The 101,940-nt window shown below is 49.2% G+C and carries 56 protein-coding genes, 11 tRNA genes, 1 pseudogene and 1 riboswitch; of the genes and pseudogenes, 15 read left to right on the forward strand and 53 right to left on the reverse strand.

What is annotated here, in order from left to right; translation table 11 throughout:
• Positions 1–341 (forward strand): IS3 family transposase (locus J2Z28_RS25860; RefSeq protein WP_211084917.1); only part of this gene is annotated, 341 nt, incomplete at its 5' end.
• Between the two features lie 81 nt (positions 342–422).
• On the opposite strand, the gene J2Z28_RS25865 is transcribed toward J2Z28_RS25860, so the two are convergent.
• Positions 423–2,039 carry a copper amine oxidase N-terminal domain-containing protein gene (locus J2Z28_RS25865; RefSeq protein WP_211085018.1) on the reverse strand — a complete coding sequence of 539 codons (1,617 nt, stop codon included), beginning with the start codon at positions 2,037–2,039 and terminating at the stop codon, positions 423–425.
• Positions 2,040–2,374: 335 nt separating this feature from the next.
• Between J2Z28_RS25865 and J2Z28_RS25870 the strand changes: the two genes are divergently transcribed.
• On the forward strand, positions 2,375–2,581 hold the full coding sequence (locus J2Z28_RS25870) for a hypothetical protein (protein WP_017692174.1): 207 nt from the start codon (positions 2,375–2,377) through the stop codon (positions 2,579–2,581).
• Between the two features lie 199 nt (positions 2,582–2,780).
• Positions 2,781–3,890 (forward strand): stalk domain-containing protein, encoded by a 1,110-nt coding sequence (locus J2Z28_RS25875; RefSeq protein ID WP_244988539.1) that lies wholly within the window; start codon positions 2,781–2,783, stop codon positions 3,888–3,890.
• A 61-nt stretch (positions 3,891–3,951) separates the two neighbouring features.
• Here the strand turns inward: J2Z28_RS25875 and J2Z28_RS31905 are convergent.
• From J2Z28_RS31905 to J2Z28_RS25885, 3 genes and pseudogenes are all read right to left on the reverse strand, one after another.
• Positions 3,952–4,038, reverse strand: a pseudogene (locus J2Z28_RS31905) (DUF4176 domain-containing protein); the annotation flags it as partial.
• A 33-nt stretch (positions 4,039–4,071) separates the two neighbouring features.
• The gene (locus tag J2Z28_RS25880; protein ID WP_211084919.1) at positions 4,072–5,124 is read right to left on the reverse strand and encodes a hypothetical protein; all 1,053 of its coding nucleotides are present in this window, start codon (positions 5,122–5,124) and stop codon (positions 4,072–4,074) included.
• Positions 5,125–5,212: 88 nt separating this feature from the next.
• On the reverse strand, positions 5,213–6,931 hold the full coding sequence (locus J2Z28_RS25885) for a DUF6138 family protein (RefSeq protein ID WP_211084921.1): 1,719 nt from the start codon (positions 6,929–6,931) through the stop codon (positions 5,213–5,215).
• Positions 6,932–7,282: 351 nt separating this feature from the next.
• Here J2Z28_RS25885 and J2Z28_RS25890 point away from each other — a divergent pair, with 351 nt between their 5' ends.
• Positions 7,283–7,525, forward strand: a complete 243-nt coding sequence (locus tag J2Z28_RS25890; protein ID WP_036606815.1) for a DUF7662 domain-containing protein — start codon at positions 7,283–7,285, stop codon at positions 7,523–7,525.
• Positions 7,526–7,649: 124 nt separating this feature from the next.
• On the opposite strand, the gene J2Z28_RS25895 is transcribed toward J2Z28_RS25890, so the two are convergent.
• The 3 genes from J2Z28_RS25895 to J2Z28_RS25905 form a co-directional block, all read right to left on the reverse strand.
• Positions 7,650–9,302, reverse strand: coding sequence for an extracellular solute-binding protein (locus J2Z28_RS25895; RefSeq protein ID WP_211084922.1), 1,653 nt, complete (start codon positions 9,300–9,302; stop codon positions 7,650–7,652).
• A 120-nt stretch (positions 9,303–9,422) separates the two neighbouring features.
• Positions 9,423–11,015 (reverse strand): response regulator transcription factor, encoded by a 1,593-nt coding sequence (locus J2Z28_RS25900; RefSeq protein WP_211084924.1) that lies wholly within the window; start codon positions 11,013–11,015, stop codon positions 9,423–9,425.
• Positions 10,990–12,750, reverse strand: coding sequence for a sensor histidine kinase (locus tag J2Z28_RS25905; protein ID WP_211084926.1), 1,761 nt, complete (start codon positions 12,748–12,750; stop codon positions 10,990–10,992). Before J2Z28_RS25905 ends, J2Z28_RS25900 begins: the two co-directional genes overlap by 26 nt.
• 317 nt (positions 12,751–13,067) lie before the next feature.
• Between J2Z28_RS25905 and J2Z28_RS25910 the strand changes: the two genes are divergently transcribed.
• Positions 13,068–13,988 carry an ABC transporter permease gene (locus tag J2Z28_RS25910; protein ID WP_211085022.1) on the forward strand — a complete coding sequence of 307 codons (921 nt, stop codon included), beginning with the start codon at positions 13,068–13,070 and terminating at the stop codon, positions 13,986–13,988.
• A gap of 12 nt (positions 13,989–14,000) precedes the next feature.
• A complete protein-coding gene (locus tag J2Z28_RS25915; protein ID WP_211084928.1) occupies positions 14,001–14,879 on the forward strand; it encodes a carbohydrate ABC transporter permease in 879 nt (292 codons plus the stop codon).
• 45 nt (positions 14,880–14,924) lie between these two features.
• On the opposite strand, the gene J2Z28_RS25920 is transcribed toward J2Z28_RS25915, so the two are convergent.
• From J2Z28_RS25920 to J2Z28_RS25940, 6 genes are all read right to left on the reverse strand, one after another.
• Complete coding sequence (locus J2Z28_RS25920; protein WP_211084930.1) at positions 14,925–15,116, reverse strand: aspartyl-phosphate phosphatase Spo0E family protein; 192 nt, start codon at positions 15,114–15,116, stop codon at positions 14,925–14,927.
• A 248-nt stretch (positions 15,117–15,364) separates the two neighbouring features.
• Positions 15,365–16,384, reverse strand: coding sequence for a hypothetical protein (locus J2Z28_RS25925; RefSeq protein ID WP_211084932.1), 1,020 nt, complete (start codon positions 16,382–16,384; stop codon positions 15,365–15,367).
• A 27-nt stretch (positions 16,385–16,411) separates the two neighbouring features.
• Positions 16,412–17,410, reverse strand: coding sequence for a C39 family peptidase (locus J2Z28_RS25930; protein WP_244988540.1), 999 nt, complete (start codon positions 17,408–17,410; stop codon positions 16,412–16,414).
• A 28-nt stretch (positions 17,411–17,438) separates the two neighbouring features.
• Entirely contained in the window at positions 17,439–18,365 is a 927-nt protein-coding gene (locus tag J2Z28_RS25935; protein WP_211084937.1) for a helix-turn-helix transcriptional regulator, read from the reverse strand.
• Positions 18,366–18,448: 83 nt separating this feature from the next.
• On the reverse strand, positions 18,449–18,637 hold the full coding sequence (locus J2Z28_RS31395; protein WP_244988541.1) for a hypothetical protein: 189 nt from the start codon (positions 18,635–18,637) through the stop codon (positions 18,449–18,451).
• Between the two features lie 249 nt (positions 18,638–18,886).
• Positions 18,887–19,210, reverse strand: a complete 324-nt coding sequence (locus tag J2Z28_RS25940; RefSeq protein ID WP_036606795.1) for an ArsR/SmtB family transcription factor — start codon at positions 19,208–19,210, stop codon at positions 18,887–18,889.
• 205 nt (positions 19,211–19,415) lie between these two features.
• Between J2Z28_RS25940 and J2Z28_RS25945 the strand changes: the two genes are divergently transcribed.
• On the forward strand, positions 19,416–20,795 hold the full coding sequence (locus J2Z28_RS25945) for an MFS transporter (protein ID WP_017692157.1): 1,380 nt from the start codon (positions 19,416–19,418) through the stop codon (positions 20,793–20,795).
• Positions 20,796–20,992: 197 nt separating this feature from the next.
• Here J2Z28_RS25945 and J2Z28_RS25950 read toward each other — a convergent pair whose 3' ends face one another.
• The 3 genes from J2Z28_RS25950 to J2Z28_RS25960 form a co-directional block, all read right to left on the reverse strand.
• Positions 20,993–21,442 (reverse strand): nuclear transport factor 2 family protein, encoded by a 450-nt coding sequence (locus J2Z28_RS25950; RefSeq protein ID WP_100529881.1) that lies wholly within the window; start codon positions 21,440–21,442, stop codon positions 20,993–20,995.
• 165 nt (positions 21,443–21,607) lie between these two features.
• Positions 21,608–22,015 carry an RrF2 family transcriptional regulator gene (locus J2Z28_RS25955; protein ID WP_211084939.1) on the reverse strand — a complete coding sequence of 136 codons (408 nt, stop codon included), beginning with the start codon at positions 22,013–22,015 and terminating at the stop codon, positions 21,608–21,610.
• Between the two features lie 106 nt (positions 22,016–22,121).
• A complete protein-coding gene (locus tag J2Z28_RS25960) occupies positions 22,122–22,961 on the reverse strand; it encodes an AraC family transcriptional regulator (protein ID WP_091019159.1) in 840 nt (279 codons plus the stop codon).
• A gap of 118 nt (positions 22,962–23,079) precedes the next feature.
• On the opposite strand from J2Z28_RS25960, the gene J2Z28_RS25965 reads away from it, so the two are divergent.
• On the forward strand, positions 23,080–24,084 hold the full coding sequence (locus tag J2Z28_RS25965; protein ID WP_101314577.1) for a Gfo/Idh/MocA family protein: 1,005 nt from the start codon (positions 23,080–23,082) through the stop codon (positions 24,082–24,084).
• 20 nt (positions 24,085–24,104) lie between these two features.
• On the forward strand, positions 24,105–25,052 hold the full coding sequence (locus J2Z28_RS25970) for an aldo/keto reductase (RefSeq protein ID WP_211084942.1): 948 nt from the start codon (positions 24,105–24,107) through the stop codon (positions 25,050–25,052).
• Positions 25,053–25,321: 269 nt separating this feature from the next.
• Here the strand turns inward: J2Z28_RS25970 and J2Z28_RS25975 are convergent, their stop codons facing one another.
• Both J2Z28_RS25975 and J2Z28_RS25980 read right to left on the reverse strand, forming a co-directional pair.
• Entirely contained in the window at positions 25,322–26,341 is a 1,020-nt protein-coding gene (locus tag J2Z28_RS25975) for a Gfo/Idh/MocA family protein (protein WP_211084944.1), read from the reverse strand.
• Positions 26,342–26,396: 55 nt separating this feature from the next.
• Positions 26,397–27,173, reverse strand: a complete 777-nt coding sequence (locus J2Z28_RS25980; protein WP_211084945.1) for a sugar phosphate isomerase/epimerase family protein — start codon at positions 27,171–27,173, stop codon at positions 26,397–26,399.
• 413 nt (positions 27,174–27,586) lie between these two features.
• Here J2Z28_RS25980 and J2Z28_RS25985 point away from each other — a divergent pair, with 413 nt between their 5' ends.
• Positions 27,587–28,417: a helix-turn-helix domain-containing protein gene (locus tag J2Z28_RS25985; RefSeq protein ID WP_074096532.1), complete on the forward strand. Its 831-nt coding sequence runs from the start codon at positions 27,587–27,589 to the stop codon at positions 28,415–28,417.
• Positions 28,418–28,750: 333 nt separating this feature from the next.
• Positions 28,751–29,326: an FtsX-like permease family protein gene (locus J2Z28_RS25990; RefSeq protein WP_244988542.1), complete on the forward strand. Its 576-nt coding sequence runs from the start codon at positions 28,751–28,753 to the stop codon at positions 29,324–29,326.
• Positions 29,327–29,410: 84 nt separating this feature from the next.
• Here the strand turns inward: J2Z28_RS25990 and mmuM are convergent, their stop codons facing one another.
• The 8 genes from mmuM to J2Z28_RS26030 all read right to left on the reverse strand — a co-directional run bounded on the left by mmuM (position 29,411) and on the right by J2Z28_RS26030 (position 38,918).
• A complete protein-coding gene (gene mmuM, locus J2Z28_RS25995; protein WP_211084949.1) occupies positions 29,411–30,451 on the reverse strand; it encodes a homocysteine S-methyltransferase in 1,041 nt (346 codons plus the stop codon).
• A complete protein-coding gene (gene mmuP / locus J2Z28_RS26000; protein ID WP_211084957.1) occupies positions 30,429–31,841 on the reverse strand; it encodes an S-methylmethionine permease in 1,413 nt (470 codons plus the stop codon). The genes mmuM and mmuP overlap by 23 nt, the downstream gene beginning before the upstream one ends.
• Positions 31,842–31,933: 92 nt before the next feature.
• Positions 31,934–32,035, reverse strand: a riboswitch (SAM riboswitch).
• 70 nt (positions 32,036–32,105) lie between these two features.
• On the reverse strand, positions 32,106–33,308 hold the full coding sequence (locus tag J2Z28_RS26005) for a Ger(x)C family spore germination protein (protein WP_211084958.1): 1,203 nt from the start codon (positions 33,306–33,308) through the stop codon (positions 32,106–32,108).
• On the reverse strand, positions 33,305–34,405 hold the full coding sequence (locus tag J2Z28_RS26010; RefSeq protein ID WP_211084966.1) for a spore germination protein: 1,101 nt from the start codon (positions 34,403–34,405) through the stop codon (positions 33,305–33,307). Before J2Z28_RS26010 ends, J2Z28_RS26005 begins: the two co-directional genes overlap by 4 nt.
• 38 nt (positions 34,406–34,443) lie before the next feature.
• Positions 34,444–36,156, reverse strand: coding sequence for a spore germination protein (locus tag J2Z28_RS26015; protein ID WP_211084968.1), 1,713 nt, complete (start codon positions 36,154–36,156; stop codon positions 34,444–34,446).
• A 152-nt stretch (positions 36,157–36,308) separates the two neighbouring features.
• A complete protein-coding gene (locus J2Z28_RS26020) occupies positions 36,309–37,229 on the reverse strand; it encodes a methyl-accepting chemotaxis protein (protein ID WP_342357558.1) in 921 nt (306 codons plus the stop codon).
• 472 nt (positions 37,230–37,701) lie between these two features.
• Entirely contained in the window at positions 37,702–38,226 is a 525-nt protein-coding gene (locus J2Z28_RS26025; RefSeq protein WP_211084972.1) for a VOC family protein, read from the reverse strand.
• Between the two features lie 248 nt (positions 38,227–38,474).
• A complete protein-coding gene (locus J2Z28_RS26030; RefSeq protein ID WP_211084973.1) occupies positions 38,475–38,918 on the reverse strand; it encodes a VOC family protein in 444 nt (147 codons plus the stop codon).
• A gap of 87 nt (positions 38,919–39,005) precedes the next feature.
• On the opposite strand from J2Z28_RS26030, the gene J2Z28_RS26035 reads away from it, so the two are divergent.
• The gene (locus J2Z28_RS26035) at positions 39,006–39,974 is read left to right on the forward strand and encodes a helix-turn-helix transcriptional regulator (protein WP_211084977.1); all 969 of its coding nucleotides are present in this window, start codon (positions 39,006–39,008) and stop codon (positions 39,972–39,974) included.
• 37 nt (positions 39,975–40,011) lie between these two features.
• Here J2Z28_RS26035 and J2Z28_RS26040 read toward each other — a convergent pair whose 3' ends face one another.
• Positions 40,012–41,193, reverse strand: coding sequence for an MFS transporter (locus J2Z28_RS26040; RefSeq protein ID WP_211084979.1), 1,182 nt, complete (start codon positions 41,191–41,193; stop codon positions 40,012–40,014).
• Between the two features lie 168 nt (positions 41,194–41,361).
• Here J2Z28_RS26040 and J2Z28_RS26045 point away from each other — a divergent pair, with 168 nt between their 5' ends.
• Complete coding sequence (locus J2Z28_RS26045) at positions 41,362–42,243, forward strand: LysR family transcriptional regulator (RefSeq protein ID WP_211084981.1); 882 nt, start codon at positions 41,362–41,364, stop codon at positions 42,241–42,243.
• A 21-nt stretch (positions 42,244–42,264) separates the two neighbouring features.
• On the forward strand, positions 42,265–42,939 hold the full coding sequence (locus J2Z28_RS26050) for a VOC family protein (RefSeq protein WP_211084982.1): 675 nt from the start codon (positions 42,265–42,267) through the stop codon (positions 42,937–42,939).
• Between the two features lie 161 nt (positions 42,940–43,100).
• Here J2Z28_RS26050 and J2Z28_RS26055 read toward each other — a convergent pair whose 3' ends face one another.
• The 15 genes from J2Z28_RS26055 to ppc form a co-directional block, all read right to left on the reverse strand.
• Positions 43,101–44,195 (reverse strand): hypothetical protein, encoded by a 1,095-nt coding sequence (locus J2Z28_RS26055; RefSeq protein ID WP_211084984.1) that lies wholly within the window; start codon positions 44,193–44,195, stop codon positions 43,101–43,103.
• A 333-nt stretch (positions 44,196–44,528) separates the two neighbouring features.
• Positions 44,529–63,422: a non-ribosomal peptide synthetase gene (locus J2Z28_RS26060; protein ID WP_211084993.1), complete on the reverse strand. Its 18,894-nt coding sequence runs from the start codon at positions 63,420–63,422 to the stop codon at positions 44,529–44,531.
• An 85-nt stretch (positions 63,423–63,507) separates the two neighbouring features.
• On the reverse strand, positions 63,508–65,241 hold the full coding sequence (locus tag J2Z28_RS26065; protein ID WP_211084995.1) for an ABC transporter ATP-binding protein: 1,734 nt from the start codon (positions 65,239–65,241) through the stop codon (positions 63,508–63,510).
• Complete coding sequence (locus tag J2Z28_RS26070; protein WP_211085002.1) at positions 65,238–67,064, reverse strand: ABC transporter ATP-binding protein; 1,827 nt, start codon at positions 67,062–67,064, stop codon at positions 65,238–65,240. The genes J2Z28_RS26065 and J2Z28_RS26070 overlap by 4 nt, the downstream gene beginning before the upstream one ends.
• The gene (locus tag J2Z28_RS26075) at positions 67,054–70,332 is read right to left on the reverse strand and encodes a non-ribosomal peptide synthetase (protein WP_211085004.1); all 3,279 of its coding nucleotides are present in this window, start codon (positions 70,330–70,332) and stop codon (positions 67,054–67,056) included. Before J2Z28_RS26075 ends, J2Z28_RS26070 begins: the two co-directional genes overlap by 11 nt.
• 166 nt (positions 70,333–70,498) lie before the next feature.
• Entirely contained in the window at positions 70,499–85,555 is a 15,057-nt protein-coding gene (locus J2Z28_RS26080) for a non-ribosomal peptide synthetase (protein WP_211085006.1), read from the reverse strand.
• A gap of 125 nt (positions 85,556–85,680) precedes the next feature.
• Positions 85,681–85,803, reverse strand: a complete 123-nt coding sequence (locus tag J2Z28_RS31575) for a hypothetical protein (protein ID WP_280530859.1) — start codon at positions 85,801–85,803, stop codon at positions 85,681–85,683.
• Between the two features lie 442 nt (positions 85,804–86,245).
• The gene (ectB, locus tag J2Z28_RS26085; RefSeq protein ID WP_101314560.1) at positions 86,246–87,529 is read right to left on the reverse strand and encodes a diaminobutyrate--2-oxoglutarate transaminase; all 1,284 of its coding nucleotides are present in this window, start codon (positions 87,527–87,529) and stop codon (positions 86,246–86,248) included.
• A gap of 1,196 nt (positions 87,530–88,725) precedes the next feature.
• A complete protein-coding gene (glmS, locus tag J2Z28_RS26090) occupies positions 88,726–90,558 on the reverse strand; it encodes a glutamine--fructose-6-phosphate transaminase (isomerizing) (protein WP_036668148.1) in 1,833 nt (610 codons plus the stop codon).
• Positions 90,559–91,307: 749 nt separating this feature from the next.
• Positions 91,308–92,648 (reverse strand): phosphoglucosamine mutase, encoded by a 1,341-nt coding sequence (gene glmM, locus J2Z28_RS26095; protein WP_211085008.1) that lies wholly within the window; start codon positions 92,646–92,648, stop codon positions 91,308–91,310.
• Between the two features lie 72 nt (positions 92,649–92,720).
• Positions 92,721–94,214 (reverse strand): CdaR family protein, encoded by a 1,494-nt coding sequence (locus J2Z28_RS26100; RefSeq protein WP_211085010.1) that lies wholly within the window; start codon positions 94,212–94,214, stop codon positions 92,721–92,723.
• Complete coding sequence (gene cdaA / locus J2Z28_RS26105; protein WP_017692119.1) at positions 94,207–95,043, reverse strand: diadenylate cyclase CdaA; 837 nt, start codon at positions 95,041–95,043, stop codon at positions 94,207–94,209. The genes J2Z28_RS26100 and cdaA overlap by 8 nt, the downstream gene beginning before the upstream one ends.
• Positions 95,044–95,358: 315 nt before the next feature.
• A complete protein-coding gene (locus J2Z28_RS26110; protein WP_211085011.1) occupies positions 95,359–95,973 on the reverse strand; it encodes a zf-HC2 domain-containing protein in 615 nt (204 codons plus the stop codon).
• A gap of 136 nt (positions 95,974–96,109) precedes the next feature.
• Complete coding sequence (gene sigW, locus J2Z28_RS26115; protein WP_017692117.1) at positions 96,110–96,676, reverse strand: RNA polymerase sigma factor SigW; 567 nt, start codon at positions 96,674–96,676, stop codon at positions 96,110–96,112.
• Positions 96,677–96,937: 261 nt separating this feature from the next.
• On the reverse strand, positions 96,938–99,730 hold the full coding sequence (gene ppc, locus J2Z28_RS26120; protein ID WP_211085014.1) for a phosphoenolpyruvate carboxylase: 2,793 nt from the start codon (positions 99,728–99,730) through the stop codon (positions 96,938–96,940).
• Positions 99,731–100,308: 578 nt separating this feature from the next.
• On the opposite strand from ppc, the gene J2Z28_RS26125 reads away from it, so the two are divergent.
• Complete coding sequence (locus tag J2Z28_RS26125) at positions 100,309–100,644, forward strand: WGxxGxxG family protein (protein WP_211085016.1); 336 nt, start codon at positions 100,309–100,311, stop codon at positions 100,642–100,644.
• Between the two features lie 233 nt (positions 100,645–100,877).
• Here the strand turns inward: J2Z28_RS26125 and J2Z28_RS26130 are convergent.
• From J2Z28_RS26130 to J2Z28_RS26180, 11 genes are all read right to left on the reverse strand, one after another.
• Positions 100,878–100,948: transfer RNA gene (locus J2Z28_RS26130), tRNA-Gly, on the reverse strand.
• A gap of 11 nt (positions 100,949–100,959) precedes the next feature.
• A tRNA-Pro gene (locus J2Z28_RS26135) sits at positions 100,960–101,033 on the reverse strand.
• A gap of 15 nt (positions 101,034–101,048) precedes the next feature.
• A tRNA-Arg gene (locus J2Z28_RS26140) sits at positions 101,049–101,125 on the reverse strand.
• 7 nt (positions 101,126–101,132) lie between these two features.
• A tRNA-Gly gene (locus J2Z28_RS26145) sits at positions 101,133–101,207 on the reverse strand.
• 10 nt (positions 101,208–101,217) lie between these two features.
• Positions 101,218–101,298, reverse strand: a tRNA-Leu gene (locus tag J2Z28_RS26150).
• A 6-nt stretch (positions 101,299–101,304) separates the two neighbouring features.
• Positions 101,305–101,380: transfer RNA gene (locus J2Z28_RS26155), tRNA-Lys, on the reverse strand.
• A gap of 9 nt (positions 101,381–101,389) precedes the next feature.
• A tRNA-Gln gene (locus J2Z28_RS26160) sits at positions 101,390–101,464 on the reverse strand.
• A gap of 9 nt (positions 101,465–101,473) precedes the next feature.
• A tRNA-Val gene (locus J2Z28_RS26165) sits at positions 101,474–101,549 on the reverse strand.
• Positions 101,550–101,556: 7 nt separating this feature from the next.
• A tRNA-Glu gene (locus J2Z28_RS26170) sits at positions 101,557–101,628 on the reverse strand.
• Between the two features lie 10 nt (positions 101,629–101,638).
• Positions 101,639–101,711, reverse strand: a tRNA-Thr gene (locus tag J2Z28_RS26175).
• Positions 101,712–101,714: 3 nt separating this feature from the next.
• Positions 101,715–101,790 (reverse strand) — tRNA-Asn (locus J2Z28_RS26180).
• Positions 101,791–101,940 lie beyond the last annotated feature (150 nt).

The following is a 101,940-nucleotide window of genomic DNA, read 5'->3' on the forward strand; positions in this document are numbered from 1 at the left end:
GGATACGGTGGAACAATGGACAAAAAAAAAGAGACGTTTCAGAAGCCGTGCTCCATTCGGATCAGGGCTTCCAATACACGTCTCAGGCGTACAACTCACGATTAGAAGCATTCGGCGTCAAAGGCAGCCACTCTCGCAAAGCAACCTGCCTGGATAACGCATGCATCGAATCCTTCTTTTCGCATCTCAAGACAGAGAAGCTGTACCTTAACCAGTGTAATTCAGAAGCAGAGATTCGACAAGCCGTGGAAGATTACATGTACAATTACAACTACCGACGCTTTCAAGCCAAACTCAAACAGCGCGCACCGATTGAATATCGATGCGCACTGGCAGCATAGCTTTTTTCATCTGTCTACTTGACAGGGGTATGACCACGTATGGGGCAGCTCTTTTGTTTGATTCATATATAAAACGTTGGATTACATTGATTTAGTCAGCGTAATGGAACCATCTTTTTGTGCCCATTTCACGTCCCAGTTCAGAAGTTCAGCGATGAAGCGCAGAGGTACTTGCGTACGTCCATCTTTGTTTACAAATACAGTTGCACCCACGTTTTTCTTCACGCCGTTCACTTCCATAACGTTGTTGTTCACCCAGAATTCAAGGGTATCATCGCCAGCCATTACCGTTACTTGCTGTGCTTTTTTGTCCCATTTCACCGTTGCGCCAATACCTTCACTCAGGAAACGCAGTGGAATGTATGTTGTGTTTTTCCAAAGCACTGGTGTGGTATCCATGTTGGTTGTTTTGTCGTTAATTTTCAGCATTTTGCTGTTCAGTTGCATCCATACCGTTGTCATATCTGGTGCAGGTGTTGCTGGCTCTTGGAATTTGTCATTGAATTGAGTCACAATTGCGTTACCCAGGGCTTGACCTACACCAAACATCACTTTGAAGCCTTCACGATTTGTTGTGTAAGAAGCATCATAGTTACCTGCTGCATATTGATTCAATACGTTTTGTACTTGATTTTCATGCGTTGTCAGTGCTTGTTGTCCTGCTGCTTTTGGCAGATTTCCAGCTGTTGCCGAATCCAGGAATGTAGCGAACTCTGTTGTAAATCCATCAATACGTTTCTCTACTGCTGCACGAGCCGCAGCATCGTTGTTTTTAACAGCTTTTACATAGTCGCTTTGTGCATTAACGTGGTTCGTTACCCAAATTTTCTCGAAAGCATTGGCACCATCGTTACCGTAAACGGAAGCAATTGCTGCTTTGAAGTCAGCTGTGTTTCCAGCTTCAGTTGTAATCAGTGCGTTGGAAGCGGCTGTACGTCCATCAAATTGCTCTTGCATTTGCAGAGCCGAAAGCGCAAAGTGTTCAGAAGCCAAGTGGTTGAGTGCAGATCTCAGATCAGCTGCTTTTGTATCCGCTTTGGTATTTTCGAATTTCTCAGGCATTTGTGTCGTAATTGCTGTGGAGAGTGCCTTACTTACGTCGAACATTTCTTTGAAACCTTCACGGTAAGCCTTGTATGCATCAGCGTAATCTCCAGCTACATACTCATCAAATACTTTTTGCACGAGATCTTCATGTACTTTCAGCGCCTGTTTGGCTGCTGCTTTTGGCAATTTGCCTTCGGTAGCTGTGCTCAGGAATGTGGAGAACTCATCCACGAAACCGTTGATGTTTGCCTGTGCTTGTTTGATCCCAGCCTGGTTGCCCATTTTGGTTGCTTTCACCAGATCATCTGTGTATTTGTTATGAGCGCGGAAGATGCGTTCGAATTCTTTGGCACCTGCGTCACCGTATAGGGAAGCGATTGCTGGTTGCATATCCAGTGCATTCTGGTCGAGTGCTTTGTAGGCTGCATCTGCATCTTTTGCTCCGTCATATGCTTTGGCCATTGCCGTTACTGCGAGTGCAAAGTGCTCGGACAACAGGTGGTCCAGGTTCGCTCTCAGGTCAGCCGCCGGTGTGTTCACGGATGCTTTCATCATGGTCATTGGTGTCTGTGGTGCGGAAGCTGCTCCAGCGATTCCCGGCATCAATAGTGTCAAGCTAAGTACAGGTGCGATAAACTTCTTCATTTTCATTTTCATTACGTGTTCACTCCTCGGTTTGTTTTGTTTATCCTTTGTTTCCTCGTCGTCGTCTTCATAGGGTGTAACGCAGGGTTCTCTATTCTGGATCACTCTGTGTGCAAAAAAAATTCGCAGCCTTCAGTGAAGAAAGCTACGAAAGCCTGTTGTATCAGGGTTTTTTTGAATTAAAAAAATATAAAATTATAGTGATCTTTCCTATCCGAGACGATATACCTCCTGTAAGATAGGCACTTCATTTCCCTTTATTTCTCAATTAAAGCTTACATCGAAGGTTATCCTGAAGTACAATGAAGAGAATTCATATTATTCACGAAGGGGGTCCATTCATGACCTGGTTGCCTTATGTTTTAATTGTGGGTATCGCCTTATTTGGAGGCATTGCTACCATGATCATCGGAAATTCCAAAGCCAATCAGACCAGCAATCCCGAATATGATCGCCGCACAAAGCAAAACCTTAGCAAACTTTCCTATGTATACGTTGGTGCGATTGTACTTGGTTTTGGCGGACTAATCCTCTATCTTTTTAACTAAAATGTTTCGATTCGGCAAAGAATACGTTCAAACATGCCAAGCAGCTTCAGTTTTCGTTCTACATTCTCCATATACATGCACATGTTTACAAGTTGGAGATAATTCAGAATTATTCTGGATATGTTCGGGGTTTAATATAAAGCCATAAGGGACAGCGAGCCCATAAAACAAACCAAACCCCAACTTGAAGGAGAGATATATGATGAAAAAAAACATGAAGAAATCCGTAGCAACGATGATGGTACTGGGCATGACATTAACAGGAGCAACGGGTGTATTCGCCGGAACGCAGTTGGAGAAAATCTCCGCATACCTTAATCATGGAATAAGCTTTAATGTCGATGGCGCGGCTTACTCACCAACCGATGGCAATGGCAACAAACTTGCTCCAATTACCTATAACAACTCCACTTATCTGCCCGTACGTGCGCTTGCCGATGCACTGCATGTACCCGTATCCTATGACGGCAAAAAAGGACAGGTCATTATCGGCCAAGCTACCAGCAATCCATCAGCCTTGACGAATGTAACGTATAGCGCAGCACAAAAAGAGGCGATTCAAAAAGCTTTTGCACAATTCGATGGGTTCGAGACCGCTTATGCACCTCAACAGATGATCGCAGGTGACAAGTTCAAAAGTGTAGGTGCGGGTGGCGACAGCGTCAGTTTTGTCTTCAACCATATGAAAGTGGATGTGTCTCCAAGAGATTATTCGGACGGTTATACGAGCAAAGACGTGAAACTCTCCAATGGTGTTATCGCCAAATGGTACACACCAGATCAAACGGGCATGCTCACATTCCAGCTGGATGATCGCTACGTTACGCTTAGCTCCCCGGATCATAAGCTGAGCCAAGCTCAGTTGCAACAAGTCGCTGTCTCTGTTCAAAAGTCTAACAGCAACAATGATCAAGGGATCACTGCATTCGCAGATGTGAACTATAGCAAACAACAATTGGATAACATTCGCAAAGCATTTGCGAAGTTTGACGGGTTCACCACAGCCTATGCCCCACAACATATGGTTGCTGGAGATACGTTCAAAAGCGTAGGTGCAGGCGGTGATGGTGTAAACTTTGTTTTTAATCGTATGAATGTAACGGTCTCCCCTAAAGATTATTCGTTCAGCTATGATGGCAAAACGGTAAAACTGCCTAATGGCGTCTCAGCCAAATGGTATACACCAGACCAAACGGACATGCTCACATTCAAGCTGGATGATCGTTATGTAACACTCAGCTCGCCGAATAACCAATTGACTCACACTCAACTGGAGCAAATGGCGGTATCTGTACAAAAAGTGAAATAAACAAAAATAAACACACATCATTTCGGTCCCGCTCTATGAGCTGGGGCTGATTTGATGTGTGTTACGTATGCTCAAACTCTGCTACAAAGACCTCTTCCTGTTCGTCCGCATACCCTTTAAAAACAACTTCTTCGATATCTTTATAATTAAAGACTTACATCATAGATTCGTTCCATCATAATTACAATGCCAGTTCAGCCAAACGAACAACCCTGCGATACATCATCGTATCCATCAAATCCTCCCAGTCAAGTTCACTGGCATTAACGTCTCGATAATAGACCGCAGCAGCAGGCAAGAAACCAACCAGCGGTCCTGTACCACCACATATCAGGCTACCGCCGTCTCCGCCTTTGGGCATCACATCCCCAGCCGAATCCAGTGTAAGCTCATACTTGTAGGGATCACCGGCAAATTGCACTCCGAAGAAATTCGGCAGTTCCAGATCATAAGGACAATCATCCTTTTCTTCAACCCGTGAAGAGGCCGTCTCTGCCAATCCATCCACAATTTCATCCACGCCTTCCAGACTTCCAAAGTGCTTCAATCTCATCGTATAGTCGAAGCTGTCACCCCAGGGAAATAACGTGCGACAACCGCCGCCATAGATATACTCCCATTCGTCTTCGGTTAGTAAACCAAAACCCGCTGCAGCTTCCTCCCTCACAACGTCTTCCAACTCTATTCCTTCGTTGAACCACAGGATTCGGACTTCATTCTCACTTTGGCGAATCAATCGAAATTGTTGATGCAATTCATATTCACGTATTTCCGACTGCTTAAACTGCTCCAGCGCTGACGGGAAATCAGGATTTTCCTGTGCAAATGCTTCCTCCTTGGACACTTCAATCCAGCCAAGTGAGATCAGTTCGCATTCAACAAGCATCGGCGCAATGTTGACCGTTCTTACAGGTGACATTTGACTCGCCAGAAAAGAATCCACGTCCTCCACACCATACTCACTGACTGTTTCATGCAGGTCGGCTGATGTCTCTTCGTTCATACCATGCTGCCAACGATCCCAGCCGAGTGTTACTTGATCCCCAGGCACAAACACAAATCTCAGCCCATCCTCCGTAAATATACCTGTCTCCATCCGCTGACCAAATCGTTCAAATGTCTCGAGGCCCTCATATACCATACCGTCTGGTAACTGACGAACAAGCTTACGCATCCAAGCCTCTTTGTCCTGAGCATTCAACCCCTGCCACATGTCTCGTCTCAATGCCTCCACAACTTCCCCCACCTTTCCTTATGCACTTTCACTTCTCTAAAATGTTTTACTAGCTGGCACAGCAAACTTACTTGTCTTGTTTACATTTTTACTTCCCTGCGGCCTGCAACAGTTCCAGCAATAATTCCTTCCGTCTTCCTTCCGCTTTGCGAGCGAGCGTCGTTAGCTTCTCCACCTTGCCAAAGATCGGATAGACTACACGTTCCACTTCATAATGCTCAAGTTTTTGAATCTGTCTAACCAGCAGTTCGAGTATTTCCTCATTCTCCAGCTCGGGCTGAATCTTCAGCTTCAGACTATCGGTCGAACGACGCAAGCTGGCGACTAACGCAGGTATGGATTGAGCCGTTACACCCTGTTTTTCCACAAATGCCGCAATGAACTTATCCTGAATCAACTGATGCTCATCATCCACTTCACCCATGTAATATTCAACCAACGGGAAATACTGCTCATCCACAAGCCCCAGTCCAAAGGTTGCATAACTGCCCGGCATACAGCTTTTCTCTCCCTCGGTATCCTCGTAGAACTCAAACTCTTGGATAGCCTCACGCGCATACTCTTCCAGGAGTGGATGCAGCTCCGGGTACTCCAGTGCATTGGCAAAGAATCGGTGGGTATCTGACTTCGCGAGCCCTTTGATCGGCAAATACTGCTTTACGCTGGACTTGAGCTTGATCTTATAACTTTTCGGAAAGCCCTGTTTCAATAAATGAGTGATAAAGGTAAGTGCCTGTTGATAGGCACCAGCCCCTTCCTTACGAATGTGAATGGTCATCAGAGCAAATACATCATTTGCTTTGCATTCCACTTCTTCCGTTCTCACATGAATACCGTCCTTCGCATACGTTCCGCTACCTTCTGTCATCATACGTGCCGCACGTTTGCTACCGAGTTGCTTCGCGAGTTCCAGAAAAGTCACACCTTTGGATTTGCTATAACTGGGCTCAAAACGTAGAATCATGACCGCTGCGTATAACAGCAGATCGATTGGTTGAGCCTCGGATGTTTGCTGCTTCCCGTGCTCGTCCAAATGTTGGTCAGTCTGTGTTTCAATGTTCGATTGAAGCGTTGCTCCGGGCTTAAGCGAATATTCATTGGTACGATAAGCCGAAGATTGTACATCATAATACTGTGGCAAAAACTGATTCTCCGCCCATGCCGTCACTGCACGAGTAATCTCACCACGATGTTCCGCAAGTGCCTCCGGACGACCCTGATTCAACTCTTGAATCCGGTCATACTGCCCGATCGTCCATGCTACATCCAACTCCGGGAACAGCTTTGGATCGAGCAGATGACTCGTCAAAAAGAAGGAATCCAATGGCTTCGTTGGATATGTACTGTTCTCCAGATTCTTGTCTACATAGGTATGAATACGCTCAAGGAGCAGCTTTCTTTTCTCTTCGTTTATCCATTCCAATAAAGTCAGTTGCAGCTTGCCTTCGGTTGTTGGGAATTTCCCTCGCAAGGTGAAGCGGTAGTCAGCCAACGGAGTATCTGCCAGCTTGTCCAATCTTTCCTGAACAACCTCTGCAAGCTTAGGCCCGATCTCGTTCCGTACCTGTTCCTCGGTAAAGGCTCCTGCCTGCTTTAATTTTACATCATCATCATCTAAACCCAGATCCAGGCTGTCTACCGTGGTCCGTCCAGGTTTGTAATCCAGTACAATATCATTAAAAATACCCATTTGCAGTGTAGTTCGCTTCACAACACTTTCCAAGTCATCCCGCTTTTCCTGTTCATCAAACCATTCATGGATCGTCGTCATCATCTCTTCCATCGCCTGATCATAAAGTGTACTCATCTAAACTCCTGCCTTCCCATGCATCTTATGATGTTCATCAAACACACTTGAACCTACTTGAAACTTTATGAATCCCGGATCAATCCGAGGTATCTATGTTATAAATACGTATTGATGTTCGTATACTACCTATTATTTTACTCTCTCCAGCACACCCGGAACAATAAGGCAGCAGGGGGAGAAAAGGTGGTGAAAGATGCCCATAAGTGGTATTTAAGACATGCCCTAGTCAAAGAGATCTACGGATACGGATTCCTTTTTTTCATATCTATGTACACTCTCGGCTTGCCCTCGCTATCATCATCCCTACGTTGTATAATTATTGTATTCCTTTTCAGGAGGTCTGACTAAATGAGCTACAGCAAATACTTCCCCTTGGAAAACTATTTGAATCAAGTTTCAATCACCCTTACATACGCAGAGCTTGAGGAGATTCTTGGATTTACGTTACCCCCTACAGCATATAATCGCGAACAATGGTGGGTGAATAATTCCAATAATCATACACAGGCACTATCCTGGTTAAATGCCGGATGGAAGGTTGAGAATGTGATTCTAGGAAAACAAGTAACTTTTGTCCGCTGCGAGTCATAATGGATCTGTACGATATAGATTGTTAGTTATAACTCCAAAGGTTCTATTTTTCCATAAATGTTATTCGAGACAAAAAAAGCAGGGGAGAACTGATGAATTCATCAGTTCTCCCCTGCTTTTTAAATTAATTGACTGTCTTATACCACTCGTTCACTTCGGCAGTGATATCATCGCCGCCCATGGATTTCCACTTCGTCACAAACGCATCAAACTCCTCAATGCCCACCTGACCATAGATGATCTTGCTGAACGTATCCTTCTCCAGCTTGTCGATCGCATCCTGTTTCATTTTCATCGTCTCGGTCGGTGCTCCCGTGAACTTGCTCTTGATCGCATTATCTTTATTCGCAACGACCACCTCTGCGGCTACAAACACTTCCGGTTTGTTGGCAATTTCCGTATTTTTCTCAAAAGGGGTCTCCGGCTCCTTGCCCTTCGCAAGTTCCGCCAGCGTATCCATCATGAGATTCGGAATCCGTGCACCGTCATACGTAATTGTATATTTGAGTGGTGATACGCCGTCCTTCACTTCAGCTTCACCAACGACTTTGCCATCCACGATGTCATAATCATATCCTTGTGCGAAGCCATGTTCGAACTCGCTTCCCACTTCCGGATTAGCAAAGTTGTCGAACAGATAATTTTGGTATGTGAAGAAAATCTCCGGGTTCGCCATGTCTTTGTTAATCAGTACAACGCCGTTACTTGCACCAGAACCATGCTGGTGGCTCTCACCTGTTGGTCCTGTAGGTAAAGCAATGGCCTTGTACGTGGCACCGTCCACATTTTTCTTCACATCATCAATCGGCCAGTTTGGCATCCAGTGTGGTCCCACAATAATGCCTGCTTTACCTGCGGTGAACAATTCTGCTGCCTTGATCTCGTCATAGACACCCGCTTCTTTGGGCAGGTAACCTTTGGACAACCAATCTTTCATCGTTGCAAGGCCTTCCTTCACACCTGGCTGAATGGAGCCATATTGCAGTGTTCCGTCTCCGGCATCATTCCACTGTCCAGGCATCGTGTTGTACATGCCGAAGATCCAGCCGGATTCCGTCATCCAGGTATTGAGCGCATTTTTCATGCCCACGGTCAGACCATACGTATCTTTCTTACCGTTCCCATCCGGGTCCTGATTTGTAAAAGCATCCATGACCGTAACCAGCTCATCCATGGTTTTTGGTTCTTCCAGTCCCAGCTTCTTCAGCCAGTCTTCCCGAATGAACATGACCGAATCGCCGTTGTACGCATAATCGAAGATCGGAATACCGTAACGTTCGCCCTCATACATGTATGGATACCATTCCTCGGGTGCCGATTCAGATGCCTGTTTCCATGTGTCCGAAGCATACTTGTCAAACAACTCGCCTGCATTCGCAAATTTGCCAGACTCAATTAATTCCCGTACCAGATTGTAGTCTCCCCGAATGGAGACAATATCCGGCAGTTCTTCGTTAGCGGACAGGGACAAGCGCAATTTCGTGTAAAATGCATCATTTGTCACCGATACAGCCCACGGTGTGGTCAGATCGATGCCAAGTCGTTCCTTGGCCCATTTGGTATGCACATTGTTCTGTGCCGTTTCCCCGTTCTTGAATTTCGTATCATCATTCCAGGCCCGCAAATAACTCATCTGTACCGCCGGTTCATACTTCCCGTCTTGCAGAGCAAGTGGTGCAGCGGCTTCCTTCGCCGGTTCTTCCTTGGCCCCCGAACTACATGCCGTTACAGCAACCATCGTGATTGCGAGCAATGCCGTCATCATTTTTCTATACATGAACTAACCCCTCCTCAGGTAACTTGGATACCCTTATGTGCCAAATGCACCTTACATGAAAAGGATAGTGCAGCCGGGGAGGCAAACATATATCACAATTTCAATGTTCATATCGATTTGTTAACCGTTCCGAAAATCCTGCGGGGTCAGTCCATAATGTTTGCGGAACACCTGAATGAAATAAGGCGTGTTATTGTACCCCACTTCCTGACCGACTTCATAGATCTTCATCGCCGTATGCTTGAGCAAATGAACCGCACGTTCCATTCTGGAACGGATAATATAATCACTAATGCCTTCACCTGTGGATTGTTTGTACATTTTCGACAGATATACGGGGTGCAGATGCACCTCTCCGGCAATGACCTGCAACGATAAATCTTCACCCAGATGATGGTCAATCCATTGCTGCACCTGCCTAATCAGCGTTGATCCCGCATCCTGTCCCGCATCGCTGGTGCTCTCTTCCCACTGCTTCATCACAGACCGAGTCCACGTTTCCAGACTACGCAGCGAGATACCATAACCATCCTTGAGCAACTGCTGGTACTGCTCCCCAAGCACTTCGGCTAACTGTCTTCCTTCCCGATGAGCCATATAGGAGAATGCTGCCGCCAGATAATGAAAAGCCACATACACATGTTCCGGGAACACACTGTTCGACAGTTCGGCAAAGATCTGATCAATCTTGCGGTGTGCATCTTCCATGCGCCCGGCTTCCAATAACGTCGTTAGACCCGGCGGTTCATACAGCGCTGTAAGAGACTTCAACGTGGCCCCATTGGTTCCTGCCGCCGCATTCAGATGTAATCCTTTGCCCGCCTCGGCCTGCTTGCGAAGTGCACTGACGGCTTGATGATATAGCTGCGGCACCTGATCCGGGAAACGCCCCATACGACTAACGGACAAGGAAATGGTCGCGTTCAGATACTGCCTCACACTGTGGATTAACCGTTCTCCAAGCCTTCCCATTAGCATTTCAGGTTCGGCCTGAGTTTGTTTGGGACTGGCCATGAAGACCAGATCATCATAGGCGTCATCCGTATGACAGAGATGGTAGGTACTGCCGTAGATCTCTTCCACCACATTTGAGATGGCGTACTTCATCAATCGAAACGCTTTATGTGTAGGTTGATGGTCATCATACCGGATGAGCAGCAGTTGCATTTTATCCTGTGGACGGAACCCGATCTCCAGTTGCTCCAGCTTGCCTTCGAGTTCAGCATCCGCAAATTTATGCCCTAACAATACATCCTTCATCAGCTCCGCTCGCTTCTCAGGCAAATGTTCCCTTACCGAATACATGGCCCGCTGATGCAGCAATTGTTTCTCACCCTCCAGGCGAATCTGCACTACAGCCTGTTGCACGGATTCAATCAGTTCCTCATCCCGGACCGGCTTGAGCAGATAACTGACTGTCCCATGTTTGAGCGCCTGCTTCGCATAATCGAAGGAAGCATGCCCCGATAAAATAATACATTTGGTCTGTTCCCACTTTTGGCGGATGTGACTGACCAGATCCAGACCGGACATACCCGGCATACGGATATCCGTGATAATAATATGGACCTGATGTGATGCCATATGTTCCAAGGCTTCTTTGACAGAATAGGCTTTGAATACCTGACCAATCCCGTGTTCTCTCCACGGTATCGAGACAGCGATCGACTCTACTGCTGAATGTTCATCATCCACGACCATCAGATTCATCATGCGGTTGTTCCTCCTCAAACCATCGAATTTCTACACTAAGTCCACCATAGGGAATCGCTCCAAAATGCAGCCCGGACGACAGCCCATATCGCGTAACGAGACGCTGGTGCACATTCCACGTGCCTGTTCCAATCTCCTCACCCATTGGTTCATTGATCTCCCGTTCCAATTCGGCAATCTCTTCCGCTGTCAGCGTGACACCGTCATTGTCAACAAACAGGCTATATCTTGTATATTTCCGACCCTCAATATGTTCGGGTACCGCCATCCCCGTTACGACGACATGCCCACTGCCCTCCATCGGCTCAATGCCATGGATCACCGCATTCTCTACGATCGGCTGAATGAGCAGTCGCGGAATGTGGAGCTGCATCAGTTGCTGCGGTACGGCGATCTCGTAGGTCAGTCGGTTGGTCCGCATCTGTTGAATGGACAGATAGTGATCCAGCAGCCGGATCTCTTCCTCCACTGTCGTCATGTCATTCTCGCCCCGCGTAATGTAGCGATAGTAGTCTCCCAGACTTAGCGACATGGCAATAACGGCTTCACGGTTGCCGAGCTGGGTCATATTTTTGATATAAAACAGGCAGTTGTAAAGGAAATGCGGATTGATCTGTGATTGAAGATGCTTCAATGTGGCTTCCCTTGAACGGATACGTTCCTCGTATACCTTCTCGATCAGTTCCTGAATCTGCTCTGCCATATGGTTGAAGCTCTGGGTGAGATACGCGAATTCATCACGAGAGTGATCGACCGGAATCCGTGTGGACAGCTGTCCTTTGCGAATCTGTTGCAGCCCTCTCATCAAGCGATGGATGGGCACCTGAACTTTTCGATACAAAAGCAGTGCAGCCCCAATACTCAACACGAGCAGTAACAATATGGAGGTAATAAACATATTTCGGCTCTTGTCCATTGGGGTTAACAAATCATCCAATACCACCGGGTTCACGTATACCGCTTGCAGTTGTTTGGAGTACACGTAACTGACCAGATATTGTTTACCGCCCACCTCCAATTGATGATTGCCTTCCCTCTCCGGCCCGTTAAAAGGCATATCACGCATGATCGCTTCGACCAATTCGGGGTCCGCCGTACGGTTCAACAACGGATCGTTACCTGGTACTAGCAAGAAGGGATCTCCGCCCTGTGTCTCTTTGAAATCATCCAACATGGCAACCACGTTCATCGGGTCAAAATTAATCTCCATCACCGTTCGCACGCCTGTGTTCACCGGTTTTTCATTCCACTCGTAGTTATCCGTGAAAAAGTAGGTGAAACTCCCCTTCTCCAGCTGCCATTGGCCAGGTTGCGGGAACGTCAACATCTTCTCATCGTAGACCGTCCGGCTGGACATGGTGGATAACACAAGTTCCGCTTGTGGCAGCACAATGGTAATATCGTTCTTCCAGCGGCTGGTGGACTGGTACAATGATAATTTGTCGAGAATATCCAGATAGATGCTGTTTTTCTCATATTGGCTGGTTGAGTCTGTCATGTAACGGTAATGCAGGATACTCGGATCTCGCAGCAACGTCAGGCCATACAGCGAGAGCTGCTCGATATTTTTATCCACCTGGGAACTGAAATAATTGAACTGGTTCAAACTCGACTGCTGTTTCTCTTCAACGACCATATCCACATTTTCCTGGTTCGCGTATGTATAGAGCAGCAGAATGGGTACCAGCAGGCAGATTAAGAGAATGACCGTTTTCGCAAATACTGTGAATTTCATCGTTTCACCCTGTCCCTGAATTTGAAGTCGTTCTACACCGAAGTCCTATTTTATATTGAAAACCCTTACATTTCTAGTTGATTTTATGTTCTCCCGTTTTCCTGTGACTTGAAAACCTCTGTTTCCATCAACAAGTTAATATTTCAACATCCGCATTGAAATGTTGTTCTATAGTCCGCCCTTCTCCATTGCTATAATTCAGTTGCTCCACTCTGTGCAGAGGTTTGCTCACCTCATGTTGCCAGGGTGGACGAGATAAAGGAGGGACCCTGATGGCTATCGAACAACCGTTAACAACCAATACGCCGGTGCGAAAAATGACACCCCATTCACGCAAACGTACCCGCTGGAATTTCAAACGCACATGGCCGTTGCATCTGATGCTGCTGCCTGCTGTACTGCTCACTTTACTGTTCGCCTATGTGCCCATGGGCGGCATTATCATTGCTTTTCAAGACTTCAAACCGTGGCTGGGATTCACCGGCTCCAAATGGGTGGGCTGGGACAACTTCCGGTTCATGTTCGAATATCCCGACAGTGTTCAGGTCATCTGGAACACGGTGCTAATTGCTTCGATGAAAATTGTGGCCGGACTTCTGGCCCCCGTGGTGTTCGCCATTTTGCTGAATGAGGTTCGGAACTCCACGTTCAAACGTTTCTCACAGACCTTGGTGTATCTGCCCCATTTCCTGTCCTGGGTTGTCCTGGGCGGCATTCTGCTCGATATGTTATCACCGGAAGGTGGGCTGGTAAACCAGGTTTTAGCCGCGGCTGGTGTTGAACCAATCTTCTTTCTGGGAGATGGCGACTGGTTCCGTGTAACGGTAGTTGTCAGTGATGTGTGGAAGGAGTTTGGATTCGGGACAATTGTATTTCTGGCAGCACTTGCGGGTATTAACCCCGCACTGTATGAGGCTTCGGAGGTGGATGGGGCAACACGACTCAGACAGACTTTGCACATTACCCTACCTGCACTCGTGCCGATGATTATCGTGGTAGGTACGTTATCGCTGGGCAATATCCTGAATGCAGGCTTTGACCAGATCTTTAACCTGTACAATCCGCTGGTATATGAAAAAGGCGATATTATCGATACCTTTGTCTACCGGATGGGAATTCTGAATGGCAAAATGAGCTTTGCGACCGCCGTTGGACTATTCAAATCATTTGTCGCGATGTTCCTGGTCATCTCTGCGTACCGGATGGCGTACAAAATCGCCAATTACCGTATATTTTGAGGAGGAATCAAGGTGTATCACAAAACAACCGGGTACCGTATATTCAATGGCTTTAACCTGATATTCATCGCGGCCGTCTCGATCCTGTGCATCCTGCCGCTGGTCCATATTCTGGCGGTTTCCTTCAGTGGTAAAGCGGCAGCATCCGCCAATCTGGTAACACTGTGGCCGATTGATTTTACGGTGGACGCCTATACCAAAACATTTGGTAACAGTAACTTTCTCAGCGCGCTTTGGATTTCAGTTCAACGTACCATTCTTGGCACACTGCTCAGTATGACACTTGTCTTCCTGACGGCTTATCCGTTATCCAAGGAGAGTCTGCATTTCAAGGGGCGCTCGTTATATGCGTGGTTTTTCATCTTCACGATGCTGTTTAGCGGGGGATTGATTCCGTCCTATATTTTGATCCAGAAGCTTGGACTGATGAATACGATGTGGGCTCTCATTTTGCCGGGAGCGGTGGCTGTCTGGAACCTGATTCTGATGATGAACTTTTTCCGCAACGTGCCAAAAGAGCTGGAAGAAGCCGCATTCATTGATGGAGCCAACCATATCACGACTCTGTTCAAAATCTATCTGCCTGTATCCATGCCCGCCATTGCGACAATCTCTTTATTCACCATGGTAGGTCAGTGGAATTCCTGGTTCGACGGGCTGATCTATATGAATGATGCTTCCAAATATCCATTAGCCACGTTAATGCAGACCATTATCGTACAGCAGGATTTCTCTAATATGAACGTGGATGCAACGCAGCTTCAGAACATGTCTCAACGTACGGTGAACGCGGCTCAGATCTTTATTGGGGCTCTGCCGATTCTGCTCGTATATCCGTTCTTGCAGCGTTTCTTCGTAAAGGGAATTGTGCTCGGGGCGGTAAAAGAGTAAGGCAAACACACGAAATCCCCTCTTGGAATTCTTTGTTCAGAAAGATCATGATTTCAGTTGATTCGAGATCTTTCTCCCGCGAGTTGCGTTGTTATATTCATTAATTAACTCATCCAGCACCATGGATTGGCGAATAACCTCCGGATGCCATAGTTCCGGGTATTGAGCTGCAACCTGGTAGAGCCTTTGCCGTGCATGTTCGATACATTCCTGAATGGTTTCCGGATTATGTACCATACTCCCGCCCCCTGTTGTCCTTGAATATCATCATCCAAAAAAGACCATCTAATATAATATTCGGAACAAGAGGGGATTTGGATTACCCCAAAATTAAAATTTTGGTTATTTTTTCTTGTAAAAGTTATTACTAGCGTGGATCACATGAGTTGATGTGCATATATGTTTAATACAAATAAACCGGATCGGCTGCGGCCTATCCGGTTTTATTCCTGCTGAGTTTTTCAATTTCCTCTATCATGCTCCAATTATCTTAATCCAACATCCTTAAAACGATTGCCTATCGTCTCTGGAAAGGCACGTTTAATGGCATCAATGGCACGTTGTTCCGTAGCCCCTGCCTTCCGTATAAGCTCAATTACCCTTTGCACACATTCCGGTTCTCTCGAATCCCAAGAGATGGAGTCATCTATTACCTCAACGATCATTGTGTACAGGTTTGCGAGTAGCTCATACTCGTCTATGACCTGGTCCATTTGAATGGACAGATGCTTAAGTCCTGCAACATAAGAGGCAATATCCAATCTTGATTTGGCATAATAGCAAAGTACAGTTGCCGCTTGTTCAGCGTCATATGTTCCTGACTGCAAAGCAGCAACAATAGCGGCATACGCAGCCGCCCCACAGGCATAATCTTGGGGCGGCAGCATATAGTCATGAGTTTCCCATTTGTACACGGCCTGGATTAACGATTCCTTGCAGACTTCCCATAAATCGATAGGTGCACAGGCTTCCAGAACCTGATAATACCAGTAGGGTGTACTGTTCCTCCCAAACGAATCATAGGGCAGACGAATGATTTCATTACCTTTACTTTCACAGATGAATAACACCCGTTCCGCATCATCATATCCAATAACAATGACAAATTGATCGTGCCAGAGAATCGCACCTACGCCCCGGTCAATGGAAGCTTTGATATCCAGCAGAGCCTGCTTCTGATAAAGCGGAAAAGTCGGTTCAAATGAAAATCCACCATGTTGTCCCGTTGTCACACCAATGAAGTCTGCTGCGACAAAGTTCTCTGCCATCCAATTGTATGCGGAGATTGACTCTGACGTCAGACGCCGATCCACCACTAATCGGAATGCACTTGCTGTCATGCCTGCAATCATGTGGTGTGGCAAAACTGTCCACTGTTTATGTAATAAAATGCGATACAACGCATCTGTATACGCGCTCACACCGCTCCATGATCTATATTCATCAGCAAAACTCACAGCTTGCGGGGATTGAATCCAGTCCTGCAATACTACTTTTGTCGCCATCATCCTTCACTCCCTTCCCCTCTCATCCTATCGTGCGGAATGCGCTCCCCACCGTGGTATAGTGGACCTTTTACGGTCAGGATACTTCCTGGATATCACTCGAAAATAATCAATGGCCTGCTCTTCCAGTGCTTTCGCCTTCACGAGTACTTGTGCTAAATCTTCTGTGGTGTCTGGTCGCAAGACACGTCTATTCTCCTGCTGAACCATATATCCTTTCATTTGGTCAATTAACGTCCCAAGCTGTTCATAACATGCACAAGCCTGGTCCAGTTCGTTCCATATCCCTCGAACACCCTGCAAATACATCCTTATTTCGGTTCGCGAATGGCAGAAGGATTCCAAAATATAACCTGCACCGGATTCATCGAAATCCCCACTCCGCAGGGCCTCCACCCACACATCATATGCCTTTCTGCCTGAAGCAATATTCTGATCAGGTAACAGTCGATAGGGAATATCCCAATCCTCAATCGCCAGTCTCAGGGATTCCAGCAGCATCTGTTGTTCAGGGATGCGGACCTGATCACCAAACACCTGACAATACCAAAATCCGGTAAAGTTCAAGCCGAAATTGTCATACAACAAAATCTGCGGTTCCTTGCTCCATCCGTCTTGCACATAAAAGATGCGGTCACTGTCATCATATCCATGAATAACACCGAACTCAGGAATCCAGTAAATCACACCAGTGCCTTCATCAATACTACGTCTCACCCAATTCACTGCATCCTGCTGGTAATAACCGAACGTGGAATGACGTGTACGTCCCCCATCCCAGATCGTGAATATCCCCAGGTTATCGACTCCCGGACGATGTGCTTCCCCCCATTGTCCATAAGCTGTAACCGACATGGGAAGTAGTCTGCGATGTACCGACAGCTTGAAAGCCATGCCCGTATATCCGGCAAGTACAATCTTGGAACCTTGAAACTGGCCCGTATGGGTGAGTATCGCATGCAGACTATCCACGTATGATTTGGACTCCCGCTTCATGATGAGGTTATCTAAAATATTCTCAGCCAAGGATGGATCTTCTCCTCTCTACACTGGTTTATTCCACGTTTTGCTTACGTTGACGTTGTATCGCGAGCCTGTCCATTAATCCTTCTGCGCTTTGCTGAAGCTTGCGTCTAAGCCATCCGGGAGACAAAATTTCTTCCCATTCGCTAATAAACAAATGCTGCAAGAAAGCGTCCGTGTCATAAAATTCAATCGAATAAATATGATCTTGCCTAGCCCGAATACGATACCCTTGCCATAGGTCCATTTGCTTCAATTCCTTCAAACGAATCTCAGCTACAAACGGTTTACGCACAGGTAGTGGTTCTTCCCATCCACCTAGCAGAGCATCTGACCTGTACTCAAATCTCTCATCCAAGATCAATACATGAACAATACCCTCCAAGCGAATGGCCACTTGCTGCACAGGATCTGCTTCATAACCCACCACGTAATCGGCGTTAAACTGAGATATCATCTTCAATGGACACAAGGAAAACTGCCGTTCTCCATCGTGATCCCTGTAATGAATATGTACTCTGCGCAAGTCAGTTATGGCATGAGACAACAATTCAAAGAATTGCAGCTGCTTCGGTTGTGCCGAAAACAAAGGAAGCTCGCTACTTCCCATCTGTTGTTCCTCCAACGTAAAACGCTCCAGCAAATGTGCTACACGTTTCACCGCGTCCGATTGATCATAATTGTAATGTCGGTAACGATGCGCCAGATATTTCAGCACACGCTGTTCTTCTTCGGTCATATACAAATGGGGCAATCGAAAAGTCTGGTCCTCATAACAATAGCCCCGATATTTCGCCATATACACCAAAGGGGCTCGCAGGGAGCTTGCCATATATTCAATATCACGCTGAGCCTGACGACGGGAGATTTCAAATTCAAGGGCAAGCCAGCTGCTATTCGGAAAACGTCCACCCCGAATCTGTTCGTCAAACCAGTGAATCCGATGCATGTTACTCATCTTCCCGCCCCCATCTCATCCATCCCTAATATATTCGATTATATCAAAAGACATGGCCCGTTCCGAAGAACAGGCCAGTTATGTTATACATGTGCCTTATCCACTTTGGATTGCACGGCTTTGAAGCATTTCTTGCATACTTTCAGACTTGTACCGTCTGTTTTTGTTTGCGTATACAACAATTTAATTCGGGTACTGCTGCACACCGGGCATGTTCCCCGGCCCCTGGAAGGAAGACTCCACAAAACGCGTCCTCTTTTAGTTTTTGCCAATGGTTGTGAACCTCTTTTCGATATGGTTTGTGTGTTCACCGTTATTATATAGGGCATGGTACGACACAGAATGTCGCAGCAGTATTAGAAGTATTTCAAAAAGTCCCCAATTGATCACGAAGTAGACCACGAAGCGAACTCGACATCGAATCTTGCGTTCACCTTCTCGGTGCTGAATCGTTAACTTTTTGAACATGCAGTATCAAAAAATAAAAATGTCCCCTCTTCGACCTGAAGAAAGGACAACATTTAGGAAGGATCTGTGCTCGACTGAGCTGCGGCCTGCAATAACGGTTGCAGGAGTCCTGGAAAGCGCGTTTCCAAATCATCGGATCGCAGGGTGAGAAAATGCTGAGTGCCCTGCACTCTGACCCGAATAACTCCGGCTTCCCGCAGAGTGCGAATGTGATGCGACATCGTTGACTTCACAACAGGTGCATGAAAATGACTGCACGGCTGCTCCCCGCTTCTCGCTGCTTCAGCAACAATCCCAAGACGAGTCGGGTCGCTTAATGCATACAATACGGAGGAAAGTTCAATATCTGATACTTGTGGATGATGTAAAATCTTCATATTGTAGTCTCCTTTTTTCAGACTATCCATTGTATTTTAACACAGATCCATGATATATTTCTAATGTTCGACACCAATCGAACTTTAATGATTTCGTTATGTAACCCCTGCTGTTAGGCACGGGATTGACATCATACTACATTTTGCAAATGTTACACACCGTTTCTGAAATGTTGCGAAATACACATCACTCTAGGAGGTTTTTATGAACAACACCGCAACCGCATCATCAGGGGAACGGACCGGAATACAGGAAGGTTTAATTGTAAGCTTGCTTGGCTTCACCGTTGTACTCGTTGTGATGAATACAATGATGTTTAATCTGGCCCTGCCCAAAATTGCAGCCGAATTTATGCTTACATCCGTCGCTTCCTCATGGATTGTTACAGGGTATTCCATTGTATTTGCCATTTCCTCGATTACGTTCTCACGTCTATCGGATTTCATACCTATTCGTACATTATTCACGACCGGGCTTACGTTACTTGGGGCGGCATCCGTTCTCGGGTTCTTCAGTAATCATTTCATCATTTTGCTCATTGCACGTCTGATCCAGGCTGCGGGTGCTGCATCAGTTCCGGGGCTTGCCATTGTGCTGATTACCCGGTACATTCCACATGATCGCCGGGGTAAATCGATGGCTGTCATCATGTCCGCGAGTTCACTGGGGCTTGGACTTGGTCCCGTCATCGGCGGAAGTATTACTCAGTTTCTGGGATGGCATGATCTGTTTATCGTTACGGGGTTAACGTTATTCTTGATTCCTGTATTCTTCAAACTGCTTCCGCGGGAAACACCGCAAAAAGGTTCATTTGACCTGCTGGGTGCCGTGCTTCTTGCCATCGGTACTACCGGTGTGCTGTTATTCCTGACTTCCCGTCAGTGGTACACGCTTGTTATCGGTGCTGCGGCACTGCTTCTGTTCTGGCTCCGAATTCGGCGCGCGGCAGATCCATTTGTTCAACCTGCTTTGTTCAAAGACAAAAAATATATGATGCTCAGCTCATTGGGGATTGTATCGTACATTAATAACTTTTCAACATTGTTCCTGTTACCTCAAATTTTGGCGCATCTATATGGACTGACCCCTGCTCAATCGGGACTCGTCATCTTCCCGGGTGCAGTCGTGTCTATGCTACTGTCCAACCGGATCGGCCGAATGATTGACCGACATGGCAATACGTTGCTGCTGAAATTTGCACCATGGTTGCTACTGGCCGCTGCCGGATTGTTCGCCTTATTTGCAGACAATAGCATCTACGCCATTATGGCTGTTTATGTCCTGCTTAGCGTTGGCTTCTCATCCCTGACAACCAGCGTATCCAATGAATTGTCTGGCAATCTGACCATGGATCAGGTGGGCGCAGGTATGGGGCTGTTCCAACTCAGTCAGTTCTTCAGCGGTGCTTTCAGTGTTGCTGTTACTGGCGTAGCATTAACGGCGATGCAGAATATGCCACTATCCTCAGCGTACACCAATATTTTCTGGGGCATGACTGTGGTCGCACTGGCATCCGTTATTTTCTCTCAGGTGTATCTGAGAATGCAGTCACGGAAAGTCACGGAAACAAGTAGCCGGATCTAACATCTCATTTAACCAAAAGAAGTCAGGAAGGGACCCTCGGGTTCTGAACCTGACTTTTTTTTCTGTCCCATTTTCTATGCATGTGTCAGTTGCCCTATCCCACTAACACAAAAAAGCCCCAAGGATGCGTTCATCACGCTCCTCGGGGCTATTATTTTATGGTTGACCAACTTCTCTATTCTTCTACACTGAGTATACTATTCAAACAGGTCCAAACGAAGACGTTGCAGACTTGTATGTTTGATGTACCACTGGCCGTCGATTTTGACAAAAGTCTCGTGGTAGTGCCCAAATCCGTGGAAGGATTTGTTCTCATTGCCCTCCGGGAACGTGACCCAATCTTCCATTGGGGAGATGACCTTTGCTTCGTTCTCAGATACAAATTCAACTTCGGCGCTATGTACATGATGCACGGTTACGGCAACATCCACCAGATCACGGAATACTTGTACGATCGTATCACGGCCTGTTAATACCGGAATTGGATTGCCTTCTGTGCTGAAATCGGCCACTGCATCCGGAGCAAACACATCACCCAAGGTATCCCACTGCTTCGTATCAATATAGCGGCAATAACGCGCCTTGGTGTTCCTAATGTTTTCAAGCGCGAGCAATTGTTCCAGTCCTGTGATCGTTGATTGGCTCATGTGTTGTCCCTCCAGAGATGTAAAATGTGATGTAAGATTAGGATCATGTATGTATGCATACTATACCTTCCTTATTGTACCATTCGCCTTCTATTAGGTACAACGATACAAAAAAATCTTTCCTTACCTCTCGCGAGGTTGGGGAAAGATCACTTCTAGTGCAAGTTACAGGGAATTTGCACCCTTCATCTGGGAAGCCAGTTCTGACATTTTTTTATTGTTCAAAAAACTTTCCATCTCTTCTTCCGCCTGCACCATCACCTGCTGGATCAAACAGCCTGCGTTATGATTCTGGGAACATTCGAACAGGGACGCCTGACCTTCAATCGCATGAATGATCTCCAGGAAAGAAGGATCCGGATTTTTACGACTAAGCCGGTAGCCACCATTGGCGCCAGAAGTTGATTCGATCATGCCCGCCTTAACCAATTTGGTCAAAATTTTGGACAGATACGTTGGTGATACCTTCTGCAATTCTGCAAGTTGGTGTACACTAACCAGCTGTTCAGGGGCAGTACTTACAAGATGAAGCATCGTATGCAAAGCATAATTTGTCGCTTTTGAATATTTCATGAGGGCACCTCATTATATACGGATTTAATTTATCCATAATAGACTTGATTGAGCTCTGTGTCAAACCACTATACCTCAAGCACTGGCAACATCGAAAAGATACGGGTTAATTGTGATACAATCCGCGGTAATCCGTAGGTGTCATCCCCTCATGGGCCATGAACTGGCGGTTAAAATAACTGGCATTGGGATACCCCGCTTCCTCCGCGATTTGTCCAATGTTGGCCGTAGGCCGTTCGAGTAACCATTGCTTCGCCATCTGTAGTCGTGAACGAGTGATAAACTCCATGGGCGTCATCTCCACAGCACTCTTGAACATTTTGCAAAAGTAATACGAACTCACACCTGCGAGATCCGCCCAGTCCTGTAACAGGAAAGGTTGACAGGCCTCTTGCTGCATCTGTGGAAGAAGTGCAAGAACCCGACTCTCCGCCTTACTTGTGGTACGTGTACTCTTTAAAGGCACTGCATGCTGCACGAACTCGGCGAGTACGGCATAGGTCAGTGTGGATAGCTGAGCCGGACGCAGCATCGTGTTCTGTTCGGCTTCAGTGAGCAAGGCCAGATGAGCCTCTTCCCAAGAGCTGCGTTGCCGCAGTGTCCACAATAGATTGCGATGTAACCCCCGCTCGATCATATAATCATGCAGACGTTCCCCGTAAAAATGAACCCATCGTACATCCCATGGATCATCTTCACTACTATAATAATGCTGCCGCTGCTGCGGGAAATAGAGAAACGCCTGACCTGCGCGAAGCTCATGCACCACCCCGTCCACTTCCACATATCCCTTGCCCGAAGCGACGTAGTGAATATTAAAATTGTTCAGTGCACCTGCCTCACGCAAAACGGAATGCTGGACGTGGTCCATATAATGTCCAACGGACTCGGGATAACAAAAATATGGAATATCCTGCAGGGTAAGCAATACGGTTTGTCTCATCATAGCCGGTTCTCCTTGATCAACAATATTGTGTTAACTAACTTCAATATATTATCATTTTAATTCATTGGTCTATTCTTTATAATCACAATATACATTTATACACAGGAGGATACAACACATGAATTCAGTTCAAAAATTGCGTTGGGGCATTCTTGGTAGCGCTAGCATTGCTGTGGAATCCGTCATTCCTGGCCTGCAGCAATCCGAGTTGAATGAAGTAACCGCGATTGCCAGTCGTGACGAAGATAAAGCGAAACAGACGGCCGAGCAACTTGGGATCGACAAGGCTTATGGCAGTTATGAAGCTTTGCTCGCTGATGATTCCATTGATGCCGTATATATCCCACTGCCGAATCATCTGCATCGGGAATGGACGATCCGGGCTGCTGAAGCAGGCAAACATATTTTGTGCGAAAAACCACTGGCTCTGACAGAGCAGGAAGCTCAGGAGATGGTTCAAGCTTGTGCAGATGCAGGTGTGCATCTGGCGGAAGCATTCATGTACCGCCATCATCCACGATATGAGCAGATCCGGGATATCATTGCCAGCGGTGAGATTGGTGAGATTCGTGGTATGCACAGCACATTTTCATTTAATAACTCCAATGCATCCGGCAATGTCCGCTTTCGGCGGGATTGGGGCGGAGGTGCACTGTATGATATCGGATGTTATTCCATCAGCGTAGCACGTCTGCTGCTTGGTCAAGAACCAAGTGCAGCCACTGTTATTGGCATGTTCTCCCCACAGCATGATCAAGTCGATATGATGGCTTCCGGACTGCTGGAATTCGATAATCACGTTGGCGTGACATTTGACAGCAGTATGTGGGCAGCCTTCCGCAACACGCTGGAGGTATTGGGATCCGACGGTATTATTGAAGTCCCTTCGGCATTTATCAGCGGACAGGACCGCAGTTCCAACTTCTATGTAACGGCTGGTGGTGAACGCAGAGAGATTGAAGTTCCGCAAGTGAACCACTACTCTCTACAGGGAGATGATATGGCACGCGCTGTACTTCAGGGCAAGGATCTGCGCTTCGCCCCTTCCGATGCGGTAGCTAATATGAAAGTACTGGAAGCTTGCCTTCGTTCAGCGGAAGAACGTACACGAATTACACTATAATTGAGAGGATGAACTGACTTATGGAATATATCGAAATTGCTGGTGCAGGTAAACGTATCTCCAGATTGATTAAAGGAACCGATTATTTCGTGCATGATGCCTATGATAAAGCAGCTACGAACATGGATGCTTTTCTGTCGATTGGCGGTAACACTGTAGATACAGCACATATCTATTGTGGTGGACAGAGTGAAGAAGTCCTTGGTCGTTACATGAAGGAACGTGGTAACCGCGACCAGATCGTCATTCTCACCAAAGGCGCGCATCATGACCAGAATGGACCACGCGTGAACGCTGATGCCATCCGCAGTGACTTGCTGGAAAGTCTGGAGCGTCTTCAGACAGATCACGTAGAGATGTATGCCTTGCACCGGGACGATCCAAATACCCCTGTCAGTGTTATTCTTGAAGCACTGAACGAACATATTGAATCCGGTAAAATCGGGGCCATTGGTGCCTCCAACTGGACTTGGCAACGTTTGGAGGAGGCTAATGCATATGCTGCGGCAAATGGCTTGAAGGGCTTCACATTCAGCAGTCCAAATCTCAGTCTAGCCAAAGCAAACGAACCTTTCTGGGAAGGCTGTGTGTCAGCAGATGCAGAGACGCTGGCATGGCATGAGCAAACCAAACTACCATTGCTATCCTGGTCCTCCCAAGCGCGTGGTTTCTTCACTGGAAGATTCACACCTGAAGTTCGGGATAACGAAGATCTGGTGCGTGTATTCTACAGTGATGGCAACTGGGAACGGTTGCGTCGGGCTGAACAATTGGCTAATTCGAAGAAAACATCACCCATTCAAATTGCACTCGCTTATGTATTGAATCAAACGTTCCCAACCTGTGCCCTGATCGGTGCTCAGAATCAGGCGGAGCTGCTGTCCTGTGACGAAGGTTCCCGCATCACGCTGACTCCTGCTGAAATAACATGGCTGGATCTGGGCAGTGATGTACCGGCTGGCATCTAAAGAAAATTAATCATTCGATCATTAATTTTAATGACTCTAAGGGGCTGATATTCCGCGATAAGGCGTAGTATCAGCCTTTTCTGTTGTGTAAAAGCGATCAACTATTGTAAAACCTATTGCACAATTATCGTATCCCTGTTCACTTTTCCCCACTTGCCCGGGAACAAATAAAGAAGGACTTACCCCAGAACACTTCTCTGAAGATAAGTCCCTTATATCATAGATTAAGCCGTATAGAATGTTAGAAATTGCACTGTCATTCGGTTGGATTACAGTTTAACGATCTGACCTGTTTTCTCGGATTCAAATGCTGCCAAGATCACTTGCAGAGAACGCAAGCCCTCTTCCCCGGAAATCGCTGGAGGTGTTTGGGTGACAATCGACTCTACAAATGCGTCAATTACACCACTCGGCACTTGTTTCTCGTTGGTAGCCATGGCACCAACTTTGTACGTCTCAACTGTACCATTGGTCAGCTCAACGATAACTTCATCGCCTTCCACTGTTCCAATCTTCATAACACCATTCTCGCACCACAGCACTGTACTGTTGTCTCCAGCTCTGTATTGTGTCCAGCTTGCTACGAGCGTTCCGATCGCTCCGCTCTTCATACGCAGCAAACAAGTTGCGTTATCGTCAACTTTAGTGCCTTCCTTGTGCAATGTGCTGATGAAACCAGCTACTTCAGATACTTCATCATTCAGCAAGTAACGGATGAAGTCTGATTTGTGTACGCCCAGGTCGCCCATAGCGCCCATAATCGCTTCTTCTTTACGGAAGAACCAGCTTTCAGCTCCGTCCACACTCCATCCTTCCGGACCCGGGTGACCAAACGATGTACGGAAATTCAGGACTTTACCGAGTTTGCCGGATTCGAGAATTTCTTTTGCTTTTACGTGAGGAGGCATCAAACGCTGGTTGTGTCCAACCATCAAATACACGCCATTTTTCTTGGCAGCTTCGATCATTTGCTCGCCTTCTTCAGTGGATACTGCCATTGGTTTCTCAACCAACACATGCTTGCCTGCATTTGCAGCAGCAATCGCCATTGGCGCATGCAGATAGTTTGGTGTACACACACTAACGGCATCAACCGTTTGGTTTGCAAGCAATTCTTCGTAACTGGAATACGCTTTACCGCCGTAAGTCTCGGCCATCTTCTCCGCACGCTCCACAACCGGATCGGCAAAAGCGACAAGTTCTACGTTCTCATTGGCAGCGTACTCTGGAATATGTCTGCGCTCGGCAATGGCTCCACAGCCGAATACAGCAACTTTAATTTTACTCATGTACATAAGTCTCCTTTGACAAATAGATTAGCATTTTTCATGGTTCGATGGTCCATTAGAATTGGTTCAGGTAGTTTTCTTTCAACCAGTTGTAGCTGTTGGATACGCTCTCAAGCGGAGGGTTCTGACATACGTCTTGTTCCACAATCAGCCATTCCACGCCTGCATTCGTAGCGCCTTCAATAACAGCTGGCAGGTCAACCGAACCTTGTCCCAATTCCAGTGTTTTCATCTGGCCCTGTTCGTCTTTGCTGAAGTCCTTCAGATGAAGCAGCGGCAAGCGATCCGCATATTTATTAATATACTCGATCGGATTTTGTCCCGCAAATTGTACCCAACATACGTCCATTTCCACTTTTACCGCTTCCGGTGATGTTTGAGCGAACATGGCATCAAAGGCATTGGCATCACCAACCTGGCCATGGAATTCAAAGTCATGGTTATGGTATCCGAAGATCAACCCTTGTTTCGCTGCTTCAGCTCCATATTGTTGTAACTCAGCGAATAGCTTGGTCCAGCCTTCTGCATTCTCAGGACGATCTTCTGGCATCAGGTAAGGACAAATGATATATTGTGCACCAATTGTTTTCAGGTAATCGATTTGTTTTTGCAAGTCTTCGCGCATCGCATGTAGTGAAACGTGGCTGCTGAATCCTTTCAGTCCAAGTTCATCTAGTAGCGCTTTCATTTCCTCAGCTGGAATATCGCCATATCCGGCAAACTCCACACCTTCATATCCAAGGGCCGCTACCTTACGCAACGTACCACGAAAATCTGCTGCAGTTTCATCACGGAGTGTAAACAATTGCAAACCAACATTAAGTTTTTTCATGTAGGATACACCTCTGTTCTCAAATTTGCTTTCATTGCTCTATCTGGTATCATCCTAACGCAAAACAGGCTAGAATGAACATATACAATATAGTCAGAACATGAACTATCTGATCAAATTTTATTTCCATCATTTTGCATCAATTGAATGTAGCTAATTTCAACTGAAGATATTTACACTGGCACTCCGATGACAGAACAACCTTCCGATCGCTGTTATCCCCAGATTTTTTTGATTTCCTTTTCAAAAGGATAAAATCCGGAGATAAAGGCGAGTTTATGCTTCCGATGCAGCTTTCTTTCAGAAAGCTTTTAACTTCGTTTCTTCAGGTTCTTTCTGTCCTCTCCGTTTTCGTGTAAATGTTAAGTTAAACTTATGATGTAAAAGGATGTACATATTGGGGGATTTTATCTTTGGATACGTTAGAGACATCTGTACTGATCTGTGACTACTCATACCACTATAAGGCGTTCACTCATAATATGAAGGGCGAGCTGCAAACCTATCTGTTCCGTCTGCAGACTGAAGGCTCGTGCAAAGTGTATGTACAGGATAAAGAATTCAGGATGACTAGCGGGGATTTGCTGCTCTTAAAGCCTGGTGACGACTATCATCTCGTGGTCGATGAACCACATAAGGAAGGACGCTTGTCCAGCGGAGATTATTATCTGTTCTGCGAGGGCAGCTGGATCGAGAACTGGTGGAAAAGGCAGCATCGATCTACCGTGAGCCGAATTGGACTTGATGATAAACTCATCAGCCTGTGGAGAAATATGTTACTGGAGAAACGTCGCGGGCCTCTTGAGGAAAATGCGGAGCTAAAGGATGCCTTACTGCGCGGATTATGTCTGTATATCGACCGGGCAATTAAAGAGAATATTCAGACCGATCGGGCAGTTTCCTCTGCGTTGAAGTTAAAGCGTTTTATTGAGGAGCATGCCACGGTCACGTTCAAGCTTGATGAAGCGGCTCGTTATGCAGGGCTCAGTCTGTCACGTGCAGTCCGTTTATTTAAGGAGCACTACAATCAAACCATGATTCAATATGCGATTGAGATCCGTCTGAATGCGGCGCTGGAACGAATGAAATACAGTGAAATGACACTGGAGCATATTGCCGAATCCTGCGGTTTTGCAAGTTACTCCTATTTCCACCGGGTATTCCGGGCGCACTTCGGTGTGTCTCCGGCGGAGTATCTCAAATCCAGACAGCATGAGCCTATCGATGATCTGGAGCATGTATGATATGCAGTATCAGAAACCCATGACCTTAAAGAGGTTCATGGGTTATTTTGATATATTGAACTGTGATCAACTCTCAGTACGACTGGAAGTCAGAACGTTTTTTATAAGAATGAAGTTCACTTCAATATTTTTTCATGTGACTCCCACAGAACAAGACTGTACAATTATAGAGACATTTTTTTTACAAATTCATACATACCCATTAAATTCACATCTATCATACTGGAGCGATACATATGCTAACCCACCAGCGCAAAGTCCTCATTATCGAGGATGAATCAGATATTTCGCGCATTCTGCGAGATTATTTAACCAAAAATCAATATGAAGCCCATGAGAAGTGTGAACCCGGGTTATAGTGAATTTGATGTTATATTCATCAATGTGAACGATATGGCAAAAGCGGGTATGGTTGCCTCGGAATTAAATGAGCAATTTAAAGATTTTGCTTCGGTAGTCACTCAGAAGACATTGCTTGATTCGGTTTACGCGGAAGCGGCTAACATCCTGATCTATCCGATGAGTCTGATTGGATTGCTGTTTATTATTGTGACGTTCATCATTATTTTCAGTACCTGTAGAATCAATATTCGTAAAGAAAGCAGAACGTACGGGATATACAAATCGCTGGGAATGACATCTCGCCAAATCCGGTTGTCGCTCACCATGGGAATGTTCATACTGTCCTTCGTGGGAGCCATACTGGGTATTTTCGTCGGCGTATATCTGCTGCCTCTTCTACTCGAAATGGTCCTTTCCGGTTATGGTATCGTACAACTTCCACTGATCCTGCATTGGGGTGGAATGGTACTGTTCACCTGTCTAAGCATCATTGCAGCCAGTCTTGGCTCGTGGTTCTCTTCCAGAATCATTCGGGAAGCATCGCCCCGTATGCTTGTTATCGAATAATGTAATCAGAATGCCTTAACAAAAATAAAACAAGCCCTTCCATACCTCTATAGGATGTGGAAGGGCTTGTTATCATGATATGAACTATTCCCGCCACTTCTTCGCAAGTGCACCAATCTGATGTGGCGTAGTACGGCAACAGCCCCCAATGATTTTAGCGCCCGCAGCAACCCACTGCTCCGAAGCATCACTCATACTGCCACATGTACCCTGTCCGCTCCACGTCTTCGTTGCTGCATCATATACTTCTCCCGAGTTCGGGTAGACAATGACAGGTTTGTCGCTGGCACGGCTGAGTATACCTACGGCTTCTGTCACCACTTCCATGGGAGCACAGTTCAGGCCAATTGCCGCAATCTGCGGCTCGGAGCCAAACGTCTGTGCACATACCTCAAGCGCTGTGCCTTCGCTGATGCTTGTCCCGTCTTTTAAAGAAAAAGATAACCAGGCATACGCATGAGGAAACTCCTTCAGTAAATCAACCAGCACCTGTGCTTCCTGCAAGGAAGGAATCGTCTCAAACGCCAGAATATCAGCACCCGCTTCAATCAGCGCCGCCATACGCGGACGGTGAAATGCGGCAAGCGTCTCATCCGACACGCCGTAATGTCCCACATACTCTGAACCATCAGCCAGATAGGCGCCGTACGGTCCAACGGACCCGGCAATAATTGGACGTGGACGAAGACTGTCTGCTTTCCGATCCACTGTACAATTTTCGGAACGTACCGAAGAAGCTTCTACAAGCTGACCTGTCGAGCTTTCTATCTCTCCTAAAGCACTCTGCACTTCCGTCCATACGTCATCTCTCGCCTGTGCAGCCAGTTCCACCGTCTTGCGGATCAGCTCTAGTGCTGCCTGTTCACCAATCCCTCTCTTGCGGAAACCATCCACCGTCGCCTGATAACTGGATGTAATCGCACAGTCGGCTCCTGCTCGAAAATAATCCGCATGGACCTGAACAATAACATCCGGATTCTCAAGCAACACACGAGCAGACCATAGTGGATCATCCAGATCACATCCATGCCGTTCGAGTTCCGTAGCCAACGCTCCATCCAGAATCATGACCGGATGTTCACGCAGGATCTGTTCTATGGGGTTAGTCTGTTGTGCTTGCGTCATGTACTTGTCCTCTTTTCTTATTCACACGTTCTGTCAGATAATAAGCAGCGTAACATACTGCGATAAATGGAACCCCACAATACAGCGCAATTCGCTGTGTTGGGTCAAAGGCAATACCTATGCATGAAGCCAGGCATAATATAAATGAAACAATCGGTACCACCGGATACAGTGGTGTGCGGTAGACCAGATCTTTGACCGCATGTCCTTCCCGGATATATTGTCTGCGGAACATGTATTGGGAAGCACTGATGCTCATCCATACCGCAACGACAGCCAGACCTGAAATGGAAACCAGCGTAATATACACCGTACCTGGCGCAATAATACTGGACAGCAATGCCAACGCACCACCCACCATACTAATCAGAAGTGCATTCAGGGGTACCCCGCTTTTGGTCAATTTGGCAAACCACGGAGAGATCGTTCTTTTGTCAGCCAGAGACCAGAGCATCCGTGAAGATGCATATAGGCCTGAATTGGCAGCAGAGAGAATCGCCGTCAGAATAACAAAATTCATAATGTCTGCTGCATAGGGTACACCCACCCGCTCCATTACCGCTACAAACGGACTTTCCAGTACACTAGCATCCGACATAGGCATCAAAGCAGACAAGATAACAATCGTTCCGATGAAGAAAATAACCAAACGCCACAGCGTGGTATGAATGGCTTTTGGTATCGTCTTTTCCGGGTTCTCCGTCTCCCCGGCGGCAATGCCGATTAACTCGGTGCCTGAGAATGCAAAGTTTACAGCAAGCATGGTCATCAAGATCGCTGTAGCCCCATGAGGGAACCACCCGGATGCAGTAATATTTGATAGAAATGGAGCCGGTTCAGAATCCGCCATCGGGATGATGCCGAACATGGCTGCGCCACCGATTATAATGAAGATTACGATGGTCACTACTTTTACAGATGAGAACCAGAACTCGGATTCCGCAAATAATTTCACCGTTAAAGCGTTAAACAGAAAGATCATCAGTGCAAAAATCGCGCTCCATATCCATACGTTCACCGATGGGAACCAGCGCTGCATCAGCAATCCGGCGGCTGTGAATTCAGAGCCAAGCGCAACAGTCCAGGTTAACCAGTATAACCAAGCCACCGTGTAACCTGTTGCTGGTCCGATATATTTGGCTGCATAACTATGAAATGCTCCCGTCTCTGGCATATAAACAGACAGTTCACCAAGACAGAGCATCACCAGATATACAACGATGGCTCCGATCAGATAGGACAGAATGGTTCCCAGTGGTCCCGCCTGCTGAATGGTGTAACCTGAGCTGAGGAATAATCCCGTTCCAATGACTCCTCCGAGAGAGAGCATGACCACATGCCGTGCCTGCATTTTCCGCTGAAAATGCCCTTTGTCGTTGTTGTTCTCCATACCTGCTGCTCCCCTACTTCTTCATCCAGAAAAAACAAAAAAGACCCACTCTTCCTAAAGAGTGCGCCGTTACTGACAAATAAAAACAAACGCTCCTATCTATCAGGCTTTCACCCGCTGGAATTAGCACAGTATCCTTCAGATCTGTTGCTGAGGTTTCTAAGGGCCAGTCCCTCCACCTCTCTGGATAAGAAAATGATTTTTTACTAATATAGCGATCTATCATGAATGTGTCAACATTTAAATAATAAATGGCACATCTCGCTATTCGGTGGAAGACCCCGGATTGGTGATGGTGGTCTTTACCTCATACGTGATCGGCACGGTGCTAAAAATTTTATCCCAATCGTCTTTGACTTTTTTCCATGTTTTAGGTTCTTTGATACGCAAGCTATCCCGAAAATCCGCAACATCTACTTTATAGGTATGCTGCAGTTTGTATAACAACTGTCGAATCTGTTGTTCGGCCAGTTCAGCAAAATCTTTTTCCAACTCTCTAAGGTAGGCCCCTTTTTCTTCTTCTTCGGGAGCACGCCAATCTTCCATTAACCAGCCTTCGGAATCGACCTTTACATGGAATGAAATGTCATTACCAACCACCTTGGGAATTACTTTTGTTTTTTTCTTCTTCATTTCATATACAACGGTGAATCCTTGTTTGTTGTGTGTCTTCAAGACGCCTCCTTGTTCTTTGGGCTTAAGCCACGATAAACCTTCCAGATCCGTTTGACTTAGCTCCCCAATGAACTTAGTCGTTTTCCCATCAAATATGCTACCTCCAGAGAACTTGTCCTCTCCATCGAAATTCAGTACATTCTGGAGCAGGAAGCTGGATCCGGATTGCATTTGCGCGTCTAGCTTGGACAGCAACACTGGGTCCAGGATCTTGTTGGACAGATACGAATTATTCGTGATCCCTGTGAGATAAAATGCTGGAATTCGAGAAGGGTCCTGGGAAGTCAACACATCTAAGGCACGATGATGACTAATCAGCACCAGACAGTTCGGTCGAATATCGTTATCCCGCAGTACAAAATCTAACAGTTGGTCCAACCCATATTTTTTTGCAATATCTTTGGAGATGACGATGACCTTCAGATGATGTCCGATAAGAGGCTTATCTCGTCTTAGCGCAAACTGACGGAATATTTGCAGCAAGGAATCCCCGGTAAGCTGTTCATTGGAATAGGATGTTTTGCCAGAAGAAGGTGAACCAGATTGTTGACTCGTTTTACTATCGGAAAATCCTGGAGCAATCTGCACAGTAGCGGTCACATAGTTCTTCTTTGGATATGTTCCTCCCTGATCAGCGATGTCTTTCTCAAATTCTGTCTCTTTGCCAACATCTATCCCAAGTCCGACATAGAGACTTAGATCTTCTACCTCCCGGCTACTCCAGCATCCGGATAGCGTCAACAAAATACAGAAGGCAGAGGCTATACGTAAGTGCACACGGAATGGAATCATGCATGCTTGCCTCCTTTTTTACGAATCAGACTTATCAGCAACAGCACCAGAGGTAAAATGGCAAATAGAAACACGGATGTATTGCCCAGCATATCCCCGAGCGCAAAGGTATCATCCACCGTTTTTGGTAACATTGCTGTGAGATAAATGAACGGAAGCAGACCGTACATAATACCTTTAATTTTTTTGGTACGAAACAAATCACGAATGCCCACCGAAGCGCAGTAATGTGTGATCGCTGTAGTCGAGAAAATTTGCATAATCCAGATGACCAGTAATAAGGATTCGAATCTTTCGAATATTAAACCTTGTATCTCAAAGCTTCTTACCAAATCCAGCGTTGGCCAGGTGCGCGTTTTTATCCCATCAACGGATAAACTGCCTATGACCATGACAACCGTGATCAAGTAGATAGTGGTGGATATGAATATCCCCCAGCTCATTGCCTTATTGCTCTTCTTCGGATTTTTCATATAGGCAGTCATGATTAACATCACCTCATATCCCGTGTATGACAGTAGTGAGGGCTTCAGTCCTTTGAAAACCGGCATAAACCCATCCCCAAGCACAGGTCTTAGATTCCCAATCTCAAATAGCTGATTACTAAGTAGAATTTCGATGACAAATATAATGATCGTAATCGGTAGAATAATCTCGAACACGCGTACAATGACACCAAGTCCACCCGAGATCATATATATACCGATCCACATGAAGACCATCACAATTGCCCAGGTGGGAGTGCGTTCGAGTAGATACATTCCTGTCACATCAGCCATGACTCTTACTTCAAAAGCTGCAATGACCGTGAAATACATAATCATAGCAAATCCAAGTATGTAAGCAATCCAGTTCCCCGTAATCTCACGGGTGAACTGGAACACGGTTTTCCCCGGAAATCTGCGACACAGGGTAACCATAATTATTCCGATACCTGTAATAATCAGCCCAGACAGCATAATGGAAATCCAGACATCTGGTGTTCCTACAGCCTTGCTGGTCGTTCGAGGCAACGTCAATATCCCGGCACCAAGCATGTAATTGACAATAATTACAACGGCCTGTGTCGTGGTTAGCTTTCCTTGGGAGCCATTCACTTTAGTTCACCTCCAGACCTTCAGTAGATGGAATTCCATTATTTTTTTCGATCATCATCTATCGGATTAGTCATCTTGGGACGCATTCTCATCATATTTAACGGAGCACGGATAACGAAATCCTTCCATTCATTCATGTGATAAGGAACGGCTGGAGCTACATATGGTACGCCAAAGCTTGAGAGTCGTGCCAGATGCGTACACACAAGCAGGAAGAACATTACAACACCATATAGTCCAAGTATAGCTGCACTAAACATGGCAGCAAACCGCAGAATCCGCAGCGTTAATCCCGCACTATAAACCGGAATCGTAAAGGAAGAGATGGCTGTTACCGCAACGACAATGACCAGAAATTGACTTATTATTCCCGCTTGCACTGCTGCTTGACCAATAATCAGACCTCCAACGATTCCCATCGCTGGCGCAATCGGTTTGGGCAAGCGTATCCCGGCCTCCCTCAAGATTTCAATTGAAAGCTCCATGATGAGTACCTCAATAATTGAAGGAAATGGAACTCCAGTACGCGTTTCAATAATCGTCAATACCAGCTTGGTTGGAATAAGACCCGGATGGAACGAGATAAACGAAATATAGAGCGCAGGAGCAAGCAATGCCAGCATCGCGGCCATAAAACGCAGCACTCGCAAAAATGTTCCGGGAATCCAGCGTTCATAATAGTCCTCGGGAGACTGAAGCAACATGCTAAAGGTCACCGGTACAATTAATACAAATGGCGTTCCATCCAACAAAATTGCCACTCGACCTTCCAGTAGAGCACCCATTACCCGGTCAGGTCTTTCCGTATTCAGTACCTGTTGAAAAGGACTCAGCGTACTGTCTTCGATGAGTTGTTCCACATAACCTGATTCCAGCATCGAATCCATATCCATCTCTTCAATTCGCTTGCATACTTCAGCAACGAGATTTGGATCGGCAATATCCTGAATATAGGCTATCGCCAAATCTTTTTTGATCCGTGAACCCACTTCATATTTCTTAATAAATAGGCTTTGATCACTTCCATAACGACGCAAAATGCCTGTATTATCGCTTAATTGCTCTGTAAAACCAATACGTGGTCCACGAAGCAACCCCTCGGATAAAGGTTCATTTATACCTCGTGTTTTGATATTATGGGCTCCAATTAATAAAGCACCTGGCAAGCCATCAACCAATAGTGCATTTTTCCCGAAAAGCACACCAACTGCAAGCTCTTGAAGAGACTTCGTCTCCTCAACCAAACTGACAGGAAGTAATTGATCTTGCAGATATGCCGACAGTAAGTGTGCATTATCCGGATGAAGGAAACCTTCCTGCTTAAGTAGAGGAACACCTTCTAACATCAACGGTGTAATCAAGTGATCATCAACTAAGTCCTGATCTACCAGGCCTTCGGTATAGATGACCGCAGCCCGTGTATTCGTTCCCCTAATAATAAATTCCCGAATATGCACGTCTGCATTGAGTCCAAAGCTTTCTTTTACACTGGTCAGATCCGTATTATACTTGCCGGTTAATTTAATATTGGCATAGTGGCCTGTTTCGGTCCCTTCACCCTGCCCTTTGGCTGCTGGCGAGATATCCTTCGAGGATATGGACGATTGCTTCGAACGAGAGAAGCTTCCACGCTTAATGGCAGCATTGATCCAGCGCATGCTCAAGGTAATACCAATTGGAATGATGAAGACCAAGAATGCCTGAATCCATATGGGCCATTCCGGCACGTAGGATACAATTGTTGACCACATGTTCCCACCCCAACATTTCTCTGCATGACATAGCTGCAGGTATTCCCAAGTATTGTGTCCCCGTTTGATCACAATAATTCCCGTTTTTTTGTGTACAGAACAGCAAAAAAAAAAAGCGGTTCCTGTATTAGGAACCACTATTCGCTCTATAATTATACGATTCTGGTCACATGCTCCGCTTTGGCATCCAACAAGTGAGCTGAAGCAGCAATTGCTGTAAAATCATTCAATGCAATCTCAATCTGCTTCTGGCTCTGCTCAACATATTCTTCTACTTTTTTGGTACCTCCTGTGATATTACCAATCTCCTTCGTTATTCCAGTCACGCTATCACGAATCTCGTTAATCGAACTCTCCACCATTGCGGATAGTTTCTTAACTTCCTTGGCCACGATATCGAATCCTCGTCCAAATTCTCCTGCATGTGCAGCCTCAATGGCAGCATTTAACGCGAGCAGTTGCGTCTGAGACGAAATCTCGCGTATCGTTCGTACCACACCCTGAATCGATCCAGCCTGTTCCTGCAAATGAGTCAACGTTGCACGGTTAGAAGTCGACACCTCAGAGATATAGGAGATACTGGACATCAACTCCTGACTCCGTTCAATGCCTACATCTGCCTGCCCATTCAGTTCATTGGACATCGTTTTCAGCTCATTCACTACGACCGAAATGTTGTTCTGACGGTTGGTAATGTTGGTGGCGATTTTGGAGACACCCAGTATCTTCTGATTCGTCTCATCGTACACCGGCATATATGTCGCCTCAAGCCATACGGAATTCCCCTTTGCATCCTTGCGTTCAACCTTGTCCTGGAAGCTGACCCCATTAAATATGCTATTCCAAAAAGCATCATATTCCGGAGTATTTGCAAATTGACCGAAGCACAGTTGCTGATGCTTCATGCGGTACATCTCATCTACCGTATATCCCATCGTCTGGGCAAAGACTTCATTCACGTAGGTTACCCGGCGATCCAGATCAAATCGAATGATAGCAAGACTTTTCTCCATCGCCTTGATGACCATTGCATCGGTGACAACATCTTTCTTTTCCATATCTAATATAGACACTTGATAACCCCCACAGTTCATTCCATAATAGACAGCCTTTAACTAGCAAAAAACGATCATAACAACATATGTATCCATCAGGTTCTAAATGACTCTACTATTGATACCCGATTTGCAGCATTTTGGATCACCTGTTGTTATTTATTTTTATTGCAACCCTTTTCAGTCAAAATATATAGTTGTTCCTTCGTTTCAATGCTTCTTCAGTATCCTGGATAAAAGGCTTCCATCTTCATACTTTCGGAGCATATTCATCGTCCAGCAAAGAGACGTTATAACTTATCTTATCCGTAAAATATCTCTGTATCTACTTGTACGTATCGTAACATAAGGCAAAGAGGTATACACTTCTGTATTTGTAACGTATTTGTAACATAAATTCTGTTTTTTAGTAACCGTGTAGCCCCTATATACAAGAAAAACAGAACGATTTGTCGTGCGTCTTCCTGTTTCTTATCCAGTCTCACCTTTATTATTTTTTTCGTGGTGTCCAGCGCTTCGTTTCACTGTGATTCGGATACTGAATGTCCGAAGGATAGGAGATCAGCTCGATCAGCATCCCCCAAGGTGCCCTTCCATACACAAACTGATTGCCCTCCCCACCTTCAATATGACCGGTCAACGCCCCAGGCTCTGTTAGCAACACCCCACCCGCTTCTTTGAAGTGTCGTGCAGCTTCTTGCATATCGTCCACATACAACGCCAAATGCTGCAATCCGTAATCTGATGCCCTAACTGACTCTGATTGCGCTGTATTCGCGTACTGAAATAACTCTATACTGGCGCTCTCCCCGAGCGATAACATCCGAATATGAATAACCTTTGCTCCTGAACGCAGTCCTAATTTAAGCTCTGCCTCGGGTCCTTCCTGTGGGGGATCATCCGGCGTTATATGGTCATAAGCAAGTTGAGCTCCAAATGCCTGTTGTAGAAATAGTGTCGCTTGCTCCATATCCGGTACAGTTATTCCAATATGGTCGATTCCTCTCGTAATCATGTTATCCCTTCTTTCCTTTATCCATTGAAGTTGCTTGTACACAGCGACATCCGTACCTATATGATTTACACGAAAAGAGGTCCGCTATAACCATCGAGCTGTCTCATTCATCTGATGGCTGTGCAAACGACCTTGTATAGAAACCGAAAAAGAAGAGCGCATGATATCCATGGCTCTTCTTTTTTTGATGTTTTTAAGTTAGTTACAGGTTCACATACCGAGTGCTTAACCGGGGGCCTGAACTCATTTTAAAAATCGTGCACAGTTACACATAGCTGAATCGCAATGCCAAATGGGTCCCGTACAATACCGTATCCTGGGCTGAATTCATTTTGTTCATACGGTACCAGTACCTTCACACCCTCATGTTGCATCAAAGAATGATACAGTTGATCGATTGTATTCTTATCCTTGGATTGAATACATAGTGACGTGCTGTTCCCCAGCTGCCATGCTCTCTCCGGGTCCATTGCTTCTTCAGCAATCATCACTTTGTTAACCCCAATCTCAAGTACCGAATGTGTAATATACTCATCTTGACCGGCAGGGTATTCGAAGCCCGGGTTCATCTCCTTCATCTCTTTATAACTTTTCTTGAATATCACCTTGGCGCCGAGAAACTCTTCATAAAAAGCAATGGCTGCCGCCGCATCCCCGTTCATCGACAAAAATGGTATCACTTCAAAATTCATTATATTGCCTCCTTGTTCCTATTGGATTACACTTATCACTATAACAACGAAAGGTGCCAATCTATGGCACCATTAAGAGGGTTTGATATGAAAAAATCAGAACGTATGAACCAGATGCTGCGCTTCATTAATCAAAAACAACAGTTCACCCTGCAAGATCTCATGCAGGAGTTCCAGATATCCAAACGAACCGCGTTAAGAGATATCGCTTCATTGGAAGAGTTAGGTGCGCCCATCTATGTCGAATATGGACGCTACGGCGGATATCGACTGCTGCAACAGATGCAGCTGCCTCCCATTTCGTTTAATACGGGGGAACTTCATGCCCTTTATTTTGCGATGCAGGCTCTCCGCAGCTTCTCCAGTTTACCCTTTCAAGTCTCTTTCCGTACCATTCATGAGAAATTTATGAGCGCGTTATCCGACAAGCAACGACAGGATATTGAGAACATCCAACACCGGGTTTACTTCCAACATACCGAGCAGATCCGCGACAGTGCACATTTGGAGTTTCTGTTGATGGCTGCTGTTCAGAATATAGTGATCCAGATTACGTACGCTAATCAGCGTAGATCCTCTGATCAAAGGTCATCTTCTGCAAACACCAATATCCGCACCATTCAACCCATCGCACTCTATGCCAGGAAAGGCTATTGGTATTGTCAGGCCTATGATCTGCATAAACAAGCGTATCGTGTATTCCGCTGCGACCGCATCATTTCAGCCGAAACAACGGAGATTGAACCTTTAACTCATGTAAAGGAACTCTATTCACAGGATGCCCAATCTCTATGGAAACCATCGGAACAAGCAATTCCATTCAAATGCCTGATTGACGAAGCCGGGATGGAGCTATTCCAGCAAGAACATTTCCCATCTATGCAGATCATCGAGCAGATGGGACACATGTATCTTGTCGGTTCATATGAACCTCACGAGCTTGATTTCATAGTGAGATATCTTGCAGGCTATGGTAACTCGATTAAGATTACGGAGCCCGTCATCTTAAAGAAAGCATTAAGGCAGTACTATCTGGACTTATTGGATCATGTATAAAAATCATATTTCTAAACCATTTTAATTCACATGCCTTTTAGCTCTGCTCTTGGCTAACTTTTAAACTTTTTTTATTACCAATAGCCAATTGAACGATAATCTGCAACACGATGATGATAGCCAAACCATAAAATGCTTGCACGAAGCTGCCTGTTAGATCGCGGAGCCAACCAATCGCGAGCGGTCCAAGTGCTCCAAGAATGTAGCCACCAGATTGAGTCATAGCCGACCAGCTGCTAGCTTCCTGAGCATTGTTTGTCTCATCAATCGGCAACATGAGTGCAATCGGGAACAGTCCACCTGCACCAATACCGAGCGGGATCGCCGCAAGCCACGGACTGACAGAGAGATTCAGCATCAGGACACCTGTTAACTCCAACATCGCACATCCAACAAGCCAGAAGACACGTCTTTGGTATCGGTGTACAAGCATGGGAATGAATAACGTTGAGGGCAGTGATATCAATGTAAATAACGTTTGGATGTTGCCAGCAGTCTCTTGGCTATATCCATGGCTCTGAATGGCTGGCGCAAGCCAGGCGGTTAATGAATAGAAGATCGCGGCCATCAGTCCAAAGAACAGTGTCAGCACCCATGCACGCCTGTTCTTCACCGGAAGTGGTGCATGGACTACAGCCGAAGTTTGTCCGGATTGCCGCTCTGTACGCGCAGACCAAGCTAATTTTAACCAGATTGGCAATGCAATGGCTGCAAGTAATGCCCATGTAGCCAAAGAACCTCTCCAAGATCCACCCAACGTCTGCTGAAGCGGAACCGATAATCCCACACTAATGCTGGCCCCCATCACCATTGCTGTAGAGTAGATGCCGACCATGGCTGCCACTCGGTTAGGGAAATACTGCTTAATGAAGCTGGACAACAGCGGCCCTGCCAATGCAATCCCTACACCTGACAGAAAAGAAGTGAACATCATCAACGGAGTTGCGCCTACGAACAATCGTAATCCCGTACCTATCCCAATAAGGATTAAAGCCAGTACAATGGCTCCTTCGTTCCCCCACCTTCTACTTAGTCTTACAGAGAATGGAGCGAATATGCCCATACATAATACCGGTAGTGTAGTTAACAAACTGGCGGTCATGCCGCTCAAACCCAGATCATTCTGTATGGTACTCATCAGAGGAGAAATGGAAGTAATCGGTGGTCTTAAGTTCAGTGAAGCCAGAATAAGCGCCAATACAATATAAAAAAGTTTCATTATGAATCACCTCATGGGAGTAGTATTCTTGCCTTCACCAAAGATCCTATTTGTTAATGTCAGGATCTTTGAGTGTTGCACGATTAAGTATAGATTTAATATAATGATTGAACAATACTATTGTTTCTATTAAAATGATTACTAAAACCAATGATTGGAGGTGAACGCATGGAGATTCGTCAGATGGAAAACTTTATTACAGTGTGTGAGGAGCTTCATTTTACACGGGCAGCTGAGAAAATTGGCATATCTCAACCTACGTTGAGTCAACAAATACGTGGGTTGGAAGATGAACTTGGTGTTCCTTTGTTTGACCGCGTCGGCAAAAAGATTGTGATGACCCAGGCAGGGACTCTGTTTCTGGAGCACTGTGTACAGATGATCCGACATTTACAGAATACCCAGGATGCGCTAGCTGAATTCCGGAATGATCAGCGGGGACGATTGGTTATTGGTGTCCTTCCATCCGATTTGGATTACCGTCTCACTCCACTGCTTGTTGATTTTCATGCCCGATTCCCCAAAGTGCAATTGAAGGTTATCTCTTCGATCTATGTCGTGAATCAAGTGTTGGAAAATGAAGTCGACATTGGCATCGAGATCACGTCTGCTCCTGATAGGCGGCTTGTACGCATTCCTTTGTGCAGTGAAGAATATGTACTCGTCGTTTCCGAGAATCATGATTGGGCTGAACGAAGCACAATTGAAATTCAGGAGCTACGTGATATCCAAACGGTGATGTTCCCCGAAGGATTTACGGGCAGAGAATTGGTCGACGGTTATTGCCGTAAATATGGCTTTACCCTAAATACCATCATGGAGACCAGTTCGGCAACCTCTATCATTAGCCTGGTCAAAGCCAACGTCGGAGGAACACTGCTGCCTTATCCTCTGATCCAAGCCATGAATGAGCCCACGCTACGTTGCATCCGAATTACAGACGATCCGCCATACCGACACTTTGAGATCATCCATCGAACCGACCGTTACCTGACGCAATCGGCCAAGGCATTTATTGAGAAAACAATCGAATATTTCAATCAAAGGTAAGATTAAAAGGAGGATAATGAAATGATAATAAGAGAAGTTGGTTTGTTGACACATCAGGTCGAGGCCATAAAAGAGTTTTACGGTACACTACTGGAACTGGAGCTTGTGGAGGATGGTACAACTTGCGTTTCATTTCGTGTGGGGAACTCGGTCCTATCTTTCAAGAAGGCGCCAGAACAAGAGAAGCCATACTATCATGTAGCGTTTACGATTCCAACGAATAAACTTGCTGATGCGAAAAGGTGGGTTCAAGACCGTAACATTCCATTGCTCTCCAAAGATGGACAGGATGAATTTTATTTCCCCTACTGGGATGCAACAGCCTTCTATTTCTATGATCCAAGCGGCAACTTGATGGAATTTATCGCTCACCATTCACTCGATAATGCAGTCGATGAAGCTTTCGAAGTGAATCATCTGTTATGTATTAGTGAAATCGGCCTGCCTGTCGATGATGTTCCTGAGACGATGAGCACATTGAATGAGCATTATCAACTTGAACCATTTGCCGGAGACGGAAAACAATTCTCCCCCACGGGTGATGCAGAAGGCATGTTTATTGTCATTGATAAACAGAAGCCCTGGTTCCCAGACGGGCGTATGCCTGGTGTATTTGCCACGGAGGTTAAGGTGGAAACTGGGCAGACCGGAGGAGTATCGCTGCAGAATGAATTGTACTCTATTGTTTCTAATTAAAGTAGAGAGTGTGTTTATTTATCTCGGAACACTGGATTTCATTTTTACATCACAGTCGAAAAAGGGTTCCAATGACAGCTGTTATTGGAACCCTCATTTTGTCTCATCGATGAAATACAATTGCAATTTTAAAATATATAATTCAGACGATCCGGACACATTTAATTGATTTCAATTAAGTGTGTATATTCCCAAATACGCCCTTCATCCTCATTAATACCATAATCCGCTGGTTCATTTACATCATTATAAAGTTTCAGGCCACATTTAGTGCAAACTGCTTTACAAGAGTTAAAGTAATGCTTCCCTTTATTAAGTTTATGAGCAGAAGAGTAATCTATATCAGGATAAAGGAAAAGAGTATCATAGCTACATACAAAACAAGTTTTTTTCGATTTATCTTTTAAATCGTAAATTACTCTCATTAAATCTTCTTCATAGATACTTTCCAGAGATCTTTCCAGTGGCCTTTGGTAAAGTGCTAATCCAACCGCTTTATAGAAAGCAATCGCTCTATGATCTATAAATCCCTCTTTAGGCATATTAGCAAGATATTGTATTGGATCAATATCGCAATTCTCGTAATCATAGCACCAATACTCTTTTATTTCTTCACCATTCCACAGTTCTTCACATTTATAAAGTATATCTTGAACTAACGGAAGAATTGTTCTAACAACGAATTCATCTAGTTGCCTATAAAGTAAAAAGCGTGCTCCTCGATGCAACAACATATTCCTTAATATATTAATCTCTTCTAAAGCTTCTTTATGCTGCATTAAAATCCCCTTTATTGAGCTGTTTGGCAATTCCAGTGCTCTTTTCAAAGCTATATTATATTCGACCGACATGTCCTTGAATTTTATCTCACCAATATCTCTTCCATCTCTTAAATGCTGAAGCAATGCAGCCTCGTTTATTTTACTATCTCCTAACTTGTTGGCGAGATGTTCATTATGGAACCTTAGTGCATCTTTAATAACTAGTTCTATGAAATGATGAAAGTGAATAATAGCTTGCATGTAATTTTCATGGTAGTCTGTAAACTCACATAATTGTTTCTCTTGTGCTTCTGTGAAATTATTTAGATTGAAATAAAAATTATGAAGAGTATTATATGTTCTGAAAAAGCCTTTCAGTGCTGAGGTTAAAGATGTTAAGGCTGATGGCGTAATATTCTTACAAGTAAAATAATCATCCATAAATTCTGTTATAACTAATAAATTTCCGGAAAATCTTTTCTCATTCACTCCCAATTAAAACACTCCTTAATTTCATGTATATTTTATAAGCTGCTGATTATATTTGTATTATCATTCATTTTTCTAATTTGGAGCAGGGTGAATGTATGGCGAACAAATTCTTTTCATTAATATTAAAAAGATTACATATACAAGCAACAAAAGAAGCTCGATCTTATATCGAGACTTTCTTTATAGTTCTGTTTGTATATTTCCTGTCAGGTGTTAAAAAAGTTGTGGCACTTGATGTTAGATTCCTGTGGTAGATTTTCCCCTTTCATTTTTTTTAAAAAAACCGGCAGGATGCGTACCGAGAGCAATACGGCATACACCCAAGCCGGATAAGGATTAGAAAATAATATCAATAGCCTCTAGCTCATCTTGCTCCTGTTCGGATTGCCCGTTCAGGGAAATATCCTTGAGCAGCACCGAAGGCTGTTCGCCAATTTGGTTGATGATTACGAGCAGGTCCTGAGCGAAATTGTCGATCAGATTGCGCGTAAACAACTTGGTTGCATATTCAAACTGCCCGTTCATTCCCTCATCCAGCAACGAGATGACCAAGGTAAGGTCAAATTGAGCAACCGCATGCGTTTCCGGATAAGATTCGATCTGGATATCCCCGAAGCTTTGAACGTTATCTTCCTTCGTTTCCAGTGCAAACATGACATCAAATACAGGATTGCGGCTTTGATCGCGCGGCACCTGCAGCTTTTTCACAAGTTCTTCAAACGGATAATCCTGGTGGTCGTAGGCCCCCAGCATCGTTTCTTTGACTTCGTTCAAGTAATTAAGGAATGTCTTCTCCCCGGATGGATAATGGCGAATCGCCAACGTGTTGACAAACATTCCGATGAGCTGCTCCAGGTCGGCATGTGTGCGGCCCGAAACCGGTGTGCCTACAATGAAGTCTTCTTGTCCCGAGTACTTGCTGAGCAGGATTGAATAGGCCGCCGATAACACCATATATAGGGTAGCACCGTTCTCATCGGCAATGCGCTGTAAGTTGTCAGTCATCTGCTTGTCGATACTAAAAGGCAGCACATCTCCCTCAAAGCTGCGAGCGGCAGGTCTGACAAAGTCCGTAGGCAACTCAAGCGTTGGCAGTTCACCTTCCAGCATGTCCAGCCAGTAGGCTTCCTGGCGTTTCAGCCGTTCTTTTACAGGTTCGGACTGCTGCCAAGCAGCGAATTCCTTGTATTGAATCCGAAGCGGTTCCAGTGTCTCACCGTTATACAGGCGCAGCAGCTCTTCGATGAAGATACCCATCGACATGCCATCCGTGACGATATGATGAATGTCCAGCATAAGCAGATGACGTTCCGCTTCCCATTCAATTAAGCCCACACGCAGCAGCGGCGGCCGCTCCAAATCAAAGACACGTACAAAGGCATCTGCAATGCTTTTCGTTTCACTTTCCGGCACTTTTGTATACTCAACGGCAAACTCCAAGTCCGAATAAAGCCGTTGTACCGGTTCGCCGTCGACCATTTCGAAGCCAGTTCGCAAAACTTCGTGACGAGCGATTAATCCTTTGAGCGCCTCCTCGAATTGATTCCGCTCCAAGCGCCCGACGAGAACCGTCATGCCGGACATGTTGTAACTAAGCTCGGCCCCTTCCATCTGCTGCTGGATGTACAGCCGCTTTTGCACAGAGGAAAGCGGATAATACTCCCTTTTATCCAGAACCGGAATGGAAAGGAATTCCTGCTGCTCCAATCGGCTAATCACTTCAGCCATCGCTTCAATAGTCGAGTACCGGAATACATCGCGCAGTGGAAGGTCCACGTGCAGCTCCTTGTGCACCTTACTGACCAGCGTCGTCGCCCGCAGCGAGTGACCGCCGAGGTCGAAGAAGTTGTCCGTCACACCAATCGTAACTGACCCAAGCACGTCCTGCCAGATGGAGACCAGTTTCGTCTCCAGATCGGTGCGCGGCCCCACGTATTCGCGCCCTGCACTTGCTCCCTCTTCCGGCGCCGGCAGCGCTTTCCGATCGATTTTCCCGTTTGGTGTCAGAGGTAAATACTCCATCTCCACGAAGTACGACGGGATCATGTAACCCGGCAGCTCGCTGGAGATCGCTCGTTTCAGGTCAGCCGCCGTCAGTTCGATATCCGTTGTGTAGTAGGCGCACAGCGCCTTTTGCCCGTTCGCATCACTTCGAACCAGCACCACCGCTTCGCGTATACCTACCACCCGCAGCAGCTGCGACTCAATCTCACCCGTTTCGATTCGGTAACCCCGGATTTTCGCTTGATTGTCGATCCGGCCGATGAAGTCCACGTTGCCGTCTTCCATCCACCGCGCCAAGTCTCCCGTGCAATACAACCGCTCACCCGCGGTGAAAGGGCTGTCTACAAACTTCTCTTCCGTCAGCTCTGGACGGTTCAAGTACCCCCGTGCTACGCCAACGCCGCCGATGACCAGCTCGCCCAGCACACCGACGGGTACGGGATTCAGATGTGCATCCACGATGTAGAACTTCGCATTCAACCACGCTTTGCCAATCGGCACGTGGCCTGTCTGCGGCAGTTTCGCCAATTCTTCGTCATAGAAACTGGAGTCGATTGCCGCTTCCGTCACACCATAGGCGTTAATAATGCGGAACGACGAGCCAAACCGCTCCTGCAAGGTACGGTAATCCGCTACACTGCAGCTGTCCGAGCTTGTTATCAACAGCTCCATACCGCTTAACTTTAGCCCCTGCTCATACACGTATTCCATAAACGGAACGATCAGTGCTGGTGTTGATTCAAAGATCGTCACTTGCTCACGCTCTATCCAGTGGTGCAGACGAGACGGATCAATCCGGTCGTCCTTCGGTACAATGACCATGGTGCCTCCGTTATACAACGTGCGTGCGATATCGCCCACGAAAACATCAAACGAGAAGCTTGCGAGTTGCAGCAGTCGCACCGGGAACTGATCCAACCGGTATTCCCGTCGGTAGCCCGCTGCCGTGTTCACTAGGCTGCGATGCTCGATCATCACGCCTTTTGGCTTGCCCGTCGTTCCCGACGTGTAGATGACATACGCCAGATCCTCCGGACGGGCTTCATGGAAGCTGTCCATACCGACAACATCAACATCATTTGGATAACTCTCGCCACCACCGTTCACAGCCCCCGTTAGCTTGCCGTTGACTCGATCGAGAGCACTGTTGGAGCCTTGGCCAAAGTCCATTGGCACATTGCTTCGTTCCTCGCTGTATGACGTTTCGTCGTCGAGATATAGCACCTTCGCCAGTGCCAGTTCCTCTTCACCGAGCCAGGCTTCGGCACGCTCTCGCAGCGGCGTTTGTGTCAGCAGCACCTTCGCTCGGCTGTCTTCCAGCATGAACCGCACACGGTCCACCGGATAATCCGGGTCAAGCGGCACATACGTCCCGCCTGCTTTCCAGACGGCCATCACGGCCACCAACAGGTCCACCGAACGCTCAGCGAGAATGCCAACAATCTCCTCACGACCGATGCCGCTTGCGCGCAGCGTGGCCGACAGTCGGTTCGCCCGCTCGTTCAGCTCCGCATACGTCAGCCGATCGTTTTCATAAACGACAGCTTCAGCTTCCGGCGTGTGTTCCGCCTGTTCCTCGAACAGTCGATGGAACGCTGCCACAGGAGCCTCTTCCGGCTGCGCAGGGTTAAACGCGCCGACAATTTCTTCTTTTTCCGCTAGTGTCAAAATATCCAACTCGGAAATCGTCGCTGAAGGGTTGCGGAGAATGGATTCAAGCAGCTGCAAGTAGTGGACAGCCAATTTCTCCACCGTTTCGGTTTTGTATAGAGCCGTGGCGTATTCAAATAGATATTCCAAGCCGTTCTCAATCTCCGTAACGTCCAAGCTGAGATCGAATTTGGAAACAATTTCTTCGCTCGCATACGTCGACAAATGCAGTCCCGGAAGCTGAATTTCCACATTTTCTGTATTCTGCAAAGCAAACATCGTATCAAACAGTGGATGACGGCGTAAATCACGAGCCACGTTTACCTTATCCACCAGTTCCTCAAACGGATAATTCTGATGTTCAAAAGCACCCAGCGTTGTCTCCTTGATTTCCTTCAAGTAGTCAAGGAACGTCTTACCAGCAGCAGGATAACTGCGAATGGCCAAGGTATTAACGAACATCCCGATCAGCGGTTGAACGTCGCTGTGATTTCTTCCCGCAATCGGCGTACCAACCACCACGTCTTCCTGACCTGAATATTTATGCAGAACCACGTTATATGCCGCAAGCAGAACCATGTAAAGCGTTGCGCCGTTTTCAGCTGCAAGCCGTTTCAGACCTTCGCTTTTCTCAATATTCATAAACAATTGCAACGTTCGGCCCTCATAGCTCTGCATAGCCGGGCGCGGATAGTCCGTTGGCATTTCCAGAACTGGCAGTTCTCCGCGGAACATGTCAATCCAGTAGGCTTCCTGCTTGGCAAGCTGCGTTTTTTGCTCGTCCGATTGCTGCCATACTGCATAATCTTTGTACTGAATGCGGAGTGGATTGAGCGGCTCCCCGCTGTACAAGTGCACAAACTCTTCGATCAGTACGTCCATTGAAACGCCATCCGATACAATATGATGTGTATCGAACATCAGGATGTGCCGGTCCGGCGCGAGTTCGGCAATGCCCACCCGCAGAAGTGGTGGCTTCGCTAGATCAAACGCACGAACGAATTGGCGCACCATTTCTTCCGCCTGCTCCCCGCTGATCTGCACATATTCCACCTGGAAGGTGACTTCTTCGTAAATCCGCTGAACCGCTTCGCCTTCAACCATCTCAAAGCCGGTACGCAGCGTTTCATGACGAGCTACAAGCCCGCGGAATGCTTCTTCAAACCGCTGCCGGTTGAGCTGCCCTTCGAGCAGCATAGCTCCTGGTATGTTGTAGCTCAGCTCGCCTCCTTCCAGCTGGTTCAAGATATAGAGACGTTTCTGCGCAGAAGAGAGCGGATAGTACTCGCTAGGTTCCGCAGCCGGAATAGCCATAAACGAGCCGATCTCCAAATGCTCCATAGCCACAGCCATTTCCTCAACTGTCGAGTAGCGGAATACGTCGCGAAGCGGGAATTGGACGCCCAGCTCCTTATGCATTTTGCTGACAAGTGTTGTCGCCCGCAGGGAGTGTCCTCCGAGGTCGAAGAAGTTGTCGGTTACGCCTACCGCCTTCTCCCGAACAAGCACTTCCTGCCAAATGGCGGCCAGCTTCGCCTCCATTTCGGTGCGCGGCGCCACGTATTCGCGGCCTCCGCCTGCTCCCCCTTCCGGCGCTGGCAGCGCCTTCCGGTCAATTTTCCCATTCGGCGTTAGAGGCAATTGCTCCAGTTCGACGAAGTACGACGGAATCATGTATCCCGGTAGCTCGCTGGAGATCGCCCGTTTCAAATCTGCCGCCGTCAAACCTTCTTCCACTGTATAATAAGCGCACAACGCTTTCTGCCCTTCTTGATCTTCCCTGACAACAACGACAGCTTCCTTCACGCCACCTACACTCAGCAGCTTTGCTTCGACTTCGCCCGTCTCGATCCGGTAACCCCGGATTTTCGCCTGGTTATCGATCCGGCCGATGAAGTCCACGTTGCCGTCCTCCATCCACCGCGCCAAGTCTCCCGTGCGATACAACCGCTCACCCGCGGTGAAAGGACTATCTACAAACTTCTCTTCCGTCAGCTCTGGACGGTTCAAGTATCCACGCGCCACACTGACTCCGCCGATAACCAATTCGCCCAACACACCGACCGGCACCGGGTTCAGGTACGCATCCACGATGTAAAACTTCGCATTCAACCACGCTTTGCCAATCGGCACATGGCCTGTCTGCGGCAGTTTCGCCAACTCCTCATCATAGAAACTGGAGTCAATTGCCGCTTCCGTCACACCGTAGGCGTTAATAATGCGGAACGACGAGCCAAACCGTTCCTGTAAGGTTCGGTATTCCGCCACACTGCAACTGTCTGAGCTTGTAATCAACAGCTCCATACTACTTAACTCCAGCCCCTGCTCATGCACGTATTCCATGAACGGCACGATCAGTGCCGGCGTTGATTCAAAGATCGACACTTGCTCCCGCTCTATCCAGTAGTGCAGACGAGACGGATCAATCCTGTCGTCCTTCGGTACAATGACCATGGTGCCGCCGTTGTACAACGTCCGCGCGATATCGCCCACAAACACGTCAAACGAGAAGCTCGCGAGTTGCATCAACCGCACCGGGAACCGTTCCAACCGGTATTCCCGCCGGTAGCCCGCTGCCGTGTTCACCAGGCTGCGGTGCTCGATCATTACACCCTTTGGCTTACCCGTTGTTCCCGACGTGTAGATGACGTAAGCCAGATCCTCCGGACGGGCTTCATGGAAGCTGTCCATGCCCACAACATCAACATCATTTGGATGACTCTCGCCACCACCGTTCACAGCCCCCGTCAGCTTGCCGTTGACTGGATTGGGAGCACTGCTGGAGCCTTGGCTGAAGTCCATCGGTGCATTCGCTCGGTCTTCGCTGTATGACGTTTCATCGTCGAGGTATAGCACCTTCGCCAGTGCCAGTTCCTCTTCACCGAGCCAGGCTTCGGCACGCTCTCGCAGCGGCGTTTGTGTCAGCAGCACCTTCGCTCCGCTGTCTTCCAGCATGAACCGCACACGGTCCACTGGATAATCCGGGTCAAGCGGCACATACGCCCCGCCTGCTTTCCAGACGGCCATCACGGCCACCAACAGGTCCACCGAACGCTCAGCGAGAATGCCAACAATCTCCTCCCGGCCAATGCCGCTTCCGCGCAGCATAGCCGCCAAGCGATTCGCCCGCTCGTTCAGCTCCGCATACGTCAGCCGATCGTTCTCGTATACGATGGCCTCCGCTTCCGGCGTGCGTTCCGCCTGTTCCTCGAACAGTCGATGGAACGCTGCCACAGGAGCCACTTCCGGCTGCACCGGATTAAACACGCCGACAATTTCTTCTTTTTCCGCCGCCGTCAAAAGCTCTAACTCATGTACACGAACATTCGGATTAGCCGCAACCTGCTCCAATGCACGGGCAAAATGACTGTGGATCTGCCTGATGTCTTGCTCTCTGAATGTCAGTGCATTGTACGTAAACCGCAGCAAAATATGCTCTTCCGGAATGACGGTAATGTCCAGATCGTAGTTCGTTTGTTCCGGCGATTGGATATTAGCGATTTTCAGCGCTTCTTGTCCTCCACCGACAACCTGCTCAATCTGTTCTTCCATCGGATAATTTTCAAAGACCATAATATGGTTGATCAAGTCGCGCTTTTGCTCGCTCAGCGACTGAATTTCGAACAGCGGGAACGTTTCGTAAGCTCCCGATGTCAGCGCTTGATCCTGGGTTTTTCTCAAAATATCGGCTACCGTCTCCTCGGCTTTGCCTTGAATACGGACGGGGATCGTATTAATAAACAGACCGATCATGCTTTCGATACCCGGAATCTCCGCTGGACGCCCGGATACGACGGAGCCAAATACAACATCTTCGCTGTTGTTGTATACCTGCAGAACCAGTCCCCATACGGTCTGCATGAATGTATTAAGCGTCACCTGATGCTGGCGCGCCACCCGCTCGATTTGCCCAGTCAGTTCCTTGCTGAGTTCCACATCGATCTCAGCTGCTTCAAAAGCACCCTGCTTCAGCCCTGTTTTCTCCCGAGGCAACTTGGTCTGCTGATCATAACCCGCCAAATACTCGGACCAGTAACGCGAAGCTTTCGCAGCATCTTGAGCTTCCAGCCATTCGATATACCGAGAGTACGAGGTAACCGGAGGAAGCTCCAGCGTCCGCTGCTCCTGGAACGCGAAGTAGGTGTCGAACACTTCCTTAATCATTAAGGACATGCACCAGCCGTCCAACAAAATGTGATGGTGACTCCAGATCACTTGGTAGGACTCGTCGCCCGTACGCAAAACTGTAACGCGCATCAGAGAGCCTTGGGCCAAATCGAACTTGTTCGCTTTATCCGCGCTGACAAAATCGGCTATCGTCTTCTCCGGGTGTTCATCGCTTGCCGAGCGAATATCTTCAAAGTACACTTCACACTTCCGCTCGCGGAATACCACTTGAATCGGCTCGTCTCTCCAGCCGGTAATAAAATTGGTCCGCAGCGCCTCATTTCGCTGTACCAGCGTATCCAATCCGCGGGTGAAGGCTTCCACATTCAGGCTTCCATACAGATCGAAGGTCACCTGTTCGAAGTAGGCTTCCGAATCGGCATCCAGCAAGCTGTGGAACAACATCCCTTTTTGCAGCGGAGTCAGGGTGTATACATTCTCCAGTTCGCCGAGTGCCGCCGTATGTTCGGACAGCCGCTCCAGTTCCTCCACCGTCACATCTTGAAGCAGTACGTCACTAGGTGTAAGCTCCGGCCGCTCTTTCGATACGCAATGGCTGATGACTTCACGCAAACTCGATTGAAGCAGGGTGCCCAAGCGCTCAACCGTCTCCCGTTGATACTGGGTTTCCCCATAACGGATCGTAAGTTCCAACACGCCTTCCGACACCATACCGTTGATATCGAGGACATAATTCATCACAGCATTCGGGCTTGAATCGGAGCCCGGACTGAACGGAGACGGCTGCGAGCCGCTGCTTTCGTAATCCTGGTCGAACTGACCCAGATAGTTAAAACTGATCTCCGGCTCCAAAACGAAGTGCTCTCCGTCACGCGGTGCCGACAAATAACGCAGGATGCCGTAGCCGATTCCTTTGTTCGGAATGCGGCGCAAGTTTTCTTTCACCTGTTTCACCTGATGACCGAGCGCCTGGACGTGACCTGGCTCCAGAACGACAGGGAATTGGCTTGTAAACCAGCCTACCGTCCGCGTAATGTCCACATCCGGCAAAAGTTCTTCCCGACCGTGGCCTTCGAGATTCACCAGCACGCGTTCCCGACCGCTCCAAGCTTGTACCGCGAGGCCAAGCGCGGCAAGCAGCAAATCGTTCATTTCCGTATGGTACGCACGGTGTGCCTGCTTCAGCAGCTGTTCGGTTTCCTCCGCCGTCCAGCGGACGGTCACGAGCCTGCTGTCCTTCAGCTTGGATGTGCCTTGTTCAAAATCTTTCGGAAGCGGCTCATAGGTCAATTGCTCGATATGCTGCCAATACGCTCTCTCGCTTTCCATCGCCGGACCGTTCGCATAATCAGCGAGCTGTTTCGCCCACGTTTGGAATGAGTCCGTTTTGAGCGGCAGACGGATCAGCTGCCCTTGCAGCGCCTGCTCATAGCCGGCAGCAAAATCCTCAAGCAGAATCCGCCAGGATACGCCGTCTACGACCAAGTGGTGTATCGCGATCAGCAGATGATCTCCATCTGCACAGCGGAACAAGCGGAGCTTCAGCAAAGGCCCTGCCTGCAGGTTAATGCTGCGCTGAAGCTCGTTCGCCTTGGCTTCGATCGCCTGCGCGCAGTCCGTCATTCCACGGAAATCGATCACTTCCAGGCTGTAAAGCTCGCCATCGCTTTCCGCGATGCCACGGTTCCATGCCGCATACCCGCTCTCGGTCCGGCTGAAGACGAGGCGCAGCGCATCGTGATGCTCGGCCAGCTTCCGCACGGCCTGACGAAGCGCCGCTTCGTCATAGTCTTCCTCCCGGTACAGCATCACCGCCTGGTTAAAGTGGTGCAGCTCGGCGAACGACTGCTCGAAGAACCAGCGCTGAATCGGCGTCAGCCCCGTCTCTCCCGTAGCTGCCCCCTGATCGGCGCGTCTTAAGACCGACTGGAGATACGGGCTTAATTCCGCTACGGTCGGATATTTGAACAAATGCTTAATTTCCAGCTTGTACCCGGCCTGATGTAGCCTGGACGACACCTGGATCGATTTAATTGAATCCCCGCCGAGCTCGAAGAAATTGTCCATCACGCCGATCGGACGACCCGTTCGCAGCGCCTTTTGCCACACCGCAACCAACGTCTGCTCCGCCGCCGTCCGGGGCGCCACGTATTCCGTTCCAACGAGCATACTGCTTTCCGGTGCGGGCAGCGCCTTGCGGTCAAGCTTCCCGCTGTGTGTGAGGGGCATCCGCTCCAGCTGCACGAAGTAGGACGGAATCATGTACGCAGGCAGATCCTCCGCCAGCGCGCTTCGCAGCTCGCTCGCCGCAAGCGGCTTGTCCGCCACGAAGTACGCGCAGAGCTGCTTCTGACCGGCTTCGTCTTCTCTGGCGATGACAACCCCCTCTTGGACGGACGCCGCTTTCAGGACCTGCGCCTCCACCTCGCCGAGTTCGATCCGGTACCCGCGGATTTTCACCTGATGGTCGATCCGGCCCATATACTCGATGTTGCCGTCCGGCAGCCATCTGGCCAGATCGCCCGTCCGATACATCCGCCCGCCCGGCGCAAACGGACACTCTACGAATTTCTCCGCGGTCAGCTCGGGACGGTTCAAGTAGCCTCTAGCCAGACCTTCGCCCGCGATGCACAGCTCGCCCGGCACGCCGACCGGTTGCAGCGCTGTCGTCCCTTCCTTGACAATATGCAGCCGGATGTTCGAGATCGGCTTGCCGATCGGCACCGATACATACGCCTCTTCCGGTCCGCAATCGTAGTACGAGACATCAACCGTCGCTTCCGTAGGCCCATAAAGGTTGATCAGTTGCGCTTGATTCACGGATGACGAAATCCACTGCCAGAACCGGCTCACATGCGACGTCGCCAGCGCTTCCCCGCTTGCAAACACCCGTTTCAGCGAAGACAGTTTGTTACCCAGATCTTCGCTCGGCTGACGCTCGACATATTCGAGGAAGGCGTGCAGCATCGACGGCACAAAGTGCATCGTCGTGACGGCTTGCCGTTCGATCGTATCCAGAATCGTCTCGGGATTCTTCTCTCCGCCCGGCGGCAGCAAGCAAACTTTGGCCCCCGTCCAAGCCCACCAAAACAGCTCCCACACGGAAACGTCGAAGGTGATCGCCGTCTTTTGCAGAATCGTATCCCTGGAGTCAATCGGATAAGCATTCTGCATCCACAGCAGCCGGTTGATCACCGGACGGTGCTCCACCATGACGCCTTTGGGCTTGCCTGTCGAGCCCGATGTGTAAATGACGTAGGCCAAGTGCTCCGGTCCACTCGCCGGCTCCAGGTTCGTGCCGTCTTCGTCATACGCGGATGGATCGTTCAGATCGACGAGCGATAGACCGCCAAGTGGCTCTGTCCCGGCAAATGACGCGCTTTCCCGCAAATGGCTCTGAATCAGCAGCAGCCTAGCGCCCGAATCTTCGAGCATGTAGCGGATGCGCTCCTGCGGGAATTGCGGGTCGATCGGCACGTAGGCGCCCCCGGCCTTCAAGATCGCATAGATGCCCACGATCATCTCCAGCGAGCGCTCGGCCATGATCGCGATCGGCTGATCGGCCTGCGCGCCAGAGGCACGCAAGGATCGCGCCAGCCGGTTCGCCCGCTCGTTCAACTCCCGGTAAGTCAGGCTGCTGTCCTCATAGACAACGGCCACCTGCTCCGGCGTTCGCTCTGCTTGCTCCTCGAACAGCTCGTGGATCGTTCTCTCTCTCCACGACTCATCCGCTTCCAAGCCTGGACCCTCTGAGGCGGATTGCTTCGCCAGAGCCGAAGACGACACGGCAAACCCGACCAGCAAATCATGCTTTTCGCTGTCCTTCAAGATATTCAAATCCGAGATCCTCGCACCCGGCTGAGCCAGGATCGATGCCAAAAGCTGCTCGTAATGACCCGCCAGCCGTACCATCGTTTCCTGTCTAAACAACGAGGTAGCGTACTCGATCTTGCAAACCAGCTCGTTACCCGATTCCAGGATATCTAAGCTAAGATCAAACTTTGCCGTCTTTTCCTCGATGTCGAACAGCGACCATTGCAAGCCTTCCATGGATAAATCCAAGCTTTCGTGCTTTTGCAAAGAAAACATGGTGTCAAACAGCGGATTCCGGCTTAAATTCCGGCTCACCTGAAGAGCCTCTACCAGCTCCTCGAACGGATAGTCCTGGTGCTCGTAGGCTCCAAGCGTCGTTTCCTTCACATCCTGCAAGTAATCCAGGAACGTCTGCTCTGCCGTCGGACCCAAGCGAAGGGCCAGCGTATTGACAAACATGCCGATAATCGGTTGCAGGTCGGCGTGAGAACGAGCGGCAATCGGAGTGCCGACTACGATATCTTCCTGTCCCACGTATTTATGAAGCAATACGGAGTAAGCAGCCAGCAGAAGCATGTACAGCGTCGCCCCCGAATCTCCGGCAAGCCGTTTGAGAGCTTCGCTTTTCTCCGCATCCAGCGCAAACGTGAGCGTTTGACCGTCAAACTGCCGGACGGCTGGGCGGGAAAAGTCAAGAGGCAGCTCAAGAACGGGAAGCTCGGAGCTGAATACCCCGCGCCAGTATTCCTCCTGCCGTTTGATACGCTGACACTGCTCGTCGGATTGCTGCCAAACGGCGTAATCCTTGTATTGAATCCGCAGCTCCGGCAATTCTTCCCCATTGTAAAGCCCCACAAATTCGCGTAGCAGCACGTCCATGGAAAGACCGTCCGAACCAATATGATGCATATCCAGCGCAAGCAGGAATTTCTCTTTCTCAAGTATGATCAGCAGGGCGCGCAGCAAAGGCGGCTGGGTCAAGTCAAAAGGCTGAATGAAGCCTTCTAGAATGGCCGCGACCTGATCTTTACTTGCTTGAAGCTTCTCGACCTTGAAATCTACGAGCGGATGAATACGCTGAACCAGCTCTCCATTCACGATTTCAAAACCGGTGCGCAGCATATCGTGCCGGGCCACCAAAGTAGTCAGCGCCTTTTCCACTTTGGCCTCGTTCAAAGTCCCTTTCAATTGCAAGGTGCTCGGGATGTTGTAATTCAGCTCCGAGCTATCTAGCTGGTGCAGGACATACAGCCTTTTTTGCGCAGAGGAAACTGGATAATATGCTTTCTCTTCCGCTTTTGGAATGGAGCTGTGCTCTGATTCTTCCAAGCTGGCAATAGCCCCGGCCATCGATTCTACCGTCATATAGCGGAACACATCGCGCAGCGGAAGTTCAACGTTCATTTCCTTCCGAATCTTGCTGACAAGGTTTGTCGCCCGCAAGGAATGCCCTCCGAGCTCGAAGAAATTGTCCAGGACTCCAATGCCGGAGTAACCCAGCACTTCCTCCCAGATTTTCACAAGCTGGGACTCCGCAAGGTTACGCGGCGCTACGTATTCGACGCCCGTTTGCAAGCCACCTTGCGGCTCCGGCAGTGCTTTGCGGTCCACTTTGCCATTGGACGTCAGCGGCATGCGTTCCAGCTGCACGAAGTATGACGGGATCATGTATCCCGGCATTCCCTGGGCCAGCGAGGTTCTTATTTCGCTAACCGTCAGCGTCCGGTCCGCCACAAAGTAGGCAACAAGCGCCTTTTCGCCCCCGCTGTCCTGACGGGCGAGCACCACCGCTTCTTCCACGCCCTCCACGTTCAAAAGCTGCGTCTCAATTTCGTCCAGCTCGATCCGGTACCCGCGGATTTTGACCTGATGGTCGATCCGGCCGAGGTATTCAATGTTGCCGTCCGGCAGCCAGGCCGCCAAGTCGCCTGAGCGATACAGTTTTTCCCCCTCCGCAAACGGGGAATCAACGAACTTTTCCGCCGTCAAATCCGGTCGATTCAGGTATCCTCTCGCCAGGCCTTCACCGGCTACGTACATTTCGCCTGCTACGCCGATCGGTACAGGGCGGCGGTTTTCATCCAGAACGTACACGCTCAGCGTCGGGATCGGCTTGCCGATATTACTCTTCGCCGCTTCCATCTCGATCCATGTAATTTCCTTATACGTTACGTGAACCGTAGTTTCGGTAATACCGTACATATTGATCAGCTTTGTCTCCGGGTACTTCGTCTTGAAACCCTTGAGCAACAGCGGGCTGAGTGCTTCGCCGCCAAAGATGACGTTGCGAATCCGCAGATCGTACGGATGGTCCGCTATAACCTCACGCAACAGTTGATAGAAATATGTTGGCGTCTGGTTCAAAATCGTGACCCGTTCGCGGCTCAGCAGTGCCAGGAACTCGGCCGGATTTTTCGCCGTAAGCGGCGGTACGATAACCAGCTTTCCTCCATTCAGAAGTGCTCCGTACATCTCCCAGACGGAGAAATCGAAGCAGAACGAGTGGAATAACGTCCACGTGTCGGACGGCCCAAAGTCGAACAGGTTCTTGTCGTTGAACAAAAGGCGCACGACGTTTTTATGCTCAATCAACGTTCCTTTGGGTTTGCCGGTCGTTCCCGATGTGTAGATGACATAAGCCAAGTTACCCGGGCCAGAAATTGGCTCCAGATTCGAAGCGTCCAGCGCACCAGCGGAGTCCGCCCCTTTGACGCCCCAAACGAAATCGTCCAATTCAAGGCGCGTTCCTGCGAAGTCGGTCTTCTCATGCAAATGCTTTTGAATCAGCAATAACGGTGCGCCCGAATCCTCAATCATGAAGCGGATGCGTTCCTCCGGGTAGTCGGGATCGATAGGCACGTAGGCTCCGCCCGCTTTGAGAATCGCCAGAATGCCGACGACCATATCAAGCGAACGTTCGGCCAGAATCGCTACCAACTGATCCGCTTCGACTCCTGTCTCCCGCAGCTTACGCGCAAGGCGGTTGGATCGCTCGTTCAGTTCGTGGTAGCTCAACTGCCGCTCATTCATGACGGCGGCCACGTTATCCGGATAAAGCTTCGCCTGCTCTTCGAACAACCCATGAATCGTCTGCTGACGCGGGTAGTCTGCCTCCGAATCATTAAAACTGCGCACCAGTTCACGGATTTCCTGCTCCGTTAGCATTTCCAGCGAAGCAATATCCCCTTCCGGCGCTGTTGCGATAGTTTCGAGTAGCTTGTCATAATGTCTGGCGAACCGCTCCGCGGTCTCCTGTTTATACAAAGCCGTAGCGTACTCCAACCGGCATTCGAGCTGGCCATCCAGTTCCGAAATATCCAGAAGCAGCTCGAACTTGGACGTTCGGTTTTCCAACGGATAAAACGATTGCTCCAGCCCCTCGATGACAATTTGCTCATTCTCCGTATTTTGCAGGGAGAAGAACGTATCAAAGAGCGGATTCCGGCCAGTCGTGCGCGGAATATGAAGACTTTCCACCAAATCTTCGAACAAATAATTTTGGTGTTCAAAAGCCCCGAGTGTGATTTCCTTCATTTCTTCCAGGTACTTAAGGTACGGCTTGGAACGCTCCGGATGGCTGCGAATGGCAAGCGTGTTGATAAACATACCTACGATTGGCTGCACTTCTTCCTGCGTTCTTCCGGCAATCGGCGTTCCCACGATCAGATCTTCCTGACCCGAATATTTATGCATAAGGATCGAGTAAGCAGACAACAGCACCATGTACAGGGTCGTGCCCGTCCGTGCGGCCAGTTCTTTCAGCTTCTCCGTCCGTTCTTTCCCAATATCAAACTTCACGGTCCGGCCGTCAAAACTTTGCACCGCAGGCCGCGGGAAGTCCGTCGGAAGTTCCAATACAGGCAGCTCGCCCGACAACTGTTCCAGCCAGTACTCCTTCTGTGGCTGGATCAACTGCCCGTAGGCTTCGGAATGCTGCCAAACGGCATAATCTTTGTATTGAATACGCAACGGAGCCAGCTCCTCACCCCGATACAGGCGGCTGAACTCGTCGAAAAGCAATGCTGTCGAGATGCCATCCGAGACGATGTGATGCATATCGAACAACAGGATGTGGCGATCCTCGGCGACTTCGATCAGGCCGATGCGAAGAAGTGGCGGCTTGGTCAGATCAAACGGGTGAAAGTATGCTTCCACCACTTGGTCCACTTCTCGCTCGCTCGCCTGGAAATAATCTACAGCAAACTCCACCTCGTCATAGATGTGCTGCACAAGCTCACCTTGAACCTGCTCAATCCCGGTACGCAGCGTCTCATGGCGCTGAATCAGTGCCCGGAACGCGTACTCTACGCGCTTGCGGTCCAGCTTGCCTTCGAGAAGAAGCGCCGCCGACATATTGTAGCTACGCTCGGCCGCGTCAAGCTGGCGCAGGACGTACAGACGCTTTTGCTCGGATGAAACCGGATAGTACTCGGTCTCTGCCGCCTTTGTAATCTCATAGGTGTCCTGCTGCTTTAAACCGCTAATTCTTTGGGCAAGCTGTTCGATCGTGGTGTAGCGGAAAACGTCCCGCAGCGGAACCTCGACTTGTAGCTCTTTTCGAATCTTGGAAACAAGCGCGGAGGCCCGCAAGGAATGACCACCCAGGTCAAAGAAATCGTATTGGACTCCAACTCGCGCAATACCCAGCACCTGCTGCCAAATAAGAGCAAGTCTTGTTTCCAGCGTTGTGCGAGGAGCCACATACTCACGGCCGGCTTCTATCTCTCCGGTCGGCTCAGGTAGCGCTTTACGGTCAATCTTGCCATTCGGTGTGAGCGGAAGCTGATCAAGAGACACCAGTCGGGCCGGGACCATATGGGCCGGCAGCTCTTGCTTCAATTGGGACAGCAGATCGCTCAGCTGCAAGGAAACATCCCCCGCCACGTAACCGCACAAATACTTTTGCCCCTGCTCATCCGTACAGTCAGTCACCACAGCCTGCTTGACCCCCGGGAAACTGAGCAGGGCCGTTTCAATTTCGCCGAGTTCGATCCGGAACCCGCGAATTTTCACCTGATAGTCGATCCGGCCGATGAAGTCAACGTTGCCGTCTTCCAGCCAGCGGGCCAAATCTCCTGTCCGATATAGACGTTCGCCAGACACAAACGGGCTGTCTACAAACTTCTCGGCGGTTAGGTCGGGACGGTTCCAATACCCGCGCGCCACCCCGGCGCCGCCGATGACAAGCTCACCCGGAACCCCTACAGGAACCGGCTTTAACCCGGCATCGACAATGTAAAACCGGGCGTTCAGCCAGGCTTTGCCGATCGGCACATGACCCAACAATGGCAGCTTGTCCAGCGGCTCATCGTAAAAACTGCTGTCAATGGCCGCTTCGGTAACGCCGTAGCTGTTGATGATGCGGAATTGTCCGCCGAATCTTTCCTGCAGCAATCGGTAATCGGTGACACTGCAAGCATCCGAGCTGGTAATCAGCAACTGCATGGAGCTGACGTCCAGTCCTTCTTCATAAATATGCTGCATGAATGGTAGGATGAGCGCAGGTGTCGATTCAAATACCGTAATGTTTTGGTCCCGAATCCAGCCGTATAAGCGGTTCGGATCAATCCGGTCATCCTTTGGCACAATTACCATCGTTCCTCCGTTATACAGCGTCCGCGCGATGTCTCCAACGAACACGTCAAACGAGAAGCTCGCCAGTTGCAGCAACCGCACCGGGAACTGATCCAACCGGTACTCGCGGCGGTACGCATCCGCCGTATTCATGAGACTCCCATGCTCGATCATGACGCCTTTTGGGCGTCCCGTCGTACCGGAGGTGTAAATCACATAAGCCAAGTCTTGTGGGGCACTGTCAGCAGATTCAAATTCCACGGCTGAGGTATCCCCTTTATACATCTGTTCATCGTCCATCGCATAGACTGCTTGAAGCTTCAGCCGGTCATCGGCCAACCAACCTCCGGCCCCCTCCAACAGATGACGCTGCGTAAGCAGCACCGATGCTTCGCTATCGCTGAGCATGTACTCAATCCGCTCCGCCGGATAATCGGGGTCCAGCGGTACATAAGCTCCGCCGGCTTTCCATACGGCGAGCACACCGACCAGCAGTTCCACCGAACGCTCTGCCCAGATCCCCGTAATCGTCTCCCTTCCCACGCCCTGTTCACGAAGGAGCGCAGCCAGCCGCTCAGCGCGTTTGTTCAATTCGCCGTAAGTCAGCTTTTTGTCCATGTAAACAACTGCCGGGTGATCCGGAATGTCTCGGGCAAACTTTTCGACATACCGATGAAACGCTATTCCCTCGCTCAGTGCTGCCACCGGCGGGTTAAACACGTCCAGAATACGGTGTCTCTCCTCATCGCTCAACAGAGAAATCTCGCGCACCCGCAGTTCGGGAGTCTCAAGAAACTGGTCCAAAACGGTTACATACTGCTCCATAATGCGATCAATCTCGGTCGTCTCGAACAGGCCGGTACGATAGGAAGCATGGAGAATGACATGGCCTTCATTCAGCATATGGTCGAAGCGCAGCAGTAGATCGTCCATCTCGTGCCTAGCAAAGTGAGCCTCCAGACGTACCTTGATTTCTTCGTACTCCACGATTTTCAAAGGCAGATATTCAAGTGACGTGCGGAACAACTCCGAAAGATCGTTGCGGCCGTGTTGTTCACGTAAATCCTGGATCAATTGGTTATAAGGATATTTCTGATGTCGCAGATCCGCCGTATTTTCCTTGGAAACCGTTTGGATCAAGGAAAGCACGGACTCAACTGGATTCAGGCTAATCCGCGTAGCCACGGTGCTGACGAACATACCGATCGTTTCTTTTTCCTTCTTGCTGGTGCGATTGGCAAAAACCGTGCCGACTGGAACATCGGTGCTGTCGGTCAGCTTATACAATAAGACGTACATGGCGGACAAAAATAACGTATATAAACTAACCTGATATTGTTCGCTAAAAGCCAGAATGCGGTCATAGCGGGAACCATCCAAAGTGATGGAACGTTTATTCGATTCGCTGCCAATCGAGAATGGCGGAACCGATTTAATGCCGCTCGTTTCAGGCAAAGTCTTGTACTTGGTTAGCCAATATTCCTTGCCTTTTTGATAACGCTGCGATTGCTCATATTCATACTCAGTTGAAATATAATCCAGATAGGATGGGGCCTGGTAACTGCTGAAGATGCCATTGCGCAGTTCCAGGTATTTTTCCATCACCGCATGCAGCAAAGCAGTGACGGACAATCCATCGGCAATGATATGATTTATAGTCAAATTAAGCCATACTTGGCCGTTCGCAAAATGGATCACCGTAAATTGGTAGAGGTGTTCGTCGAACACACTGGCCGGTTTTTCGCTTACTTCTTTCACCCAAGCATAGAATTGTTCGGTTGTGCCTATTTCGAGGTGGCTTATCTTGGCTTGCACATTCTCTGGCTCTTCGAACCACTGCGTTGGATTTTGCAAATCCCCGCTAATGCGGATTCGGAAAGCGTCATAGGTTTTGACAATCTCTGCCGCCGCTTTCTCCAGCAGCTTGGTGTCGATCTCGCCCGTAATCTGGTAGGTCGCGGAAAGCATCGTGATGGATGTGCCCGGATTCATAATTTCCATGAACCATATCCGGCGCTGGGCTTGCGTTAATCCATATTGCTTGTTCGTATTCTCTCTCACATCGACACACTCCCGTATTAGAGATTGTTTGTAGATAGGCTTTATACCTGAATATCAGCAGGAAGCCGCCCGCCGAAAAGCGGGTCTAGCCGTACAGCCGCGCGTAGTAACCTCCGAGCGCCAGCAGTTCCTGATGGCGGCCCCGTTCCACGACCGTTCCTTGATTCATGACCGTAATCAAATCCGCATGTTCCACAGTGCTGAGACGGTGGGCAATCAGAATGGTGGTGCGCCCCTTCATCAATACGTTCAGAGCTTGCTGTACCCAATGCTGGGATTCGTTATCCAATGCAGAAGTCGCTTCGTCCAGCAGTAGAATCGGGGCGTTTTTGAGAATCGCCCGGGCGATCGCAATTCGCTGCCTTTGTCCACCTGACAATGACGCTCCCCTCTCTCCCACCGGCGTTTTATACTGTTCAGGAAGTTCCTGAATAAAATGGTGAGCGTACGCCGCTTTGGCCGCTTCCACCACTTCTTCATCCGTTGCATCCGGGTTGCCATAACGGATATTTTCCTCAATCGTGCCAGTAAACAAAAACGGCTCCTGCGGAACATATGCAATCTGCCTGCGGATTTCTTCCAGCGTGTAATGGCCGAACGGTTTGCCCTGGAGCAGGATATCTCCGCTGTCCACAGGATAAAAGCCGAGCAGCAGCTTGATCAGCGTACTTTTGCCGCTGCCGCTGGCTCCCACGATCGCAGCGACCTGACCAGGAAACACCTGCATGGACATGTCGACAAGTACCTTTTTATCCCCCTGATAGGAAAATTCCACATCGCGAAACTCCACCGCAGCCTCCGATACAAGCTCGCTACGAGAAGATCCCAGACGCTCCGGTTCCTCTTCCTCGCTTAGTACCTCTTGAATCCGGTGAGCGCCCGCGAGCGAATTTTGGGTCATCGACAGAACCATCCCCAGGTTCAACAAGGCGTGCGTCAGATTCACTTGCAAAACTGCCAGAGCGGCGACACTTCCCATTCCCATCAATCCGTAGGCATATAGAAGACTGCCGATGACGATGATGCCGCAGAACGTGACGTAGCTGATAAAATGGTTCACCGCAGCCTGCATACCGTTCTTTTTCGCCGTTTGCCGAAGCGTTTGCGTCATTTGCTCGTTCAACCCCTCGTACTGGCCGTAAATCGTGCGGATGCGAAACAGCTTCACAATTTGAATGCCGCCCATAAAATCTTTAAATTTTTCGGTCATTTTACCGAGCGTACGCAAGCCTTGTTCGGACAAAACGCGGATATCCCGTGCAAATTTCAGGCTGACCAGAGAGGACAGCAGCAGAATGACGAAGGATACGCCAGCAAACCGCCAATCGATCACCGCCATAGAGACAATGGAGCCGATACAGAAGACAACTTGAAGCAGCAAAACGAAGTAAACCTGCGAGAATGTAAACTCAACGGTCGTTACGTCGTTGTTCACTCGCGACAGCAAGTCCCCATGGTGGTTCTGCTCCAGGAATCTCGGCCGCACCCGGCACAGCTTGTCATAAAGACGTTTGCGGATATTCAGCACAGTCAGCTCGACACTGCGCTGGTATAAGTAAATGAACCAGGGAGAAATTATATTTTCCAGGAACAGGGCCGCGCCCAAAATAACAAAAGCTTCCACCATCAGGGACGTATCTCGGGACACGGCGAAATCAACCAAGTTATGTACGACCAAGCTGAAGGCGATTAGAAACAATGTCTGGGTGAGCGCCGTTACAGCAAGGCCAATCGCGTACTGGGTTTTGCGCTTGCGGTTCATAAACGTCAGCAAGTAGCCGAGTTCTTTCACTTGTGATAGCCTTCCGCCCTTTTTCATGTGTACGACACCTCCCTGCGTTCGGCAGACTCGGTAAACTCCTGGTAATACGACTGGGCGTACAGTCCCTTCCTCTTGAGCAATTGTTCATGAGTGCCCTTTTCGACAATACTTCCTTGTTCCATAACCCAAATTTCATCGGCGTTTTGTACCGTAGAAAGCCGGTGGGCAATAACCATGGTCGTTCTCTGCTTCATCAATACGCCCAACGCTTCCTGAACCGCGCTTTCCGACTCCGGATCAAGTGCCGATGTGGGCTCGTCCAACAGCAGAACGGGAGCATCCTTCAGAAACGCCCGAGCCATTGCAATGCGCTGGCGTTGCCCACCGGACAAAAACCCGCCACGCTCTCCGACATACGTCTGGTAACCGTCCTCAAGCTGCATAATGAAAGAATGAGCCTGAGCGGCTTTGGCGGCTTCGATAATCTCGTCCATCGACGCTTCTTCCCGCCCATAGCCGATATTTTCGGCGATCGTACCGCTAAACAAATATGAATCTTGGGTTACAACGGAAAAATGCGACCGAAGCTGCTCCGGATCTGCACCGTGGATCAGGCTTCCGAACACGTGGATCTCGCCCTGATCCTCCGGAAGTGGATAAAAGCCGCATACCAGCTTAAACACCGTACTCTTCCCTCCGCCGCTCGCTCCGACAAGTGCAATCGTCTTGCCTTCTGGCACAGAGAAGCTAACATTCCGCAGAATCGGGGAACTCTCTTCATACCCGAAGGTTACGTTCTGAAACTGGATGGGGGCGGCGCTCGCTTTTGGAAGCAAACGGCCATTTTCCGTTTCGGTCGGCTGCTCGACGATTTCGGAGACCCTTCTCAGGGCACCGGTCATTTCGAACGTGCGCGTGATGAGCTCGGGAATATGCTCCAGTGGCTCCAGACACAGATTAAGCAAGTACAGGAAGGCGATCAGTTCTCCCGCGCCTAGCTGCCCGTTGTAGATCAAATAGCTTCCGTAACTGACGGCGAAAATGATCGGGCTAATCATCAGCGTAGAAAGCAGCGGGTTGACCCAGGCTTCCCGCTTTTTCACGGCCAGCTTTTTTTGAGCCGTCAATTGCAGGAGCACTTGGTAGGAGCGAGATAACATACCGGATAGCAGGTAGCTTTTTACAATAGGCATCCCCCCAAGCGTATCCTGGAGGTTGACGTTCATTCGGCCCATGTTCGCCTGGGCTTCCTCCGTCAACTGTTCCAACTGCTTGCCGATCCATTGGGAAACCAGCAGTGCTACGGGAAATAACAGCAGGCTGTACAGCATCAGCTCCCATTGGAGATACATCAAATAAGCGAAACAGCCGATAAATAATAGCGGATGATAAAACCACTGGGCGAGGTCCCGAATCATAAATTGCTGGATGAGCTGCAGATCGTTGTTGATCCGCGACAACACGTCGCCGGAGTGCTGCTTTTCCAAATAGGGGACCGGGAGTTTGCCGATATGACGCATGACATGGTTGCGGATATCCTGCACCGCAGAGGCACTGCTTCGCTCCACACCAAAGCTCATGAAAAACTTCGCCGGCACACCGATCAAGATGACCGCAAAGACCGTGTACACGATCTGCAGAACGATAGGCCCCGCCCCATTCTCGGCCTGTGTGGTCAGCTGCTCGACCAAACGTCCCGTCCATATCTCAATAACCGCGGCGGCAATTGCGGACAGGATACCGACGATCATCCAGCCTTTGTGACGGCTTACATAGGACATCAGCCAGCGGAACGCTTTCCAGGTGGCATAAGCGGTTCGGCGCTTGGAAGGCGCCGCTGTGCCTTGTCCTTGAACAGACGTCTGCCGGTCAGCTCCCATGCAGGACCCCTGCCTCCGCTTCGATCTGCTGCTTGATTTGCACTAAGATGTCACGGATGACAACGGCCGTTTCGTCCACGCGCGCGAGTTCCAGTAACTCCTCGTGTGCGCCCTCCAGCCGGTAATCGGCGTATGCTTGCGTCGTTGCCCTCTGCCAGGACGGCAACTGGTGCTCCAGGCGGAACGCTTCGCTGTCCTTCGCAATCAGTTCGTAAATCCGGGCAGTTATCGTGCCTGAATTAATAAGCTGCGCTTCGTACGTTAAGGTGGCTTTGATCTTCCGATGAACACGCTCCCGCACGAGCGGATTGCTCATTAATTCCTTCTCTTCTTCGTCGAAATCCGCAAGCATTTCTTCAAGCTCTTTCTCAGACGTTTCATAAGGCGTGAGTGTGTCCTTAATCCATGAGTCCACCATGACCAAGTCCGTTACGGAATACCCTCTTCTTTCCATCGTTTTGGCTACCTCGAACGTCAGGTTGCCTCCGAAGCAGTAACCCAGCAGCACGTAAGGTCCTTCCGGCTGGATGCGAACAATCTCATCCACATAACGGTTCAGCATGGCATCGTAATCGGTGGCATCGTCGATAAAATCAATACCGTAGAGCACGAACCCGCCCTCGAGTCTGCCTGCGAGCTCACGGTAACCGATGCCGAAGCCGCTGCCTGGAGGAAAGCAGAACACGTTCAGATCTCCTTCTTTATTCAGCTTAATGAAAGAGTCTCCACCTTTATCCAGGCCCAGATCCCCCTCTCCGAAAGCCATGGCTTCAACGGTTACATGATGGAATTGGCGATTCAGCGGTATCTCGATGCCCGTTTCATCGTAAACGGCTTGAACGAGCCTAATCAGACTTAACGAATTGCCACCGAGCTCAAAAAAGTTATCCTTTACGCCGACCTGCCGAACGCCAAGTGTATCCTGCCACACGCGGGCGATCTTCATTTCGAGCAGTGTTCTCGGCGCGACATATTCCGTTCCTCCAGTGGCGGCATCCTCTGGCGCGGGTAGCGCTTTGCGGTCGATTTTCCCGTTCGGTGTCAGCGGCATCCGCGAAAGCTGCACGAGGTACGAAGGAATCATATATCCCGGAAGCTGCTTGGCGAGCTGCTCCTTGAGTTCATACGCCACCAGCCTCGTTTCCGCAACGTAGTAAGCGACAAGCTGCTTATGGCTGTTCGCGTCGTCGCGGGCGAGCACCACCGCTTCTTGCATGGCGGCGATCTTCAGCAGCTGCTCTTCAATCTCGCCGATTTCGATCCGGTAGCCGCGGATTTTCACCTGATGATCGATCCGCCCCCGGTATTCGATGTTGCCGTCCGGCAGCCAGCGGGCGAGATCTCCCGTCCGGTAAAGGCGTTCTCCCGGCACAAACGGATGTTCCACAAACTTCTCTGCCGTTAGCTCCTGATGGTTCAGGTAACCTCTCGCAAGCCCTACGCCTGCCACGCATAACTCGCCGTCCACTCCCGGAGGCACAAGCTGCAGGTGGGCATCCAAAATAAAAATCCGGTGATTGGACAGCGGGCGCCCGATCGGAATAACTCTGCGCTCCGGCTGCTGCTCATCCGCATCCCAAAGCGTTGTAACAATCGAAGCTTCAGTAGGCCCGTAAGCATTGAAATAGTGGACCTTCTCCTTCCACTGCTGCACAAATTCGGCCGATACCGCCGAACCTCCCGTTACAAGCTTCGTTAAGCTGGGAAGGCGGTCCGGGTTCAAATATGCGCTGTACGTCGGAGGCAAAATCGCCGCCGTAATCGCATGCTCGTTCATATAACTCTCGAACAGGCGGTTGTCGAGAATCGTCTCGGCCGTCGGGATGTACAAAGTCGCGCCAAAATAGAGCGCTTTGAACACTTCCCAGCAGGACGCGTCGAATGACAGGCTGGCGAATTGAACGATCCGGTCATGCTCCGTGATGCCCAGCCTGTCCGCGAACATCAGCTTCAAGCTGACCAAACCACGATGCTCCAGCATGACCCCTTTGGGTTTGCCCGTCGTACCTGATGTATAGATGACATAAGCCAGATCATTCGGACCGCTGGCCGGCTCCAGATTCGAAGCATCCAGCACACCAGTGGATTCCGCCCGGCTATCGCCCCAAACAAAATCGTCTAATTCAAGGCGTGTTCCTTCAAAGTCGGTCTTCTCGTGCAGATGTTTTTGAATCAGCAATAACGGTGCGCCTGAATCCTCGATCATGAAGCGGATGCGCTCCTCCGGGTAGTCGGGATCGACAGGCACGAAGGCTCCGCCCGCTTTAAGAATTGCCAGAATGCCGACGACCATATCAAGCGAGCGTTCGACCAGAATCGCTACCCGCTGGTCTGCTTCTACTCCTTTTTCCCGCAGCTTCCGCGCAAGGCGGTTGGATCGCTCGTTCAGCTCGCGGTAGGTCAATTGCCGCTCGTTCATGACGACGGCCACGTTATCCGGGCGTTGCTCCGCCTGTTCTTCGAACAAGCCATGAATCGTTTTCCCCCGCTCGAACTCGGTTTCGGTGTCATTAAATCCCTTGAGCAGCATCTCCCTCTCGACTGGGAACAGCATATCGACTTGTCCAAGCTCCAGATCTGGCTGAAATAAAAGCATGGACAGCAACCGAACAAGATGGTCGGCCGCCTGCTCCATAAATGCCCGCTCGTACCGCTGTCCGTCAAAGCTTATTTCCAGCTCGATGGAGTGGTTTTGGCGGTCGAAGCGAAAAACGGTATCAGCCGCCACACGGTTACCCAGCGGTCCCGGATGAATCGGGGCGAAGGATGCGATGGTGTTGACGACCGGGAGGCCATGCCCCGTATAGTTCAGATGGAGCGGCTCCACCATTTTTCGAAAAGGCAGGTGCTGATGCTCCAGCGCCTCGCCGATGGAGCCTTTGATGCCCCCAAGCAGCGTTTTCAGCGTAGTCTGGCTGCTTACCGATGTCTTGATCACGAAGATGTCATGCGGCGGCGTCTCGCTCTGGTCTGCGCTATACGAAGGCATGCCGACCAGCACTTGGTCCCGCCCGGTATATTTGAACAGCAGGCTTTTGACTCCTGCCAAAACAATCATGTACAGAGCCAAATCCGAACCGCTGGCGAGGCCAATGATTCTCTCCGAGAGTTCGCTCGGCAGATTACGGTGAAGCAAGTCCGGCTCTGCCGCAGATTCCCCGCCCTCGAATAATTTGGAGGATTGACTGTATGGAAGGCAGCTCAGGCTATCATCTGCGTCAAACTTGCCGCTCCAGTACCGTTCTTCCTTTTCAAATAAAGATTTCATTCGTACCTCCCCTAAAAATGAAGTGACCGCATGCCCCCACGCAGGTCCGAAAGGGCTTGCTTTCGGCCTGCGCGTTTACGGGCTTGATTTACGGACTTGCAAGTTGTTCGCCGTCTTTCTTGGGATGCGCACCACTTTCGGTTGACGGCGGAGCGCGCTTGTCTTATTAGAACGCGAATTCGATCGTATCGACGGCACTCTTTGCGCCTGCCGCCGGTTTATGACATTCAATTCGGCTTAGCTCGAGTTGTGGATTTTCCGCAATTTGAGACAGTACCCGCAGGTAATCCTCAGTCAAGGTGCGGATCATCGTTTCTTTGAACAGCTTGGTGGCGTAGAAGAAGCCCCCGCTCAACGCCCCTTCGTTTTCATACATAAACAGCGTCAGATCAAACTTCGCTTCCTCCAAATGGTCAAGCTCGTAATTCTTCAGGCTGACCCCTTCCAGTTCGGCGTCTCGTTCTTCGATATTTTGCAAGTCGAAAACGGCATCGAACAGTGGGAAGCGGCCCGGCTCCCGCTTCACATTCAAACGCTCCACGAGATCCTCGAATGGATAATCCTGGTTCTCAAAAGCACCCAAAGCCGTTTCCTTCACTTCTTTCAGGTAGGACAAGAACGTTTTGTCGCCAGACGGACGATTACGGAGCGCCAGCGTATTAACAAACATGCCGATGACCCGCTCCAAATCGGCGTTAGTTCTTCCAGCCACCGGGGTGCCCACGATCAAGTCCTCCTGACCGCTGTACTTGGACAGCAACACAGTATAGGCCGCAAGCAGCACCATGAACAGTGTGCTTTCACACTCGGCCGCCAATTCACGCAGCCGCGCAGAGAGAGAAGCTTCGACATCGAACTCCACATGCGCGCCTTCGTAGCTACGAACGGCAGACCGTTCGTAGTCCATCGGCAGGTCCTCCGTGGGCAGTTCGCCTTCGAAGGTTTGCAGCCAGTACGCTTCCTGCCGCCCGATTCGCTCTCGGTGGGCCTTCGACTGCTGCCAAACGGCATAATCCTTGTAATGAATGCGCAGGGGTGGCAGCTGTTCTCCGGCGTAGAAACTCGAGAACTCCTCCATCACAATCGCCATCGATACACCGTCGGACACGATATGGTGCATATCGAAAAGGAGAATACGCAGGTGCGGCTCCAGCTCGATGACCCCGGCGCGCAGCAGCGGCGGTTGGCCGAGATCAAACGGACGAACGAAGTTGCGGACGATCTGCTCGATTTGATCTGAATCCTCTGTATCCGCTTGATGGTGCTCGATAGCAAAATCGACCTGTGGGTATATCCGCTGAACTACTTCGCCCTTCATCATTTCAAAACCGGTGCGCAGCGATTCATGCCGTGTTATCAATTTCCGCAAGGCGGCTTCCAACCGGTCTAAATCAAACTCACCTTCCACCTGCACCAGTTCCGGCATGTTGTAAAGCTGATCTGCTCCATCCAGCGTGTGCTGAATGAACAGCCGTTTCTGCGCGGAGGACAGAGGGTAATACTCTCTTTGCTCCGCTTGAGGAATGGCCTCATGCTCCCGCCGTTCCATCCGGGCGATCGCCTCGGCCATCGCCGCAATCGTCGAGTGGCGGAATACGTCGCGCAGCGGGAGGTTGACGTTTAGTTCCTTAAATACCTTGCCTGCCAGTGACGTCGCTCGCAGGGAGTGGCCGCCAATGTCGAAGAAGTTGTCGTAAACGCCAATCTCCTTCGTAAGCCCCAGCACCTCCTGCCAAATCACCGCCAGCTTCATTTCCAGCTCATTGCGCGGTGCGACATACTCCGTTCCGCTTCCCGCTTCCCCTTCCGGCGCTGGCAGCGCCTTTCGGTCCATCTTCCCGTTTGGTGTCAAAGGCAGGAGCTCCAGCTCCACAAAGTACGACGGGATCATATACCCCGGCAACTCCTGCGCCAGCGCGCTGCGCAGATCGTTCACTGCCAGCTTCGCTCCGGTATCCGGCGTGTAATACGCACATAGCGCCTTCTGCCCGTTCGCGTCATTTCGAACCAGCACCACCGCTTCGCGCACACCTTCCACCCGCAACAGCTGCGACTCGATCTCTCCCGTCTCAATCCGGTAGCCCCGGATTTTCGCCTGGTTGTCGATCCGGCCGATGAAGTCCACGTTGCCGTCCTCCATCCACCGCGCCAAATCTCCCGTGCGGTACAACCGCTCGCCCACAGCGAACGGACTGTCTACGAACTTCTCTTCCGTCAGCTCTGGTCGGTTCAAGTACCCACGCGCCACGCCGACGCCGCCGATGACCAGTTCGCCCAGCACGCCGACTGGAACAGGATTCAGATGTGCATCCACGATGTAAAACTTCGCATTCAACCACGCTTTGCCAATCGGCACATGGCCTGTCTGCGGCAGTTTCTCCAACTCTTCGTCATAGAAACTGGAGTCAATTGCCGCTTCAGTCACACCGTAGGCGTTAATAATGCGGAACGACGAGCCAAACCGTTCCTGTAAGGTACGGTAATCCGCTACACTGCAGCTGTCCGAGCTTGTGATCAACAGCTCCATCCCGCTCAACTCCAGCCCCTGTTCATGCACGTACTCCATAAACGGCACGATCAGTGCCGGTGTTGATTCAAAGATCGTCACTTGCTCCCGCTCTATCCAGTAGTGCAGACGAGACGGATCGATCCGGTCGTCCTTCGGTACAATGACCATGGTACCGCCGTTGTACAACGTCCGGGCAATGTCGCCCACGAACACGTCAAACGAGAAGCTGGCGAGCTGCAGCAACCGCACCGGGAACTGATCTAATCGGTATTCCCGCCGGTAACCCGCCGCCGTGTTCACCAGACTGCGGTGCTCGATCATCACACCTTTCGGCTTGCCCGTCGTTCCCGACGTGTAGATCACGTACGCCAGATCCTCTGGGCGGGCTTCACGGAAGCTGTCCATGCCAACAACATCAACATCATCCACAACATCCAGATGGTTCCGATCCGCACCGTTCACAGCCCCCGTTAGTTTGCCAGAGACCCGGCTGGAAGCCATGCTGGAGCCTTGATCAAAGTACATCGGGGCATTTGCCCGATCTTCGCTGTACGACGCTTCGTCGTCGAGGTACAGCACCGACATCAGCGCCAGCTCCTCTTCGCGGAGCCAGGCCTCGGCACGTTCTCGCAGCGGCGTTTGTGTCAGCAGTACCTTCGCTCCGCTGTCTTCGAGCATAAATCGCACGCGGTCCGCCGGATAATCCGGGTCAAGCGGTACATACGCCCCTCCCGCTTTCCAGACGGCCATCACGGCCACCAGCAAGTCCACCGAACGCTCGGCGAGAATGCCAACGATTGACTCCCGGCCGATGCCACTTGCACGCAGCGTGACCGCTAAGCGGTTCGCCCGCTCGTTCAGCTCCACATAGTTCAGTCGATCGTCCTCGTACACGACGGCTTCCGCTTCCGGTGTGCGTTCCGCCTGTTTCTCAAACAGCCGGTGGAACGTAGCCGCAGGAGCCGCTTCTAGCTGCGCTGGATTAAACGCACTGAGAACTTGTTCTTTTTCCGCCGATGTCAACATGTGCAATTCAGCAATCTTCGCATCTGGACGGTTTACAATTGTCACGAGCAACTGCTCGTAATGTTTTGCCAGCCGTTCAATCGTCTCCCTTTTATAAAGAGCCGTCGCATATTCAAAGCTGTAATCCAACCCGCCGTTCTCCTCGCCCACATCCAAGCTGATATCAAACTTCGCAGTATCCAGTACGCTCGGATAAGGAATCAGGCGAAGCCCTTCCAGTTCAAACTGCTCGTTCTCCGTATTTTGCATCGTAAACATCGTGTCGAACAGCGGATTACGGCTTAAGTCACGGGTGACTTGCACCTTGTCCACCAATTGTTCGAACGGATAGTTTTGATGCTCAAAGGCGTGCAGAGTTGTTTCTTTGACTTCGTTCAGGTATGACAGAAATGTTTTCTCTGAAGACGGATAACTGCGAATCGCCAACGTGTTTAGGAAAATCCCGATTAACGGCTGCACATCTCCATGATTCCTTCCAGCAATCGGCGTACCAACGATCACGTCTTCCTGACCTGAATATTTATGCAAAAGCACGTTATACGCCGCAAGCAGCACCATAAACAGCGTCGTGCCCGTGTCCGAAGCCAGCTGTTTCAGGCCGCCGGTTTTTGAAGCGTCGAAGGAAAACTCCAGCGTTTGACCTTCGTAGCTCTGTACAGCCGGACGTGGATAGTCGGTCGGCATTTCCAGCACTGGAAGCTCGCCCTGGAACATGTCCAGCCAATACGCCCCCTGATGCTGAAGCCGTTCCTGCTGCTCCTGCGAATGCTGCCAAACGGTGTAGTCTTTGTACTGAATGCGCAGCGGCTCCAATTGCTCTCCACCATACAAACGCACGAATTCTTCAACAAAGATTTCCATTGAAACGCCGTCAGAAATAATATGATGCATGTCGTACATCAGAATATGGCGTTCCGGAGCCAGCTCAACAAGGCCTACCCTCAACAGCGGTGGCTTAGCCAAATCAAACGGACGGACGAAACCATGAACCACCGCTTCGACCTCTTGCTCATCCGCTTGATAGAACTCCACCGCAAAATTCACGTCCTGGTAAACCCGCTGTGATGCTTCTCCATCCACCATTTCAAACCCGGTGCGCAACATTTCATGCCGCGCCACGAGCTTACGGAACGTTTCTTCGAACCTTGCCCGGTCCAAAGCACCCTCCAGCAGCATCGCTTCCGGCATGTTGTAGCTAAGCTCTGCAACTTCCAGCTGATTCAGAATAAAGAGACGTTTTTGAGCAAAAGATTGCGGGTACACCTCCCGGCCATCCGTCACCGGAATGGAAACAAATATCTGCTGATCCAGCCGAGAAATGGCGGTAGCCATGCTCTCGATCGTGGAATGGCGGAACACGTCGCGCAGTGGCAGATCCACGTTCAACTCTTTATGAATCTTGCTGACCAACGTTGTCGCGCGCAGGGAGTGGCCACCGATGTCGAAGAAGTTGTCGTGAACACCAATCTCCTTCGCAAGCCCCAGCACCTCCTGCCAAATCGCCGCCAGCTTCGTTTCCAGCTCATTGCGCGGTGCGACGTACTCCGTTCCGCTTCCCGCTTCCCCTTCCGGCGCTGGCAGCACCTTCCGGTCCATCTTTCCGTTCGGTGTCAGAGGTAGACGCTCCAGCTCCACAAAGTACGACGGGATCATGTACCCAGGCAACTCCTGTGCCAGTGCGCTGCGCAGATCGTTCACTACCAGCTTCGCTCCGGTATCCGGCGTGTAATACGCGCATAGCGCCTTCTGCCCGTTCGCGTCACTTCGAACCAGCACCACCGCTTCGCGCACACCTTCCACCCGCAATAGCTGCGACTCGATCTCCCCCGTCTCGATCCGGTAGCCCCGGATTTTTGCCTGGTTGTCGATCCGGCCGATGAAGTCCACGTTGCCGTCTTCCATCCACCGCGCCAAGTCTCCCGTGCGATACAACCGCTCACCCGCGGTGAAAGGGCTGTCTACAAACTTCTCTTCTGTCAGCTCTGGACGGTTCAAGTACCCTCGTGCCACGCCGACTCCGCCGATAACCAGCTCGCCCAACACACCGACCGGCACCGGGTTCAGATACGCATCCACGATGTAGAAATTCGCATTCAGCCACGCTTTGCCGATTGGCACATGACCTGTCTGCGGCAACTTCGCCAACTCCTCGTCATAGAAGCTGGAGTCGATCGCCGCTTCCGTCACGCCGTAGGCGTTAATAATGCGGAACGATGAGCCAAACCGCTCCTGCAAGGTCCGGTAATCCGCCACACTGCAGCTGTCCGAGCTTGTGATCAACAGCTCCATACCGCTTAATTCCAACCCCTGCTCATGCATATGCTCCATGAACGGTACGATCAGTGCTGGTGTTGATTCAAAGATCGTCACTTGTTCCCGCTCTATCCAGTGGTGCAGGCGAGACGGATCAATCCGATCGTCCTTCGGTACAATGACCATGGTGCCTCCGTTATACAACGTGCGTGCGATATCACCCACGAACACGTCAAACGAGAAGCTGGCGAGTTGCAGTAGCCGGACTGGGAACTGATCCAACCGGTATTCCCGCCGGTAGCCCGCTGCCGTGTTCACCAAGCTGCGGTGCTCAATCATTACGCCTTTCGGCTTGCCCGTCGTTCCGGACGTGTAGATGACATACGCCAAGTCCTCAGGACGGGCTTCATGGAAGCTGTCCAAGCCAGCAACCTTCAGATGACTCGGATCATCGCTGTTCACAGCACCCGTCAGCTCGCTGGAGACTTTACCGGAAACCATGCTGGAGCCAAGCAGTGCATTATCCCGGTCTTCGCTGTATGACGTTTCGTCGTCGAGGTACAGCACCTTCGCAAGTGCCAGTTCCTCTTCGCTGAGCCAGGCTTCAGCACGCTCTCTCAGCAGCGTTTGTGTCAGCAGCACCTTCGCTCCGCTGTCTTCAAGCATAAACCGCACGCGGTCCGCCGGATAATCCGGGTCAAGCGGTACATACGCCCCTCCCGCTTTCCAGACGGCCAGCACGGCCACAAGCAAGTCCACCGAACGCTCGGCGAGGATGCCAACAATCTCCTCCCGGCCGATTCCACTTGCTCGCAACGTCGCCGACAGGCGGTTCGCCCGCTCGTTCAGCTCCGCATACGTCAGCCGATCGTTTTCGTACACGACAGCTTCCTCTTCCGGTGTGCGTTCCGCCTGTTCCTCGAACAGTCGGTGGAACGCGGCCACAGGAACCACTTCCGATTGCATCGGGTGAAACGCGCCGAGAATCTTCTCTTTTTCATCTGCTGTCAACAAGTTCAGCTCAGCGATCTTTGCATTCGGACGGCTTACGATCGCCGCAAGCAAATGTCCAAAATGAATCGACAGCCGCCGGATCGTGCTTTCTTTATAAAGAGCCGTTGCGAATTCAAAACTGCACTCCAGTCCGCCATTTTCTTCCGTAACATCCACACTCAGGTCGAACTTGGCCATACCATATTCGCTAGGGTACGGGGACAATTTCAGCCCTTCCAGCTCAAACTCTGACTCCTCCAGGTTTTGCAGGGAGAACATCGTGTCAAACAGCGGGTTGCGGCTCAAATCCCGGCTAACCTGCACTTTATCGACGAGTTCTTCGAACGGATAATTCTGATGCTCGTAAGCGCCTAAAGTCGTTTCTTTCACTTCTTCCAAATACGACAGGAAGGTCTTCTCCGAAGCCGGATAATTGCGGATCGCCAGCGTGTTGACAAACATTCCGATCAAAGGCTGTATGTCGCCGTGCGTTCTGCCTGCAATCGACGTGCCGACGATCAAATCGTCCTGACCTGTGTATTTATGCAAAAGCACGGTATATGCGGCAAGCAACACCATATATAGCGTCGTTCCTCTTTGAGCGGCCAGCTGTTTCAAGCCTTCGTTCGTTGCCTCATCCACGAAGGATGTCAGTGTATGTCCCTCATAGCTTTGTACAGCAGGACGCGGATAGTCCGTTGGCATTTCCAGAACCGGCAGCTCGCCCCGGTATCGGTCCAGCCAGTAAGCTTCCTCGCGTTTCAATTGCACTTTTTGCTCGTCCGATTGCTGCCATACCGCATAGTCCTTGTACTGAATGTGTAAAGGTTCTAATGACTCGCCGCCATACAGACGAACGAGTTCCTCAACGAACACGTCCATCGAAACCCCGTCGGAGATGATATGGTGCATGTCGAACATCAGCAAATAACGATCGGCTGCCAGCTCTACGAGCTCGGCACGCAGCAACGGTGGCTTCGCCAAATCGAAAGGTCTGATAAAAGCCTGCACGACTGCAGACGCTTCTTCCTCGTTCGCATGTCGACACACGACGGAAAAATCAACGCTCTCGTAAATACGCTGTACCGCTTCGCCTTGTACGACCTCAAATCCGGTTCGCAACGTTTCATGACGTTCGATCAGTCCGCGGAAAGCTTTCTCCAGCAGGCTATGGTCAATTGATCCTTCGAGCAGCAGCACACCCGGCATGTTATAGCTCTGCTCGGCTCCTTCCAGCTGATTCAGGATAAACAGCCGCTTCTGAGCTGAGGAAAGTGGATAATACGCTCTTGCGCCTACCAGCGGAATCGACGAGAACGAATGTTCTTCGATTCGGGAGATAGCTAGAGCCATCTGTTCGATCGTCGAGTAGCGGAATACGTCGCGCAGAGGCAACTCGACGTTCAACTCCTGATGCACCTTGCTCACCAGTGTCGTTGCCCGCAGGGAATGGCCGCCCAAGTCAAAGAAGTTGTCATGAACCCCGATGTGCTCCAATCCAAGCACACTTTTCCAAATTTCAGCCAAGCTGGCCTCGAGCGGAGTCCTAGGCAGAGTATGTCCTTCGCCCGGTTGCAAGCTCTCCTCCGGCGCCGGGAGGGAACGGCGGTCTACCTTGCCGTTCGTCGTCAGCGGGAGACGCTCCAACTGGATCAGGTACGCCGGGATCATATAGGCCGGCAGTTCCTGAGACAGTACGCTCTTCAGCTCGGCCGCCGGAAGCTCACAGTCCGCTTCATAATAGGCGCAAAGCTGCTTTTCGCCGGACACGTTTTCCCGCGCGAATACTGTCGTTTTCCGAATTCCCTCCACTTTCTGAAGCTGAGCTTCGATCTCGCCCAGCTCTATGCGGAAGCCACGGATTTTCACTTGGTCGTCCGTTCGTCCCACATACTCAATCGTGCCGTTCGGTAGCCATTTCGCCAAATCCCCCGTCCGGTACATGCGCTCTCCTGACGTAAAAGGATTGTGCACAAATTTCTCCGCCGTCAGTTCCGGCCGGTTATTGTAGCCCCGTACCAAACCTTCTCCGCCGACACATAGCTCCCCGACCACGCCGATCGGCAGCAGCTTATTCCGGCTGTCGACGATATACACCGTCGTATTGCTGATTGGTCGTCCGATAGGAACGGTAAGCGCCGACTCATCAACGAAGTCGACCGGAAGGTACGTGGTAAATATCGTGCTTTCCGTCGGTCCGTACACATGGTTGAGCCTACCCGCTCCAAGATGGGCGAGTGCTTTACGTACATGACCAACCGAGACACGCTCTCCTCCAAACAAAATCGCCCGGACATCCCGAAAACAATTGACATTCACATCTACGAGCACGTTGAAGAAAGCCGTCGTAATAAACATGACCGATATGCGCTGGTGCTGGATGAGATCCGCCAGTAGACCAATTTCCAGCAACGTCTCGCGGGGAACCAGCACCAGCCGCGCCCCGTTGGTCAAAGCACCAAAAATATCGAAAATCGCTCCGTCGAACGAATAGCTCGAAAGCTGGAGGACATGATCGCGATTGGTGATGTCGATATAATTTGTATTTTGCACAACGCGCACGATGTTGCGGTGCGAAACAAGGTTTCCTTTTGGCTTGCCCGTAGTGCCTGACGTATAGATCACGCAGGCCAGATCTGTCGCTTCAATCACTGGATTTAAGTTTGTTCCGTCCTCGTGATAGAAGGACTCGTCATCCAGTAAGATCACCGAGTCCAAACCCGCCAGTCGCTCGCGCAAGCGGCTTTGTGTCAGCATGACCTGCGCTCCTGAATCCTCTATCAAGAAACGGATACGCTCCTCTGGATATTCCGGGTCAATCGGTACGTAAGCGGCTCCGGCTTTGTGTGCTGCCAGTATACCTATAACCATTTCGATGGAACGCTCAGCCATAATGGCGACCAGACGTCCTTGGGATATCCCGTGGCTGCGCAAGGTACGGGCAAGGCGGTTGACACGTTCGTTCAGCTCCCGGTAGGTCATCTCTTGCTCATTCATGGAGATGGCGGCTGCATCCGGGATGTACTCCGCCTGCTCTTCGAACAATTGAATGAGCGTCTGCCCGCGCGGAAATTCCGTCGTGGTGTCGTTAAAACGTCCGAGAAGGTCGGCCTTTTCTGCCTCCGTCACAAGTTCCAGCTCGCCCACGGTAATTTCCGGGTTATCCGTTACCTGCTCCAGCAGATGCACGAGATGCCCCTTGAGCCGCTCGATGCTGTCTTTATCGAACACTTCGGCGTTAAAGTCGAATCGAATTTCGATCTCGGTTCCCGGCATCACAGTCACGTTGAAGTTATAGTTCGTCTGCTCCTCCATCTGAACGTCAGCAATTGTCAGGCCGCCGTGCTGCTGGTCCCCCGCCTGCTCCATCTGCTCGTCCACCGGATAGTTCTCGAAAGCGATGATATGGTTGATCAGATTCTGCTTTTGCACGCTGCGAGCTTGAATTTCATACAGCGGATAGTAATCATAACGCCCGGAATCCAGCGCCCTCTCTTGGAGCTTCGCCATCAGGTCGGCGAACACGGTGTCCACTTCGCTATTGACGCGGACCGGCACCGTATTGATGAACAGCCCGATCATAGACTCAATGCCCGGGATTTCCGCCGGTCTTCCGGCAACGACACTGCCGAATACGGCATCGTTTGTTCCGTTATATTTTTGCAGCATCACGCCCCAAACGGCTTGCAGCAGCGTATTGACTGTAACCAGGTGCTGTTTCGCCACCCGGTCCATCCGTTTGCTCAAGTCCTTGCCCAGTTCGGCGGTGACGTGATCAGCCGTAAATCTGACGCTCGGCGCTGGTTCCTTTTGCCCCGGAAGTACGGTTTGCCCTTCGTAGCCTGCCAGGAACGCCGTCCAATAGCCGGATGCTGCCTGATCGTCCTGTTTCTCCAACCATTCGATATAATCGCCATAATCCGATCCTTTACCTCCCGCTGGCTGCTTTCCAGAGGTCAGGGCCGAGTATATTTCAAACAACTCCTGCGTCAGCTGAGCCAGGCACCAGCCGTCCATCAAAATATGCTGAAAACTCCACAGTACGTGATAACTTTGCTCTTCAGTGCGCAGAATCGTAAACCGAACTAGCGCATCATGTTCCATGTCGAAGCCACGAAGCTTGTCCTCCTCGGCCTTTTCATCCAAGTAAGCTTGTTTCTCGTGTACCTGCAAATGAAGCAGCTCTTCATATTCAAAGCCGACTGGCTTGTCGCGGTATATGATTTGAAGCGGCTCGCCCGCTGGTCCATTCACAAAATTCGCCCGCAGCACCAGATGACGTTTTGCAAGCTCCATCCAGCTCAACTCAAAAAGCTGGACGTCGAGCGCTCCCCGCATCGTAAACCGCGTCTGCTCAAAGTAAGCTGCCGTTTGCCGGTCAAGCGCGCTGTGGAACCACATACCCTTTTGCATCGGCGTCAGCGAGTAAATATTTTCGATTTCCCCGAGATGACTCGAGCGCTGGGCGATTTGCTCCAATTCTGTGATGGTCAAGCCTTTAAATTGCACGTCGCTTGGCGTCAATTCGGTGTTCTCTTTGCCTGCGCAGTGGGTAATGAGCTCTCGGAGACTTTGCTCAAGCCGCTGAGCGAAGGCTTCCATCGTTTCCTTGCGATACTGCTTCCGGCTGTAGCTGAGATCGAGCGATAAAGCACCGTCCAGCACCATACCGTTGATATCCAGCACAAAGCTGCGGGCCTGCCGGTCGCTAGCCGGGCTGCCACTGGAATAAGAAGATATGCCGATCTCGCCCTGGTTGACATCATCGTCGAACTGGCCGAGGTAGTTAAAATTAATTTCCGGCTCTGCGCCCCAAACCAAGCCATCCTCCGATTTCGAAAGATAGCGGCATATGCCGTACCCAAGCCCCTTGTTCGGAATGCGGCGCAAGTTTTCCTTGACCTGTTTAACCTGATAGGTCCAATCCCGGTCGGTTTCCGGCTCCAGGACGACCGGAAACTTGGTCGTAAACCAGCCGACTGTACGCGTGATGTCGATATCCGTTCCGATCGATTCACGTCCGTGTCCTTCGAGATTGATCCGCACCCGTTCGTGCCCCGTCCATTTGCGTAAGGCTATGCCGAGCGCCGTTACCAAAATATCATTCATTTCGGTGTTGAAGGCACGGTGAACCCGCTTCAGTAGCAGCTCCGTTTCTTCGGGAGCCAAACGGACAAACAGCGATTCGCTGTCCTGCTGCGTCGTAACGTCCTCCTCCATATCCTTCGGCACGGCCGGAACCTCCATTTGATCCACGGCCTGCCAATAGGCCCGTTCCTTCGCCATCTCCGGGCTTTGCGCGTAAGCAGCCAACTGCTCGGACCAAGTGCGGTACGCATCTGTTTTCGCCGGGAAACGAATTTTTTCGCTTTTGCCAGTCTGCTCGTAACCTAGAGCGAAATCCTCCATTAAAATGCGCCAAGACACGCCATCTACCACAGCATGATGAACCCCGAGCAGCAAATGATCACCGTCCGCGCACTGGAACAGTCCTGCCTTCATGAGGGGCCCGTTCTCCAGATCGATGCCCGCTTGAATGTCCGTTGCCTTCGCTTCCACAGCCTGCGTGGGATCCTCCGCATCCTTGAAGTCGAACACGTCCAGCGTGAACAGCTCGTCTTCCTGAATCGCGCGGTTCCGTGCGCTAAACCCTTGTTCCGTTTTGCGGAACACCATCCGTAAGGCGTCATGATGCTCGGCCAGCTTTTGCAGCACCTGACGTACCATCTCTTCGTCGAAGCGTTCCTTCCGGTACAGCATCACCGACTGGTTGAAATGATGTGGGTCCGCAAAGGAGCTCTCGAAAAACCAATGCTGAATCGGCGTCAGCGCCGTTTCACCCGTAATTTCGCCTTGATCGATGGTACGTCCGATCGGTATCACATGCAGGCTAAGCTGTGAGATCGTCGGATATTTGAACAAATCCCGGATTTCCAGCTTGTACCCGGCTTGATGAAGCCGCGAAGATACTTGAATGGACTTGATCGAGTCTCCGCCCAGCTCGAAGAAATGATCCGTTACCCCAACGCGATCGGCGTTCAATACCGCCTGCCACACATCGGCAAGCGTCCGCTCGGCTTCATTGCGTGGAGCTACGTACTCGCCGCCGGTCAGTGCGTTTCCTTCCGGGGCAGGCAAAGCCTTGCGGTCGATTTTGTCGTTCGGGGTGAGCGGCATCTGCGGAAGCTGAACAAAATGTGCCGGAATCATGTAATTCGGCAATTTTTGCGCCAGCGCGCTTCTCAGCTCGCCGAGCGTAAGAGGGAGACTAGCGACCAGGTAAGCGCACAGTTCTTGCCCGCTTTTGCCTTCCCGCGCAATCACAATCGTCTCCTGCACCGAGTCGATCTTCAGAAGCTGATCTTCAATCTCACCGACCTCGATTCGGAATCCACGGATTTTCACCTGATGGTCGATCCGGCCCAAGTACTCCATATTACCGTCCGGCAGCCAGCGGGCGAGATCTCCCGTCCGGTAAAGGCGTTCTCCCGGCGCAAACGGATGTTCCACAAATTTCTCTGCCGTCAGCTCCGGTTGGTTCAGGTAACCTCTCGCAAGCCCCACGCCTGCCACGCACAGCTCTCCGTCCACTCCCGGAGGCACAAGTTGCAGGTGGGCATCCAAAATAAAAATCTGATGATTAGACAGCGGGCGCCCAATCGGAATGACTCTGCGCTCCGGCTGCTGCTCATCCGCATCCCAAAGCGTCGTAACAATCGAAGCTTCGGTAGGGCCGTAAGCATTGAAATAGTGAACCTTCGCTTTCCACTGCTGCACGAATTCGGCCGATACCGCCGAACCTCCCGTTACAAGCTTTGTTAAGCTGGGAAGACGGTCCGGGTTCAAATGAGCGCTGTACGTCGGAGGCAAAATCGCCGCCGTAATCGCATGCTCGTTCATATAACTCTCGAACAGACGAGTGTCGAGAATTGTTTCGGCCGTCGGGATGTACAAAGCCGCGCCAAAATAGAGTGCTTTGAAAACCTCCCAGCAGGATGCGTCGAAGGACAAGCTCGCAAATTGAACGATCCGATCATGCTCCGTGATGCCCAGCCTGTCTGCGAACATCAGCTTCAAGCTGACCAAACCACGATGCTCCAGCATGACCCCTTTGGGTTTGCCCGTTGTACCTGACGTATATATGACATAAGCAAGATCGTTTGGACCACTGGCCGCCTCCAGGTTCGAGCCATCGGCGCTATAGGCTTGCTTATCATCTAGCGCCAATACGGTCCCTTCGAACGGGACTTGCTGTAACAGCTCTCTTTGAGTCAGTAGCAGCTGCGCGTTCGAGTTCTCCAGAATGTAGCGGATTCGTTCTTCCGGGTACTCCGGGTCGATCGGCACGTAGGCACCGCCAGCTTTCAGAACTGCCAGAATGCCAATGACCGTCTCCAGCGATCTCCTAACCATCAAGCCTACCAACTGATTGGGTAGCACACCGACCGATCGTAGCGTACGCGCCAGCTGATTTGCCCGTTCGTTCAACTCTGCGTATGAAAGCCGCTGCCCCTCAAAAACAACCGCAGTCGCCTCGGGTACACGCTTCGCTTGTTCCTCCACAAGCTGATGAATCGTCCGATCACGAGGATAGTCCTTCTCGGTATCGTTGAAGCTTTGTATTAATTGAAATTTTTCGTCCTCCGACAGCATGTCCGCTCGCACGATGTCCAGCTCCAGCTCATGAAGCCCTACGGACAGCAGGCGATTCAGATGGCCGACGACCCGATTCATGAACTCGGCGTCATATAAGTGCTCGTTATATGACAGCGCTAGCTGTATCGTCCTACCGGCTAAACTGAATTCAAAGGAACAGTCTGTGACCACGTTTTGCCCAATTTCGTCCAGATGCAGCTCCTTAAGGGATACTAGCGTATGGACGACGGGTATCCCTTCTGCATATTGCAGATCCAGCTTCTCCGTCATTTTCAAGAACGGAATATGTTGATGTTGAATGGCTTCCGGCAAGGAAGTCCTCAGTTCGCTCAGAAGCGTTTTAAAAGTTGCCCCCACCGAAAGCGAGTTTTTCAAAATGACCGTATGATTAACGGATCGACGCGTCTCCCCCTTTTTTGGCACAACCGGCATGCCAACCAGAATGTCTGAAGCTCCTGTATATTTATGCAAGAGTGCCTGAACACCTGCGAGCAAAATCATAAAAGCAGCCAGCGGAGCACCCTTGCTCATTTGAAGGACCCGCTGCGCCGCTTCCTCCGAAAGCGAACCGCCAACGGTTTTCACATTGGGCACCAGGGAGTTTGGAGCTTTGCTGTAAGGCAACCGCGTCAAGGTATAATCGTCACTACCGAATTTTTCGTTCCAAAACAACGTTTCTTTTTCAAAAGCCATCTGGATCGTTCCCCTCTCTTCATCGGTAAAAGCAATCCGGCGGAGCATATGCTGAAGCAACGCTTCAGCCTCGCTCCTCTCTTTTTCAAACATCTGACAACAATATCAATGGCTTGCGCAACGTCACGCTTCGATTGCCCGGTTGATCGCATGCGGCAATCCTCTGCCTAGCAGCTGTACCGCTCGGCTCCCATGCGTAAAGGACAACAAACATCGTTCTACGCAAGAGATGCGGCTGCTTCGGACTCCTCTGCTTCAATATGATTGCCGCGGACGAGCCACCCGAAGACGGGATTTGGTTTAACATGGGTTTCGGAATTGGATTTGGGGATAGACGACAAGGAATGTTCCTCCTGTCGATGTAAGGCTTGCCGCAGGGTTCCGGCCGACCAGCAGGAAGTCGACCGTACCTCCTGATTTGGCACCCGAGCTGCCTTTGACGAAGCCTATGTTTAAGGGGTATTGATACACTCTATGTACGATTTGATTATTCCCCCACAGCCCTGGTGTGGATAAGTAAAGATTCGGCTGCGGGGTAGTGAGCTTTTCCTAACGATTAAATTTAACGAGGGCACTGCATGAGACTCAAGGAATGCTCCGTATGGCACGAACGGGACTGCCCTTGGATTGCCGGAGAATTCCTTGCTGATTGACGTTACCGCAGGTAGCATAAGGAGAAAGTCTTCCACTAAGATGAAAGCGCTACCTTAACATCAAGTCCGCACGCCCTCCGGAAGGCACTTTCATGCCTCTTGCCGGGGGCGGCCATCGGCTTGGCCAAGCTTAGGTCGTTACTAACAAATCCTTGGTCTCCTGAGAGATCACCCGCTGCATACTGGACTTGATAATGTCGCAGCCGGCGGCCAGATGCTCCATCGAGACGGTCAGCGGAGGCATGATCTTCAGTACACAGTCTCCTCTGCCGGCTCTTTCAATGATGAGCCCGTTCTCGAAGCTGATATCCGTCACCCGCTTCGCCCCGGCTTCATCCATGAACCCCGAGACGTCAATGCCCCAGATCAGGCCGAGTCCGCGGATGGCGATGGACGGATGCAGAGGCTTGATTTCTTGATCAAGGAACGAGCGCACATACTCTTCCTTCTGCTTCACCTGAGCTTCCAGTTCGGTTCTGTCCCGGAACTCGAGAGCAGCCTTCGCGGCCACAAAAGCCAGCTGGTTGCCGCGGAAGGTGCCGTTGTGCTCGCCCGGCGTCCAGATATCCAGTTCGGGCTTCAGCAGCAGGAGGGACATTGGCAGGCCGTACCCGCTGATCGACTTCGACAGGGTAATGAGATCCGGCTCGATCCCCGCACGTTCGAAGGAGAAGAATTCGCCTGTCCGGCCGCATCCTACTTGAATCTCGTCTGTAATGAGCAGAATATCGTGCCTGCGGCAAATCTGCTGCAGCTCACGTAGCCACTGCGCGTCGACAACGTGAATTCCGCCTTCGGCTTGTACCGTTTCAAGCAGAATCGCGGCCGGCTTGTCGATTCCGGAGTGCGAATCAGTCAGGATATTCTCGATATAACCGAGCGTATCCATTTCTGCGAAAGCCCCGCTCGGGTGCGGCATGAACGTAACTCCGTCCAGAGGAAGCCCCGCCCCTTCTCTCATGGACTTGGAGCTTGTCGCCGACAGACTACCGAGCGACATGCCGTGGAAGCCACCCATGAATGCGAATATTCCACTTCTCTTCTTCGCCTTGCGTGCGAGCTTCAGGGCCGCTTCCACCGCATTCGTCCCTGTTGGACCGCAGAATTGAAGCTTGTAATTCAGCTTCTTCGGCTCCAGGATCCGCTCGGAGAAGCTCTGGATGAATTCACGCTTGGCCATTGTATACATATCCAGACCGTGCATAATCCGGTCGGAGGTCAAGTAATCGAGAACCCGGTCTTTAATATAATCGTTGTTATGGCCGTAATTGAGTGCCCCGGCACCTGCAAAGAAATCAATATATGCTCTTCCGTCCTCAGAATATAAAAGGTCTCCCTTGGCCCGGTCGAATACCACCGGAAAGCTTCTGCAGTAAGATCTTACGTTGGATTCCAGCTTTTCAAAAATGCTCACTCGCTTCATCCTCCATCGGAATTGGGATAAGGTTGGCTCTATCTTTCCGAACCTTCCTTTCTAAACCTTCTGACGTCATGGAGCAACATATTCTAGGCTGTCATTTTCCACAATTGTTGGTCCCCACATGCCGGCTTGTTGGTAAGCCAGTATACTGGTCTCTCGCACACAGCTTGGATGGGTATAAAAAACCCTACAATTCCATTTATTAGAATAATAGGGAATAAGACCTAGGTTGAATTATATCAAAATTTACAAGAATGTATAGTGAAATTTTTGTTAAATATAGTCATTATATTGTTAAATTTGGTTTATAAAACATTATGTGTTAACATTTTTCGTTAAAAATAGTGAATTGAGAAGAAACGTTGGGCATGATTTGACATCAATCAAGGAATTCGACGAGTGTTGACATTCAGTCATTTAACAGGTAAATTTGGTATTTATTCCCTTTAAATATTCTTTGCCGGTGTTCCGATTCCTTGCACTTTTTAATTTTCAACATGATTACCTGACCAATTTCTGAAAGCCTGGCTGGAAACTGGCCACAGCGTCCGCACGGATGGTAGCCGACATAGTTTTGTATCACGCCTTCTTCTCTACGCCTCTGTTAGAGTAAAGGGGAAATATATTCTGTTCCTCCTCATCAAACCGTACGTGAGATTTTCCTTCATACGCTTTCCGATGTCCTTCACTCATTTACATGCAGATTACAATAGCCTTCTAAATCCAAGTTGAACGGACAATGATTTCACTTCGTGTAATAAGCTTCTTCATCGAGCGCATTGTTGCTTCTTGGCATACCATTTTTGTGAGTTGCTGAAAGATGTACCCGTCACGTTCAGTCATCTTCCTTTCCATTCAAATAATCTTTTATGCCCGATCCGCATCCTTCTTGGGGATATATTTGAACTTACGAGTTGCGAATGTTAAGGACCCTCTTTAAGAAATTGATTACATTCGTGCACGAAGAATATTTCAAATGTGAGAATTACAAAAGGTACTCTTCCTAAGGTGCTCTATAATCTGATGCATTTTCATCCAATGAATGACCGCAATCTACCATGCAAAAACACAAATAAGGTGGTTCTAATATTCAGAACCACCCTCCTGAAACATCAAAAAAGTCCTGATGACTTAGAGTCATCAGGACCATTATTTTGTCCATACTTTATTAGTTTACTGAATTCCTTACCTTACTCAACCGTTACACTTTTCGCAAGGTTACGTGGTTTATCCACATCATGACCCAGTGCCAGGGAAGCATAGTAGGCCAGCAATTGCAGCGCAACTACAGACAAAGCAGGGCTAAGCAGTGGCAGCGTCTTAGGAATCGCAAACGCTTGGTCTACGGATTTCAGCAATGGTGCTACGTGCTCTTCGTACGTAATTGCCAATACATCTGCACCACGTGCTTTTACTTCCTTAATGTTGCTCACTGTTTTCTCAAGTACGTTCTCCTGCGTTGCCAGGGCAATAACAGGGATACCGTCTTCGATCAATGCAAGCGTGCCGTGTTTCAACTCACCCGCAGCATACGCCTCGGAGTGAATATAAGAGATCTCTTTCAGCTTCAAAGATCCTTCTTGAGCTACTGCATAGTCAAGACCACGGCCAATGAAGAAGAGATGTTCATGTTTGGAGATTTGCTCTGCATATCCTTTGATTGCTTCCGCTTGCTCTAACATGGATTCCACTTGCTCAGGCAATGCTTGCATTGCTGCCAGCGTGTGTTCAATCTCTTCTGCAGATTGAGTACCACGAACTTGTGCAAGGTACAGACCAAGCAAGTTGAACGCGATCAACTGTGAAGTATACGCTTTGGTAGAAGCTACTGCAATTTCAGGACCTGCCAATGTTGCGATAACATCATCTGCATCACGTGCAATGGAGCTGCCCACTACGTTTGTGATTGCCAGTACATGTGCACCATTGGATTGTGCTTCACGCAATGCAGCAAGCGTATCGGCAGTTTCACCGGATTGGCTCACTACGATTACAAGTGTATCTTTGTGCACGATTGGGGAACGGTAACGGTACTCGGAAGCCACATCTGTTTCAACCGGAATACGTACCAATTGCTCAATCACTGTACGTCCAACCAGACCTGCATGGTACGCTGTACCACATGCAATGATTTGAACGTTACGGATATTTTTGATTTGTTCTTCAGTCATTTTCAACTCAGGAAGTTGAACTTTTTTGCCTTCATTATCGATGCGACCCAGCATAGTATCACGATATGCTTTTGGTTGCTCATGAATTTCTTTCAGCATGAAGTGCTCGAATCCGCCTTTTTCTGCGGTTACAGCATCCCAATCGACACGAATCATTTCCCGAGAAATAAAGTTGCCTTCAATCGTCATCAATTCGACAGCATCATGTGTCAATACAGCCATTTCGCCATCATTCAGAATGTACACGTTACGTGTATGTTCCAGAATTGCCGGGATGTCGGAACCAATGAAGTTCTCGCCTTCACCAATACCAATAATCAATGGGCTTGCTTGACGCACAGCTACGAGTTTCTCAGGCTCATGCTCTGTCAATACACCCAGTGCAAATGCACCACGCAACAACGTGATCACTTTTTGTACTGTTTTGACGATATCACCATTGTATTCACGTGCGATCAGGTGAGAGATAACCTCAGTATCTGTCTCGGAAGTGAACGTGTGACCTTGAGCCATCAATTCGTCCTTCAGATCCAGGTAGTTCTCAATAATACCGTTATGCACAACAGAGAACTTCTGGCTTCCATCCGTGTGTGGATGAGAGTTCTCATCCGATGGTTTACCATGAGTTGCCCAACGTGTGTGTCCGATTCCGGCATTACCTACAAGTGGTGCACCATCCAGCTTGGCTTCAAGGTTCGCAAGACGACCAAGAGCTTTCGTGATTTGCAGACCTTCCGGTGTGAATACCGCGATACCTGCAGAATCATAACCACGATACTCAAGTTTCTTCAATCCTTCGACCAATACCGACTGAGTGTTCTTATTACCAATATATCCAACAATACCGCACATAATTTATTTCCTCCGTTTGTATATGAATACTGTATCACGAAGAGAAACAGGCAGAGGCGGCACATCGGAAAAATGAGTGATTGCCTAGCGTTTCATGAATACTTGGTACTTATTCAATTATCAATGATCAGAGCGACCTCGTGTCGCCCCGCTGCCATCATAAGCTGTAATGAATGCAATCATGAATGTACATCATTTTCCCGTCCGCGTACTGTTTACGCTCTTCACGCACATTCATTTGAATTTTAGTTTAACTCTTGCACCTGCACCGGCGCGTTGTGTGGACAGTCACCTATCCATTTTCCGCAATCCGGTTTACGGCTCTGGTGCTTCACCGGGAGGTCCCCGCCGAACAATCCGAACACCTCCACCTCGTCAGCTTGATTGCCGTTGATCTTAATCAGCCGTTCTTCAACTTAGAAGAAATCCTGATCAACATCATCCCGCGCAACTCCAAGCTCTGGCGCTTGTGTAACTGTAACCTTACGTTCCTCACTTTCTGTGTCTGAATGACGACTCCACTCATTATATGCACGTCAGGTCCATTTTGCAATGGAGCAAAGTACCTGTGACAATTTTAGCATATTTACCTACAATCCCGACCGGATAAACGGACCTATGGTCTCATCAAGCCGGGACGCAGGAATATCCATGCATAAGTCCTAAATCATGTTATATTAAGCCCCGTTCTACACAACAATTCCCTTAAGAAAACCGTATGCAGAAGGTATTTCTTACATCTTCCAGTCCTATACCAGTTCTTTTTGCACTACATCTGCGATTTGAGACACAAATTGTTCAAGTTCGTCTTTATCTGGTCCTTCCGCCATAACACGGATCAGAGATTCAGTACCTGAAGCACGAACGAGTACACGTCCATTATCGCCGAGTTGCTGTTCTACTGTAGCGATAGCTTGCTCGATTGCAGCATTGCCCTCGTATTTGCTCTTATCTTCAACACGCACATTCACCAATACTTGTGGGTACTGGGTCATTAGCGCTTTGAGTTCACTCAGTTTTTTACCAGAAGCCTTGAGCGTATCCACGAGTTGAATCGCAGTCAGCATACCGTCTCCAGTTGTATTGTAATCCAGGAAAATAACATGGCCAGATTGCTCTCCACCCAAGTTGTAACCACCGCGACGCATTTCCTCCATCACATAACGGTCACCTACTGCCGTTTTAGCTGTTTTCAGTGCAAGTTTCTCCGTTGCTTTGTAGAATCCGATGTTACTCATAACGGTCGATACAACAGTACTGTCCTTCAACTTACCTGCACGATTCATCGCATCACCGCAGATACACAGAATGAAGTCTCCATCCACCTCAGCGCCAGTCTCATCAATAGCAATCAGACGATCCGCATCCCCATCAAAAGCAAGACCCAGATCCGCTCCATGTTTGAGCACTTCTTGTTTCAGGTTCTCTGGATGAGTTGATCCACATTGCTCATTAATATTCAGGCCGTTAGGCTCAGCGCCAATGGCAATGACTTCTGCACCTAGTTCACTGAACAATTTCGGTGCCAGCTCATAAGCTGCTCCGTTTGCACAGTCCAAAACAATTTTAAGTCCAGAGAACGATTCATTTACAGTCGTTTTCAGGAAATCAAGGTAACGATAACGGGATTCTTCATCTGTCGTTACAGTACCCAGCCCGCCACCAACTGGCCGTGGCAATTGATCTGTCTCCGCATCCATCAGTTCTTCAATCCGGTTCTCTGTTTCATCCGACAGCTTGAAGCCATCTCCACCAAAGAACTTGATTCCGTTATCCTCAACCGGATTGTGGGAAGCCGAGATCATCACGCCCGCGTCAGCTTTCAACAAACGTGCAATATACGCCACTCCCGGAGTGGATACCACGCCCAGACGGATCACATCAGCGCCAATGGACAACAGACCTGCAACCAGTGCGGATTCCAACATCAATCCCGAGATACGAGTATCCATGCCGATAACCACTTTTGGTCTTTCCACACCACCTGCAAGCACGTAACCACCACAACGTCCAATGCTGTAAGCCAGCTCTGCCGTTAACTCTTTATTGGCAACCCCTCTTACACCGTCTGTACCAAAATATTTCCCCATGATTTAACTCCTTCTATTCGCATCATATACGAGCACTATTATTATTTTTTGAGAATTTTAAAATTAGAACGTTTACGGATTCGCGCCACTTTTACTGCCAGTACCGCTGTTATTATTATTTAAATTACCTCGACTGCTTGTGCTCCCCTGCTGACCCTGATCCTGAGTATCCGTATTCGATTCCGTTTCTTCATCATCAGGAACAGGCTCTGTTTCCCCATTTTCAACCTCGGCTGGTGTTGGGTCAGGTGCTACCGTTCCCTCGTCCGTCGGTTCTTCGCCAGGAGTGGTCGTGGTATCTTCAGCCTTTTCGCTAATTTTGACCGTCGCACTCAATGCAGTGGATGATTCATCCAGTTTGGCATAACGGGGCAGGTCGGCTTCAAGCTTGATCTCATGCGTTCCGACCGCAAGTCCAGCAAGATCCCCGGTTAACGTAAGATCATCACTACTCAGACCCTCAAGCATACTTGCTGATCCTGTAAGTGTGAGGTTCAGACCGCCGCTTCGAGGCGTAACCAGCGTCCCTTCCAGTCCATTCCCCGCACCGGTAAGTGTAATGGGGACGTTCGGAAAGACTTTGGTTGTCTCCTCTGCCTCGTCAAATGGTGATATGGTTACCTTGATCTGAATCGAACTAGGCTCGATTTTCTCAAAACCGGAAGGCGGCGTCAAGTCTACGTTAACTGTCGATGTACCCGACTGATCAAATTGTGTAAGATCAAGGGTTACTTGGTCGTAGGACTGTATACCTGCAAGCGCATCCTCTGATCCATAAACCGAGACTTCTTTCACGTTTGGCTCTACCGTGGAGAGTACCAGGCCTTCCGGAAGTTGTCCCGAATATTTGATTCTTAAGGGTACAGATGTATAGGGCTGATTGACCGGAACTCGGACTTCAACCGTTTGAGGCGTTATAATCGCATTTTCAAGGACCTTGCCTTCAGTATCGTAGGCTTGAAGCTTCACTTTTTTCTGTATGACATCTTCCTTGGCATCTTTCACGCTCACACTGCCCTGGACCTTCGCTACAGCCTCGAGTTGTCCTTCGGGCAGAGTTACCTTAACCGGCGTCGAAGGTTCAATTACGGGCGTTCCAGCGCTGTATCCGGCGGATGGTTCCCCTTCGGGTACAATATTCACATTGAAGGATTTGGTGCCCAATTTTTCTACGTTCACCGTAACCATGGAAGGTTCCATGCTGACCACTTCTACCCCGGAAGGCAAATCAGGTACAAGTGGCAGTGTATTGGACCCATCTTTCACCTGACTCAGATCAACCAGTACCTTGTAATCGTCATTCGTAAAAATCGATGTTAGCATCGAGCGCTGTCCTTTGATCTCCAGCCGGACCTCATCCGTACTTAATGAAGTGAGCACATAACTGTTGCTGTCTAATCCATAAGGTTGAACAGGCACCGTACGTTCCACAACCTTGTTGGTTGTGCCTGTTGTAATCGTAGGCGTGGTTGGTACTTCATCCAGATGAATCATGAACCAGAGCAGCAGGCTCACCGCAAGCGCAAGTATTTTGGCAAAGTTATTATTGTTAAACCACTTATCCATTGTTACGTCCTCCCTTCCGTTTCCAGAAGGTTGTCCAGCCATTCTTTTTCAGATTGGATGTAGGGCGCAACTCCTCATACAGTTTGGCAATCAGCGATTCTTCCTTGATATCACGAACGACCTGTCCATTCATTGCCAGTGACACTTGTCCTGTCTCCTCGGAGACAACCAAACAGATCGCATCTGCAACTTCGGTAATCCCGATTGCTGCACGGTGACGTGTTCCCAATTCCTTACTGATAAAAGGATTCTCTGATAATGGCAAATAACAAGCTGCCGCCGAAATCTGTTTTCCCTGTATAATAACGGCTCCATCATGGAGCGGTGTATTTGGAATAAAGATGTTAATCATCAGCTCCGAGCTGACCAGAGAGTGCATCTTAATGCCCGATTCCGTGTAATCGTTCAGACCTGTTTCACGTTCAAATACGACCAAAGCGCCAATTTTACGCCGTGACAAATAATTAACTGACTTAATAATCTCACCAATTAACACGGTTAGTTCTTCATCACTCGCTGCCGCTGAACGTCCAAACAGCTTACCGCGTCCCAATTGCTCCAAACCACGACGTAGTTCCGGCTGAAAGATAATGAAGACCGCAACGACACCAAACGTAAACATCTGGTTCATTAACCATTTGAGCGTATACAAGTTTAGCCACGTACTTAATGCCCAGATCAGCACAAGGAACAGAATCCCTTTTAGGAGCTGAACCGCACGTGTCCCCCGCACAAGCAAAATCAGTTTGTACATAATATAGGTAACGATCAATATATCGATAACGTCCTTAATGGACTCTGTCCACGTTAAGTCAGCAAAATAATTCATAAGCCAGCCCCCGCTATCCCCATTGATGAGTAAACCCTGATCTCATATTAACCCATTAGGATTTTATATAATCCTTTGTCTCCGCATTTTTGCATTATTTGATTTGTGCAAAATGCTTATCTATATGTAGTAGTATGTTCTCTTTAGTATCTAGGTTATAACGTTAACGTTCAGGTTGCAAGTTACGGCAGTCTCAAACTGCACATAAACATCACATTTACCATGAATTACAAAGTTTGCGTATAAAAAAAGAGTACCCCATGCAATCTGGAGGTACCCTGCTTGGTATATACCATTGAAGAATTTTACCCTGTTCTAGCGATAAGCCAATTCATTTACCATATTGGTTATTTTGTACCAGAACCAGTCCAGCGCCTGATCAATACTTTTCACCTGACCTGAAATATGCGCCGTTGAAGCCTGAAACAGTTGTCCATCGATAACCGTCAGATTGCCGTTCACATCACCATATACTTGTGCGGTTCCATTTTCTATCGTAAGATCGCCAGCAATTGACTTACCTTCAGGAACAATAACCGTGTTACCCTGAATCACGATCTGGTCCAGATTATTTCCCTTAACAACCATTTCGTTGTTCTGATTCCAGAAATTCAAGGCGCTAAAGAGCATCACGACCAAAAAGAAGGCTGCCGCCGTCAGCGCGGGATGTCCTTTGACCCATTTGAGCCATACTTGCTGTCTCTTGGGCTGGGGCAGAGCATTCATAATTCGATTGGTCAGCTCATCAGAGGCAGACGGTGAATAGTGTTTCATGGCAAAGAGTAGCATTTCCGTCTGTTCCAACTCTTTAAAGCGCATGCGACAATCCGGACAGATCACAAGGTGACTTTTCAGTTCAACCTTCTGGGCCGGGGACAACGACTCATCCAAACATTCATGCATTAAAGAGACGGCCGAGTTGCAATCCATATGAGAGCCAATCCTTTCTTAAATCACTTAGTCCATGTGCCATTAGAAAGCACGCATAAGACTTGCATACATTACATACGCATCCGTTTCAGATATGTTTCAAATAATTTCGCCCATATTTAAAGGCGTTTAACATTTATAGCTTATACTCCAATTTTTTACGTAAAAAATCACGGCCCCGATGAACGCGTGTCTTGATCGTTGTTACGGGCATACCTGTCACATCACTGATTTCCTGTAGCGACAAGTCCTGTAAATATCTCAGAATCATAACGGACTTATACTTGGCTGGCAAACTGTCAATGGCCTCGCGAATGAGTGTCTGCGTTTCTGACAGGAGCGCTTCACTCTCCGGTGTACGATCATCACTCGGGAGCATCGCATAACCATCAGATCCTTCCTGGTCATTCAGTTCAGCATCCAAAGAGTATGAAGGTTTCTTCCTGCGCAGTCGGTCAATACACAGATTCGTTGCGATCCGGTAGATCCAGGTTGAGAACTTCTGGTTCGGATCGTACTTCTCCATATTACGAAACACACGCAAAAACGTCTCCTGCACAACGTCTTCAGCTTCATGACGATTGTTCAGCATCCGGTATGCCAAATGAAATAGCTTGTCCTTATATAGTTCAACGATTTCTGCAAAGGCTCTCTGGTCGCCCTTGAGCACCAGTTTCACAAGCCTGTTCTCCAAATTGTCCACCCTTATTCCCCCAGACATGCTGATGGGTCTTCCGTCTTCTGATACCCGTCCACACTTGTAATTCACCAATCAAATCGTAAATCAACTTTGGTCAAAAATCAAGACTGTATGACAAATATCCGCCAAAAACAGTAAAAACGGGAACTCCCGCAGGAGTCCCGTTTCATCTCTTACTCCGTAGAGCAGAGAATGTAGCTTTTTAGTTAACAAAGTAATGGGTACTTTGTTACATATAATTATTCAAATGCAGCAGTTCAATCATCAACCTGTGTTACGCAGTCCTGCAGCGATGCCATTGATTGTCAGCAACACTTCTCTGAGCAGTTCCGTATCATCCTCACCACGTTCACGCATATCTCTGAGCTCGCTCAGAAGTTGAACCTGCATGTAGGATAACGGATCCACATAAGGGTTACGAAGGCGAATGGATTCTTGAATAACCGGTACATCATCCAGAATTTCAGCTTCTCCGGTAATTTTCAGAATCAGCTCTTTTGTGAGCTTGAATTCGGCTTCAATCTGACCGTAGATGCGATCACGGGCTTCCTTGTTCGAAGTCATAGCTGAATATTCTTTGGCAATGACCAGATCTGCCTTAGCTACGGCCATCTGTACCGTATCAATTAATGTACGGAAGAATGGGAAGCTTGCATACATTTCTTTCAGGACAACCAGATTTTCCTCTTTATCCTGATAGTAACTTTGCAATCCTGTTCCTGCCGCATACCATGCCGGAAGCAGATATCGACTTTGAGTCCAGGCGAATACCCAAGGGATCGCTCTCAGATCTTCAAACTTATCGCTATTTTTACGCTTGGATGGACGGGAACCAATATTCAGCTCACCAACCTCCGGAAGCGGCGTTGATTCTTTGAAGAAGGTGAAGAAGTCTGGATCACGGAAAATCAGATCCTGATATTTCGTCAGAGAGACTTGCGAAATCTCTTTGATGATGCTGTCCCAATGGCGCTCGGATGCTGACTCTTGCGGCTCAAGGCCATTGAGTGCTGCTGTAATCAAAGCCGAAGTTGCTTGCTCCAGACTGCGGTATGCAATCCCCTGAAGGGAATAACGGGAAGAAATAACTTCTCCCTGCTCCGTTATCTTGATGCCCCCACCAATCGTATGTGGTGGTTGAGCAAGAATACTGCGGTTGAGTGGCATGCCGCCACGTCCAAGAGCCCCGCCACGTCCATGGAAGAACTTCAGCTTAACGCCGTGTTCATTACCTACGGCCGTGATGGCATTCATTGCTACGCGCAGTTCCCAGTTGGCTGTAACCACTCCGCCATCCTTGTTACTGTCTGAATAACCAAGCATGATTTCATGCAGTTCATTCCGTCCTTTTACGCTTGCGCGGTATACAGGAAGGTTGAACAGCTTTTGCATAATGTCTGAAGCCTCATGTAGATCATCAATCGTTTCAAACAGTGGAACCGCTTGAAGAGTAGATACAACGTCACCGTTGTGTCCTTTGGTGAATAAGCCCACTTCCTTGGCAAATACCATAACCTCCAGCAAATCACTTGCACCCTGCGTCATACTGATCAGGTAACTTGTGATACAGCCGTTCCCAAATTCGTTCTGGGCACGCTTAATGGTACGGAAGACATCCAGACACTCTTTGGTTCCCTCCGTGTATTGGTGATAAGGAGAAGTAAGCGGACGTGGATCATCCAGCAAACGAGCAAGCAGATCGATTTTACCGTCTTCAGTCAGACGTGCATAATCCTCTACAATGTTCATTTTCGCCAAAATCTCCGACATCGCATTTTCATGTTCCTTACTGTGCTGACGCACATCCAATGCTGCGGTATGGAAACCAAACAACTCAACTTGACGAATCATTTTGCGAATGGTCGTATCTGCTACGTAATCGGCAAAATGATGGCGCAGACTTCGATCAATAATCATCAGTTCATCAATTAAATCCTGTGCGCTATGATAACGGTCAGGTTGACCTAATTTGTTCTCATCCAGTACATTGTTCAGCTTGGCAATCATATAGGCCAATTTGATGCGGTATGGCTCTTTTTCATTCCGCCAGATATCCACTTTTTTCAATGTAACAGAATTACGATCCTGCTCAATCGACTGCACCAGCTCATCCGATACATGAATAATGTTTGTGCTGAAGCTGAGATGGCCCATAAGTTCAATCATAATCCGTTGGTATTCACGCAAAGCGAGCTTGCGTTGCATCAACAGTGTCTGCCATGTTACATCTGAAGTTACCGAAGGATTTCCATCCCGGTCTCCACCAATCCAGGAACCGAACCGCAAATACGTCGGCACATGCCAGTCATGGTCAGGATAAAATTTGTTCAGGCAGCGTTCCAGCTCCTGATATACATCCGGAAGTACGTGGAACAACGTTTCATGAAAGTAGTACATCCCGTTCCGCACTTCATCAAGTACAGTCGGTTTGCGGTCGCGAAGTTCATCTGTCTGCCAGAGCGTAATAACCTCATTCAGCAGCTTCTCACGCAACTGTTCACGTTCACGCAACGTCAGCGTAGGATTATCAAGAAGCATGACATCTTCAGATATCCGTTTATGGATGTCCAGAATAACCCGGCGCATGGCTTCGGTTGGGTGAGCTGTCATAACGAGTTCCAACGACAAATCGTCGAGAATCTCTTCCACCTCTGTATGAGACAGTCCACGTTCCTTAAGATCCTGTACTGCTTTCTCAATCGATCCTGGCTGCACAGCGTTCCCTGCAGAACGTTCATAATCCCGTTTACGCCGGATCCGATGGTTTTGTTCAGCAATATTAACTAATTGAAAATAAATAGCGAAAGCCCGAATAACCTGGTGACGATTGTCCGAGTCTAATTCCTGGATCATCGTTTTGAACTCTGCATAGAGTTCTGGCAGAAATTCTGCACGCAACGATTTGCTCGTTTCCCGAATCTTCTCAACGATATCTAGAAGCTCCGTGCCGCCTTGATGGACAAGAACTTCTCCGAGTATATTGCCCAGGAACCGCACGTCTCGCCGAAGCAGGTTGTTGGATTGGCTTTTGCTGGCGGTTACCATAGTTTCAGTCATGCTTATCCTCCCATCTGATCGTTCCATTCGTACACGTAAATTTGACACCTTCATAACATCATACAATAAAATGGTACGAAAATCTTTATTTTTCTACTAGAAAAAATGGGGATTATCCCCGATTTACAGCACAAAAACACGCTTTTTTATTCATTTTCTTGTTCTGCTTCAATTAATGGTCATATACTGTCGCATGATACCTTTTTCACGTACTTTAGATATATCAAAAGTCTCATACCTATTCTTAAAAACTCATAAATATACAGTTCTTTTAAATATGATCCCATGTACCTGATATTAAGGTTAAACCGCATAATTTCATTGTTTGAGAACAGATGATATACAAAGAAACATGACCGGCAAAGCAAGCTTTTGTATACTTTACCACAGTGACGCAATAAATTAAAGGTGTAATTATAATTTTCTTCCCACTACAAGTCTGCTTATTATAGGAGTTTCTTATGTATGTTCCTAACCTACTGTAATCGTAGGCATATCTTAACACACCATTTCTACATAATGTTCTTAGCTTTTTGGGCAGATTAATCTATAGCTCTTACCAATAAGGAGGAATCCAAATGATGAAGAAAGGCACTACAATTATTGCTTCTGTGCTTCTGGTAGCCGCGATGGCTGGCCCTGCTGCTGCTGATGGCCATATGACCAAAGGAATGGATACAACCGGCTCACGTGTCCGGTCTTATCAGGACACCAACTACATGGATCGCACAAACACCAACCTGAATATGGATGGAAACTACCGCAACAATGGTGACTATCGTACCAACAGTGTTCGTGCTAACGCCACAACAACCAACCGTGACAACGGCATGAGTTGGGGATGGCTCGGTTTGCTTGGGCTGCTAGGCTTAGCTGGCATGCGTAAAAGAGTCACGGATCACAACGAACGTTAAATTGTACTCACGTCACGTTACAATAGCTGCTCCGTCTTAGAAGCAGCTCATCTACAGAAATAAACAGAAGAGCCAAGACCTCCCTATTTCAATAGTAAAGGGGTCTTGGCTCTTTTTTAGATAAACCTGTATTGTACTTCATATAAAATATTACATAAATTACCTGCTAATTCTTACGTTAATAAAATAAAAAAACCTCTGCATCTGCAAAGGCTCTTTCATTATATCCTGTAAGCGGGTGATGGGAATCGAACCCACGCTATTAGCTTGGAAGGCTAAAGTTCTACCATTGAACTACACCCGCATAAACAAAAATCGGGATGACACGATTTGAACATGCGACCCCCTGGTCCCAAACCAGGTGCTCTACCAAGCTGAGCTACATCCCGATACTAAAAAAATAATGGCGCGCCCTGAGAGATTCGAACTCCCGGCCTTTTGATTCGTAGTCAAACGCTCTATCCAGCTGAGCTAAGGGCGCAAAATATTGGAGCGGAAGACGGGAATCGAACCCGCGACCCTCGCCTTGGCAAGGCGATGCTCTACCGCTGAGCCACTTCCGCAAATAAAGGATGCGCGTGGAGGGACTTGAACCCCCACGTCAAAGACGCTAGATCCTAAGTCTAGTGCGTCTGCCAATTCCGCCACACGCGCATATGATGGTGAGTCATGAAGGGCTCGAACCTTCGACACCCTGATTAAAAGTCAGGTGCTCTACCAACTGAGCTAATGACTCATACTAAAATGGCTGGGGATATAGGATTTGAACCTATGCATGACGGAGTCAAAGTCCGTTGCCTTACCGCTTGGCTAATCCCCAATAAAAATATGGTGGAGGCTGAGGGGATCGAACCCCCGACCCTCTGCTTGTAAGGCAGATGCTCTCCCAGCTGAGCTAAGCCTCCAACTATATGACCCGTAGGGGATTCGAACCCCTGTTACCTCCGTGAAAGGGAGGTGTCTTAACCCCTTGACCAACGGGCCCCATTTCCAAAGCTCTCAACCGGGATCGAACCGGTGACCTCATCCTTACCATGGATGCACTCTACCTACTGAGCTATGAGAGCAAATGGCTCCCCGAACAGGGCTCGAACCTGTGACAACTCGATTAACAGTCGAGTGCTCTACCAACTGAGCTATCAGGGAATAATATGCATTTGCAGGGCAAATGCAATTCATCGTACAACGTCCACATGCAGAGCCTGTTTTCTATGTATGATGAAAGAGTTCGCTTGGCGGCGTCCTACTCTCCCAGGACCCTGCGGTCCAAGTACCATCGGCGCTAGAGGGCTTAAC

Source organism: Paenibacillus xylanexedens (assembly GCF_017874615.1).
GTDB lineage: Bacteria > Bacillota > Bacilli > Paenibacillales > Paenibacillaceae > Paenibacillus > Paenibacillus xylanexedens.

Excerpts from the sequence above, each read along its gene's own strand:
- J2Z28_RS26035 (WP_211084977.1), top strand. The coding sequence starts at position 39,006 with ATGAAAAAATCAGAACGTATGAACCAGATGCTGCGCTTCATTAATCAA.
- J2Z28_RS26100 (WP_211085010.1), bottom strand. The coding sequence starts at position 94,214 with ATGGATAAGTGGTTTAACAATAATAACTTTGCCAAAATACTTGCGCTT.
- glmM (WP_211085008.1), bottom strand. The coding sequence starts at position 92,648 with ATGGGGAAATATTTTGGTACAGACGGTGTAAGAGGGGTTGCCAATAAA.
- ppc (WP_211085014.1), bottom strand. The coding sequence starts at position 99,730 with ATGACTGAAACTATGGTAACCGCCAGCAAAAGCCAATCCAACAACCTG.
- cdaA (WP_017692119.1), bottom strand. The coding sequence starts at position 95,043 with ATGAATTATTTTGCTGACTTAACGTGGACAGAGTCCATTAAGGACGTT.
- J2Z28_RS25905 (WP_211084926.1), bottom strand. The coding sequence starts at position 12,750 with ATGAAATTCACAGTATTTGCGAAAACGGTCATTCTCTTAATCTGCCTG.
- J2Z28_RS26050 (WP_211084982.1), top strand. The coding sequence starts at position 42,265 with ATGATAATAAGAGAAGTTGGTTTGTTGACACATCAGGTCGAGGCCATA.
- J2Z28_RS25920 (WP_211084930.1), bottom strand. The coding sequence starts at position 15,116 with ATGGTACATAATCCGGAAACCATTCAGGAATGTATCGAACATGCACGG.
- J2Z28_RS26125 (WP_211085016.1), top strand. The coding sequence starts at position 100,309 with ATGATGAAGAAAGGCACTACAATTATTGCTTCTGTGCTTCTGGTAGCC.
- J2Z28_RS25885 (WP_211084921.1), bottom strand. The coding sequence starts at position 6,931 with ATGAGTACACTTTATGATCAGGCGATGGAAGAGATGATGACGACGATC.
- J2Z28_RS26065 (WP_211084995.1), bottom strand. The coding sequence starts at position 65,241 with ATGAAAAAGGGCGGAAGGCTATCACAAGTGAAAGAACTCGGCTACTTG.
- J2Z28_RS25935 (WP_211084937.1), bottom strand. The coding sequence starts at position 18,365 with ATGAGTAACATGCATCGGATTCACTGGTTTGACGAACAGATTCGGGGT.
- J2Z28_RS25980 (WP_211084945.1), bottom strand. The coding sequence starts at position 27,173 with ATGAAAAAACTTAATGTTGGTTTGCAATTGTTTACACTCCGTGATGAA.
- J2Z28_RS25950 (WP_100529881.1), bottom strand. The coding sequence starts at position 21,442 with ATGAGCCAATCAACGATCACAGGACTGGAACAATTGCTCGCGCTTGAA.
- J2Z28_RS25895 (WP_211084922.1), bottom strand. The coding sequence starts at position 9,302 with ATGTATAGAAAAATGATGACGGCATTGCTCGCAATCACGATGGTTGCT.
- J2Z28_RS26025 (WP_211084972.1), bottom strand. The coding sequence starts at position 38,226 with ATGATTACGAGAGGAATCGACCATATTGGAATAACTGTACCGGATATG.
- J2Z28_RS25955 (WP_211084939.1), bottom strand. The coding sequence starts at position 22,015 with ATGAAATATTCAAAAGCGACAAATTATGCTTTGCATACGATGCTTCAT.
- J2Z28_RS25910 (WP_211085022.1), top strand. The coding sequence starts at position 13,068 with ATGACACCCCATTCACGCAAACGTACCCGCTGGAATTTCAAACGCACA.
- mmuM (WP_211084949.1), bottom strand. The coding sequence starts at position 30,451 with ATGACGCAAGCACAACAGACTAACCCCATAGAACAGATCCTGCGTGAA.
- J2Z28_RS25925 (WP_211084932.1), bottom strand. The coding sequence starts at position 16,384 with ATGGCGACAAAAGTAGTATTGCAGGACTGGATTCAATCCCCGCAAGCT.
- J2Z28_RS26070 (WP_211085002.1), bottom strand. The coding sequence starts at position 67,064 with ATGGGAGCTGACCGGCAGACGTCTGTTCAAGGACAAGGCACAGCGGCG.
- J2Z28_RS25990 (WP_244988542.1), top strand. The coding sequence starts at position 28,751 with ATGAGAAGTGTGAACCCGGGTTATAGTGAATTTGATGTTATATTCATC.
- J2Z28_RS26075 (WP_211085004.1), bottom strand. The coding sequence starts at position 70,332 with ATGAAATCTTTATTTGAAAAGGAAGAACGGTACTGGAGCGGCAAGTTT.
- J2Z28_RS25875 (WP_244988539.1), top strand. The coding sequence starts at position 2,781 with ATGATGAAAAAAAACATGAAGAAATCCGTAGCAACGATGATGGTACTG.
- J2Z28_RS26045 (WP_211084981.1), top strand. The coding sequence starts at position 41,362 with ATGGAGATTCGTCAGATGGAAAACTTTATTACAGTGTGTGAGGAGCTT.
- J2Z28_RS25900 (WP_211084924.1), bottom strand. The coding sequence starts at position 11,015 with ATGATGAATCTGATGGTCGTGGATGATGAACATTCAGCAGTAGAGTCG.
- J2Z28_RS25945 (WP_017692157.1), top strand. The coding sequence starts at position 19,416 with ATGAACAACACCGCAACCGCATCATCAGGGGAACGGACCGGAATACAG.
- J2Z28_RS26040 (WP_211084979.1), bottom strand. The coding sequence starts at position 41,193 with ATGAAACTTTTTTATATTGTATTGGCGCTTATTCTGGCTTCACTGAAC.
- J2Z28_RS26015 (WP_211084968.1), bottom strand. The coding sequence starts at position 36,156 with ATGTGGTCAACAATTGTATCCTACGTGCCGGAATGGCCCATATGGATT.
- glmS (WP_036668148.1), bottom strand. The coding sequence starts at position 90,558 with ATGTGCGGTATTGTTGGATATATTGGTAATAAGAACACTCAGTCGGTA.
- J2Z28_RS25975 (WP_211084944.1), bottom strand. The coding sequence starts at position 26,341 with ATGAGTAAAATTAAAGTTGCTGTATTCGGCTGTGGAGCCATTGCCGAG.
- J2Z28_RS26005 (WP_211084958.1), bottom strand. The coding sequence starts at position 33,308 with ATGATTCCATTCCGTGTGCACTTACGTATAGCCTCTGCCTTCTGTATT.
- J2Z28_RS25865 (WP_211085018.1), bottom strand. The coding sequence starts at position 2,039 with ATGAAAATGAAGAAGTTTATCGCACCTGTACTTAGCTTGACACTATTG.
- J2Z28_RS26030 (WP_211084973.1), bottom strand. The coding sequence starts at position 38,918 with ATGAATTTTGAAGTGATACCATTTTTGTCGATGAACGGGGATGCGGCG.
- J2Z28_RS25960 (WP_091019159.1), bottom strand. The coding sequence starts at position 22,961 with ATGATGAGACAAACCGTATTGCTTACCCTGCAGGATATTCCATATTTT.
- J2Z28_RS26110 (WP_211085011.1), bottom strand. The coding sequence starts at position 95,973 with ATGGATTGCAACTCGGCCGTCTCTTTAATGCATGAATGTTTGGATGAG.
- J2Z28_RS25970 (WP_211084942.1), top strand. The coding sequence starts at position 24,105 with ATGGAATATATCGAAATTGCTGGTGCAGGTAAACGTATCTCCAGATTG.
- mmuP (WP_211084957.1), bottom strand. The coding sequence starts at position 31,841 with ATGGAGAACAACAACGACAAAGGGCATTTTCAGCGGAAAATGCAGGCA.
- J2Z28_RS25890 (WP_036606815.1), top strand. The coding sequence starts at position 7,283 with ATGAGCTACAGCAAATACTTCCCCTTGGAAAACTATTTGAATCAAGTT.
- J2Z28_RS25965 (WP_101314577.1), top strand. The coding sequence starts at position 23,080 with ATGAATTCAGTTCAAAAATTGCGTTGGGGCATTCTTGGTAGCGCTAGC.
- J2Z28_RS26080 (WP_211085006.1), bottom strand. The coding sequence starts at position 85,555 with ATGTTTGAAAAAGAGAGGAGCGAGGCTGAAGCGTTGCTTCAGCATATG.
- J2Z28_RS25870 (WP_017692174.1), top strand. The coding sequence starts at position 2,375 with ATGACCTGGTTGCCTTATGTTTTAATTGTGGGTATCGCCTTATTTGGA.
- J2Z28_RS25940 (WP_036606795.1), bottom strand. The coding sequence starts at position 19,210 with ATGAAGATTTTACATCATCCACAAGTATCAGATATTGAACTTTCCTCC.